This window comes from Mycobacterium sp. ITM-2016-00317 (assembly GCF_002968295.1).
Lineage (GTDB): Bacteria > Actinomycetota > Actinomycetes > Mycobacteriales > Mycobacteriaceae > Mycobacterium.
Genome location: NZ_CP134399.1, coordinates 230,687 through 346,029 on the forward strand (window position 1 = coordinate 230,687; position 115,343 = coordinate 346,029).

Consider the following 115,343-nt stretch of genomic DNA (forward strand, 5'->3'; position numbering starts at 1 on the left):
GGAAGTGGTGGTACAGCGAGGCCTGCCGGATCCCGACCGCCTCGGCGATCTGGCGGGTCGAGGTGGCCGCGACGCCGAGCGTGGTGAACAGTTCGGCGGCCGCGTCCAGCACCTCCTCGCGGGCGGTGGCACCGGGACGCTTCCGGTCTTCCAGGCGGGGCCGTCCGGTGGGGGTGCGCACGTGCCGATCCTGCCAGGTGCCCGGGACCGGCACGTGCGTCCGCACGGTTACGGCTGCCCGCTCAGCGCCGCGCTCCGGTCGGCCGGCGCCACCTGCGGTCCGGCTCCGCGGCCGCGGGCGTGCCGGTCCGCAGCGCGACCAGCACGTAGGCCAGCAGCGACGCCGCACCGGCCAGCAGGGTGCTCCACCCGTCCCACGCGGGAGACACCGCCGCGTTGGGCACGTACAGCAGGGTGTTGTCGACGCCGTAGATCGTCGGGGTGAGCACGAAGAACGTCAGCCGCACCCCGATCCCGACGACCACAGCCGCCGCGGCGGCGGCAGCACCGCCGCGGCGCCAGTACAGCCCGAGCACGAACGGCACCACCAGGCTGGCGAGCAGCAGGTCGAAGGCCAGCGTGAGCAGGATGCCGGTCTGCGGGACGCGCAACGCCACCACGGCGGCCAGCGCCGCGATCGGCAGCGTCGTCCAGCGGGTCGCGGTCAGGATCCGGTGGGTCATCACCGCGGCGCCCTCATCGACGCGGAACACGTTGCGCACCAAGACCGATGCGGTGGACAGCAGGATGCCGCTGACCGTGGTCAGGGTCGCGGCGAGCAGACCGGAGATCACGATGATGGCCAGCCACGCAGGCGCGTATTCGGCGAGCAGCGTGAACAGGATCGGGCCGTCGGCGGCGGCGTCACCGACGATGCTGACCGCGGCCAGCGCGACGAACGACAGCGGCAGGCACAGCAGCAGGATGCCCGCCGACGCGGCGAAGCAGGCCCGCTGCGCGGCGCCCGGGCTGTTGGCCGAGAACACCCGCTGCATCAGGTCGATGGCCACCAGGTTGCCCAGGCCCAGCGCGATGATGGTCGCCCAGTTGATCACCGCACCCGACTCGGCGGACGTCAGCTGCGACAGGTTGTCGGCGCCGAAACCCTCCGGCGCGGAGAAGCCGTGGGTGGTGGCCACCCAGATCACCAGCGCGGCAACGGCGACGACGTTGACGACCACCTGGGCGACCCCGGTGTACACGCTGGCGAACATGCCGCCGGTGATGGTGTAGAGCAGCGCCAGCGGGATGGTCAGCAGAATGCCTATGGCGTAGGAGATCCCGAGGAAGCGTTCCAGCAGGAAGCCGATCGCGACCAGGTTGCCGGCCAGCAGGATCACGAAGCTGCCGACGGTCAGCCACGACGCGACCACCTCGATCACCGGGCCGAAGCGGGACCGGAAGTACTCGGGCAGCGTCACCACATTGGTGGTGCGCAGGCGTTTCGCGAAGAACAGGCCCATCAGGAACAGGCACAACGCGAGGCCGATCGGCAGCGCGGCACCGGCCCAGAAGCCGAACGCCGCCGACAGGTCCGCGTTGCCGATGGTCGCGTTGGAGTCGACCGGCTGGGCGATGAGCACGGCGGTGACCAACACCGCGGGCAGCGCCCGGCCGGCGACGAGGTAGTTGGTGGAGTCACCGCGCACCCGGCGCGCGGAGACCACACCGCTGACGGTGAGGATCAGGAGGAAGATGGCAACGCCGGTGATGATCATGGCGGAACTCCAGAGGACGAAGGGTCGGGAGAGTGCCGGCGACGTTGCCGGAGAGGAACGGGATCAGTTGACGCCGACGGCCTTCCGGCCGAAGGTGGACAGCGGGTGGGCGCCCTCGGGCAGTGTCACCTCCCCCCGGGCCAGCCGTTGTTGCAGATACCGGAAGCTCTGCGCGGTCTGGGCGAACAGGTGCTCACCGGCGACGACCGCAGGCCGGGGTGGGTTGCCGTTGCCGGCGAACGCGGGCAGCGGCGCCACCTCGGTGTCGTAGTCGACGTTGACGAACAGCGGGAACGAGTACCGCTCGGCCTCGACCTTGCGCACCCGGTGGGTGGTCGCGACGAACTCGCCGTTGGTCCAGATCTCCAGCAGGTCACCGATGTTCAGCACGAACGCGTCGTCGATGAGCGGCACGTCGATCCAGTCGCCCGCGGTGTTGAGTACCTCAAGGCCGGCCGCGGTCGGCCGCAGCAGGGTGAAGCACTCGTAATCGGTGTGCGCGCCGATGCCCGGGCGGTCGGCGGCGGCGGGGTCGTAGGGGTAGTGGATCAGGCGCAGCTGCGACGGCGGCGCGGTGACGTGCCGGTCGAAGAGGTCGGCCGGTTCGCCCAGGGCCACTGCGAAGGCGCGCAGGAGCGTGCGTGACAACGCGAAAACCGCGTCGTACCAAGCTGTCACGGCCTCGCGGAAGCCCGGCAGGTCCGGCCACTGGTTGGGGCCGAGCAGCGGGTGGCCGGCCAGGTAGCGCGGATCGTCGGCGGGCAGGTCGAGCGACACGTCGAACGCCTCCTTGGCGTCGACGGTGCCTGCCGAGAACACCTCCTCACCCGGCGGCACGTAGCCGCGGTGGTTGCTCGACCGGCCGATGTAGACGCGGTGCTTGTCCTCGTCGGGGAGCGCGAAGAACGCGCGGGTGCGCTCCAGGAGCGCCGCGAACAGTTCCGGATCCACGCCGTGGCCGACGATCTGGGCGAAGCCGACGTTGCGGGCGGCCGCCCCGAGGGCGTGCACCGCGGCGTCGTAGCCGGGCCCGGACCCGTCGCGCAGGGCGGAGATGTCGAGCACCGGAACTTCGGTGAAATGCGTTGTCATCGTGGTCCTATCGGGTCAACAGCTGGCGGGCTGGTGCGGTGGCGGTCCAGCGGTGCCGGACCGCAGCGCCGTCGGGCGCGCGCTCGGCGACGGTGACGGCCCCGTCGGTCAGGTCGGGTGCGAGATCGTCGCCGATCCGGAACGGCAGCACCGAATCGGTGATGCGCCAGGTGCCGCCGTCGACCGTGCCCAGTGAGATCTCCACGTCCAGCAGCGCCCGGGCGTGTTCGATCTCGCTCTGCGCCACGGCCTCTCGCAGCGTGAGGCCGCGATCCCGGACGACCCCGGGGCGGCGCCCGCGCACGTAGCCGAAGCGGTCACCGGACCGCAGCAGCATCCCGGCCTGCCCTGCGTCGTCGCGCAGCCGCAGTTCCAGGTGCGGGCCATCGGCCTGATGCGGTACGGCGACCCAGTCCTCGTGGTAGTCCCGACCCACCCCGGTCTCGACCACGACGTCGCCCACGCGGTGCAGCCGGCCGCGGTCGGGCAGCGGGTCCGCCGGGTGCAGGTCCACCTCGCGCAGCCAGGTGAACTCGTCGCCGTCGTCGACGAGCGTCCCGGCGAACCCCTCCCGGACGCACAGCGCGAGCAGATCCTCCCGGGTGAGCCCGTCCAGCGAGGTCGCGGTGACGTCCGGCGCGCCTGCCGGGACGCGCAGGTCGACGTAGAGTTCGCCGGCCTGCAGCCACTCGACGCTGGTGTGGGTGTCGACGGGCCTGCCCGGCACCGCCAGCGCGCGGCGCCGCCACACCCGGTGGGTGACGTCGGCGCGGGCGACGGGATCGCCTGCGGCACTACGGCGCAGATACCCGGGCCAGTCGCCGTGATGGGAGATGTCGGTACCGGCCAGCCACGACTGCAGCGTGCAGCCGAACCCGACGACCTCGGTGCCGTCGGCCAGCGCGACCCGGCCCAGTGACATCGGCGCGGGCAGCGCGGTCAGGAAGTCGCCGAGCATCGCGGTGCCGATCCACCACAGTTCCCCGCGGATGCTCATCCCGGTCTCCGCGCCGACGCACACCAGGCCCGGTTTGGGCGGCTCGGTGCGCAGGTGGGCCATCCGGTACAGCGGCGCGGTCGCGGCCGGACCACCCCAGCGGGCGCCGCGCTGCTCGAGCTGCCACGCCAGCGGCTGCCCGCGCAGGTGTGCGCCCACCACCAGCAGCGCGGTGGCGTCCAACCCGGCGCGGGCCTGGCGCCACGGCGCTGTGGTCCCAGGAGCCGACCCCGCCACCAGGCGGGCCAGGTCCAGGGCGACCGCGTCGGCCCCGGCGCGGGCCACCACGCTGACCCCGAACTGTGCGCCGTCCGAAGTGGTTCCGGCCGGGACCGCGACCGCGCACAGATCCATCAGGTTGCAGAAGTTGGTGTAGGTGCCCAGCCGGGAGTTCACCCCGACCGGGTCCGCGGCGACCTCGGCGATGGTCGGGTGCTCGGTGGTGGTCGGGATCAGCAGTGCATCGCAGTCACCCAGTTCGGTCATCGCCGCGGCGGTGAGTTCGGCCAGCCGGACCCGGTCGGCCAGCAGGCGGGTGGCAGGCACCGCGCCTGCGGCGGCGATGATGGCGCCGACCGTCGGATCCACCTCGGCACGGTGCGCGTCGACGAATTCGCCCACCGCCTCGTGCCGCTCGGCGACCAGCCCGCCGTCGTAGAGCAGCCGGGCCGCCTCCAGGAACGGGGCCATCTCGATCTCGACGAGTTCGATCCCGTTGCGTGCGAGCCCGTCACACGCGGCGGCGAACGCCTCCTGCCACGCCGGGGACAATCCAGGCAACGCGCTCGGGACCGCCACCGTGGGGTGCGGGGGCGCGGCCAGCGGCGCGTCCGGCGCGAACGGCCTGGCCCCACCGGCGATCACGCCCATCGCGGCGTCGGCGGTGTCGAGATCGCGGGCGAACACCGTCACACAGTCGTAGGACCGGCACGCGGGCAACACCCCGTCGACCGGGACGACGCCGAGCGTCGGTTTGACGCCGACGATGCCCTGCAGCGCGGCGGGCACCCGTCCCGAGCCGGCGGTGTCGGTGCCCAGCGCGATATCGGCCAGCCCGAGGGCCACCGCGACGGCGGACCCGGAGCTGGAACCGCCGGAGATGCGGTCGGGGCGGCGGGCGTCGCGCACCGCGCCGTGCGGGCTGCGGGTGCCGACCAGGCCGGTCGCGAACTGGTCGAGGTTGGTCACCCCGATCACCACCGCGCCTGCGGCCCGCAACCGGGCCACCACGGGCGCGTCGGCGGTCGCAGGCGCCGTCGCATACGCCGGGCACGCCGCGGTGGTGGCGATGCCCGCGACGTCGATGTTGTTCTTCACCGCGGCCACCAGGCCTGCCAGCGGCAGCTCGGCGCCCGCCGCGACGCCGGCGTCCACCGCGTGCGCGTCGGCCAGCGCGTCGGCCTGCGGGCGCAGCGCGATCCAGATCTCCGGTCGGTCCGCTGCCTCGATCGCGGCGTAGGCGGCGCGGACCCGTTCGACGGCGCTCACGCGTGCACCTCCGTCCCGACCACGACCAGCGGGGTGCCGGGATCGACGAGATGCCCTGCCGACACCAGGATCTGGGTCACCACCCCGTCGGCCGGTGCGCGCAGCACGGTCTCCATCTTCATCGCCTCCAGCGCGAGCAGCGGCTGTCCGGCCACCACCCGGTCACCGACGGCGACGTCGACCTTCCACACACTCGACGCGAACGGCGCATCGACCCGCTCGTCACCGTCGCCGAGCACCAGGTCCTCGGTGCCGGCGTCGGAGGCCTTCGACGCGGCTTGTTCGGCGCGGTCGAACTCCCCGGCGGCCGCCCACGCGGTCCGCTCCGCGGAGAACGCGGCCGCCTGCCGCGCGCGGAACGCGGCGATGTCGTCGGCGTTGTCGGCCAGGAACCGTTCGTGCTCGGCGAGGGAGAACACGCCGTCGGTGATGTCGACCGATCCCCGGCCCGCGGCCATGTCGGCGCGCAACTCCAGCAGTTCCTCGGCCGACACCGGATACCACGAGATCCGGTCGAAAAACCTGAGCAGCCAAGGGCTTCCGGGCTCGAACGGCGCAGTGTGGCGGTAGCGGCTCCACACCTGGGTGGTGCGGCCGACGAACTGGTAGCCGCCCGGGCCCTCCATCCCGTAGATGCACAGGTACGCACCACCGATGCCGACGGAGTTCTCGGCCGTCCAGGTCCGGGCCGGGTTGTACTTCGTGGTCACCAACCGGTGCCGCGGATCCAACGGGGTCGCCACCGGCGCCCCCAGGTACACGTCGCCGAGCCCGAGCGTCAGGTACTGGGCGTCGAACACCGTGGCGCGCACGTCGTCCTGCGACGCCAGACCGTTGATGCGCCTGATGAACTCGATGTTGGACGGGCACCACGGCGCGTCGTCGCGCACGCCGGAGGTGTAGCGGGCGATCGCTTCCCGGGTCGCCGGGTCGTCCCAGCTCAGCGGCAGCCGCACCAGCCGGCTGGGCACCACCAGCTCCGATGAGGCGGGCAGGTCGTCCTCGATCTCGGCCAGCAGGCCGAGCAGCGTCGGGATCGGCAGCACGCCGGGGTCGACGTGCACCTGCAGCGACCGGATCCCCGGTGTCAGATCGAGGATGCCCGCGGCGGCGCCGTCCAGGCGGGTGTGCAGGGCGTGCACCCGGGCGCGCAGCGCGAGATCCAGCACGATGTCGCCGTATTCGATCAGCACGTTGTCGTCCCCGCTGCGGCGGTAGGTGACCTCCGGCGCGCCGTCACGGCCGGGCCGCAGGGCCAGCACGCCGTCGTCGCCGTCCCCGCCGCGCCGCGCGACGTGCGGGGTGGCCGCGGCGCGGGAGGTGCCCAACTCGGCGCGCGACGGTGCGTCGCCCGCCCGCACCGGGACGAACCGCACCGTGTCACCGGGGCGCAGCTGGCCGAGTTTCCAGCGCTGCGCGGCGATCACGGTGACCGGGCAGACGAACCCGCCCAGGCTGGGCCCGTCGGGGCCGAGCAGGATCGGGGTGTCACCGGTGAAGTCCAGCGCGCCCACGGAATACGCGTTGTCATGAATGTTCGACGGGTGCAGGCCGGCCTCGCCGCCGTCGGGGCGCGCCCACTGCGGCTTCGGGCCCTCCAACCGTACGCCCGTGCGCGCGGAGTTGAAGTGCACGCGGTAGCGGGCCTCGAACAGCGTGTCCATGTCGGCGCGGGTGAAGAAGTCCGGGGCGCCGTGCGGGCCCTCGGTGACGGCCAGTTCCCACTCGCCGGTCAGCGCGGGGCGCACCTCCGGCGGTACGGGTCCGGCGCCCGGCCGGGCGGCGCCGTCGGTCGCTCTGGCCCGCAGCACATCTCCGATGACCAGCGCGCGGCCGCCGTGCCCGCCGAAGCGGCCCAGCGTGAACGTCGACGCGCTGCCGAGGTAGGCAGGCACGTCGAGGCCACCGGCGATCAGCACGTAGGTGCGCAGCCCCACTGCGGCGGTGCCGACGTCCAGCACGCCGTCGGCGGGGATCTGCACGGGCTCCCACATCGGCACCGGGGCGCCGTCGACGGTGACCAGGCATTCGGCACCGGTGACACACACCGTGGTCGGGTGGGTGAACCGCAGCGCCGGTCCGGCGGCGGTGCATTCGAGGCCCGCGGCGTCGTCGGGGTTGCCCAGCGCGCGGTTGCCGAGCCGAAACGACAGGTCGTCCATCGGCCCGCTCGGCGGCACCCCGACCTGCCACAGTCCGACCCGGCCGGGCACGTCCTGCACGGTGGTCATCAGACCGGGTCGCTCGACGGTGATCCGCGGCCTCGGGTCGGTGACACCGGCCAGGGTGGCGGTGCTGTGCCGGGCGGCCCGGACGTCGTCGTGTTCCACTGCCGCGCAGAGCATTCCGACGTTGACCTCGATGCCGTGCAGCTCGGTCCCGGCCAGCGCGCGGCGCAGCCGGCCGAACGCGTCGTCGCGGTCGGATCCGGCGGTGACGATCTTGGCCAGCAGCGGGTCGTAGGCGGCGGAGACCTCGGTGCCGTCGGCGACCCAGGCGTCGACGCGCGCGTCGTCGGGGAACCGGACGCGGGTCAGGATGCCGGTGCTCGGCCGGTAGTCGCGCGCCGGGTCCTCGGCGTAGATGCGGGCCTCGACGGCGTGCCCGGAGACCGGCACGGCCCCGCTCGGGTGTTCGTCGAGCATCGACGTGTCGCCCAGGGCCAGGCGCAGCATCCAGCCGGCCAGGTCGACACCGGTGACGGCCTCGGTGACGGGGTGCTCGACCTGCAGCCGCGCGTTGACCTCAAGGAACGACGCCTCCCGGCGCACCGGGTCGTAGATGAACTCGACGGTGCCCGCCGAGCGGTACCCGACCGCGGCGGCCAGCGCCCGCGACGAGCTGTGCAGCCGCTCGCGTACCTCGTCGGGCAGCGCAGGGGCAGGCGCCTCCTCCAGCACCTTCTGGTGGCGGCGCTGCAGCGAGCAGTCGCGATCGCCCAGCGACAGCACCCGGCCGGTGCCGTCGCCGAAGATCTGCACCTCGACGTGGCGCGCGTTGTCGACGTAGCGCTCGACGAACACCCCGGCCGAGCCGAAACTGCGTTCGGCCTGCGCGACCACCCGCGCATACGCCGAGCGCAGGTCGTCGGCGCTGCGGCACACCTGCATGCCGATGCCTCCGCCGCCACCGGTCGCTTTGAGCATCACCGGATAGCCGACCTCGGCGGCCGCGGCGACCGCGCTGTCCGCGTCGTCGAGCAACTCCGAGCCCGGGAAGATCGGCACCCCCGCGGCCCGCGCCGCGGCCCTGGCGGTGTGCTTGGTGCCGAAGCGGCGCAACTGATCCGGCGTCGGCCCGGCGAACGCGATCCCGGCCGCCTCCACGGCTGCGGCGAAATCGGCGTCCTCGGACAGGAATCCGTAACCGGGGTGGATCACCGTCGCGCCGGTGTCGGCCGCCGCGGACAGGATCGCGTCGGTGCGCAGATAGCTCTCGCGCGGTGCGGCAGGCCCGATCCGCACCGCGGCGTCGGCCAGCGACACGTGCGGCGCGCCGCGGTCGGCGTCGGAGAACACCGCCACGGTGCGCAGTCCGAGCGTGCGCGCGGCGCGGATCAGGCGGACCGCGATCTCGCCGCGGTTGGCGATCAGGACGGCGCCGGTCATGCGAGGTCCCCCGGGCGGGTCACGATCATCCGGACCGGGGTGGGGTCGAAGGCGTTGCAGGGGTTGTTGATCTGCGGGCAGTTCGACACCAGCACCAGGGTGTCGACGTCGGCGCGCAACGCGACCCGCTTGCCCGGCGCGGACAGCCCGTCGACGATGCCCAGTGCGCCGTCGGGGTCCACCGGGACGTTCATGAACCAGTTGATGTTGCTCGCCAGATCGCGGGCGGTGAGGCCCCAGCGCGACCCTTCGAGCAGGAAGTTCTCCATGCAGCCGTGCTGGGCGCGGGTGTGCTGGCCGTAGCGCAGCGTGTTGGACTCCTTCGAGCAGGCGCCGCCGAGGGTGTCGTGGGCGCCCACCTCGTCGGCGACGACCGTCATCAACGCGTCGCCGGTGTCGGCGCGCAGCACCGAGCCGGTGGTCAGCGTGATCCGGCCCTGTCGGCGGATGGTCTCGGGCGCCGAATAGCGCACCGCGGTGTCAGCGGCCGAGTAGAGCAGGCAGTCGACGGCCTGGTTGCCCGCCAGGTCGACGATGGTCAGCACGTCCCCGGCGGCGACGACGGCCGACCACGCGGCCCTGGCGTCGACGTGCTCGTCGAGCACCACCGTTCCCGCGATCAGGGGCCGGGCCGCCGTGCCGGCGTCAGTGTCGTCGGTGTTGTAAGTGGTTGTCACAGTTGTCCTCTCGCGGCGAGGTCGGCGTCGGTGTTGGCGATGGCCTGGCGGTGCTCGGGGCCCAGCGGGCCGACCAGTTCACCGGCGACGAGCCGGCGCAGGTCCTCGGACGCCGGCCAGGCGTGCACCAGCAGCGGCGAACAGGTGAACTCCGGCCGCGGGTCCAGCGGATGGGCGGTGTTGGCCAGCAGCACGATCGCGTCCACGTGCAGCACCAGGTCCACGGTGGTTCCCGGGCCCGCCGACCCGAGCCAGGTGAACGTGCCGTCGGCCTCGACGCGCACGCCCTGGAAGAACGAGATCGACGGCGGCAGGTCGCGCCGGTCCAGCCCGTGCTTGAGTGCGGCCAGGGTGAACAGCTCGCGTCCGGCGGGGGAGTCCGATTGCGGTGCGGCCGCGCCGTAGCGCTCCAGATTGCCTGCCCGCGTGGAGGTTCCGGTCAGCGCGTCGTGGTGGCCGGAGGTGTCGGCGGCCACGGTGGCCAGCGCCCGGCCGAATCCGCTGAGCAGCGGGTGCCCGACGCCGGGGTAGGCCTGCCACGGCACCTTGACGGTGTCGGCGACGTTGAGCCGTTCGTGGGGCGCGTCGGCGCGGTGCAGCAGCAGGTGCGCGCAGGCGTCACCGACCGGGTCGGCGAGCCGCAACCGGGTGCCGCGCGCCAGCACCGAGGTCGTGTATCCGCCCGGCGCAACGGCTTCCGACCACACCAGCTGCTCGGCGGGCACGCCCTCGGGCGGATTCGGCCCGGTCGAGGCCGGGGTGTGGCGCATGAACTCGGCGGTGCGACCGTGCTGGGCGCGCGCGTGCGCCCGTGCGCCCGCCGTGGTGGCGGTCTCGGACATGGTGTTCGTGCTCGTCACTGACTACTCCCGCAACGTCGGGTGGCCGCCGGCTGGGCGGCCTTTCTGTCGAGTGACAGTTTTCGCCGAGGCGGCGGTGCGGTGGTTGCGGTGGCGTAACCGTTGGCGCGCCGTCGGTTAACAGTGCGCTGCGAATGTTTCTGTCAAGTGACAGGAAGTGGGGTGACGGCCGCTCAGCCGCCGGTGCGCTGGGCGCGGATCTTGGCGAACCGCTCCGAGAGCCGGCCCATCCTGATCATCAGCGACGCGGGCGGACTGGTGCTGCCCCGCAGATAGGCCGCGAAGTCCTCGGCGGGCACCCCGATGCGCGAGGCGAACTCCTGCTCGCCCAGCCCGGAGCGCTCCAGCAGCAGGTGTACGTGGCGGGCCACCTCGGCGCGCTCGTTGGCCTCCAGGTGCTCGCGGGTGCGGTGCAGCACCTCCGACATCGCCCGCGACACCCCGTAGGGCCGGGCGGTCTCGAGCACTTCCTCGACCTGGCGCGCGGTCCGGCCGAACGGGTCCCGTTTGATCGCCACGACGATGCGCTGCCACACGGCGAGGTCGTCGCTCTCCAGCGCCGCCCGGATGGCCGCGGTGGGCCAGAACTCGACCGGGCGGTCGTCGGCGGGCGGCTCGGGGCGGCGGTCTGTGCCGCGTACGTCCGGCGACTCGGGGGCCACCATCACCTCGTCTCCTCCAGCATGGCCACCGCCACCGCGAGGCAGCGTTGCCTGACCCGCGCCCACTCGGCCTCTTCGTCGGCACCTGCGATGTCGGGCCCGTCGTCCGGCGCGGGCTCGGCCAGTCGCCGCACCAGCTGGGTCGCCACCCAGTGGCCGGTGCGGGCGTCCGCCCGGTGCGGTCGCGCCGGTTGACCAGAGTAGTACCGGTCCATGCCGGCGAGGACCTCCGCCGCGGTCTCGGGGTCCATCGAGTCCACCAGCTCGGCGAACTCGCGGTAGTCGTGCGCGTCGTTGCGCTGCAGGATCAGAAAGCTCTTCAGCCGCAACGTCTCGGCGCCGGTCGGGATCTGCAGCCGGTCACCGGTGGGCAGCAGCACGTTGGTGGTCTCCATCGGGCTGATGCGCTCCAGCACGGGCCGTCCGTGCGGCGCCCCGGGTTGGCCGTCGTCGCCGTGCGCAGCCTTCTCTCCGGCCATCTCGAGGGCCAGCGCGTCGAGAGCCACGTCGAGCCTGCCCCGCCACATCGTCACCGGGTGTTTGGGCAGCTTCACCGCGACGGTCTTGCCGTGCGCGCGGTTGGTGACCGCCACGGTGATCCGCTCGTCGCGTCCCACCCGGCTGCCGGTGATCTTGGTGTTGGGCTGACAACCGCTGAACGCGAGCGGATCGGCCACCGTGACAGCCTGCGGGACAAGCGTTTTCAGCTTCGCAGCGGATTTGACCACGGTGCGCAGATCCGAACCCGACGGCGCCAGCGCGGAGATGTCGTCCGGAATGATCACCAGGTCGCCGATGTCGGCCTTGGGCAGTGGCTTCTCGAAGTCCACCGACGGCAGCAGGCGGTCCAGCCAGCGCGGCAGCCACCAGTTCCACTCGTCGAACATCGCCATCAGCGCGGGTACCAGCACCAGCCGCACCACCGTGGCGTCCACCGCGATGGCCACCGCGCACGCGACGCCGAGCTGCGCGACCAGCGGCATACCGGCGAACGCGAAGCCGATGAACACCGCGATCATGATCAGCGCCGCGCTGGTGATGGTGCGGGCACTGGTCGACACCCCGTAGGCCACCGCGTCGCGGGTGTTGCCGGTCTGCAGGAAGCGCTCCCGGATCCGGGTGAGCAGGAAGATCTCGTAGTCCATCGACAGCCCGAAGGTCAGCGCCAGGACCAGCGGCGGGATCGTGCTGTCCAGCGACGGGATCTGCTTGAAACCGAGGTCGGACAGCCAGCCCCACTGGAACACCACCACCAGCGAGCCGTAGGCCGCCGCGACCGACAGCACGGTCATCAGCACACCCTTGAACGCCAGGAACACCGACCGGATGGAGACCAGCAGCATCACGAACGCGATCATCGCGACGAACAGGAACACCCACGGCTGCGTCTCGGAGACCCGGTCGTCGAAGTCCTTGATCAGCGCTGTCGGACCGCCCACGTCGATGCGCGCGGAGTCCCCGGCCACCGCAGGCAACTGATCCCGCATCCAGTCCACCGTGTCGCGGGCGCCCATGTCCTCCGGGTCGACCGACAGCACCGCAGACAGCAGCACGCTGTGCCCGTCGGAGCCGAACACCGGCGGGGAGACCGACACCGTGTTGGGCGCCTCGGTCATCTTCGCGCGCAGCGACCCCAGCAACGGCTCCTCGGCCTGAGCGGAGACCGCGTCGGGGAAGGTGACCAGCACCCGGACCGGCCCCAGCGCGCCGGCCCCGAGCGCCTCGGCGGCGGCGTTGACCCCGCCGCGGATCTCGTGGGTGGGTTCGAACTGCCGCTGCATGCTGTTGCCGAGCGTCATCGAGAACGCCGGCGCGGCGAACGTCAGCAGCAACGCCGCCGCGGCCGTCGCCGACAGCCACGGGCGCCGCATCACCCAGCCCGTCCAGCGGGTCCAGAACCTCGACTGCGTCGCCTCCACACCGCGGCCCAGGTGCAGGTACGACGAGCGTTTGGCGATCCGGCGGCCGAACGTCGCGAGCACCGCCGGGGTCAGCGTGGTGGAGGTCAGCACGGCGACCGCGACGGCCAGGATCGCGCCGGTGGCCATCGACTGCAGCACGGGGGTGTTGATCAGGTAGATGCCGGTGACCGACGCGATCACCGTCAGCCCGGACAGCACCACCGCCAGGCCCGACGTCGCCATCGCGGCGTCGGCGGCGTCCTCCGGCTCGCGGCCGGCACGCAACTCCTCCCGGAAACGCATCAGGATGAACAGCGAATAGTCGATCGCGACGGCGATGCCGAACATCGACACCGTCGAGGTCACGAACACCGACATCGTGGTGTACATCGACAACAGCAGGACCAGGCCCATGGTCACCACGACCGTGCAGACCCCGAGCAGCAGCGGCATGGCAGCGGCGGCCAGCGAACCGAACACCGCCAGCAGGATCACCAGCACGATCGGGAAGTTCCACTTCTCGGCCTGGGCGATGTCGTGCTTGGTGGCCTCCGTCGCCGCCGCACCGAGCGCGCCCTGGCCGATGACATAGAGACGGACCTTGCCGTTCTCCATCTCGCCGGGTTCTTCGCCGTCGACGCCGACCTTCTCGCGCAGCTGATTGGCGACGTCGACCGCGCCGGTGTTCTCGAAGTCCAGCTGCAGCGTGATCACGTACGGGCGGTCGGGCTGCGGCGGCGGCTGCTGCGGCGTCGGGACCACCTTGACGCTGGGCACCTCGGCCGCCAGCCGCTCCAACTGGGCGACCGCGGCGGTCATGTCCTCGTACGACGCGTCCGGCCGCGGCGCGGCGACCAGCGCGAGCGGGGAGGCGCCCTGATCCGGGAAATCGGCCTCGAGCTGACGCTGGACGTACAGCGACTGGGAGCCCTCGACCTCGAAGCCGCCGCCGGTGAGATGGCTCGACTGATGCAGGGCCAGATACACCGAGGGCACCAGGAGCAGGATCCAGACAGCGAACACCGCCCAGCGGAACCTGCGCAGGTTGCTGCTCAAGCGCATCATGAACTGCTGGATCGGAACTCCCCACTTTCTCCCCGGCCGGCTTTAGCGAGAGGGTACAACAGGTTTCTGTCAGTCCACCGGGCAGGAAACAGCTGGCAGGAACGCCTAAAGCTGGTCTGATGCCTGCGGGTTCGACGTCGCTGTGGTCGTCGGAGTCGTGGGGGCGGTGGCAGGATGGCGGGCGAGCCGCACAGGCGTCGGGGGACCCTCTGCTCGATCATCGCAGCACGCGTGCAGCGCACGTCACGCGTGTTAGCGAACTGTTAGGAGTTCGTCATGCACCTGGTCACACGAATCGCGGCCGCCCTCGCGGGCGGCGTCGGCGCCGTGCTGCTGACCGGCCCGGCCGCGTCGGCGGCCCCGGATCCGTGTGCGGCCAGCGAGGTTGCCAGGACGGTGGCCGAGGTCGCCACCTACACCGGCAACTACCTGGAGGCCAACCCCAAGACCAACCAGGCGATCACCCGGATCTCCCAGCAGCAGGAGGGGCCGGAGTCGATCGCCGCGCTGAAGGCCTACTTCGACGCCAACCCCAAGGCCGCGTCGGATTTGCAGCGCCTGCAGCAGCCGCTGGTCTCGCTGTCGGGCACGTGCCGGCTGCCGGTGACGCTGCCCCAGGTGTTCGGACTGATGCAGGCCGCCCAGCAGAGCACGCCGTTGCCGGCGGCCCAGAACGCAGGCGTGTCCGTGCCGGTCGGCTGACCCGCGGAGCAGCAGACTTTCTCATCGACGGTTAACCGCTACCCGAGAAAGTCCGCGGTTGTTCTGCTTAGCTTTCTAGGATGGTCCTGACCGGTGTCCGCAACGGGGCCCGGTCTACCTCGATTAAAGGAGCCTTCATGGTGTTCTCGGCCCCAACTGTGCGTCGCGCAGTCGTGGGTGTGCTCGGCGCAGGCGCGGTCTCCGGCGGGATGCTCTTCGGTCTCCTGCCCTCGGCCTCCGCCCAGCCGGCCCCTCCGCCACCGCCGCCGAACTGCACGGCCGCCGACTTCGCCGGGGTCGCCTCCGGTGTCTCGGCCGCCACGTCGAACTACCTGTTCGCCCACCCGGACGTGAACAACTTCATGACCTCGCTGCACGGCAAGCCGCACGAGCAGATCCGCACCGAGATCGCCGATTACCTGGCCGCCAACCCGCAGGTGAACGACGAGTTGCGCGCAGTCCGCCAGCCGCTGGCCGACATCAAGCACCGCTGCGGGTTCACGCCGGAGGATCCCGACGGACCGACCTTCCCGTAACGCCGGTGCGAGACAGGGTGGATGCTCCGCCCGCGCGTGGGGGGGAGCCGACCGCCCAGGACGGCGCGGGCCGGACGGTGTTGATGGTCGACGACGACCCGGACGTACGAACCTCGGTGGCCCGCGGCCTGCGGCACTCGGGGTTCGACGTCCGGGTCGCCGCGACGGGCAAGGAAGCGCTGCGACTGCTGTCCAGCGAATCGCACGACGCGCTGGTGCTGGACGTGCAGATGCCCGAGCTCGACGGTGTCGCGGTGGTGACCGCGCTGCGGGCGCTCGGTAACGACATCCCGATCTGTGTGCTGTCGGCCCGCGACACCGTCAACGACCGCATCGCCGGACTCGAGGCCGGCGCCGACGACTACCTGACCAAACCGTTCGACCTCGGCGAGCTGGTCGCCCGGCTGCACGCGCTGCTGCGTCGCGCACACCACTCCGATCCCGCCTCGGACACGATGACGGTGGGTTCGCTGACCATCGACACCTCCCGCCGGCTGGTGTTCGTGGCCGGCGAGCGGGTGGAGCTGACCAAGCGGGAGTTCGACCTGCTGGCCGCGCTGGCCGAGAACGCCGGCGTGGTGCTGACCCGGCAGCGGCTGCTCGAGCTGGTCTGGGGCTACGACTTCGACGTCGACACCAACGTCGCCGACGTGTTCGTGTCCTACCTGCGGCGCAAACTGGAGCGCGACGGTCTGCCGCGGATCATCCACACGGTCCGCGGCATCGGCTACGTGCTGCGGGAAGAGGCTTGAGGCTGCTCACCCTTCCGAGATTCCTCCGGTCGGCCTCCCTGCGCACCAGGGTGGCCATCGCCGCGGCCGCGGCCGCGGCGGCCGTCGTCGCCGCGTTCACCATCTTGACCTCGCTGGTGCTGGCCAGCAACGACGAGGCGCAGCTGGACCGCAGGCTGGACGCGATCGTCGACGCCAGCGTCTTCCCCGATCAGCTGTCCGACCCGCGCCGTGGCGTACTGCAGACGGGGCGGTCGCGGTCGTCCGGCCAGGTCGTCTACCAACGCGGCCTTCAGCTGCCCGCGCTGGCCCCGGGCACCGACACCGTCGCCGTCAACGGTGTCGACTACCGGGTGCGCACCATTCCGGTGGAGCAGGAGGGCGGGGTGCTGATGTCGATCGGCATCCGCGCCGACAGCATCCTGTTGAGCCGGGCCAGGATCCCGTTCTACATCGGCGTCGGCGCGGTCACCGTGCTGCTCGCCGGTGTGCTGGGCTGGCTGCTGGCCGGCCCCGCGATCAGGCCGCTGCGCAAACTCACCGAGCACACCAAACGGCTCGACCACGGCACCACGCAGATCCCGGCGGTGCGCGGCGTGCGCGAGGCCGAGGACCTGTCCGAAGCGATGGGCGCGATGCTCGACCGGCTGGCCGCCGCGCAGCGCGAGACCACCAACTCGCTGCAGGCCGCCCAGGACTTCGCCGCCAACGCCGCCCACGAGCTGCGGACCCCGCTGACCGCGATGCGCGCCGACCTCGACACCCTGCGCATTCACAACCTGCCCGAGGAGGAACGCGACGAAGTGGTCGCCGACCTGTCCCGGGCCCAGCGCAGGGTCGAGGGCATCATCACCGCGCTGGGCCAGCTCGCCTCAGGGCAGCTGGCACAGGCCTCCGACCGAGAGGTGATCGACGTGACCGACCTGCTCGACCGGGTCGGCCGGGAGAACATCCGGGTCGGACGCGACATCGAGATCGAGATCGACGCCGCCGACGACCTCGGCACCGTGATCGGATGGCCCGGCGGCCTCCGGCTGGCCGTGGACAACCTGGTCCGCAACGCCGTCAACCACGGGCAGGCCACCCGCATCGTGCTCGCCGCGCACCGGGACGCCGACGTGGTCACGATCGTCGTCGACGACAACGGCCGCGGGCTGCCCGCCGGCGAACACGAGGCGGTGCTGGGCAGGTTCGCCCGCGGCAGCAACGCCGCACCCGGCGGCTCGGGTCTCGGGCTGGCGCTGGTGGCTCAGCAGGCCGCGCTGCACGGCGGCACCATCGCGTTGTCCGACAGCCCGCTCGGCGGTCTGCGCGCCACCCTGACGGTGTCGAACAGCGTCGAGCCGTCGGTCAATTCAGACTGACGAGCGCCGGGCCAGCACTCGGGCCGCGGCCCGCCACCCGAGAAGCAGCACCGCGGTGGTCAACGACGCGACCACGATGAAGCTCACGGCGGTGCCCTGCCCGGTCACCTTGCGCAGCAGCATCCCGACGACGACCGTGGCCGCCCACACCACCAGCCCGGTGGGGGCCAACGACGCGGGCCGCTGCCATGCGCGGGCCAGCACCCACCCGGCAGCGGTGCCGGTGAGGAACGGCCATGCGGTCTCCGCGATACCGCTCAGCGTCAGCCCCTCGGCGTGGCTGCGCCGTCCGATCGTGCAGAACAGCACGACGCACACGAGATCGGTGGCGAGCGCCTTCAGTACCAGCGCGCGGTCGGGGAGATCATCGTTCGGCATAGGTCATCACATCGTAAACCAGTGGGCTGGTGCCCTTTTCGTCACGCGGTGCGAAGCCCGGCTCAAGCTTCGCCGCGTCACCGGCCAGCAGGCCCTCGACGACGTCCGCGGTTACCCGAGAATCCAGTGAGTACTCGGTGAACACGAACGGCAGCCCGTTGGCGCGCAGCGGGTGGGGTGAGTCCATCACGTGGAAATGCAGGTGCGGCGCATCGCTGTTGCCGCTGTTGCCCAGCGAGCCGATCACCTGCCGGGCGGTGAGCTGTTCACCCGCCTTCACCTTCACCGAGCCGGTCTGCATGTGCGCGTAGAACGCATAGTTGCCGCCGCCGAGATCCTGGACGACGTAGTTGCCGCCGTACTCGTTCAGGGCCAGCCCCGTCGGTGTGACGCCGGGGATCTGCTCGGGCAGCCCGTCCTGGACGTCCACCACCGGACCGTCGCCGACGGCCAGGATCTCGCTACCGTAGAACGGGTAGCTCTCGACGTTGTCCTTGGCCCCGGTGAACAACCGGCCGTCCGGACCGAGCTGCAGGTAGTCGATCCCGAAACGCTCCGCGGCCCAGATCTCCCCGTTGATCGGGTTGAGCGCCGCCCGGTGCGCTGTCATGTCGCAGCAGCTGTTGCCGTCCAGCCAGTTCGGCCCGGCCAGTGGTGGGGAGATGGCCACCGGCTTGCGGGTCTGCACAGCCACGGGAGCGATGTCGGCGGTCATCGCCGCCGGGAACAGCGGCAGCATCGGCTCGGGCACGGTGATGCCGACGGCGTGGATCAACTGATCGGGTACCGCCTCGTCCGGTGACAGCTCGACATCCAGAATCACGGTCGCGGTCTGGGCGGGGCCGATGACCGTTGCCGGGTCGGGGTTTCCGAGGACACGGGTCCAGTAGGCCAGGCGGTCGCCGGGCAACTGCAGCAGCGTGCGGTCCCCGGCGCGGACGGCGACCGAGGTCAGCGTGACGTCCTGGGCCAGGGTGTTGGTCAGCTGCAACTCGTAGGCCAGGTGGGTCTTGCCGTCGCTGGCCGGCACCGGGATGGGTGCGGCCAGCACCCGGCCCACCACCGGGGTGGCCATCGACGGTCCCGGCGGCGGCACCGCGGACGGGGGAGCCGGGGCGTCCGCCGCCGGTGCCACGCTGGTGGCCGCCGGGGTGGTCTCCGGCGACGACGTACAGCCGGCAGCGACCAGCGATACCGCCGTGGCGGCGAGCAGAGCATGTACCTTCATGTGGCACAACTACTTTCGTGGATGGGCCGAATCGTCCGGCGGGGCACCGGATTTCTCATCCGGCGGGTGGAAGGCCTCGGGGTCGGGACTGAACTGTGGTGGCTGCAGTGCCTCCTCGGGGGCATCGCCGGTGGAATCCGGGTCGAGCGCGCTCTCGGTGCGGAACATGCAGAAGAACACCACCCAGCCGATGGCGGAGATGAAAATCCAGCTGATCAGCCGGTAGACCAGCATCGCCGAGATCGCCGAGGCCAGCGACATCCCGCTCGACACCAGGCCGGGCACCAGCACCGCCTCGACGACGAGCAGACCGCCCGGCATCAGCGGGATGGATCCGACCGCGCGGGCCGCGGCGTAGGCGACGGTGACCCCGGCCAGGGACGGGTGCCCGCCGGTGGCGTAGCAGGCGAACAGCAGGCAGGCGACGTCGGCGACCCAGTTGAACAGCGACCAGCCGAACGCCTCGCTGAGATCGCGCCGGCCCAGGTGCACCGCCGCGAGCTGGGCCAGGATCTCGCGCCACTTGGCCAGGCCGGTGTCGGTGGGTTTGCCGCGCACCGAGTTGGTCCAGGCCAGCACCCGCGCCCCGAGCCCGTCGAGCAGCTCCGGCCGGCTCGCCACGGCCTGCGCCAGCAGGATCAGCGCCAGGAACCCGCCGAGGGAGAAGATCAGCGACAGCGGGTTCTCGCTGGCGCCGAGCAGGAACGCGCCGCCGAGGCCGAGCAGCGCCAGCCCGATCACCTGCAGGACCCCGGACATCACCAGCTGCCACGACGCGACCAGCGGGGACGCGCCCCACAGTCGCTGCTGCCGGTAGATGAACGTCGCCGACAGCACCGGGCCGCCGGGCAGCGTGGTCGACAACGCGTTGCCCGCGTAGAACGCCGCCTCGGACCGCCACTGATGCACCCGCACCCCGGCCGACCGCAGCAGCGTGCGCTGAATCTGGGCGAAGCTGTGCATGGAGGCCATCGCCGCCGCGGCGGCGGCCAGCACCCACCACCAGTTTGCCGACAGCAGGCTCTCCCACGCCTTGGCCAGCTGGTCGCGCACCAGTGCCAGCTCCACGGCCAGCACCACGACGGCGAGCACGATCAGTGCCCAGCGCACCCACCAGTACTTGCCGCGCGTCCGGCCCGGGCCGGCAGGGCCGGTCTGTGTGCCGCTCGCGGGCGCGTCGTGAGACACGCGGTCCAGGGTAAGCCGACGACAGCCCTAAATCGCAGATCCAGGGCACCGCCAGGCGAGGCCGTTACGCTACCGGAATGTCAGGTCCACCGTCTCTGGACACTTTCGCCGACGCGTCGGTGAGCCCGCTGGTGCGCAAGGCGGCGGCCTGGTCGTGGCGGCTGCTGCTGATCTTCGGCGCCGTCGTCGCGCTGCTGTGGCTGGTGCTGCGACTGGAGATCCTGTTCGTGCCCGTCGCGCTGGCGACCATCCTGGCCGCGCTGCTGATGCCGGCCGTCGACTTCCTCGACCGCCGCGGCGCGCCAAGGGGCGGGGCGGTGGCACTGGTGCTGCTGTCGGGCATCGCGTTGTTCGGCGGGCTGCTCGCGTTCGTGGTCAACCAGTTCATCGAGGGCGCACCGGACCTGGTGACCCAGGTGTCGACCAGCATCGAGGGGCTGGGGCGGTGGCTGACCGACGGACCGCTCGACGTCAGCCCGACCCAGATCAACCAGGCCCGCGACGCGGCGATCGAGGCGCTGCGCAGCAACCAGGAGAAGGTGACCAGCGGGGCGTTGTCGACCGCGGGCACGCTGACCGAGATCGTCACCGGCGCGCTGCTGGTGCTGTTCACACTGATCTTCCTGCTGCACGGTGGCCGCAACATCTTCGCGTTCGTCACCCAGGTGTTCCCGGCCGACGTGCGGGGCCGGGTGCGCGACGCCGGCCGCGCGGGCTTCCGCTCGCTGATCGGGTACGTGCGGGCGACCTTCCTGGTCGCGCTCGTCGACGCCACGGGCATCGGCGTCGGGCTGGCGGTGATGGGCATCCCGTTGGCGTTGCCGCTCGCGTCGCTGGTGTTCCTCGGCGCGTTCATCCCGCTGGTCGGCGCGGTGCTGACCGGCTTCCTCGCGGTCATCGTCGCGCTCATCGCGAAGGGGTGGATCTACGGGCTGATCACGCTCGGCCTGATCATCGCGGTGCAGCAGCTGGAGGGGCACGTGCTGCAACCGCTGGTGATGGGTCGCGCGGTGGCGATCCACCCGCTGGCCATCGTGCTGGTGATCGCCGGCGGCGCTGTGCTCGCCGGCATCGTCGGCGCGCTGCTCGCGGTACCGGTGCTGGCGTTCATCAACAGCGCGATGCGGGTGCTCCTCGCCGACGACCCCGCCGCCGAGGAGGAGGCGATGGAGGCCGAAGACGCCCCAAGGGTGCACGCCGAACCCGACGACATCGAGACCGAGACGCCCCGGTAGCGGGCTACCGCCGACCGGTCAGAGCCGGCCTTCGCGGCGCAGCAGGTCCTGCGCGCTGACCCCGTTTCCGCCCCCTCGGCGCTTCTGCTCCTCGTCGGGCCGCGTGTTCAGCTTCTCCGTCGCGGCGTCGGCGTCGGTCTGCCGTGGGGTCGGGATGGCCCGGGTGCTGGTCTCGTCGGCGTCGTCGTCCTGCGGCGTGGCCTGACCCGTCGGGATCGCCGTGGTCGGCTCGTTGCCGCCGGCACCCGTGTCGGGCATGGCCCGGGTGGGTTCGGCCGACGGGCGCATCGGCTGCGCGGGCGGGGTGCCCGCACCGGAGGCGCCCGCGCCGCGCAGGTCACCGAGCCACGACTCGATCTCGCGGTCCTCGCGCGGCTGAGCCTGCGGGGGAGCGGACTTGTCGGTGGCCCGCTGGGCGGCGGAGGTGGCGTTGCTGACCGCGTTGCGCACCGCGTTCTTCGCGACGCTGAACCGGGTGGTCGGTGCCTCCGGCTCCGGTTCGGGCTGCGGCTGCGGCGGCACCGGCGGGCGGGGCGGGGTACCGGGGATCCGCGAGGTGCCCGCGGCCGACGGCTCGCCGGTGCGCGGCGGGGCCGGGATCCGTGTCGTGGCCCCCGGCGCGCGCGGCCGGCCCGGGATGGGTCGGATCGTGCGGCGGCAGCGGCCGCGACGGCGCGGGGACGGGCGGACCGCCCGCGCCCACCAGAGCCTCCGCCGGCGGCGCGTTCTCCCGCACCATCGGGCGCTTGCGCTCGTCGGGCAGCTCGGTCTCGCCGAGGCCGAGCCGCTCCTGGACCCGTTTCATCCAGCGCGGGGCCCACCAGCAATCGTCGCCGAGCAGCTTCATGATCGCGGGCACCAGGAACATCCGGATGATCGTCGCGTCCAGCAGCAGCGCGATCAGCAGACCGAACGCCAGGTACTTCATCATCACCAGGTCGGAGAACACGAACGCGCCTGCGACCACCGCGAGCACCAGCGCGGCGCCGGTGATGAGCCGACCGGTCGTGGCGGTGCCGATCCGGATCGCCTCGGTGGTGGACATCCCGCGTTCGCGGGCCTCCACCATGCGGGAGACCAGGAACACCTCGTAGTCGGTGGACAGACCCCAGATCACCGCGATGATCAGGCCGATCATCGGCGCCATCAGCGGCTGCGGCGTGTAGTTCATCAGCCCCGACCCGTGGCCGTCGACGAACATCCAGGTCAGGATGCCCATCGTCGATCCCAGCGTCAGCGCGCTCATCAGCGCGGCCTTGATCGGCAGCACGATGGACCCGAACGCCAGGAACATCAGGATCGTAGTCGTGACGATCAGCACCACCACCATCAGCGGCAGCTTGTCGAACAGGCTGTGGATGCTGTCCTGCTCGAGCGCGGGGGTGCCGCCCACGGAGATCTCCAGGCCTCGTGGAGGCTGGATGGAGCGGAGCTCGTCGATCTTCTCCGACGCGTCGTTGCGGTCGATCAGCCCGTTCTGGATCACCCGGACGGAGTCGTCCTCGTTGGTGCCGCCGCGAGGCTGCCACATCTTCGACGGGTCGTCGTCGGGCTCGATGAACCCGGTGACCGACATCGCCTTGTTACGGATCTCGGCGACCTGCTGGTCGGTGACCGGCTGGCCGTCGGTGTTCTGGATGACCAGGGTGATCGGCTCGGTGCGGAAGCTCGGGAAGGTCCGGTCGAACTCCTCCTGGGCCAGCCGGACCGAGTTGTCCGGCGGCAGGTACTTCTCGCTGATGCCGCCGAGGGCCAACTGGCCGAGCGGGATCACCAACAGGATCATCATGATCAGGATGGGCGCGGCGAACGCGATCGGCCGCTTCATCACGACGTTGACGAGCTTGCCCCAGAAGCCCTTCTCGACCTCGGCGCGCGTCTTGGTCTTCTGGGTCTTCTCGGCGAGCCACTCGACCCACCACTCGATGGGGCGGCGGGCCAGCGGGACGTAGCGCGCCAGCGCCAGCCCGCCCGCGATGACCGCGACGAAGATGACCACGCCGAGCAGCACCCAGTACAGGCCCCCGCCCAGGGAGTCCTTGTTGCTGATGACGAGGTAGGCCAGGCCGCCGAGCGTGCCGACGTAGCCGAGCACCAGGCCGATCACGGTCAGCGGCAGGCCCTGCTCACCGGTCTGCCGGATGCGCTTGCGGGCGAGGTGGCCCAGCGCGATACCGACCGGCGGGAGCAGCAGGCCCGTCGGGACCGACGCGATCGCCAGCGTGTTGGTGCGGGTGTTGGCCGGATCGGAGGACACGTCGTTCTGGATGAACTTCAGCAGCCAGCGCACGCCGAGCGCGTCGACCCGGGGGCCGAGGATGGCCAGCGCGGCGGGCAGCACGGTGACCGACAGGATCGCCGCCAGCATGACCGACGCGATGATCGCGTAGGTGATCGACTTCAGGAAGCCCTGCGGGAACAGCAGCAGCGGGACCGAGGACGCCACCAGGATGACCGCGGAGAACATCACGGTGCGCCCGGAGGTCATCACGGTGCGCCGCACCGCGGCCTGGGTGTCGTAACCCTCGGCCATCTCCTCACGGAACCGGCTCACCATGAACAGGCCGTAGTCGATCGCGATGCCGAGGCCCATCAGCGTCACCACCGGCTGGGCGAAGAAGTGCACGGGCATGAACTCGGCGAAGACCCGCATGATGCCCAGGGCGCCCGCGATGGTCAGGCCGCCGATGATGCCGGGCAGCGCCGCCGCGATCACGCCACCGAACACGAAGAACAGCACGACGCAGACCAGCGGGATGGCGGCCACCTCGGCGCGCTTCTGGTCTTCGCCGATGGTGCCCGTCAACTCACTGGCCAGCGGATTGAGCCCGCCGAGCTTGATGTCGCCGTCGTTGACCTTCAGCAGGTCGGGTTCGATGGTCTGGTAGTTCTTCAGGATGGTGTCGTCGTCGTCGCCCTTGAGCGGGATGCTGACGAACGTCTTCGACCCGTCCTCGGTCTTCATCTGCTGGACCGTGGGGTCCTCGCTGGTCGGGGCGCGCAGCCAGCCGACCCAGCCGACCATCTGGTCCTCGTGCTCGGCGACCAGGTCGTTCAGCTCGTCGGTGGTCTTCTCCATCCAGGCCGGGTCGTCGACCTTCTTGCCGTCCGGCGGCGTGAGGATCGCGACCACGTGGCTGGTCCGGTCACGGCCGTAGGCCTGATCGGCGACGATCGACGCGTGCACGGACTCGCTGCCCTCGTCGTAGAAACCGCTCTGGGTGACGTGCTGTCCCAGGCTCATGCCGTAGACGCCGCCGCCCAGGCACAGTGCGACCATGACACCGATCACTATGTATCGGTACTGGTACACCGTTCGACCCCACCAGGCGAACACGTAATGCTCCTATCGGTCACCGAACTCTGGACTTCTTCGCCGGCCTCTACACGGCCGGCCCCCGGGCTTTGTAGTTGTCTAGACGCGCGAGGTCAGTAGCGACGACAGCGGCCGGAACGGCTGCAGCCAGGCGCCCTGCTCGGGTAGCGAGTCAAGTCCGATCCGCGGTAACGGCTCCCGGAAGACACCGGGGATGTCTTCCAGGTCGACGAACTCCAAGGTATCCGACGCTAACGCCCAACTGGCATGTTCGCGAAATCCGAGCACCTGGACCTCGACGCCGCTTCTCGCGATGTCTTCCAGCGGAAGTTTGAACGCCTGACCGTCGGCCGACGCCACGATCAGCCCGGCCAGTCCCTCGCTGTTGCGCAGCGCGATGTGGGCCAGCATGTCGCTGTCGACGTCGCTGTCCTCGTCGATCTTCGGCTTGGCGAACACCGCGAAGCCGACGTTGCGCAGGGCCTCCACCCAGGGCCGCACGACGTCGGCGCTGCCGGGGGCGATGTTGGTGAAGACGGTGGCCTCGGGCTCCAGCGCCACCTGCCGACCGGAGTCGGCGTGCGTGGCCGACAGGTCGGCGGTGCGGGCCAGCAGCCAGCGTCCCAGCGCGTCGAAGCGCGGCCGGTGCGCCGCGGTCGGGCGACCACCGAGGATGGCGCCGAGCCCCATGTCCAGGTTGGGGGCGTCCCAGACCAGCAGCACGCGCGCCGCGGGTGCGGTGTCCGCGCCCAGGGTGGCCGGCGTGACCGGAGCGCCGGAGCTCTCCACGCCGGGTGTCGGGATGTCGTCGGTCAGGCTCACGGCGTTCTCTCCCAGAGCAGTTCGGCGACGGTGGGACCGGCCAGCGCCTTGCGCTCGTACTTCGTCACGGGCCGGGCCGCCGAGATGGGGAGCCCGCCGGCGGCCGGGTCGACCCGCCGCAGCCGTGGTTCGGCGTCGCCGACCTCGGCGATGTGCTCGGCGTACCCCATGTGGTCGGTGGCCGCGTGCAGGATCCCGCCCGGGCGCAGCCGGTCGGCGATCAGCGCGACCACGTCGGGCTGCAGCAGCCGGCGCTTGTGGTGGCGGGCCTTGGGCCACGGGTCAGGGAAGAACACCCGCACACCCGTGAGCGAGCCGGGGCCGAGCATGTGGGTGAGCACGTCCACGCCGTCACCGCGGATCAGCCGGATGTTGGTGACCGGGTCGGTGTCGGACGCGCGGTCGATCGCGGCGAGCAGCTGCGCCAGCCCGCGCCGGTAGACCTCCACGGCGATCACGTCGACGTCGGGTTCGTCGCGGGCCATGGCCAGCGTGGAGGTGCCGGTGCCGCAGCCGATCTCCAGCACCACCGGCGCCGTACGGCCGAACCACTCCGCGATGTCGAGCCGGCCCGCCGGCGTGATGTCGAGCCGGCCCGCCGGCGTGATGTCGAGCCGGCCCGCCGGCGTGATGTCGAGCCGGCCCGCGGGGGCGTCGCCGTCACGGGCCTGACGCCCGAGCCGCGGCCACAGCCGGTCCCAGACGGCCTGCTGGTTGTCCGAGATCGTCGAGCGGCGGGCGCGGAAACTGGTCACCCGGCGGTGGAAATGGGGGTGCTCCTCGGAGTCGGGCGCCACCGGGGTGGCGACCCCAGACTCCGGTGTGTGCATCCGTCCATAGTCGCTCATCGAGACCGTGCTCTCCGCATCGTGTTACAGATTGATACCCAACAGTTGCCTGGCACCTGTACTGGGCGTCCACCCTCTCCGGAGGTGCCGGAAATTCGTGTCCGGAACGGTTCGTGACGGGTGTCACGATGGGTGGGGGCGGGCGTGGGGCCCGGTCCCGGACACGGGGGGCAGGCCCATCTTCGCCGACGTCTTGGCTGACTTCGCCGCGCGCACGCGCGACCCGCGCCCGCGCGCGGTTCTGACGCGCCTGCGCGCCCCGACCAGGGTAACCGTCCGCGGGCGGATGGGGGTGGGCCGCGGCGCGGTGGCCCGCGCGCTGGCCGCCGCCGGGGTGCCGGTGGTGCCCGGTGACGCTGCCGCCGACGCGCAGGTGGTAGTCGTCGCCGAGGCGCTCAAACCGGAGGACCTGGCCCTGCTGGAGGCGCCCTGGCCTGCGGTGATCGTGCTGAACAAGGCGGATCTGGCCGGCCGGGTGCCCGGCGGGCCGCTCGCCGCGGCGGCGGCCGACGCCGCCCGGATCGCCGCGGCCACCGGGCTGCCGGTGGTGCCGATGATCGCGCTGCTGGCCTGCCCCGGCGTCGACGCGCAGGACGTCGCGGCGCTGCAGACGCTGGCCGGCGCCCCGGCGGACCTGAGCTCCACCGACGCGTTCGTCCGGTCCGGGCATCCGGTGCCGGCTCCGGTCCGCGACCGGCTGCTCGCCCGGTTCGACCGGTTCGGCATCGCGCACGCGGTGCTGGCGTGCGCCGACGGCGCCGACGCGGCCGCGGTGAACCGGACGCTGCGAGAACTCAGCCAGGTCGACCGCGTCGTCGCGCAGGTCACCGCGCTGGCCGCCGAGGTCGCCTATCGCCGGGTGTGCGTCGCCGTCGACGACCTGCACCGCCACGCCGCCGAGACCCGCGACGACGCGCTGGCGGCATTCCTGGCCGGCGACGAGGCCGTGATCGCGGTGATGGCCGCCGCGGTGGACGCGATGGAGGCCACCGGGATGCGGGTCGATCGCGGGGATGACCCCGACGCGCACGAACGGCGGGCGGTGCACTGGCAGCGCTACGCCGGCGGGCCGGTCACCGAAGCCCACCGCCGCTGCGCGTGCGCGATCGCGCGCGGCTCGCTGCGGCTGCTGGACCGGACGCGGTGACCGCGGCAGACGTCGTGCTGGTGGTCGGCCCGCCGCGGGCCGGCGTCACCGCGATGACGGCCGAGCTGCGCCGCCGGATGCCGGACCAGCGGTTCGTCGAGGCCGGGGACGCCGGGCCCCCGGCGCTGGTGGTGTTCGTCGTCTCCGCGGTGGCGCCGGTAACCGAATCCGATTGTGCAACAGTCGATTCAGCGACCTGGTCCACCGACGTGGTGGTCGCGGTGGTCGCCAAGGTGGACGACCACCGGGACTGGGGCCGGGTGCTGGAGGCCGACCGCGAGCGGCTGGCCGCCCGTGCGCCGCGATTCGGCCGGGTCCCGTGGGTCGGCGCGGCTGCGGCCCCGCGCCTCGGCGAGCCGGTGATGGACGAACTCGTCGCGCTGCTCCGCAGTCAGCTCGCCGACCCCGCCCTGGCAGGGCGGAACGCGCAGCGCGCCGCCGAGGCCCGGGAACGGGCGCTGCGCAGCGAGCGCGAGCAACTGGCGCGGGACCGCAGGGCGGCCGCGCTCGAGCTGAGGTCGGATGTCGCGCAGGCCCGGCTCGCGGTCACCCACGCCGTCCGGCGACGATGCGCCCGGCTGCGCGCCGATCTGCTCGACGACGCAGCCGCCGCGGGCCGGCGGGATGTGCCCGGGTTCGCCGACCGGGCCCGCCGCCACGCTGCCGAGGTGCTGGCCCGCGTCGACGAGGACGTCGACGCGCACACCCGCGCGGTCACCGGCCGCACCGGATCCGACATGCCGGGGCGGCCCGTTCCGGAGCCGGTCGGCGTGCCGGATCCGCCGCTGCGCGCCCGGCGGCTGGAGACCCGGCTGATGACGGTGCTCGGTGCCGGCTTCGGCGTCGGGGTCGCGATGGTGGTCACCCGGCTGCTGTCCGGCCTGGCCCCCGGACTCGCGACCGCCGGGGCGGCCGTCGGCGTGGCCCTCGGAATCGCCACCGCGGCATGGGTGGTGCGGGCCAGGGCGCTGCTGCACGAACGGGCGGTCCTGGAGAGGTGGTCGCTCGATGCGGCCGCCGCGGTGCGCGCCGCGGCCGAGGAGCGGGTGGCGGCGCGGATGCTGACCCTCGAGACCTCGATCGGCCGACGGATCGCGGAGGTGGAGACCGAGATTCGGGCGCTCTCCCGTGCGCAATCGCGCCCGATCGGGCAGGATTGCTGGTTACCCGTCGGTAGACCGCGCGGTGAGAGTCATCTGAATCGTTCCTGTGAGTGATCGGACATAGTCCTGGATTCCCGCGGGTATGTCACCCGCGTTAACCTCAGTACACAGTGACCAGGGAATCCGAAGCTTATTCGGATTCCGGCGCCTGCGTCAGCGCAGGCCATCGCGAGATGCAGGGAGACGACACAGCATGACCTCAGCGACCATTCCCGGGCTCGACACCGCACCGACCAAGCACCAGGGTCTGCTCGAATGGGTTCGCGAGGTCGCCGAGCTGACCCAGCCCGACCGGGTGGCGTGGGCCGACGGCTCCCAGGAGGAGTACGACCGCCTCTGCGCACACCTCGTCGAGGCGGGCACCTTCCAGAAGCTGAACCCCGACAAGCAGCCGAACTCGTACCTGGCGCTGTCGGATCCGTCCGACGTCGCTCGCGTCGAGTCCCGCACGTTCATCTGCTCCGAGCGCGAGATCAACGCCGGCCCCACCAACAACTGGATGGACCCGGCCGAGATGCGCGGCATCATGACCGGCCTGTACCGCGGCTGCATGCGCGGGCGCACGCTGTGGGTGGTGCCGTTCTGCATGGGCCCGCTCGACGCCGAGGACCCCAAGCTGGGTGTGGAGATCACCGACTCGGAGTACGTCGTGGTGTCGATGCGCACGATGACCCGGATGGGGTCGGCGGCGCTGGACAAGATCGGCGACGACGGCTTCTTCGTCAAGGCGCTGCACTCGATCGGCGCGCCGCTGGAGGAGGGCCAAGCCGACGTGCCGTGGCCCTGCAACGACACCAAGTACATCACCCACTTCCCGGAGACCCGCGAGATCTGGAGCTTCGGTTCGGGCTACGGCGGCAACGCGTTGCTGGGCAAGAAGTGCTACTCGCTGCGCATCGCGTCGGCGATGGCCCACGACGAGGGCTGGCTCGCCGAGCACATGCTGATCCTGAAGCTGATCAGCCCGGAGAACAAGGCGTACTACATCGCCGCGGCGTTCCCGTCGGCGTGCGGCAAGACCAACCTCGCGATGCTGCAGCCCACCATCCCGGGCTGGCGCGCCGAGACCGTCGGCGACGACATCGCGTGGATGCGCTTCGGCAAGGACGGCCGTCTCTACGCCACCAACCCCGAGTTCGGTTTCTTCGGCGTGGCGCCCGGCACCAACTGGGACTCCAACCCGAACGCGATGAAGACCATCGCCGCAGGCAACACCGTCTTCACCAACGTCGCCAAGACCGACGACGGCGACGTGTGGTGGGAGGGCCTGGAAGGCGACCCCGACCACCTCATCGACTGGAAGGGCCACGACTGGACCCCCGAGTCGGAGAACAAGGCCGCCCACCCGAACTCGCGTTACTGCACCCCGATCTCGCAGTGCCCGACGCTGGCCCCGGAGTGGGACGACCCGCAGGGCGTGCCGATCTCGGCGATCCTGTTCGGCGGCCGCCGCAAGACGACCGTCCCCCTGATCACCGAGGCCCGCGACTGGCAGCACGGCGTGTTCATCGGCGCCACGCTCGGCTCCGAGCAGACCGCCGCCGCCGAGGGCAAGGTCGGCACCGTGCGCCGCGACCCGATGGCGATGCTGCCGTTCCTCGGCTACAACGTCGGCGACTACTTCGCGCACTGGATCAACATCGGCAAGAACGCCGATGAGTCCAAGCTGCCGAAGGTGTTCTTCGTCAACTGGTTCCGCCGCGGCGACGACGGCCGCTTCCTGTGGCCCGGCTTCGGCGAGAACAGCCGCGTCCTCAAGTGGGCCGTCGAGCGCATCGAGCACAAGGCCGACGGCAAGAGCACCCCGATCGGCATCGTGCCGACCGCTCAGGACCTCGACCTGGAGGGGCTGGACGTGGATGCGGCCGACGTCGACGAGGCGCTGGCCGTGAAGGTCGACGAGTGGCGCGACGAGGTGCCGCTGATCGAGGAGTGGTTCGAGTTCGTCGGCGAGAAGCTGCCCACCGGCATCAAGGACGAGTTCGACGCGCTGAAGACCCGCCTGGCGGAGGAAAGCTAGTCACAAGCGGCGTTCCAACAGCGGGGTGACCCGGAACTCCACCAGTTGACGCATGGTCAGCGCGGTGGTGGTCTGCTCCACCCCGTCGATGTCGAGGATCTGGCCGGCGATCCGGTAGAGGTCGTCGGCATCCCGTGCGACGACGTGGATCTGCAGGTCGATCGAACCGCTGAGCCCGAGCACCTCCAGCACCTCCGGGATGGCGGCGAGTTCGCCCGCCACGTACTCGAGCTTGCGCTGCACGACGGTGGTCAGGATGAACGCCGTGAGCGGATAGCCAAGGGCCGCAGGTGAAATGCGTCTCTCGAAAGGGCGCAGGCAGCCACTGGACTCCAGCTTGGCCAGTCGCGCCTGCACGGTGTTGCGGGACAGGCCCGTGCGGTCTGCGATCGCCATGGCCGCCGCGCGGGGGTCCTCGTTGAGCGCGGTCAGGATGCGGGCGTCGATCGCGTCGACGGGCTTGCCGCCGGCCGGGCTGGTCAAAGTGCCCGCCGTCGGAGTCGGAAGAGATAGTGCATCTGCGCATTATGCCCACGCGCTGCGCTGAAGGTTGCGCAGATCGCCGACAAGGCGTGGGATCGGTGGTCGATCTGCACTCGGCGAGAGGTGTCCGTGATGACCGTCAGTATCCCGCAGTCCGGGGCCGCCCGCGGTGAGGTGCTGGCGGTGATCGAGCGCCACGTGCTGTGGTTGGCCACGGCGATGGTCCATCACGCCAACCGCGTCCGCCCCAACCCGTCCGGGCTCAAAGTCGGCGGGCACCAGGCGTCGTCGGCATCGATGATCTCGATCATGACCGCACTGTGGTTCGCGCACCTTCGGTCGGGGGACCGGGTGGCGGTCAAGCCGCACGCGTCACCGGTACTGCACGCGATCAACTATCTGATCGGCGAACTCGACGCCACCTACCTGACCACCCTGCGCGAGTTCGGCGGACTGCAGAGCTATCCCAGCCGGAGCAAGGACCCCGATCCCGTCGACTATTCGACCGGTTCGGTGGGGATCGGGGCCACCGCACCGATCTGGGCCGCGCTGGCCCGCCGGTATGTGCACGCCCACTTCGGTCCCGACAGCGGTCTGGTCGATGCCGACCGGTCCGCCGGCGCCGCGCTGGGACGGCAGTACTCGCTGGTCGGCGACGCCGAGTTGGACGAGGGCGCGGTGTGGGAGGCGATCCTGGACCCGGCGGTCGCTGAATTCGGCGAGATCGTGTGGATCGTCGACATGAATCGTCAGTCGCTGGACCGGGTGGTGCCGCACATCGCGGCCGAGCGGCTCGAGCGGATGTTCGGCGCCGCCGGCTGGCAGGTGATCACGCTGAAGTTCGGGCGGCTGCTGGAATCGTTGTTCGCCCGTCCCGGCGGGCCGGCGCTGCGCGAGCGCATCGTGGCCATGCCGAACCCGGAGTACCAGCGGTTGCTGCGGTGCGACGCCGCCGAACTGCGCACCCGGTTGCCGGGGGACGGGCCGGGCCGCGCACAGGTCGCCGACCTCATCGCCGATCTCGACGACGAGACCTTGCTGGCGGCCGTCCGTAATCTGGGTGGTCACGATCTGGACCTGCTGTGCAACGCGCTCGGGCAGATCGACGACACCAGGCCCACGGTGTTGATCGCCTACACCGTCAAGGGTTACGGCCTTCCGACACAAGGGCATCCGCAGAACCACTCGTCCCTGCTGACCGTGGCCCAGTACGAGGAGCTGGCCGCCGGACTCGGCATGGACCCCGACGATCCCTGGCGCGGTGTCGCGCCCGACAGCGACGCCGGTGCGCTGTGCGCGGCGACGCGGGAACGGCTGCGTCGGCCGGCCGTGCCGACGGCGGCGCCCGCGGCGATTCCCACCGACATCGGGCGCACCCCGGGCGGGACGTCCACCACCCAGGCCGCGCTGGGCCGCACCCTGCTGGACCTGAGCCGCGAGGCTCCCGACGCCGCCCGCCGGGTGGTGACGGTCAGCCCGGATGTCAGCTCGACGACCAATCTGGCCGGCTGGCTGAACAAGGTGGGGGTGTGGTCGCCGACCGAGCGCCGGGACTGGTTCGACGACGACGCCGAGACGATCATGCACTGGCGCGAGCGGCCCACCGGACAGCACATCGAGCTCGGCATCGCCGAGACCAACCTGGTGGGCCTGATCGGCGAGCTGGGCGCCACCTGGAGCCGGTGGGGCAGCCCGCTCCTGCCGATCGGGGTGCTCTACGACCCGTTCGTCGAACGCGCGCTGGAACCCTGGTCCTACGGCATCTACGCCGGAGGTCAGTCGATCCTGGTGGGCACCCCGTCCGGGGTGACGCTGGCGGCCGAAGGCGGTGCGCACCAGTCGATCAAGACCCCATCGATCGGTCTCGAGCAGCCCGGCTGTGTCAGCTACGAGCCGGCGTTCGCGATCGACGTGGAATGGACACTGCTGGCCTGCATGGCCCGGCTGGGGCGTCCCGACGGCGGTTCGTCGTACCTGAGGTTGTCCACCCGGCCGGTCGACCAGCGGCTGGCGGCCGTGCCCGCCGATCCGGCGGCGCGGGAACGTCGCCGCCGCCAGGCCGTCGCCGGCGGCTACCTGCTGCGCCGCGGCGGGGATCCGGCGGTGACGTTGGTCGGGATGGGCGCGATGATGACCGAGACCCTCGCCGCCGCAGACCGCCTCGCCGACCAGGGCATCGCCGCGGACGTGGTGTGCGTGACCAGCCCCGGTCGGCTCTTCGAGGCGCTCCAGGCCCGTCGCGGGCTCGGCGAAGGCCCCAGCTGGATCCTGGACCAGGTGTTCCCCGCCGGTCGGGCCGCCCCGATGGTGACGGTGCTCGACGGTCATCCGCACACCCTGGCGTTCCTGACCTCGATCCACCAGGTCCGGGGCGCGGCCCTGGGGGTGAGCCGGTTCGGCCAGGCGGGGTCGCTGCAGGACGTGTACCGCTACCACGGCATCGACGCCGACAGCATCGTCGCCGCCGCGCTCGACCTGACCTACTGACCTCGCCACCGCGACATGGCCGGCCCGGCCGGTACGGGCACGCCTTGCGCACGCCCATGTTCTCTCCATAGAATATTTTCTATTGAGCTAGGAGGTGGCGGCATGGTGCTGTCGGAGGAAGAGAAGGCCCTCGTCGAGACGGTGCGCGACTTCGTCGAGAAACAGGTCAAGCCGGTGGTACGCGACATCGAGCACGCCAACACCTATCCCGAAGAACTGATCGAGACGATGAAGGAGATCGGGATCTTCGGTCTCGCGATCCCCGAGCCGTACGGCTTCGGAGCGGTCTCGATGCCCTGCTACGTGGCCGTCACCGAGGAACTGGCCCGGGGCTGGATGAGCCTGGCCGGCGCGATGGGCGGGCACACCGTGGTCTCCAAGCTGATCGGGATGTTCGGCACCGAGGAGCAGAAGCAGCGGTACCTGCCGCGGATGGCCACCGGTGAACTGCGCACCACCATGGCGCTGACCGAACCCAGCGGCGGATCCGACCTGCAGGCCATGCGCACCGTCGCCCGCCGCGACGGCGACGGGTACGTCATCAACGGCAGCAAGACCTGGATCACCAACGCCCGCCGGGCCGGTCTGATCGCGTTGATGTGCAAGACCGATCCCGACGCCCAGCCCGCCCACAGCGGCGTCTCGATCCTGCTCGTCGAGAAGGTGCCCGGTTTCACCGTCTCCAAGGACCTGCCCAAGCTGGGCTACAAGGGTGTGGAGAGCTGTGAACTGAACTTCACCGACTGCCGGGTGCCCGCCGACGCGCTGCTCGGCACCGTGGAGGGCAAGGGTTTCGCCCAGATGATGAAGGGGCTGGAGGTCGGCCGGCTGCAGGTGGCCGCGCGCGCCACGGGGGTGGCCCGGGCCGCCTTCGAGGACGCCCTGCGCTACGCCCAGGACCGGGAGAGCTTCGGCAAACCGATCTGGCAGCACCAGTCGGTGGGCAACATGCTGGCCGACATGGGCACCAAGCTGGCTGCCGCACGCGCGTTGTTGCTCAGTGCCGCAGAGAAATTCGACTCCGGCGCCCGCTGCGACATGGAGGCGGGGATGGCCAAGCTGTTCGCGTCCGAAGTCGGGATGGAGATCGCGCTGGATGCGGTCCGGGTCCACGGCGGCTACGGATACTCCACCGAGTACGACGTCGAACGGTACTTCCGCGACGCGCCGCTGATGATCGTCGGGGAGGGCACCAACGAGATCCAGCGCGGCGTCATCGCCAAGCAGCTGGTCAAGCGCGGCGGCCTCGACCGGTGATCCCGGCTTCCCCCGCCGCGGCGGGACCGCTTCCACTGCAAGGCATCACGGTACTGTCGCTCGAGCATGCCGTCGCGGCGCCGTTCGCCACCCGCCAGCTCGCCGATCTCGGCGCCAGGGTCATCAAGGTCGAGCGGCCGGGAACCGGGGACTTCGCCCGCTCCTACGACGACTCGGTCAACGGCTCGTCGAGCTACTTCGTGTGGCTCAACCGGTCCAAGGAGTCGATTGCGCTCGACGTCAAATCGCCGCACGGACACCAGGTTCTGCATGACCTGGCCGAGCGTGCCGACGTCATCGTGCAGAACCTGGGGCCGGGCGCCGCGGCGCGGCTGGGACTGTCCGCGGAGGACATCCGCGCGCGCGACCCCGGCAAGATCGTGGTGTCGGTGACCGGCTGGGGCAGCACCGGGCCGTGGGCCGACCGCAAGGCCTACGACCTGCTGGTCCAGTGCGAGACCGGTCTGGTGTCGCTGACCGGGACTCCCGACGAGGTGGCCAAGGTCGGGGTGTCGATCGCCGACGTCGCCGCCGGAATGTACGCCTTCAGCGGCATCCTGGCGGCGCTGTACCGGCGCGCGGTCACCGGTGAGGGCGCCACCATCGAGGTGTCCCTGTTCGAGGCGCTGGCCGAATGGGTCGGCCAGCCCATGCATTTCACCGCGGGAGCCGGTCGCCAGCCCGGCCGGTTCGGGGCGCAGCACGCAACGATCGCGCCGTACGGACCCTTCGAGGCCGGCGACGGGCACACGGTGCTGATCTCCATCCAGAACGAACCGGAGTGGGCACGCCTGTGCACCGAGGTTCTCGAATGTCCCGAGGCTGCCGCCGATCCGCGGTTCGCCTCGAGCACGTTGCGGGTGGCCCACCGCGACGAGGTCAACGACCTGGTCGCCAAGGCCTTTGCCGCACTGAGCACCGCAGAACTCGAAGCCCGCCTGAGCGCGGCGCGTATCGCGTTCGCCGGGGTGAACACCGTCAGCGAGTTCCTGGCGCATCCCGTGCTGGCCGAACGCGACCGCTGGCGCACGGTGGAGACCGAGAACGGCCCAGTGCAGGCGCTGCTTCCGCCCATCGACCTGGGTGTCGAACCCCGGATGGACGCGGTCCCCGCACTGGGGCAGAACACCGACGCTATCCTGACCGAGCTCGGCTACAGCCCGTCAGAAGTCACGGGATCGACGCCGTCGCAACACCGATCGGAGGCCTGACAATGACCGAAGGGACCACAGCGGAGTCTGTCACGGGCCTGGAACGGTTCGTCGCCGACTGGCATCCGCAGCCGGTCAGCACCACCGACGCGATGGATGCGCGGCGCGCCACCGAGCTGGCGGCGACCCTGGATCTCGACGTCGTGCCGCAGCCGGGCGACGAGCTGCCCACCATGTGGCAGTGGGTCTACTTCACCGAGTTCCCGCCGACCGCGGAGCTCGGCGTCGACGGCCACCCACGCGACGGCCACTTCCTGCCGCCGATCCCGCACCGGCGCCGGATGTTCGCCGGCGCGAGGTTGACCGTGCACAGCCCGCTCGTCCTGGGCCGTCCCGCGACCCGGCACGCAGAGGTGTTGTCCACCAAGGTCAAACACGGCAAGACCGGTGAGCTGCTGTTCGTGACCGTGGGCTACCGCTACGAGCAGGACGGCGAGCACCGCCTGACCGAGGAACACGACCTGGTGTACCGCAGCGAGGCCGAATCGAGCACCTCCTTCACGCGGGTCACCGAACCCCTTGCACCCCAGGATGCTCCGTGGTCAGCGTGCCCCACCACGGGGCCGGTGCTGCTGTTCCGCTTCAGCGCGCTGACCGCCAATGCCCACCGCATCCACTACGACGAGGCCTACACCACCGGAGTCGAGGGCTTCCCGGCGCTGGTGGTGCACGGTCCGCTGTTGGCCCTGTACATGTCCGAGCTGGCCCGGGCCCGCAGTGAGCGCCCGCTGACCGGGTTCCAGTTCAGGCTGATGCGGCCGGTTTTCGTCGGCGACGTGTTCCGCGCCCAGGGCACCCCCGACGCCGACGGCTCGGCGGCCGAGCTGTCACTGGTGTCGGGCGCAGGCAATCTGCACGCCACCGCGCGGGCGACCTTCGGATGACGGTGCTGCCGGCCGAGACGGTGCGGGCCGCGCGCTCGTTGTTGTTCGTCCCGGGTAGCCGCCCCGAGCGCTTCGCCAAGGCCGCGGCCGCACAACCCGATGTGGTGATCCTCGACCTCGAGGACGCGGTGGCCCCGTCCGACAAGGACGCCGCCCGCAGGCATGTCGAGTCGTGGCTGGCCGACGGCAACGCCGCACTGGTACGTATCAATGCCGCCGACACCCGTTGGTATGAGCAGGATCTGGCGATGGTCGGCCGACTCGGCGCCGCGACGATGCCGGCCAAGGCCGAGCGGCCCGAGCACCTCGCGCGGCTGGCCGAGGTGACGTCGGGCGCGCCCGTGGTGCCGCTGGTCGAGACCGCTGCAGCCCTGGCCGCCCTCGGCCCGCTCTGTGCGGTCGGTGCCGTGGTGCGGCTGGCGTTCGGGAGCATCGATCTGGCCAACCAGCTCGGGGTGGATCCCGACGACCGGGAGGCTCTGCTGACGTTCCGCTCGATGCTGGTGGCGGCCTCGGCCGCGGCGGGGCTGGCGGCACCGATCGACGGTGTCACCCGGTCCTTCACCGAACCAGATTCGGTGACAGACGATTTCGGCTATGCCCGCCGCCTCGGTATGGGCGCGAAGCTGTGCATCCATCCGGCCCAGGTCGCCGCGGTGCACGCGGCGGCGGCGCCGTCGGCCGCCGAGGTGGAATGGGCGCAGAAGGTGGTCTCGGCAGCCGGGGACGGTTCGGCGGTGGCCCTGGACGGTCAGATGATCGACGTGCCGGTGGTCGAACGCGCCCGGCGGATCCTGCGGATCGCCGGCGCGGCCTGACCGCAGCGGTCAGCCCAGCGTGCCGCGCGCGGCCAGGTGGTCGGCCAGCAGCGCGCCTGCATTCCGGATGTGTTGTGCCATGGCGGTTCTGGCCGCCTCTTCGTCACCGGCGCGCAGGTGCTCGATGATGGCCCGGTGGTCGTGGGCGGAGGCCTCGGGCCAGCCCTCCACCGCGGCGAAGAACTTGCGGGGGGAGTAAGGCAGGGTGGCCTTGACCAGCCAGCGGATCTTGCGTGAGCCCGCCAGCCGGTAGATGGTCTCGTGGAACCGGTGGTTGAGTCGTTCGACGGCGTCGTAATCCTTGTCGGCGGCCGCCTGTTCGAGTTCCGCCTGGATCTGCTCGAGTTCGCTGAGCCGGTCGGCGTCGATGACCCGCGCCGCGCGTGCGGTCAGCTCGCCGCCCAGCAGCGCCTGTGCGGCGTAGACGTCGCGGATGTCCTCGCTGGACAGCGCGGTCACCGAGAACCCGCGCCTGGGCTCGACGGTCAGGAAGCCCTCGTTCTGCAGCAGCAGCAGGCCCTCCCGGGCCGGCGTCGCGCTGATACCGAGGTCGTCGGCCACGGTCTCGGGCCGGATGAACTCCCCGGCGCGCAGCTGTCCGGACACGATCAGCTCCCGGACATGTGCGGCGGCGAGATCGCTCAGCCGCAGGATCGGCTGCCGTTTGCGCCCGCTGCCGCCTGCCGTCGTCACTGATCGAATATAGACAATTTTCTTCGCTGGAGGCTCAAGTCAGGCGCGGGACACCATCGGGCACCGGCCGTCGTGACCCGGCTAAATGTAGGTACAAAGTGGTGCCGACCGGTCCGCGCCGCCGCGCTGGCCGCATCCCCGGTGCTGGCTGCCGAACGTCGATCATGGCCCTCACCTGGCTCGGGAGCGGCAGGGTGCGGCGCGCGCGGCGGGACGGGCGGCCATTGACATTCGTGGCCCGGGATGCGTACATATCGCGGGAGAAGTTAGCGGTGTCGCTCTTCTGTGGCGCCCGGGCGGCGCCCGGGCAACGGCCGTCGGACCGGGGGAGGACGTGAGGTCGGATGACCCTGGAATCGAATGCCGGACCGGCATACCAGCGCATCGCCGAGGAGCTCAGGCAGGCGGTGCTGCGTGCCGCGGACAGCGAGGTGCGGCTGCCGACCGAGGCGGAGCTGGCCAGGCGGTACGGCGTGAGCCGGCAGACGGTGCGCCGGGCCTACCAGGAACTGGTGTCCGACGGATTGGTGACCAGGACTCCCGGCCGCGGCACCTTCGCCGCCGGTGGGGGTTCGCAGTATCTGCGCCGCTTCGGCACCGTCGAGGACCTGATGAGCCTGTCGGTCGACACCGACATGGAGGTGCTCACCCCGTTGGCGCGGCGGGTGGAGATCGAGGCCGCAGGCCGGCTGGGGCTGTCCAGCGACGTCACGTGGACGGTGTCGTTCCGGCGGCTGCACCAGGGGGTTCCGTTCTGCGTCACCGACGTGTACCTGCCACCGGCAATCGGCGCGCTGATCGCCGCCGCTCCCGAGGTGCAGCGCGGTGCGCGCAGTTCCCGAACGATCATCGGCCTGCTGGACCCGTTGCTGGCCGAGCCGATCGGCGGCGCGGACCAGACCATCTCGGTGGCGCTGGCCGACGCCCGGGTGGCAGCCGCGGCCGAGTGCGAACCCGAGGAGCCCATGCTGCGCATCGACCGGATGTACCGCACGATCACCGGTGAAGCCGTGGAACTGGCCGTGAGCCGGTTCGTCACCTCTCTCTACAGCTACCGGTCCAGCCTGCGGCGCACCCGCGCCTAGCAGCCACCGGGCAGGCACCGAACATGCACGAAATCGAACAGGGGACAACCGATGCCACCCACCGATGACAGCGGCGACCCGACGTTCTCGCCGCGCAGCGGCATCGCCGCCGTGGACCGGGCGGTGGCCGTGCTCGACGTGTTCACCCAGGGCCGGCTGAGCCTGGGCGTCAGCGACATCGCCCGCGCCACCGGGCTGAGCACCAGCACCGCGCACCGCGTGCTGGCCTCGCTGTGTGCCCACGGCCTGGTGTCCAAGGTCGGGCCGAACTACGCACTCGGTCCCCGGATCCTGCAGCTCGCCGCCGCCGCCCGGGACACCGGCGACGTGGCCGCGGTGGCCCGTCCGGTGATGACCCGGCTGCGGGACGTCACCGGCGAGACCGTCGGGCTGCACGTGGTCAAGGGCGGCGGGCGCTACGTCATCGACCAGGTGGAGAGCACCCAGCCGCTGCGCCGGACCTACACCGAGTGGGGCCGGTTCATCCCGCTGCACCAGGGCGCGCCCAGCCGGCTGCTGCTGGCCTACTGCGACGAGAAGACGATCGCGTCGGTGCTGGCCGGCCCGTTCGAGAGCATCACCCCGAGCACCGTCGTCGATCGCGACACGCTGGTGCGCGAGATCGAGGCGATCCGGCGCGACGGCTACACGTTCTCGTTCGAGGAGCGGGTGGCCGGTATCCGTTCGATAGCGGTACCGTTGCGCGATTTCACCGGCGCGGTGGTGGCCGCGATGAGCGTGACGGGGCCGGCGATCAGGGTGACCGAGGACTGGATGCACCGGACCCTGCCGACGATCCTCGCGGCAGCCGCCGACATCTCCGCGAACCTGGGATATGCCGGTCCGGACGTGGCAGGGCCCGCATAACCCGCGCTATGTGACGCTTGACACTGGAGTTAGCCCAGCCGTAAGGTTTCCCGCTGTACGGATTGTCTTCCCGCTAGACGGGAAAGTGGTACTCGCCTGAGCGTGATGGTGAGGACCCAGCGCGGCGGCGCGCACAAAGTGCAGTACCAATTCCGCATTGCTGCAGCGGCCGGAAACACGGCATATGTGTGCGCTGAACAGCCAGTATCCACAAAATAAAAAGTAGCCCGGCCCCCTTGCTATCGCAAATGTACGGCCATTAAGCTCCTTGTTGACCCAGATCACAGTCGATCGGAAATCACATGACACGTCACATGACCCGCACGATGCTCGCCGGGGCCGCCGTCGCGGCGTTGGCGCTCTCCGGATGCGCCTCGGAGTCCGAGCAGTCCGACTTCTCGGGCAGCAAGATCCGCTGGATCGTCTCCAGCGCCCCCGGCGGCGGATTCGACACCACCACCCGCCAGCTCGAGCCGTTCCTCAGCAAGGCGCTCGGCGCCACGGCCACCGTGGAGAACATGGAGGGCGGCGGCTACGCGATCGGCGCCCAGACCATGCTGACGAACGGCGCGGACTGCTCGGCCATCGTCACCCACGGTGTGCCGCACCTGATGTTCTCGTACATGACCCAGGCCGTCGACTACGACCTGTCGAGCTTCGCCCCCGTCGGCGGGATCAGCATCGAACCCGGCGTCATCCGCGTGCGCAACGACGCCCCGTGGCAGAACATCGGCGAGTTCGTCGACGACGCGAAGGCGCGCCCGGGCCAGATCAAGATCAGTGTGTCGGACCTGCAGAGCAACAACTACATCGCGCTGCTGCAGATGGAGCGCGATCTCGGCATCGACCTGAACATCATCGGCTACGACGGTGGTGGGCCGTCGCGTACCGCGCTGGTCAGCGGCGAGGTCGATGCCACCCACGCCGGTGTGTTCAACAGCCTTGCCATCGCCGATGATTCGCGTGCGCTGGCCGTCAGCCAGCCGGAGAACAAATGGCCCGAGGTCACCAACGACGCCCCGCCGATCAACGAGGCCCTCGATGTCGAGCTGCCGGCCAACGCGTCGAACTACGCGCTCTTCGCGTCTGCCGAATGCCGTGACAAGAATCCCGAGCGGTATCAGGCGCTGGTGGACGGCCTGAAGGCGTCGCTGGAGAACGAGGAATACCTCGCCACCCTGAGCGAGCTCGGCGAGGAGACCAAGGTCGCCTACCTGAGCCCCGACGAACTGCAGGACCTCGCCGAGCAGTCCCAGACCGAGATCGAAGAGCTCCTCAGTGGCAATCCGAATGCCTTCTCCGGCTGACGATCTCGCGATGACGGAGCAGCACGCCGGTAGTGCGGCGGCGAGGAGCATCCTCGCCGCCGCGCCCGGCGGCATCGCCGTCATCACCGGCGCGCTGGCCTGGATGATGTCGGGTGGTCTGAATCCGGCCGACAAGGGATACCCGCGTGCGCTGGCCGCGCTGCTGCTGATCGTCGGGCTCTGGAGCATGATCGCCGACATCCGGGAGCGCGCCGCCCACGACGAGCCGGACCCCGAGTACGGCCGCCTGGTGGCGTGGCGCGTCGTCGGCTTCACCGCACTGGTCGCCCTGGTCGTCTGGCTGGTGGAACCGATCGGCTTCTATCCGGCCGCGGGTCTGCTGATCCTCGGCGGTCTGTGGATCATGGGCGTGCGAAAACCCCTGGTGCTCATTCTCTTTCCGTTGACCCTGCTCGCGCTCGGTTACGTGCTGTTCTCGATCGTGATCGGGGTCCCGCTACCACTGGCCCGAGGATTCTGATGCTGGACAACATCACCGCAGGACTGGGGCTGCTGATGCAGCCGGCCCCGCTGATGTGGCTCGTGGTGGGCGTGTCCGTCGGCTTCATCGTCGGCGTGCTGCCCGGGCTGAGCACCTCGAACACCGCGGCGCTGCTGCTTCCGTTCGCGATCACGCTGCCGCTGGAGAACTCGCTGGTGCTCATCGTCAGCATCTACGCGGGCGCGCAGTTCGGCGGTGCGGTACCGGCGATCCTGTTCAATGTGCCCGGCGAGGCCGGCTCCGCGGTGACCGCCCTGGACGGCTATCCATTGGCCAAGAAGGGACAGGCCGGGCTGGCCATCGGCATCGCCCGGATGGCATCGGTCCTCGGCGGCGTCATCAGCGGCTTCTTCGTCCTGTTCCTGTTGCAGCCACTGGGCGCGCTGTCACTGAAGTTCGGTGCCAGGGAGATGCTCGCCATCATCGTGCTCGGCCTGGTCGTCGCGTCCTCGCTGATGGGTGGCTCGGCGCGCAAGGGGCTGATGGTCGGCCTGCTGGGCCTGATGTTCGCAGTGGTCGGTGTCAGCCCCGCCACCGCCGAGACCCGGTACACGTTCGGCGAGCTGCAGCTCTATGACGGAATCCCGTTCCTGGCGGCCCTGATCGGCGTCTTCGCGATCAGCGAGATGCTGATGCTGGTGGGCTCGACCCTGATGCAGAAGCGCCAGAAGGAGCAGGCCATGACGCCCGGCGGTCTGCGCAAGGAGACCCGCGACGCGATCGACGGGGTCAAGGCGACGCTGCGCCAGCCCGGTGCGGTCGGGCGGGCGAGCTCCGTCGGTGTCGTGCTCGGCATCATCCCGGGCCTGGGCGCCGCCGTCGCCAACTTCATCAGCTACTCGTTCGAGAAGCGGCGCTCCAAGACCCCGGAGGAGTTCGGCAAGGGCAGCCACAAGGGCATCATCGCGTCCGAGGCCTGTGACAACGCGGTCGCCAGCTCCAGCCTGATCCCCACCTTCACGCTCGGCATCCCGGGCAGCGCCACCATGGCAGTGGTGCTGGCGGCGTTCTACCTGCAGGGCATCCAGCCCGGGCCGCGGGTGCTGCAGACCAACAGCGCCGAGGTGTACGCGGTCGCGCTGGCGCTGATCGCGGCCAGCATCCTGATCCTGCCGCTGGGCGTCCTGCTGGCCGGGCCGCTGGCCTCGGTCACCAAGGTGCCGCTGTCCTTCCTGGTGCCGACGGTGCTGTTCATGTCGATGGTCGGCGTGTACGCGATCCGCAACTCCATCTTCGACGTCGGGCTGGCGCTGTTCTTCGGCGTCATCGGTCTTCTGTTGCGGCTCAACGGTTATCCGGTGATCCCGCTGATCCTCGGCATCATCCTCGGGCCGCTGGCCGAGGAGTACCTGCTGCGCAGCCTGCAGCTCGCCGACGGCCCCGGCTACTTCTTCGGTTCGATCGTGGTGAACATCCTGTGGGCACTACTGGTGGCCGCACTGGCGGCGATGGCCTTCTCCGGCCTGCGCAAGGGCCGGGCCGAGAAGAAGCCCGCCGCGCGCGAAACCGCCCAGCAGAACAGCTGAGCGACACAACCAGAAAGGAGGCCCCGTGCGGGCCGCAATCGTGACCGGCGCCAGCCGCAACATCGGGCTGGCGATCGCCGGTCGACTGCTCCACGACGGCTGGAAGGTCTGTCTGACAGGGCGCGACGAAGCCGGGGTGGCCGCAGCCGCGGCCACCCTCGCCGAAGGGGCGGCCGAGGGATCGGTGCGCTGGTTCGCCGGGGACATCGGAGTCCCCGATGACGTGACGCACCTGGTCGGTGAGGTCGAAAGTGCTTGGGGCGGCGTCGATGCCGTGATCAACAACGCCGGCATCCGGGCGCACGGGCCGATCGAGGCAATCCCCGTGACGGATTGGGACGCGGTGCTGTCCACCGTGATGACCGGTGCGTTCCTGACCACGCAGGCGGTGCTGCCGCAGATGAAGCAGCGGGGCTGGGGCCGCATCGTCAACATCGCCGGGATGTCCGGGCAGTCCGGCGCCGCCGGCCGGGTACCGGTGGTGGCGGCCAAAGCCGGGCTGATCGGGCTGACCAAGGCGTGCGCACACGAGGCCGACGGCACCGGGGTCACCGTCAACGCGGTGTCCCCCGGGCACATCGACACCGAACGACGCCCGGGTCTCGGCGACGCAGGCGTGGCAGCAGAGCACTACCGGCACCTGCGCGACCATGGCAACCCCGTGGGCCGGATCGGATCGGTCGACGATGTCGCAGGCGCGGTGTCCTACCTGTGCGGTCCGGACGCGGGATACGTGACCGGACAAGTGATCTCGGTGAACGGCGGTGCCTACATGTGAGTCGGCCCCCGGTTCCAGGAGCCGCGCTCCGCACCCCGCACACCCTCGAAAGGACCAACAGATGGCTGCCGATATCAGCACACCGACCCGCCGACTCGCCCAGTACCTCAGTGCCACCGCGGACACCCCGCTGCCGCCCGCGGTGATCCACAAGACCAAGCACCACATCATCGACACCGTCGCCGCGATGGTCTCCGGGGCGCAGCTGCCGCCCGGGAAGCGGGCGCTGGCCTATGTCGCAGGCAGCGCCGGAGGTCCGAGCGTATTGGTCGGCGGTCAGCGCACCGTGGCCGTGGAAGCCGCACTGGCCAACGGGATGTCGGCGCACGCCGACGAAACCGACGACTCGCACGCCCGCTCGATCAGCCACCCCGGCTGTGCGGTGGTGCCCGCCGCGCTGGCCGTCGGTGACCTGCAGCGCAGCAGCGGCGAGCAGATCCTGCGCGCGGTGGCCGCCGGCTACGACGTCGGCACCCGAGTGGTGCTCAGCCTCGGAAAGCCGGTGCTGAACACCGAATCCAGCGGCCGCAGCACCCACGCGTACTGCGGGCTGTTCGGCGCCACCGCGACCGCCGCCTCGCTGTACCGGCTCGGCGAGGAACAGGCGCGGCACGCGTTGTCCTATGCGGCACAGAGCGCTTCGGGTGTGACCAGCTGGGTGCGCGACCCCAACCACGTCGAGAAGGCCTTCGTCTTCGCAGGCATGCCCGCCTCCAACGGCGTCCGCGCCGCGGCGATGGTGGCCTCCGGCTGCGACGGGGTGCCGGACGTGTTCAGCGGCGTCCCCAACTTCCTGGACGCGCTGTCCGACGACGTCCGCCGCGACGAACTCGCCGACGGGCTCGGCGAGCGCTACGAGATCATGCACACCAACATCAAGAAGTTCGCCGTCGGCTCCCCGGCGCAGGCCGCCGTGCAGGCGATGCTGGAACTCGTCGAGGAGGAGCCGATCGACCCGGAGCAGGTCACCGGGATCCGCATCGTGCTGCCCCACGACCTGTGCCGCGTCGTGGACGACCGGTCCATGCCCGACATCAACTGCCAGTACCTGGTGGCCGGCACCCTGGTGGACCGCGCGTTCACCTTCGCGATGGCGCACGACGACGACCGGATGACCGATCCGACGATCATGGCCCTGCGGGGGCGCACCGAGCTGGTGGCCGACCCCGAGAAGGCCGGTGTGCGTACCGCGGACGTCACGGTCAGCCTGCGCGACGGCCGCACCCGGCAGCGCTACGTCGGGGCCGTCCGCGGCACCGTCGATGATCCGATGTCCGACGACGAGGTGACCGCCAAGGCCGTGGACCTGATGGAACCGATTCTGGGTTCCGCTGCCACCGCCGACCTGATGGACCGGCTGTGGACACTGGAGAACTGCGCCGACATCAGCGAGGTCACCGCGATGCTGACCGCCGATGCCACAGTGCGGGTCTCCCGATGACCAGTTCCGCGATGACATCGAGCACCGAACTCGCGCCGGGCGTGCCGACCACCGCGGCGGCGCTGGCCCGGTGGGCCTGCGAACTGCAGCCCAGCCAGGCCGATCTCGACCTCGCCGGGATTGCGCTGGTCGACACCGTGGCGGTCGCGCTGGCCGCGACCGGCCATCCCCTGCTGACGGTGACCGCCGGTCTGCCGGAGCCGGCGAGGTGGGCCGCACAGGCCCACGTCGTCGACTATGACGACCTGCACCTGCCGTCGACCACGCACATCAGCACGGTGTGCGTGCCCGCGGCGGCCGCGGTCGGCGGCGATGCCAGGGCGTATCTGGCCGGTGCCGGCGTGATGGCCAGGATCGGCAGCGCGCTGGGCTGGAACCACTACTCCCGGGGCTGGCATGCCACGTCGACGACCGCACCGATGGCGGCCGCCGTGGTGGCGGCGACGGCGCGCGGCTTCAGCGCCGAGGACACGGCCAGGGCGATGGCGCTGGCCGTCTCGAGTGCGGGCGGCGTGCAGCGCGCGTTCGGCAGCGACGCCAAGGCGATTCAGGTCGGCCTGGCGGTGGAAGCGGGTATCCGCGCCGCCGACCTGGTGGCCCACGGCGCGAGCGCGGACCCGCGGGTGCTGGACGCCTGGCTGGCCCTGGTCTCGGAGCCACCGTTCGACCTGGCGCTCGACTCGCCCGAAGCGGTGCCGGGCGGCCTGGCGGTCAAGGTGTACCCGTGCTGCTACGCGCTGCAGCGACCCATCGCCTGCACCTCGGAACTGGCCGCCGGACTGGAATCCGATCAGGTGGACCGCATCGACGTGTGGGTCACCGAATCGGCGATCCAGCCTCTGGTGCACCATCGGCCCACCTCCGGGCTGGAAGCCAAGTTCTGCCTCGAGCACGCGGTGGCCGTCGCGGTCACCGACCGGGTACCGGGATTCGACAGCTTCTCCGACGCGGCGGTGCGCCGCCCCGAGGTCGCGCGCCTGACCCGCAGCGTGACCGTGCACGTCGCACCAGGCGGCAACGGCCTTCTCGAGGACGAGGTCCGGGTGGCGCTGACGACGACCGACGGGCGCGAGCTCACCGGGTCGATCGACATCCCGCCGGGGGCGCCCGGCCGCCCGGTCACCCGGGATGAACTGGCGCAGAAGGTACGTGACTGTGCCGGCGACCAAGCCGACGCCGTACTGGCGGCCGGCTGGGGCGACATCGCCGGCCTACTCAGGGGTACGACCACCCCGCCGACACAGAAGGATGCTTCATGATCGACCTGACCGAACTGGCCGCCGAGGCGCTCGCCGTTGCCGACCGTGTCGAGGGGGAGGTGCGCGCCGAGGCGGTGCGCTCGTTGCTCAACGTGGTGGGAACGACGATCGGTGCCGCGGCCACCACCGAGACCGACATCGTCGCCGCGGGGATGCGGCACAGCGGCGCCCCGGGCGATGCGCCGGTACCCGGACGCGCCGACACCTTCGATCCGTCGTCCGCTGCGCTGATCACCGGATTCGCCGCTCATCTCGACGATTTCGACGACACCCACCTGGCCACCGTGGTGCACCCGGGAGCCGCCACCCTGGGCGCCGCACTAGGGGCGAGCTGGATGCGCGACCGCAGCACCGGCGAGCTGCTGCCCGACCGCAGCGGTGACGAACTGCTGCGCGCCTTCGCCGTCGGCATCGAGCTGCAACTGCGCGTCGCGGTGGCGATGTCGCCGTCGCACTACGACGCGGGCTGGCACATCACCGGGACCGTGGGATCGCTCGGCGCCGCCACCACCGCGGCCATGCTGCTGGGACTGGATGCCGAGACCACCGGCCGCGCACTGGGAATCGCGTCCAGCATGACGATCGGTCACCGCGAGGGCTTCGGCACGATGAACAAGCCGCTGCACCCCGGCAAGGCCGCCGCCAACGGGCTGGTGGCCGCCGCGGCCGCCGCCCGCGGCCTCGACGCATCGCCGTCGGCGCTCGACGGCCCCCGCGGCTACTTCGCGGTGATGGCCCCGGAACTGGACCCCGGCCTGCTCGTCGACGGTTGGGGCGAGCGGTGGGAACTGTTGTCCAACACCTACAAACCGTATCCGTGCGGCATCGTCACGCATCCCGCGATCGAGGCCGCCGAGCGGCTGCACCAGGCGGTCGGCGGACGGGAGATCGACCGTGTCGAGGTCCGGTGCCATCCGCTGGTGGTGGAGCTGACCGGCAACCCGGATCCGGGCGACGGGCTGGCCGCACGGTTCTCCACCGTGCACGGAGTGGCCGCGGGCGTGCTCGGCGGCGCCGTCGACCTCGGCTCCTACGACGACGCCTACGTGCGCTCGGCGGCGCTGATCGCCATGCGGGCCAGGGTCGAGTTGATCCCGGATCCCGAGATCCCGCGTGCCACCGCCCATCTGACGGTCACGCTGACCGACGGAAGCACCGAGAAGTGCACCGTCGAGAACGCGCGGGGCAGCCTGGAGGCGCCGCTGACCGACGACCAACTGGATCGCAAGGTCCTGGCTCTGGTGGAACGCACCCTGCCCGGCCGCGAGAAGGAGATCGTCGAGACCTCCCGGGCCGTCGCCGCCGCAGCAGGCGCGCGCGGCTGGTTCTCCGCCCTGGCCGCCGCCGACACGAAAGGCAACTGACCCATGAGCTCGGACATCACCGCCCGTACAGCGGCTTTCGTCGCCGGACTGAACTGGACCGACGTACCCGCCTCCGCCCAGGCGGCCGCCCGCAGGACCGCCGCCAACGTGATCGGCCTGTCGGTCGGCGCGGCGCACACCCCGGCGGCCGAGGCCGCGGTGGCCGCCGCAGGAGATCTCGGCCTGTCGGGCCCGGCCCAGGTGCTGGGTCGCGCTGAGACGCTGACCCCGCCGTGGGCGGCCCTGGTCAACGGATTGACCGCCCACGTCGAGGACTTCGACGACACCTACCTGGCGTGCATCCTGCATCCCGGTGCGCCGGTGGTCCCGGCGGCGCTGGCTGCCGCCGAACTCACCGGTGCCGACGGGGCCACGCTGATGGCCGGGGTGGTGGCCGGCGTGGAGGTCGCCAGCCGGATCGGTGATGCGCTGTGGCCCAGCCACTTCGACCGCGGCTGGCATGTCACCGCCACCACCGGCCCCGTCGGTGCGGCGTGTGCGGCCGCCCGCGTCCTCGGGCTCGACGCGGCGCAGACCGCGCACGCCATCGCGATCGCGGCCACGCAGGCGGCCGGCCACACCGAACAACTCGGATCGATGACCAAGTCGTTCCAGGTGGGCCGTGCGGCCGCAACCGGTGTGGAGGCGGCGCTGCTGGCGCAGCAGGGATTCACCGGTCCGGTGGAGCCGCTGGCCGGCCGGCGCGGGATGTCCGCCCTGATGGCCGACGACGCGGACTGGTCGACGGTGGACGACCTGGGTTCCCGCTGGCTGGTCGAACAGAACGCGCTGAAACCGTACAGCTGCGGCATCGTCAGCCATCCCGTGATCAACGCCGGCGTCTTCCTGCGCGCGCAGGGCATCGACCCGGCGCGCGTCGCGTCGGTGGCGCTGGAGGTGCATCCGCGGGTGCTCGACGTCATGGGCGTCACCGAGCCGGAAACCGGCCTGCAGAGCAAGTTCTCGGTCTACCACTGCTTCGCCGTCGGATTGGTGCGGGGCGCGGGAGGCCCGGCGGAGTTCAGTGACGACGCCGCGCTCGATCCGCAGGTCGTCCGGGTGCGCGGCCTGGTCGCCGTGAGCCTCGACGGCGCTCTGGCCGCCGACTCGTGCCGGATGACCGCCACCCTCGACGACGGCAGCACCATCGCCCACACCGTCGAGCACGCCACCGGCAGCACAGCGGCGCCGATGACCGACGATCAGCTGCGGGACAAGGTACTTCGGCTGACCGAACGTCTCGACGACCCGGGCCGGCTGTGGGACACCGCCTGGCGGATCGACGAGATCGGCTCGGCCGCTGAGTTGTTCGCGGTAGCCAGGTAGGGGCACCGATTTCGCCCGTCATCGGCCGCTGGCTGCAGCTGGCGCTCGTCGCCACGGCGGTGTCGGCGGGCTTCGTCGCCGTCGGCCTGCCGACACCGATGCTGTTCGGCGGGCTGGTCGGCGCACTGATCTACGCGCTGGCCCGCCCGTCGGCCCCGCTGCGCCTGCCCGGGTCCTGGTTCCAGGCCGGGCAGGCGGTGGTGGGCGTGATCGTCGGTTCGATGATCGACTGGGAGACGCTGGCCGGACTGGGCACCCGCTGGCTGATCGTGCTGGGCATCTCCTGCTTCGCGCTGCTGGTCAGTGTGCTGGTCGGCAGTCTGCTGACCCGCCGCGGTGCGAGCCCGGCGACGGCGGCGTTCTCGTCGATCGCCGGCGGCGCCATCGGCCTGACCGCGATGGCCGACGATCTCGGGGCGGACTCGCGGGTGATCGCGGTGCTTCAGTACCTGCGGCTGCTGGTGGTGCTGCTGACGTTGCCGGTCGTGGTCACCGTCGTGTTCGGCGCACACGGTGTCGGCGACGCGCTCGCGGCCACCGGCGGCGACTGGCACGTCGACCTGCCGTTCGTCGCGATCGCACTGGTCGGCGGGGTACTGGTCGGCAAGCTGGTGCGGCTGCCGTCACCGGCGCTGCTCGGCCCGCTGCTGTTCGCCGCGCCGCTGACCCTGGTGCCGTACTTCTCCGGCGCCGGAGTGCCGGTGCTGGTGGCGGGGCTGGGCTACCTCGCGATCGGGCTGCAGGTCGGCCTCAAGTTCACCGTCGAGAGCCTGCGGTCGATCGGCCGGATGATGCCGATCGCGATGCTGACCATCGCGGTGACCCTGTTGGGTTGCGCGGGGCTGGGCTGGATCCTGACCCTGACCACCGACGCCACCCCGCTGGACGCGTACCTGGCCACCACCCCCGGCGGTATCTACGCGGTGATGGGCACCGCGGCCTGGCTCGGCGCCGACGTCACCTTCGTGGCGGCCGCCCAGATCCTGCGGATGCTGATCGTGCTCGCGCTGGCGCCGTTCCTGGCCGCCTATTTCCGGCGGCGTGCGTCAGGTTGAGCCGGGACCCGCTCGACGACGGCGTGCGCGACCGCGTCGCCCACCTGATGATCGCTCAGCGTGCTGTTTTCGACGAGGGTGTGCGAGAGCACCGCCCGCACCATCACCTCGGCGGCCTGCACCTTCGGCAGCCGCAACCGGGCCGCGTCGACCGTGAGCACCGGTGTGACGACCGCCGCGACGGTCTGCACCAGATCCATCCGCGCGTCGCCGACGGTGAGCACCGCCTGCAGCAGCCAGTGCGGTTCGTGATCGCGGATGTAGGTGAACGCCCGGTGGGCGCGCAGATACCGCAGCGCCGACACCACGACTGACGCGACCAGCGCCGCCGGTTCCGCGGTCACGTCGATGTCGGCGTTCACCGCGCCGAGCATCGCCGCGATCTCGTGCCGGGCCAGCGCCCCGATGAATCCGTCCTTGTCGCCGAACTCGCGGTAGGCCGTGGCCCGGGAGACGCCGGCGTGCGCCGCCACCTGACTGAGCGTGAGGGAGTCGAGGCCGCCGGCGGCAACCAGTTCGACGCCGGAGCGCAGCATCGCGTCGAACGACCGGGTGGAAGGCATCACTGGCTTTCTACCGCAGGAGCGGGCGTTGACGAACCCCCCGACTGAGACTAATTTGCATATCAGTCTCAGAGGGGGGTGCGGTGACCACGACATCGCCGGTGGAACCGTCGATCGATCTCGCCCGGCTGCCCTCGCTGCGCCACTATCTCGATGCTCTTCCGGAGGCCGAGCGGCGGGCCGCGCTGGGCCGGCTGGCGGCGTTCTCGCCCGAGGATCTGAGCAGCCTCGGCGTCAGCGAGCCGCAGTCCGTCGAGTCCGACTACCGGGTCGAGGAGATCGGCGGGGCCATCCCGGCCGGGCTGACCGGGACGCTGTACCGCAACGGCCCCGGCCGGTGGCAGGACCACACCGGTCGGCCGCTGCACCATCTGTTCGACGGCGACGGCATGCTCTCGGCGTTCACCATCGATTCCACCGGCGTGCGGTACCGGAACAGGTACGTGCGCACCGCGCACTTCCGGGGCCGCTCCGGCGTCAGCCACATGGGCACCGCGGCGCCGGGCGGCTGGCGGGCCAACATCGGCCGCATCCCGCCGAATCTGGCCAACACCAACGTCGTCGAGCACGCCGGCCACCTCTACGCACTCTGGGAGGGCGGTCCGCCGCACGAGATCGACCGGGACACCCTCGACACCCTTGGCGTGCGCCGGTTCGGTGGCCGATTGCGTTGGCTGGGAACCTATTCCGCGCACCCGAGCTTCTGCCCGAGCAGCGGGGCGATGTTCAACTTCGGCGTGGAGCTGGCACCGCGGCCCCATCTGCGCATCTACCGCACCGACCGGAGCGGGCGGCTGCGGCATTTCCGGTCGACGCCGCTGCCGTACCCGGCGATGGTGCACGACTTCGCGATCACCGAACGCCATGTCGTGTTCCTGGTCTCGCCGATCATTCCCGACGCGATGTCGGTGGCGCTGGGACGCGCGTCGATCGGCGACACCCTGCGGTACCGCCCGGAACGCGGCAGCACCTTCATCCTGGTGCCCCGCGACGGCGGAAAGGTCCGCCGCATCGACCACGACCCGGTGCTGCAGTTCCATCTGAGCAACGCGTTCGACGACCGCGGCGACGTCGTGGTCGACGCCATCACCTACGCCGACGGCCGCATGCTGGAACGCATCGCGCGGTTCCACACCAGTTCGCTCGCCGACGCCCCGTCAACGTTCACCCGGTTCCGGATCACCGCCGCCGGTCGCGTCAGCGCGGAGCCGCTCAGCGACAGCCCGAGTGAGTTCCCGCGCCATCATCCGGCCCACGAAGGCCGCCCGCACCGGTACGCCTACGTCAACACCCGCGTGCGTCTGGGCGCGTTCTACGACTCGGTCACCAAACTCGATCTGGTGGACCGGCGGGAACTCACCTATACCGCAGGCGAGCCCGGGAACAGTTTCTGCGAGCCGGTGTTCACCCCGCGGCCCGGCGGCGTCGCTGAGGACGACGGGTGGCTGCTGACCGTCGAGTACCAGGCCGCCCGGCAGACGTCGCGGCTGGTGATCCTCGATGCGGCGGACCCGACGCGCGGGCCGCTCGCCACCGCCGAGCTGACCGGTCATGTCCCGCAGGGCTTCCACGGCAACTTCTCGGCGCGCCCGGCCTGAGGGAAACCCGCACGCTCTTGACACCTGTCAACTATGGCCAAGTAAAGTCGGCCCATGCAGATCCGCGACACCGCCGTTGCCACCCCCGACAAGCCCGCCATCATCATGTATCCCAGCGGGACCGTGGTGACGTTCGGCGAACTGGAGGCGCGCGCCAACCGGCTGGCACATCTGTTCCGTAACGCCGGTCTGGTCGAGGGCGACGCGGTCGCGATCCTGATGGAGAACAACGAGCACATCCACGCGGTGATGTGGGCGGGGCGTCGCGCCGGCCTGTACTACGTGCCGATCAGCACCCACCTGACCGCTGCCGAGGTCGCCTACATCGTCGACAACAGCGGCGCCAAGGCCATCGTCGGCTCGGCCAAGCTCGCCGACACGCTGGCCGGGCTCGCCGCCGAACTGCCGCGGGGGCTGCCGCCGGTGCTGCTGATCGCCGGGGGTTCCCTCGACGGCTGGCAGAGCTATCCCGAATGTGTGGCCGACCTGCCGGACACCCCGATCGACGACGAGATCGAGGGGGACCTGCTGCAGTACTCGTCGGGCACCACCGGACGCCCGAAGGGCATCAAACGCGAGCTGCCCCATGTGCCGCCCTCGGAGTCGCCCGGCCTGATGGCCGCGCTGGTGTCGTTCTGGATGCACCCCGACACCGTGTACCTCAGCCCGGCCCCGCTGTACCACACCGCGCCGTCGGTATGGTCGATGCAGACCCAGGCAGGCGGGATCACCACCGTCGTGATGGAGAAGTTCGACGCCGAGGGCGCGCTGGACGCCATCGCCACGCACAAGGTGACGCACGGCCAGTTCGTTCCGGTGATGTTCACCCGGATGCTGAAGCTGCCCGAGGACGTCCGCAAGTCCTACGACGTGTCCAGCCTGGAGCGGGTCATGCACGCCGCCGCGCCGTGCCCGGTCGAGGTCAAGAAGCAGATGATCGACTGGTGGGGCCCGATCGTCGACGAGTACTACGCGTCCTCGGAGGCCCACGGCTCCACGCTGATCAGCGCCGAAGAGTGGCTGACGCACCCGGGCTCGGTCGGCAAACCGCTCAGCGGCGTCATCCACATCGTCGGCGAGAACGGCGAGGAACTGCCGCCCGGCCAGGCCGGCGAGATCTACTTCGAGGGCGGCTACGACTTCGAGTACCTCAACGACCCCGACAAGACCGCGTCGTCGAGGCATTCACAGGGCTGGAAGACGGTGGGCGACATCGGTTACCTGGACGAGGACGGCTACCTCTACCTGACCGACCGGCGCCACCACATGATCATCTCCGGCGGGGTGAACATCTATCCGCAGGAGGCCGAGAACCTGCTCGTCACCCACCCGAAGGTGATGGACGCCGCGGTCTTCGGGGTGCCCGACGAGGAAATGGGCCAGCGCGTGGCCGCCGCCGTCCAGACCGTCGACCCCGCCGACGCCACCGACGAGTTCGCCGCCGAACTGATCGCCTGGCTGCGGGACCGCCTCGCGCACTACAAGTGCCCGCGCACGCTGTCATTCGAGGCGCAGCTGCCGCGCACCGACACCGGCAAGCTCTACAAGCAGGAGCTGATAAAGAAGTACTCGTGAACGAACCTGTGGAACTGGCAGGCGGCGTGCGCGTCGCCGTCGGAACTCCGTGCGACGACGCCACGTTCACGCTGACCGAGGAGCCCACCGACGACCGCCGCGCGGTCACCGTCGAGTCGGTGCCCGACGCGCTCGCCGCGCTGGCGCGGCGCTGCGACCGGTGGCCGCAGGCGGCCGCGGTCTGCGACGACGTGCTGCGCGCGCTGGACCCGGCCGGGCCGGTGTTCGCCGGGGTGATCACCGAGTCGCTGGCGTACTCGACCCTGCAGTCGGGTCCGGAGTTCGGCCGCTGGCTGGCCGAGCGCGGCCCGGCGCAGGTTCCGGTGGAGCCGGATCCCGTGGTGGCGCACCGCGACGGCGGCCGACTGGTCATCCGGTTCAACCGGCCGCGACGGCACAACGCGTTCTCCACCGACGCGCGGGCCGCCCTGCTGGAAGCGCTCGAGGTGGCCCGCCTGGATCCGTCGGTCGACGAGGTGGCGCTCGCCGGCAACGGCCCGTCGTTCTGCAGCGGCGGGGACCTCGCCGAGTTCGGCACGTTCACCGACCCCGCCGCCGCACACCTGGCCCGCACCCGGCACAGCCCGGCGCTGGTGCTCGCCGAGATCACCGCGCGACTGGGCCCGGCCTGCCGCGCCGAGATCCACGGCCAGGTGCAGGGCAGCGGCCTGGAGATGGCGGCGTTCTGCGGCACCGTGTCGTGTCACCCCGACGCGGTGCTCGGCCTGCCCGAACTGGCGTTGGGCCTGATCCCCGGCGCAGGCGGCACCGTCAGCATCACCCGCCGGATCGGGCGGTGGCGCACCGCGTATCTGGTGCTGTCCGGCCAGTCCATCGATGCCGGCACCGCGCTGCGGTGGGGGCTGGTCGACACCGTCGCAGGCGAGCCGGGCCCCTGAACCACAATCCCTGAACCACAATGGGGTGATGACGTCCGTGCGCATCCCCGCCGCGGTGCTCGAGCAGGCCCGCTCGGTCGCCCGCGACGTGGCCGGCCGCGCGGGTATCGCGCTCGACGCAGGCGAACTGCTCGGCGGCAGGGCCGTGCTGCTCGGACTTCAGGCCGCGGACCGGATCTCCGCCGGCGGCGCGACCCGGCTGCTGGACGCCCGCGACGGCTGGTGTGCGCTGACCCTGGCCCGCAGCGACGACGTCGCCGCGGTACCGGCGCTGGCCCAGGCCGACACCGTCGGCGACGACCCCTGGCCGGTCGTCGCCCGGTGCGTGCACGAACTCGGCGTGGAAGGCTTCGCCGAGCGGGCGCGGATGCTCGGCCTGCCGGTGGGCGTACTCGGCGAAACACCCTCTGCCGCAGCGGTTCACCGCAGGATCGGCCCGGCCGCCCGAGCGCCTGCGATGTCCGGTCTGCTGGTGGCCGACCTGTCCGCGATGTGGGCCGGCCCGCTCTGCGGCCGGCTGCTCGGGCAGGCGGGCGCCACCGTCGTGAAGGTGGAGAGCGCAACCCGGCCCGACGGGACGCGGCAGGGCCCGCAGGCCTTCTTCGACTGGGTGAACACCGGAAAGCTCTCCTACCGCGCCGATTTCGCGCAGCCCGGGGGTTTGCACCGGCTGCTGTCGGCGGCCGACGTGGTGATCGAATCCTCGCGGCCGGCGGCGCTTCAGCGCCGCGGGCTGGGTCCGCAGCAGGTACCGGGCCGCCCGGGCCGGACCTGGTTGCGCATCACCGGGCACGGCACCGAGGACGGCCGCGCCGACTGGGTTGCGTTCGGCGACGACGCGGCGGTGTCCGGCGGCCTGGTGAGCGGCACCGCGGAGGCGCCGCGGTTCTGCGGCGACGCGATCGCCGACCCGTTGACCGGCCTGCACGCGGCGCTGGCGGTCCTGCAGTCCCAGGCCCGCGGCGGCGGGGAACTGGTCGAGCTCTCGATGTCCGCGGTTGCCGCGAACTACGCCGCGCTGCCGCGTGGCGACGAAATACTCTGTACTGCAACCCCTCCCGGTGCATCGTCCGGTCCGGCACCCGGGGCCGACAACGAGGTCGTCGACCGACTGGTCGGCAACCGGTTGGCCACGACATGCTGATCCGCCGCGCCACCCTGCTCGACGGCACCGCGACCGACATCCGCGTCGGCGACCGCATCCTCGAGGTGGCCGACGGCCTGTCCGCGCGGCCCGGCGAACCCGAGTACGACGCGGCCGGCGGCACCGTGCTGCCCGGCCTGCACGACCACCACATCCACCTGCGGGCGGCTGCGGCCGCGCTGCACTCGGTGCGCGTCGGCCCCGACGAGGTGCGCGGCGGGGCCGAGCTCGCGCACGTCCTCGCATGCGCAACCGCAGGCCCCGACGGCTGGATCCGCGCCGTCGGCTACCACGACGCCGCCGCCGGGCCGCTGGACCGGCACGTGCTCGACGAACTCGCACCTCCGGTCCCGGTGCGGGTCCAGCACCGCAGTGGCGTGCAGTGGATTCTGAACACCGCTGCGCTGCAGCGCATCGGGCGTGCCGACCATCCCGACGGCCGACTGCCCAGCGCCGACCCCGCCTGGGCCGCGTCGCTGCGCAGCGCCCCCGACCTCGCCGGGCTGAGCGCGCGGCTGAGCGCGCTGGGGGTCACCGGGGTCACCGATGCCACACCGGATCTGGAGGATCCCGCGGAGTTGCGCCGCGGCATGCGGCAGCGGGTCCGGTGGCTGGCCCCGGGCAAGCGCATCCTGCACGACGACGCGCTGGACCTCGACGCGCTCGGCGAGTGGATCGCCGACCAGCACGCCCGCGACGTCCCGGTCGCGGTGCACTGTGTGACCGCAGCCCAGCTCGTGGTGGCGCTGGCGGCGTTGCGCAGCACCGGGACTCATCCGCGAGACCGCATCGAGCACGCCGCGGTGGTACCCGAGGCGAGCCTGGCCGACCTCGCGGCCACGGGGGTCACCGTGGTCACCCAGCCGAACTTCGTCGCCGAGCGCGGTGAGCAGTACCTGGCCGACGTCGACCCCGCCGAACATCACGAGCTGTGGCGGGTGGCCTCGCTGTCGCGTGCCGGGGTGCCGGTCGCGCTGTCCACCGACGCCCCGTTCGGCGACCTCGATCCGTGGGCGGCGATGCGCGCGGCCGTGCACCGCGCAACCCCCGCCGGCCGGGTGCTGGGTGGGCGCGAACAAGTCGGCGCGACAACTGCTTTGACGATGTTCCTGGGTGAGGCGGACCGGCCCGCGGTGCCCCGCCGGATCGAACCCGGGGCGCAGGGCGACCTGTGCGTGCTGGCCGCCGCGCCGAGCGCGCTGCTCGCCGAACTGGACGCCGGCGCGGTGGCCGCCACGATCATCGGCGGCGAGATGGTCTACGAACGCCGGTGAGCGTCAGGCCGCCGCCGGCGCGAACGCGGTACGCAGCAGCGCGCACTGGCTGTTGAAGAACGACTGGGACACCGACGCTTTCGGCGCGATGCCGTCGAACCCGTGGAACGCGCCGTCGACCACCATCACCTCGCACGGCACGCCGGCGGCGCGCAGTCGCTCCGCGTACGCGAGGTCCTCGTCGTGGAACAGGTCCAGCGTGCCGACGCCGATCCAGGCCGGCGGCAGCCCGGCGAGGTCCTCGCGGCGGGCCGGAACCGCTTCGCCCGGGTCGGCGTCGCCCAGATAGGCGCGCCAGCCGAAGCGGTTGCTGGACTGGTTCCACAGCCGGTGCCCGGGATTGTCCAGATCCTTACGCTCCGTGGTGCGGTCGTCGAGCATCGGATACACCAGAACCTGTGCGGCCACGGCGATCTCGCCGCGGTCGCGGGCCAGCAGCGCCAGTGTGGCAGCCAGCCCGGCGCCGGCGCTCGCACCGGCGATCGCGACGCGCGCCGGGTCCACCGACGGCAGACCGGCAAGCCAGCTCAGCGCCGCGTAGCAGTCCTCGACCGGCACCGGATACGGATGCTCGGGCGCCAGCCGGTAATTCACCGACGCCACCGTCGCGCCGAGTTCCTGCGCGAACCGGCGGCACAGCACGTCGTCCTGCGCCGCGTCGCCGATGACGTAGCCGCCGCCGTGGATCCACAGCAGCGCCGGACCCGGGCCCGGCGCCACCCCACGCGGGCGGAACAACCGCACCCCCACACCGGAGGCGAGGTCGAGCACCTCGATGTCCGCGGGCACGTCCTTGCCTCGCCACATCAGACGGGACGCCGCCCGCATGAACGGCAGCGTGACGGGGGTGATCATCTGTTTGGGCAGGATGCGGGCGCTGCGGCGCAGCTCGGGATGAAAGTCGATGCGGGGCACCCGACCAGTATTGGTCAGCGCAGCAGCGGGTCCCGGGGTAATCCGAGGATTCGCTCGGCGATGGTGTTCCTGGTGATCTCCGAGGTCCCGCCTGCGATCGTCATGGCCCGGTTGCCCAGATAGCTGCGGGTCAGTTGCGGGTTCTGCCCGGTCACCGCGGCCGCACCCGCCAGTTCGACGGCGAGCTCGGTGAGTCGCTGACCGGACTCGGCGACCAGCAGTTTGGTCACGTTGCCCTCCGGCCCGGGCTCGGCACCGCCGATCGCCCGGGTGGCCCGGCGAAGGTTCAGCAGCCGCAGGGTGTGCAGCTCGGCGATCACCTCGCCCGCCTGCCGGACGTATCCCGCCGAGCTCTCCGGCGCGCCGTCGAGCAGCTCGACGAGGTCGTCGGCGGTGGTGCCGGTGGGCCCGCCGGATCCGCCTCCGATGGAGATCCGCTCGTTGCCCAGCGTCGCGCGCGCGACCAGCCAGCCCCTGTTCACGTCCCCGACGACGTCGGCGTCCGGGACGAACACGTCGTCGAAGAACACCTCGTTGAAGTGCGAGTCGCCGGTCAGTCCGCGCAGCGGGTTGACCGTGACACCGTCGGCGGTCATGTCGATCGCCATCATCGTCACCCCGGCGTGTTTGGCGGCGTCCGGATCGGTGCGCACCGTGGCCAGACCCCATTGGCACAGGTGCGCCAGGCTGGTCCACACCTTCTGTCCGGTGACCCGCCAGCCGCCGTCGACCTTGCGCGCCGACGTGCGCACCGCCGCGGCGTCCGAACCGGCGCCCGGCTCGGAGAACAACTGACACCACATCACCTGACCGCGCAGCACCGGTTCCACCCAGCGTTCCCGCTGCTCCTCGGTGCCGGCCTGGGCGATCGTCAGCGCCACCCAACCGGTGATCCCCATGTCGGGGCGCTCGACGTCGGCGAACTCCTCTTCCACCACCAGTTGTTCGAGCACGTCGGCGCCGCGGCCCCACGGCCGCGGCCAGTGCGGCACCAGATATCCGGAGTCGACGAGGCGGTCCCGCCGCCGGTCGGCGGGCAGCGACCGGATCTCCGCCGCCGCCTCCCTGGCCGCGCTGCGGTACCTCTCGGAGTCGGTCGGCAACGCGAACGACGCCCCGCGGGCCAGGCCGCGGCGCTGCGCGTCGACCACGTCGAGCACCGGGTCGGCGCCACCGGCGGCCAGCGCCGCCAGGGTGCGGGCCCGGCGTAGATAGAGGTGCGCGTCGTGCTCCCAGGTGAACCCGATACCACCGTGGAGCTGAATATTGGTCTGCGCGTTGAACACCTGGGCCCGGTTGGCCAGGGTGGCAGCCACCGCGCCGGCGAACCACGCGCCGGCCAGATCCTCGGCGCGGGCGGCGTCCCAGGTCGCGGCGGTCGCGGCCTCGGCGTGCACCAGCATGTCGGCGGCGTGGTGCTTGACGGCCTGGAAGGTGCCGATCGTGCGGCCGAACTGTTCTCGCACCTTGGCGTATTCCACGGCCATGTCCAGCGCCGCCCAGCTGACGCCGACGGCCTCGGCCGCGGTCAGGATGCGCCACACCGTCCTCGCATCGCGCGCGGCCCCGCGCAGCACCCGGTCCTCGGCCACCTGCAGTCCGCCCAGCGACACGCTCCCGATGCGGCGGGTGGTGTCCAGGCTGTCCAGCGGGGTGACCGCGGCGTCTCCGGCCTCGACGAGCACCACGTCGTCGCCGCTGACCAGGACAAACAGCGCAGCATCGGGCGCGCCGAGCACCGCCGGGCTCTGCCCGGCCACCGTCAGGTCGTCACCCGCTCCGACGCTGCCCACCCCACCCCTGCCCACCGTAAGGTCGCCCGACACGCCGAGCGCCGCAATCGTCGTCCCGGCGACCAGACCCGGCAGCAGTGCGGCGCGCACCGGGTCCGGCGCACACCGGTCGATCACCACCGCGGCCGCCGCCGAGGCCAGGAACGGGCCGGGCGCGAGCCGGCAGCCGAGACATTCGACCACGACCGCGAGCTCGGCCAGCCCGAAACCCGACCCGCCGACGTCCTCGGGCAACGCCAGCCCGGTCCAACCGAGTTCGGTTGCCGCCGACCAGATGTCAGCCGGTCCGGGGTCGCCGCCGTCGAGGGTCGCACGGGCCTTTGCCGGCGTCTGCAGCCGCGCGAGCTGGCCGGACACCGCCGCGGCGAGGTCCTGGTGGTCGTCGGTGATGGCGAGCCTGGACGCGGGTGCGGTCTTACTCACGGATGGGCCTCACTGCTGAAGTTGACGGTCGGCAACCGACGTTAGCGCGCGTCACAGGCGTCACGAAGCTGTGACGACAGTCACAATTCGGACACGACGAAAACATGGGTAGACAACTTCGCTGAGAGTGTCGTTTCGATTACCTACTCGGGGGTACGCTCGCGAAATGACGGAACGGCCGGACATCCGGTATCCCGGGCCTACTCTGACCACGCGCTTGAAGTGGTTGCTGAATGCGGGGCCTTCCGACTACATGCTGGCGATGAGCGTGGCCTCGGCGTCGCTGCCCGTGATCGGGAAACATCTTGAGCCCCTTGGCGCTCTGACCGCCGCCGGGATCTGGGGCACCCGGCACGCCCCGGACTTCGTCGGCGCGCTGGCGAAGTCGCTGGTAACGCCCAACGACGCCGAGAAGAAGCAACAGGAACGGGACTGCACCAACGCGGTCACCGAGGCGGCGCTGCGGGGGGTGGTCGGGGCCAAGGATCTGGAGATCGAATGGCCGGTCGCCGAGCGCACGCCGCCGGTCTGGAAGATGCGCGAGCACCGGCGCCACGTGCACCGGTCCTCGGTGCGCTACGGCCCGCGCCCCACCCAACTCCTCGACGTGTGGCGCCGCGACGACCTCCCCGCCCAGCCTGCACCGGTGATGATCTTCGTGCCCGGCGGGGCCTGGGTGCACGGCAGCCGGATGCTGCAGGGCTATGCGCTGATGTCCCATCTGGCCGAGAAGGGCTGGGTGTGCCTGTCCATCGACTACCGGGTGGCCCCGCACAATCCGTGGCCGGCGCACATCGCCGACGTGAAGACCGCGATCGCGTGGGCGCGCGCCAACGTCGACCGATTCGGTGGCGACCGCAACTTCGTGGCGATCGCCGGAACCTCTGCCGGCGGGCATCTCGCGGCGCTGGCCGGCCTCACCGCCAACGACCCGGAGCTGCAAGGGGAACTGCCCGAGGGCTCGGACACGTCCGTCGACGCGGTCATCGGGATCTACGGCCGCTACGACTGGGAGGACAAGTCGACGGTCGAGCGGGTGCGCTTCATGGACTTCCTGGAACGGGTCGTGGTGAAACGCAAGTTCGACAAGCATCCCGACGTGTACCGCAACGCGTCGCCGATGGCCCGCGTGCATCCCGAGGCGCCGCCGTTCCTGGTCGTCCACGGCACCGGGGACAGCGTGATCCCGGTGGCCCAGGCGCAGAGCTTCGTCGAACGGCTGCGCGGCGTATCGCGTTCGGTGGTCGGATACGTCGAGCTGCCCGGCGCCGGGCACGGCTTCGACATGACCGACGGTGCCCGCACCGGAGCCGCCTCGACGGCAATCGGCCTGTTTCTCAACCACATTCACCGAAACCGGAGCCTCATCGGAGCTAAAGAGGTTATATAGTCACCTCCGGTGCGGAAGGTGGCGTGTTGAAGAGGCTTCGTGGCTGGGACGCTGTGCTGCTGTACAGCGAGACGCCGAACGTTCACATGCACACGCTCAAACTGGCGGTGATCGAACTCGACGATCTCGGCGGCGCGACGTTCGGCGTGGAGGAGCTGCGCAAGGTCATCCACGGCCGGCTCTACAAGCTGGACCCGTTCCGCTACGAGCTGGTCGACATCCCGTTCCAGTTCCACCACCCGATGTGGCGGGAGAACGCCGAGGTCGACCTCGACTATCACGTGCGGTCCTGCCGCGTCGACGCCCCCGGCGGCCGCCGGGAACTCGACGAGGCGGTCGGCCGGATCGCCAGCACGCCGTTGGACCGCAGCCGTCCGCTGTGGGAGATGTACCTGATCGAGGGCCTGGCCGGCGGTCGCATCGCGGTGCTCGGCAAGATCCACCACGCGCTGGCCGACGGGGTCGCCTCGGCGAACCTGTTGGCGCGCGGCATGGATCTGCAGGACGCCCCGCAGTCAGAACGAGATTCGTACGCCACCGATCCCGCCCCCACCCGCGGCGAGCTGGTGCGGACCGCGTTCGCCGACCACATGCGCCAGATCGGCAAGCTGCCGAGCGTGATGCGCTACACGGCCCAGGGTGTGCGCCGGGTGCAGCGCAGCCCGCGGAAACTGTCCCCGAAGCTGACGATGCCCTTCACCCCACCGCCGTCGTTCATGAACCACATGGTCGACGCGACGCGGAAGTTCGCCACGGCCACCCTCTCGCTCGCCGACGTCAAGCAGACCGGCAAGCAGCTGGACGCCACCATCAACGACATGGTGCTGGCGATGTCGGCCGGTGCACTGCGAAAGTTGTTGCTGCGCTACGACGGTCACGCGGATCATCCGCTGCTGGCGTCGGTGCCGGTCAGCTTCGACTTCTCCCGCGACCGAATCTCGGGCAACTTTTTCACCGGCGTGCTGGTCAGCCTGCCGGTGGACGTCGAGGATCCGGTGGAGCGGGTGCACGCCGCCCACGTCGCCGCGGCCGCGGGCAAGGAGAGCAACAACCTGATCGGTCCGGAGCTGATCAGCCGCTGGTCGGCGTACTTCCCGCCGGCCCCGCCCAGGCGATGTTCCGCTGGCTGTCGAACAAGGACGGCCAGAACAAGCTGATGAACCTGCCGATATCGAACGTGCCCGGCCCGCGCGAGCGGGCCCGCGTCGGCGGCGCGCTCGTCACCGAGATCTACTCGGTGGGCCCCCTCACCGCCGGTAGCGGTCTCAACATCACGGTGTGGAGTTACGTCGACCAGATCAACATCTCGGTGCTCTCGGACGGCAAGACACTCGAGGACCCGCACGAGCTCACCGCGGCGATGCTCGACGAGTTTGTCGAGATCCGCCGCGCCGCAGGGCTTCCCGCCGAGCTGACGGTCGTCGAGTCCGCCATGGCCAACTAGCCGCCGGCTCTCACTACTCGCCGTGGTTGCTTTCCGGGTGACTCGTTCGCGAAATCCGGCTCCTGGCACGCGATTTCGGTGACGAGTGGGGTGGCGGCGACCCGCCCGCGGTACCTGGCCAGGTACCGCTCGGCCGCCCGCCGGTCGGTATCACCGCGGATCGGGTCGAACCCCAGCGTGATGTCGCTGTCCGGGTCGGCGGTGGCCATCTGTCGGCTGCGCAGGACGAAGCAGGACACCGCGAGTCCGAAGCTCACGATCATCGCGACGGCGAACCACGGCGCGAGGCTGCTGCCCAACGCCAGCGCCGCAGTCGTCGACCCCAGGAACAGGAAGCCGAGCAGGGTCAGCAGGTAGCCGAAGATCGGCAGTGGGGCGTTGTTGAACGATCTACGCATGTGAACATCTCCTCTTCACTACGCTACGCGTAGCGTAGCGATACAGCCAGTGTAGCGTTTTGGGTGTGGTTCAGCCAGGACGAGACGCGGCGGACAAGACCGACGAGGTCGGCGCGCGGATACTGGCCGCGGCCCTGGAGCTGCTGCGGGCCCGCGGCCCGCGGGCGGTGACGATGCAGGCCGTCGTCGAGGCCACCGGGATCGCCAAGACCACGATCTACCGCAGGCATCAGAACCGGCGCGCGCTGCTCACCGCCGCGCTGGCGACGCTGGGGGAGCGACCGTCGGTGCCGCCGGACTCCACCCGCGAGCAGCGCATCCAGTGGGTCGTCTCGCAGTCGGTCGACGTCATCGCCGACGGGATCGGCGCCGGTGGTTTCGCTGCGCTGCTCACCGGGGAGGACCCGGAGTTCAGCGCCGCGTTCCGGGACATCCTGGGGGCCTACCGCCGTCAGGCGATGGACGCGCTACAGGTCGACCGGATTACTGCCCACCCGCCCCCCGACGGCTTCGCCGACACGCTGATCGACATGATCGTCGGCAGCTACGTCGCCGAGCTGGCTCGCGCGGACTCGATCAGCGACGACTGGCACACCCGGATCGCGTCGGCGGTCGGCGCACTGTTGGCTGCGCAGACCTAGCCGGCCTTCTCGGCCGCCTGCCGGGTGGCCATCACCCAGGACAGGAACTCCTCGACCGCCTGAGCGGTGTAGTGCGCGCGCGGCGAACCGTAGTAGAAGTCGAAAGCGTGCTGGGCGTGCGGGATCTCGGCGTACACCACCGGCGAGGTGGACACCTCGCGCAGCGCCTCGGCGAACTCCCGACCCTCCGGTACCGGGATGATCGAGTCGTCCTGCCCGTGCAGGATGAAGAACGGCGGTGCGTCGGCCCGCAGCCGGTAACTCGGCGACGCATCGACATAGATCTGGCGGTTCCGGGTGATCGGCTTCTTGACCACGAACTTCTGCAGGAACGCGATGAACTCCTTGCGCCCGCTGCCCTTCCCGGACACCCAGTCGTAGCGACCGTAGATCGGCACCGCGGCCACCACCGAGGTGTCGGCGTCCTCGAACCCCGGCTGCAGCCGCGGGTCGTCGGCGGTCAGCGCCGCCAGTGAGGACAGATGGCCACCGGCGGAGCCGCCGCTGATCGCGACGAAGTCCGGATCGCCGCCGTACTCGGCGATGTGCTCCTTGATCCACGCCAGCGCGCGCTTGACGTCGACGATGTGATCGGGCCAGGTGTTGCGCGGGCTGACCCGGTAGTCGATCGACACGCAGATCCATCCGTGGTCGGCAAGGTGGCTCAGCATCGGGTAGGCCTGCGGACGGCGCATCCCGATCGCCCATGCACCGCCCGGAACCTGAAGCAACACAGGCGCTTTACCATCACGCGGCAGGTCCGCGCGGCGCCAGATGTCGGCCTTGTTGACCGGCAGCGGGCCGTACTGCACCACGCTCTCGACGTAGCGTCGGCGGATCACGTCGTTGGGGAAGACACCGATCAACCGGCGCCTGGACGGCCTGGCCTTGTCGGCGATCTGCTGGTAGTTCTCGCCGAGCGCCTCGCGCAGCGGATCCTCGAAGTACGGTTGCGAGCCGACGTTGCGGCGGTGGATCAGATACAGCAGCCCCCACGCGATCGCGGTGAGCGCCAAGGCGATCCGGCCGCGTGGCCCGCGGAAGTCGCCCCGGATGCCGCGGCGCACCGCATCGAGCATCGAACCTGCCATGTACAGCGGGGACATCTCCGAGGTCGGCCAACCGAACGCGAACACCGGGATGGTGGGGTAGCCGTCGCGCGCGAGCGGGCGGACGCCGTTGGCGGCGTTGAGCAGCTCGGCGACCGCGCGCAGCAGCGGCCGCGGCTTAGGCATGATCAGGCATTCTCGATGCGCTCCTGGAGGTCCTTGCGGGAGATCTTTCCGGTGACGCTGCGCGGCAGTTCATCGAGAACCCTGATCTCCCTTGGGACTTTGTAGCCGGCGAGGTTTTCGCGGACATGCTGCTTGAGTGTGTCGGGAGTAGCCGATGCGCCGCCGGTCAAAACCACGAACGCCTCAAGTCGCTGGCCGAACTTCTCGTCGTCGACCCCGAGCACCGTCGCCTCGGCCACCTCCGGGTGGGCGGCCAGCGTCTTCTCCACCTCGATCGGGTAGACGTTCTCGCCGCCCGAGACGATCATCTCGTCGTCGCGCCCGACCACGAAGAGCCGCCCGTCCGCGTCGAGGTAGCCGACGTCGCCCGAGGACATGAACCCCTCGTGGAAGGCTTTGTCCTTCCCAGTCGAACCCTCCGTGTAGCCGTCGAACTGCGTCGAGTTGCGTACATAGATCCCGCCGACCTCACCGGTGGGCACCTCGCGGAACTCGGCGTCCAGGATCCGGATCTCGGTGCCCTCGGCGGGGCGGCCCGCGGTGTCGGGGGCGGCCCGCAGATCGCGCGGCGTCGCGGTGGCGATCATGCCGGCCTCGGTGGCGTTGTAGTTGTTGTAGATGACGTCGCCGAACCGGTCCATGAACCCGATGACCACGTCGGGGCGCATCCGTGAACCGGAGGCGGCCGCGAATCTCAGTGAGCGTCCGCTGTATTTGTCGAGCACCTCGACGGGCAGGTCCATGATCCGGTCGAACATCACCGGCACCACGCACAGCCCGGTGGCCCGGTGCTTGTCGACGAGCTCCAGGGTCGCTTCGGGATCGAACTTGCGGCGGGTGATGATCGTGCACGACATCGACGCGGCGAACGCCAGCTGGGAGAAGCCCCACGCGTGGAACATCGGGGCGACGATCACGACAGGCTGCTCGGCGCGCCACGGGGTGCGATCCAGGATCGCCTTGAGCACGCTCGGGTCTCCACCGGAGTGCTTGGCGCCCTTGGGTGTTCCGGTGGTGCCGGAGGTCAGCAGGATGACCCGGCTCTTGTCCAGCGAGCGCTTCGGCTCCTGTCCGCTGTGCCCGGCGATCAAGCCCTCGACCGTGAGCTGGTCGGTGGGGCCGTCGGTCCACGCGACGATGCGGGTGGTGTCGGGCCGCCCGGCCAGCGCCCGGTCGACGGTGTCGGTGAACTCCTCGTCGTAGACCACCGCGACGGAGCGTCCCTCGCCCTCGCGCTCCATCACCTCGGCCAGCGCCGGGCCGGCGAACGAGGTGTTGAGCAGCAGCACGTCGGCGCCGATCCGGTGGGCCGCGATCAGCGCGTCGACGAACCCGCGGTGGTTGCGCGACATCAGCGCGATCACCTCGGGCTGGCCGCCGGGCAACGCCTGCAGGGCCGCGGCGAACGCGTCGGCGCGGCGGTCGATCTGGCGCCAGGTCAGGATTCCGAGCTCGTCGACCAGACCGGCCCGGTCCGGACAGCGCTGCGCCGCGGCGGCGAACCCGGACGTGATCGCCATGTTCTCGCGCTGCATCGCGGTGGCGATGCGCAGGTACTTGTCGGGCCGCATCGGTGCGATGACGCCGGCGCGCGCCATCGTCGTGACCAGACCGAGGGCGTTGGTGATCGAGTCGGTGAATCCCATGGGCACCGGGCTCAGCCCAGGATGGGGAGTCGGCGCTCCCGGGCCAGATCGTCGAGCGCCCGCTGCATCACCCGCCGCACGTGCGCGTCGACCTCGTCGATGTCGGGGTTCTCGCCGAACTCCGCGACGATGTCGATCGGGGTCAGCGCCTGCATGGTGATCTTGGCCGGCAGCGGCACGTTCAGCGGCAGCACCACCGACAGCCCGAACGGGAAGCCGAACGACACCGGCAGGATCTTCGTGCGGAACGCCCGTGCCACCGGGCCCAGCGCCTTGGCGATCTCGGTGCCGCGGGACAGGAACAGCTGGCTCTCCTGGCCGCCGATGGCCACCGTCGGCACGATCGGCACCCCGGCGTTCAGCGCCGCCTTCACATAGCCGGTGCGTCCGGCGAAGTCGATCTTGTTCGCGGCCAGCGTCGGGCGGTAGACGTCGTAGTCACCGCCGGGGAACACCACCACGACGCCGCCGGAGCGCAGTGCCTCGTCGGCGTTGCGGTGGTTGGCCGGGATGAACCCGGTCTTCTTGAAGAAGGTGCCGGTGGGGCCGACCATCAGCATGTCGTGGCTGAGCGTGTAGACGGGCCGGTCGAAGCCGAACTTGTCGTAGAAGCCGCTGGCGAACACCGGCACGTCCATCGGGAACAGCCCGCCCGAGTGGTTGGAGACCACCAGCGCGCCGCCGTTCGGGAAGTCGTCCAGCCCGCGCACCTCGGCGCGGTGCCACCCCTTGAGGAACGGCTTGAGCAGACCCATGACCCGTTCGGTGAGAACCGGGTCCCATTTGGTCAGCTCGGACGTCTCGATGTCGGTCGCGCCCACGGGGCCCCCTCGATTACTGGAACGTGTTCTAGTTTTTCAGTCTAGCCGCTGCTCTCGGCTGCCTGGTCGGCTGAGAGCAGGCTCACGTGACCGAACACTCCAGTACCGGCGGGGTCGTCGTCAAGCACGGCCGCGCGATCGTGACTTCGATCTTGATCGGGTCGTGATCAGGCCGACAGTCCTGCCTTCACCGTGCGGGTCAGCTCGTCGGCCAGGATCTCCGGCTGCCCGGCCAGCAGGCCGTCCAGCGCGAGCTTGGCCACCACCGCCGGATCGGTCTTCTGGTCGGCCGGGATGTAGGACACCATGTCGGTGTCCATGTAGCCGACGTGCAGCGCGGCGACATGGATGCCGCGGGGCGCCAGCTCCTCGCGCAGCGCATCGGTCATCGCCCAGCCCGCGGCCTTGGCCGCGGAGTACGCGCCGCTGGCCGGCGAGTGGAACCAGGACAGCACCGACAACACGTTGAGGATCGCGCCGCCTGCCCCGTTGTCGGCGATGTTGCGTTCGATGACCGGCACGAACTCTCGGGTGACGCCGAGGGTGCCGAAATAGTGCGTCTCCATCTCCAGCCGGATGTCGGCCATCGTCCCGTCGAGCAGTCCGGCCCTGGTGGACACGCCCGCATTGTTGATCACGACGTTGACGTCGGCGGCCTGCTCGGCGGCGCGGCGCACCGACTCGGGATCGGTGATGTCGAGCTGGATCGGGATGACCCCGGGCAGATCGACGGTCTCGAGCCGGCGGGCCGCGGCGTAGACCTTGGCGCCGCGCGCGGCGAGCTGTGCGGCGAATTGGCGGCCGAGGCCACGATTGGCGCCGGTGACCAGTGCGGTGAGCTGTTGTGTGTGCGTCATGCTGCCGTCAACGTCGCCGCGGGGCTGCGCAGTCCCGTGCGCGCCACATTTGCAGCTGGCCGGTAGTCCGAAACACCCGGCGGCACCACGGCACCCGCTGTAGCGTTACAAACACTATGGCGGAACCCGGTCGGGGGATTCCGTCATAGTGTCTTTCCGGGCAGTTCCGCAGGGCCAGCAGGAATTGTCATGTCGCCGGCGGCGGCTCGCGACGATACTCGGAAACCGTGACAGCTCAGCCCGACCCACCCCATCCCGGCCCACGCCACCGCGACCGGCTCCGTGAACTCCTCGACGCCGTCACCGATTCGGCCAACGGCGACGTCGGCGACATGGCGCGCAGCAGTTACAGCTCGGAGTTCCACTTCTCCCGCGAGGTCCGCCGGCTGACCGGGGAATCGCCGGCGGCATTGCGCCGCAGGGTGATGCTGGAGCGGGCCGCGTGGCGGCTGCAGCGCGGCGAGGCGGTGTCGGCCGTGGCCGCCGACGAAGGGTGGTCGTCGGCCGAGGTGTTCTCCCGGGCGTTCCGGCGCACTTACGGGCTGCCCCCGTCGCAGGCCGCCGAGGTGCACTTCCGGCTGCCGGCGCCCAACGGACTGCACTTCCATCCGCCCGAATCGCTCTGGCTGGACAGCGATCCCGGCAGCCGTGCGCAGACCCCCGACATCGCATCGCTGATGGTCGACCACGACCTCGCCGACACCGCGCATCTGCTCGAACAGGCGACGCAGCTGAGCGCGCAGCAGTGGACCGCCGAGATCGCGCCGGGGCAGACGGTGCTCGAATGGGACGGTCCCGAACCCAGCGTGGGCGCGGTGCTCGGCGCGATCGTGTGGAACAAACAGGTGTGGCTGGCCACCATCGCCGGCGACGACTTCCCGTCCCGAAGCGCCACCCAACCCGAATCCGTCGACGCCGCCGAGTTGGCCGCGCATCACGATGACATCGGGAAGCGCTGGCGCGCAATGGTTTCCGAGTACACCGCGGCGGCCGGCTCGGCGACACCGTGATCGACGCGCTGTGCGACCCGCCGGAGTCCTTCCAGCTCTTCGGCATCGTCGCGCACGTGCTGACCTACTCGGCGCACCGCCGGGAACTGGCGCGCACCATGTTGGCCCGGCACGGGGTGAAGAGCCAACTCGGCGATCCGCTCGACTGGATGAGAGGAAACTAGATGGCCACCGTGTACTACACCGCAGCCAGTCTCGACGGCTTCATCGTCGACCAGAACAAAAGCCTGGACTGGCTGGTCTCGCGCGACATCGACGCCGACGGCCCGTTCGCGCCCGATCCGTTCCTGGAATCGGTGGGCGCGCTGGTGATGGGCGCCGACACCTACGAATGGATCCTGCACAACGAGCCGGGTGAGTGGATGTACCCGCGGCCGTCCTGGGTGCTGACCCACCGCGACGGCCTCATCGCCGACGGCCACGACGTGCAGACCTTCGCCGGGGACGTCGCCGACCTGCACCCGGTCCTGTGCGAAGCCGCCGGCGACAGGAACGTGTGGGTGGTGGGCGGCGGCGACGTGGCGGCCCAGTTCGTCAGCGCCGGCCTGGTCGACGAGATGATCGTCTCCTACGCGCCGTGCACGCTGGGCGCCGGATCGCCCGTGCTGCCGCTGCGCTCGGAATGGGAGCTGGTGTCCTCGGCCGTCAACGCGGATTTCGTGTGCGCCCACTGGCGGCGTGCCTGAGCCGGCGGCCGTAGGGTGGCGGGCGAATCCGCACGACAATGGAGGCGCCCGCATGGGTCACTACCGGAGCAACGTCCGCGACCTGGAGTTCAACCTTTTCGAGACGCTCGACCTGGAGAAGGTGCTCGCGACCGGGCAGTTCGGTGACCTCGACGCCCAGTCCGTACGCGAGATGCTCAAGGAGGCCGCCAAGCTGGCCGAGGGCCCGGTGGCCGAGGCTTTCGCCGAGACCGATCACACACCGCCGACGTTCGATCCGGCCACCCACACCGTGACGATCCCGGAGCCGTTCAAGAAGTCCTACCGCGCCTGGCAGGACGCCGAGTGGTTCCGGGTCGGGATGTCCGAGGACATCGGCGGGGTGCCGGCGCCGCGGATGCTGGAGTGGGCGATCAACGAGCTCGCGCTCGGCGCCCAGCCCGCGGCCTTCATGTATGCGGCCGGTCCCAAGATGGCGGACGTGCTCAACGCGATCGGCAACGAGCAGCAGCGGCACTGGGCGTCGCTGATGATCGAGCGGCGCTGGGGCGCGACGATGGTGCTCACCGAGCCCGACGCGGGCTCCGACGTCGGCGCCGGGCGCACCAAGGCCATCGAGCAGCCTGACGGCACCTGGCACCTGGACGGCGTCAAACGGTTCATCACCAACGGCGACGCCGACGACCTGTTCGAGAACATCCTGCACGTGGTGCTGGCCCGGCCGGAGGGCGCGGGCCCGGGCACCAAGGGGCTGAGCCTGTTCGTGGTGCCTAAGTTGCACTTCGACCCGCAGACCGGCGAGCTCGGCGAACGCAACGGTGTGTTCGTCACCGGCCTCGAGCACAAGATGGGCCTGAAGGCCTCGGCCACCTGTGAGCTCACCTTCGGCCAGCACGGCACCCCCGCGGTCGGCTACCTGGTCAACGACACCCACAACGGCATCGCCCAGATGTTCCGGGTCATCGAGTACGCCCGGATGATGGTCGGCACCAAGGCGATGTCCACGCTGTCGACCGGATACCTGAACGCGCTGGAGTACGCGAAGACGCGGGTGCAGGGCGCGGACTTGACGCAGATGACCGACAAGACCGCACCGCGGGTGACGATCATCCACCACCCCGACGTGCGGCGTGCGCTGCTGACCCAGAAGGCCTACGCCGAAGGGCTGCGCGCGCTGTACCTCTACACCGCCGCACACCAGGACTTCGTGGTCGCCGACGCGGTGTCGGGCGCCGACGAGGCGATGGCCGGCCGGGTCAACGACCTGCTGCTGCCGATCGTCAAGGGCGTCGGCTCCGAACGGGCCTACCAGTGCCTGACGGAGTCGCTGCAGACGTTCGGCGGGTCCGGGTTCCTGCAGGACTACCCGATCGAGCAGTACATCCGCGACGCGAAGATCGACTCGCTGTACGAGGGCACCACCGCGATCCAGGCGCAGGACTTCTTCTTCCGCAAGATCGCCCGCGACCAGGGCGGGGCGCTGATGCACGTGGTGACCGAGCTGCGCGCGTTCGTCGACGATCCGGCGGCCCGCGACGAGCTGGCCACCGAGCGCGCGCTGCTGGCCACCGCGGTCGACGACGTCCAGGAGATGGTCACGTCGATGACCACCTACCTGATCGAGTCGCAGCAGGATCCCAGCCAGCTGTACCGGCTGGGGCTGGAGTCGGTGCCGTTCCTGCTCTCGGTCGGCGATCTGCTGATCGGGTGGCTGCTGCTGCGCCAGGCCGAGACCGCGCTGAACGCGCTGGACCGCGACGTCAGCGAGCGGGACCGGGCGTTCTACACGGGCAAGGTGGCTGGCGCGAAGTTCTTCGCCCGCACCGTGCTGCCGCGGCTGTCCGCGCAGCGCCGCGTCCTGCAGGCGGTGGACCTGACCGCGATGGAACTGTCCGAAGCGGGGTTCTAGATGCGGCGAGACTGAGGTTGTTGGCGAGTTTCCCGAGAAACTCCGCCAACAACCTCAGTCTCGCGTCTGCGTGGGTTAAGAGGCCGGGGTATAGCCGAACGGCAGCAGCACGCTCTTGGACTCGCAGTACCCGGCGATGCCTTCCGGTCCGCACTCGCGGCCGATGCCGGAGTTCTTGTAACCGCCGAACGGGGCCCCGGCATCGAAGGCGTACATGTTGATGCCGTAGGTGCCGGTGCGGATCTGCTTGGCGATCTCGACGGCCTTGGCGTAATCGGTGGTGTACACCGAACCGGCCAGGCCGTAGACCGAGTCGTTGGCGATGCGCACCGCGTCGGCCTCGTCCTCGAACGGGATCACCACGAGGACGGGACCGAAGATCTCCTCCTGGGCGATGGTCATCGAGTTGTCCACATCGGCGAACACGGTGGGCTGCACGAACCAGCCGCTGTCCAGGCCCTCGGGACGGCCGCCTCCGGCAACCAGCCGCGCGCCCTCGTCGAGGCCCTTCTTGATGTAGCCCTCGACGCGCTCACGCTGCTTCTCGCTGATCAGCGGGCCGATCATGGCGGCCGCGTCATCGGGCAGGCCGGGTGCCATGCCCGCCGCGGCGGCCGCGATCTTCTCCACGACCTCGTCGTAGCGCGACCGCGGGGCCAGGATGCGGGTCTGCCCGACACAGGCCTGCCCGGAGTTCATCAGGCCGGAGAAGATCAGCATCGGCAGGGTGGCGTCCAGGTCGGCGTCCTCCAGGATGATCGCCGCGGACTTGCCGCCCAGCTCCAGCGTGCACGGCTTGAGCTTCTCGGCGGCGATCTTGCCGATCTCCTTGCCGACCGCGCTGGACCCGGTGAAGGTGAACTTGTCGATCTCCGGGTTGTCGGTCAGGGCACGGCCGGTGTCCACGCCACCGGGCACCACCGAGAGCACACCCTCGGGCAGCCCCGCCTCGGCGAACACCTCGGCCATCAGGTTGGTGGTCAGCGGGGTCTCGGCGGCGGGCTTGAGCACCAGGGTGCAGCCGGCCAGCAGGGCCGGGCCCAGCTTGTTGGCGGCCAGGAAGAACGGCACGTTCCAGGCGACGACGGCGCCGACGACACCGATCGGTTCCTTGAGCACCAGGGTCTGGCCGTACGCGCCGTCGCGGATGTCCTGCCAGGAGAACTTGTCCGCCGCCGAGGCGTAGAACTGCAGCGTCGACATGGCCGCGCCGTACTGCATCATGTCGACGATGGTCTGCGGCTGGCCGGTCTCCAGCTTCAACAGCGCCTTGAATTCGTCGGCGCGCGCTTCGATCAGCTCGATCGCCTTGGCGATGACGGCCTCGCGCTCCTTCGGGGTGAGCCGCGGCCAGGGGCCCTCGTCGAAGGCCTTGCGGGCGGTCGCGAATGCGGCGTCGACGTCGGCCTTGGTGGCCAGCGGAACCTGACCGACCTTCTCGCCGGTGGCGGGGGAGTACACGTCGATCACGTCCGAGGTGGCCGGCTCGACCCACTTGCCACCGATGAACAGCTTGTCCCACTCGGTTTTCAACGCAGTGCTCTGTGTCATACCGGTCACACTACCGATCGTGACGCCAAACGAGAACCTGTTGCAAGACACCTGTCAAGAAGGCCGCAACACCAGCACCAGGTTGCTCACCAGGAATTCCCGCAGACCCGGCACGCGGGTCAGCCCCCAGGCCCATCGCGGGTGGTAGCGCGGGAATGCGGCGATCAGCGCCCCGGTGCCCTCAGCCCAGCGCAGTCCGTCGCGCGCATGGACAGCGAACAACGACGAGCCGTAGTCGTTCTTCGGCCGGTGGCCGTGTTTGCGGGTGTAGCGCTCCGCGGCCCGGTATCCGCCGAAATAGTGCGTCAGCCCCATCTCGTGACCGCCGAACGGGCCCAGCCACACCGTGTAGGACAGCACCACCAGGCCGCCGGGCCGGGTGACGCGCAACATCTCGTCGCCGAGGCCCCACGGCTGCGCGACGTGCTCGGCGACGTTGGACGACAGACAGATGTCGACGCTGGCGTCGGCGAACGGCAGCGCGGTTCCCGAGGCCCGCACGAACGTGCCGGCCGAGCCCTGGGTGCGCGGCCCGGCGGCGTGCATCTCGCGCGGATCGGGCTCGACGCCGATGTAGCGGACGCCGGCCTCGGCGAACGCGGACGCGAAGTAGCCGGGACCGCCGCCGACGTCCAGCAGGGTCAGCCCCGACAGGCCGGTGCCGGAGACCGACCGCCACAGGTCCCCGACCATCGCGGCGGTGTCGTCGGCCAGCGCGCCGTAGAAGCGGTCCGGATCACTCTGCTCGAAACGGAACGCCGCGAGCAGCCGCAGCGACCGCGCCAGCGTCGCCCGTGCGGCGAAGCGGTCGGTGGCAGGCATCCGGCCACCCTACTGACCACCCGTTAGGCTGGCGGGGATGTCTGCCCAGCCTGAGCCCGGCCGCTCCGCACCTGCGCGGGTCGGCTCGGTGCTCCTCCTCTGCTGGCGCGACACCGGCCACCCCCAGGGCGGCGGCAGCGAGACCTACCTGCAACGCATCGGCGCCCAACTGGCCGCGTCGGGCACCCGGGTGACGCTGCGCACCGCCCGCTACGCCGGTGCGCCGCGCCGGGAAGTCGTCGACGGCGTACAGATCCAGCGCCGGGGCGGGCCCTACACCGTCTACGTGTGGGCCGGGCTCGCGATGGCCGCCGCGAAGATCGGGCTGGGCCCCATGCGCCGCGTCCGCCCCGACATCGTGGTGGACACCCAGAACGGGCTGCCGTTCCTGTCCCGGCTGGTCTACGGCAGGCGCACCGTCGTGCTGGTGCACCACTGCCACCGCGAACAGTGGCCGGTCGCCGGCCCGGTGATGAGCCGGATCGGCTGGTTCGTCGAGTCGCGGCTGTCTCCGCGGCTGCACCGGCGCAACCAGTACGTCACGGTGTCGCTGCCGTCGGCGCGCGACCTGGCGCTGCTTGGGGTGCAGTCGGACCGGATCGCGGTGGTGCGCAACGGCGTGGACGCGGCCCCCGAGGACACGCTGACGGTCCCGCGGTCGGCGACGCCCCGCGTGGTGGTGCTGTCGCGGCTGGTGCCGCACAAGCAGATCGAGGACGCGCTCGACGCGGTGGCGCGGCTGCGCACCCGTGTCCCGGACGTGCACCTGGACGTGCTGGGCGACGGCTGGTGGGCCCAACGGCTCGTCGACCACGCCGCCAGGCTCGGCATATCCGACGCGGTCACCTTCCACGGACACGTCGACGATGCCGCCAAACATGCTGTGCTGCAGCGCAGTTGGGTGCACGTGCTGCCCTCGCGCAAGGAAGGCTGGGGGCTGTCGGTGGTCGAGGCCGCCCAGCACGGGGTGCCGACCATCGGCTACCGCAGCTCGGGCGGGCTGACCGATTCGATCGTCGACGGGGTCACCGGCATGCTGGTCGACGACAGCGACCAGCTCGTCGACGGCCTGGAGCGGCTGTTGACCGACGGCGTGCTGCGCGAGCAACTGGGCACCAAGGCACAGGTGCGCAGCGGCGAGTTCTCCTGGGAACAGAGCGCCGACGCGATGCGCGCGGTGCTGGCCGCGGTCCGCGCCGGGCAGCAGGCCAGCGGCGTCATCTGACCCAACGGGCCAACTCCGCGGATCTCGCTGGTATCGCGGACAGCCTCGTGAACGGCCATTAACATAGCCGCCATGCTCAGCGCGCTGCGCCGCATCATGGACTACGAGATGACCGTCGCCGAGTGGATCGGCGCCGCGCTGCTGGCCGGCGCGCCGTACGGCGCCCTCGGGCTGCTCGTCGCACTGCTCAAACCCGACCACTACGCCCACGCGGACGGCCTGTACCGGATCGTCGCGTTCGTCGGCTCCGTGGTGTTCTGGCCCGTCCTGTTCGTCACGGATGTCTGCATGCCATGAGCCGCAACAGGATCCAGATCAACCGGCGCACCGCACGCTGGAGCGACGACCCGGTGACGGTCGCGGGCGCGATGGACTTCTGGTCGTTCGCCGCGGGCGCAGCCAACGTGATCATGCAGCTGTCCCGGCCCGGTGTGGGTTACGGCGTGGTGGAGAGCAAGGTCGACTCCGGGAACCTGCTCAAGCATCCGTGGAAGCGGGCGCGCACCACCTTCCAGTACCTCGCCGTGGCGATCTTCGGGACCGACGACGACCGTGCCGCGTTCCGCGCGGCCGTCGACGGCGTGCACCGGCACGTCAAAGGCCCGGCCAGCCCGGTGCCCTACAACGCGTTCGACCGCGACCTGCAGATGTGGGTGGCGGCGTGCCTGTTCGTCGGGCTGGAGGACACCTACCAGCTGCTGCGCGGCGAGATGACCCCCGAACAGGCCGAGCAGTTCTACCGCTCGGCCGCGACGCTGGGCACCACCCTGCAGGTGAGCCCCGACCAGTGGCCGCCGAGCCGGGTGGAGTTCGACCGCTACTGGGACACCGCCTGCGAGCAGGTCCGAATGGACGACGTCGTCAGGTCCTACCTGACCGACCTGATCAACCTGCGGATGATCAATCCGCTTCTGGGACTGCCGTTCCGGCCGCTGCTGAAGTTCCTGACCGCGGGCTTCCTGGCCCCGGTGTTCCGCGACGCGCTCGGGGTGTCCTGGGGAGCGCGGCGGCAATGGTGGTTCGAGCAGCTGTTCCTGTTCGTCGCGTTCGTGAACCGGTTCGTGCCGGGCTTCATCCGCCAGGGCGGCAGCCACCTGCTGCTCGCCGACGTCCGCCGCCGCGTCCGCGCGCACCGCAGGCTGGTCTGAGGGAGCCCCGGCATGTCGATCCGCACCGCGACCCGAAGCCTGCTGGCCCGGCAGCTGTCGGTCGCCGACGTCATCGAACTCGGGCTGTGGCTGGCGATCCCGTACGTGACCATCGGGCTGGGGTGGGCGTTCTTCCGCTTCGAGGAGGTCCAGCAGCTGGAAACCATCCTGCAGGTGCGGCTGCGGCCGGCGGCGGCCTGGCGGCCTACCTACTGGTGGCCGCGCTGTGGCCGGTCCAGCTCCTGCTGCCCACGGCGTGCGCGGTGGTGTGAGCGCAGCGATCCGGCCAGCATCCCGATGAGCCCGGCGACGAGCGCGGCGAGCCACACCGCATGCGCGGCGAGCAGCGCGGGACGGTCCGGCGAGCGGGGCGTGTCCCCGCCGACCGTGTACACCGTCAGCGCGTCGTCGGCGAACGCGCTAGGCAATGCCAGCGGCGGCGCCTGACCGGCCTGGTTCTCCACCACCACCCAGCCCACCCCGGCCGCGGCGAGTGCGTCGGCCCCGGCCCCGGCGATCAGCATCTGCTGCACGTCGCGGGCCCTGCTGCCCTCACCGGGGACGTTCTTCCCGGCGATGGTCAGGTCACCGGTGCTGAGCACGTCGGCGCGCAGCCAGCGTGGCAGCGGGTCGAGCACCGGCGCGTCACCGGCCCACGCGAACCGGCGCATGCTGTCGACGGGCAGCACCGCGACCGTCGCGGGGTCGGCGTTGATCACCGCGGCGGCGGCCGACCACCCCGGTGGGTACTGCACGGAGGTGACGCGCCCGCCCACCCCCCAGGTGAGGTCGGGCAGTGTGGCGACCACCGCGGCGCAGCACAGCGTGGCGGTGAGTGCGGCGGGCAGCCGGGGGCGCAGCGTGACGACGGCCGCTGCGCCGGCCAGCGCGTAGCCCGGCATCGCCAGCGCCACCCATTTCTGCCCGTCGCGGAGCACCCCGAGGCCGGGGGCGGCGTCGATCACGGTCTCCAGCACCGCCAGGCCGGGGCCCGTCGCCATCAGCGCCGGCCCCACCACCGACGTCGCCGCCAGGATCAGCAACGGCAGCGCGGCCCGCCTGCGCAGCAGCACGGGCAGCCCGAGCGCCACCACGGCCAGCAGCACGGCCGTCGCGACCACCGCGAACAACGACGTCCGGGACGCGGGCACGGCATCGGCGTTCCAGATCCCACCGAGGCCGGCCAGGCTGCCGAGGGTGCCCAGACCGGGCTCGGCACGCGCCGCGAACGCGTCGATCCCGGGCCGCTGGTCCACCGCCCCTGCCCAGCCGCCCGCCGCCCCGCCGGAGACCGCGGACGCGACCAGCCACGGCGCCGCGGCCATCACCGCGGCGCCCATGCTCAGCCCGGCACACCACCACCGCGGCCTGCGCCGGGCGCCAGCGCGCACGCCAGCGCGGTCGTCGCACCCAGCATCAGCCCGGTCGGCGTCAGACCGGCCAGCGCCAGCCAGAACAGCAGCGCCCCGATTCCGCCGAAATTGCGTTCCGCGCGGTCAGGATGCGCATTCTCGCGCGTGGAATGCAATTTCGGCGCGCCCCGCAGCGTCAGCACCGTCGCGGCGATCCACGGCAGGCAGCCGTAGCCCACCAGCAGACTCCAATGCCCCTGCAGCAGCCGCTCGGCGACGTAGGGATTCCAGATCGCGATCGTGACGGCCACGCACTGGCCGGCCACGCCCGCGGCGGGCAGCACCACCGCGGCCAGCCGCGCGGCACCCCAGCCCGCCAGCCACAGGCCGAGGATCGTCAGGCCCTTGACCACGACGCCGCCGTCGAGCACGGCCGAGGCCAGCGCCACCGCGAAATCCTGCGGCAGCGCTCTCGGCGCGGCCTGCGTCAGCCCCAGCGCGGCGTCGGTCAGATAGGACCGCGGCGTGGACACCGCGTCGCGCAGCAGCAGGTAGCCGGGCGCCAGCAGCGGCGCGGTCACGGCCAGCGTCAACGCCAGCGCATAGCCCGGTGCGACCAGGGAGCGCCAGGACGGCGCGGAGACCGGCGGGATCAGACCGGTCGGTCCGGCGGCAGATCGGTAGGTCGCTGCGCGGGCAGCTTCTCGGTCATGGCCTCGGCGCCGGGTACCGGTTCACCGTCGTCGCCGCGCTTGCCGAAGAACCGGTTGCCGGTGTCGTCGAGGCCGGGATCGATCAGCGACTCGGAGCGCAGGCTGAACGAGCCGAGCAGCGCCCCGCCCACCAGCGCGACCAGCCCGAGCGCGGTGAACGTGATCGGCAGGATGCGGCCCCACAGCGAGACCCGGTCCCGCTCGTCCTGGGCGACGGCCACCTGGGCCTCGACGGTCTCCTCGTTGGAGGTCACCGTGTAGTCGACGAACGTCACCTCGGGCTTGGTCGCTTCGCGGGCGTAGTAGTGGAATCCGCGGTCGGATTCCTTGACGATCGTGCCCGAGACCGGATCCACCCAGAACGTGCGCTGGGCGGCGTAGTACCGCGTCATCGTGATCATCTCTTCGGGGTCGCCCTCGAAGCCCCACAGCTCCGCGCGGGCGGTCACCTGGCTGTCGGCGTCATCGTCGTAGAGCGACGCGTACTTGACCGGCTCGACCAGCTCGCCGTCGGAGTCGAACCCGACGTTCTGGGTGAACCTGTACGCGGTCAGGCCGTTGACGTCTTCCTCGCCGGCGTAGTTGGCGTCGTACGCCTTCTGCGCGATCGGGTCGAACACCGGGTAGGTCTTCTTCTCGGTGTCGAACGGGAACCGGTAGGCCAGCCCCTCGTGCGGCAGCGCGATGTTGGTCGGCGGGTTCTCCTCCTCGATGGCGCGCGGCTTCTGCACCGAGCCACCGGGATTGGTCTCGCTCGACACCGCAAGCGCGGTGGAGCGGTTCACGGTGACGGTGTCGACCATCGCCAGCAGCAACCCGTTGTCCTGCTGCTGATCGGAACGCCGCACCGTGGTGCCGACCTGCAGCGTGACGACGTCGGCGTTCGACGGCGACTCCACGCTGATCTGCTGCTGCATCACCACCGGGATGTCCTCGTTGATGACGAAACGCTCCCCGAGCAGCGACGCCGGGTCGAACGCGGTGGCGGTGCCGTCGCTGACCAGAGTGGTGTCGATGTCGAGCGGAATCTTGGAGATCTTGCCCTGGGTGTACGTGGACAAGAGCAGCGCAGCGATGAGCAGGGCAGCCCCGAGGCCCATGATTCCGCACGCAGCGATCCTCAGCGCAACTGCGCGGTTCAATACCGTGTCTCCCTTCGCGCACGCCGCCACGGGCGTGGCGGCGGCGGCGCCCAGCCAGACGCCCAGAAATCCGGTTCGACCCTAACAGCACAGGTTGAGGTCGTCGCTTAGCCGAGCGTTCACCGGTAGCGCCTGACTACCCGTTCGCAGTGCGGATTCACCCCCGGCCCGCCGGTGCGGGCAGACTGTTCGACGTGAGCGACGCCAGAGCCACGGGCGATTCGAGCGCCGTCGGCGGCACGCGCGGATTCCTGCCCGCCGTCGAGGGCATGCGCGCCTGCGCGGCGATCGGGGTCGTCGTTACGCACGTCGCATTCCAGACCGGCCAGAGCGGCGGCGTGACCGGACGCGTGCTGGGCCGCTTCGACCTGGCCGTCGCGGTGTTCTTCGCGCTGTCGGGGTTCCTGTTGTGGCGCGGCCACGCGGCCGCGGCGCGCGGATTGCGGGCCCGCCCGTCGACCGGGCACTACCTGCGGTCACGCATCGTGCGCATCATGCCGGGCTATCTGGTCGCGGTGGTGGTGATCATGACGCTGCTGCCCGACGTCAACGCCGACTTCACCGTGTGGCTGGCCAACCTGACGCTGACCCAGATCTATGTGCCGCTGACGCTGACCGCGGGCCTCACGCAGATGTGGAGCCTGTCGGTGGAGATGAGCTTCTATCTGGTGCTGCCGCTGCTGGCCCTGCTCGCCCGCCGGATCCCGGTGAGCGCCCGCATCCCGGTGATCATCGCGGTGGCCTTCGCCAGCCTGTTCTGGGTGCGCATCCCGTTCGACCCGGACTCCGGGCACAACCTGTGGAACTGGCCGCCGGCGTTCTTCTCCTGGTTCGCCGCGGGCATGGTGCTGGCGGAGCTGACCGTCAGCCCGCTCGGCTGGGCGCACCGGCTGGCCCGGCAGCGGGTGCTGATGGCGCTGCTGGCGGTCACGGCGTTCGCGATCGCCGCGTCCCCGCTGGCCGGCCGAGAGGGCCTGCACCCGGGCTCGGTGAGCCAGGTGACGCTGAAGACCGCGATGGGTGCGGTGGTCGCGGGCGCGCTGCTGGCACCGCTGGTGCTCGATCGGATCGACACCCCGCACCGCATCCTGGGCAGCCCGACGATGGTCACGCTGGGCCGCTGGTCCTACGGCCTGTTCGTCTGGCACCTGGCCGCGCTGGCCATGGTGTTCCCGGTGATCGGCGCGTTCCCGTTCAGCGGCCACTTCACCGTGGTGTTGGTGCTGACCCTGGTGTTCGGTTTCGCGATCGCCGCGGTCAGCTACGGGCTGGTGGAGTCGCCGTGCCGTAACGCGCTGCGCCGCTGGGAGCGGCGCCACCGCCCGACGCCGCTGGACTCCTCGGTCAGCGACGAGGTCGAACCCGCCGTCGCGCGTTAACCCTCTTGCGCCGAAATTGCATTCCACGCGGCTCGTAGGCCGATTCTGCCGCGTGGAATGCAATTTCGGCGGGGGTCCGGCGAGGGGTCAGGGCTGCGCCCGCCGGGCGATCACGTCGTCGCGGACCGCCGACCGGCGCGCCTTGCCCGCGTCGTCGCGCAGCGGCCGGTCGGTGAACTCCACCGACCGCGGCACCTTGTACGACGCGATCCGCCCGGCCAGGAACGCCGTCACCGCGGCCGCGTCCAGATCGGAGTCCGGCGCGGTCTGCACGAGCGCGTGCGGCACCTGCCCGAGGTCGTCGTCGGGCACGCCGACGGCCAGGCTCGACAGCACGTGCGGATGCTCGGCGAGCGCGGACTCGATCTCGGCCGGGTACACGTTGCGGCCGCCGACGGTGAACATGTCGACCCGGCGGTCGTTGAGGTACAGGAAGCCGTCCTCGTCGAAGTAGCCCAGATCGCCCAGCGAATCCCAGCCGTCGCGGGACTTCGCGGTGCTGCCGACGTAGCGGTAGGTGGGCCGCCGGGCGCCGGGCGCATGTAGATCTCACCGGTCACCCCGGGCGGGCATTCGTTGCCGTCGTCGTCGAGGACCTTCATCTCCCCGGCCACCACGACGCCGACCGACCCGGGATGGGTCAGCCACTGCTCACCGGAGATGAACGTCAGCGCCTGCAACTCGGTGCCGCCGTACAGTTCCCACAGCACGTCGGGGCCGAGCAACTCGATCCATGCCTGTTTGACCGCGGGCGGGCACGTCGACGCGACGTGCCAGAACCGCCGCAGCGACGACAGGTCGTAGGCGCCGGGATCGGCGCGGTACACCGGCAGCAGGCGCTGCATGATCGTCGGCACCGTAGTCAGGAACGTGACCCGGTGCTCGGTGACCAGCCGCAGGAACTCGTGCGGGTCGAACCGCGGCATCACCACCATGTGGTGTCCCTGCAGCAGGCCGATCGCGAAGCTGGTGAACCCGGTGTTGTGGCTCAGCGGCACCGAGAGCAGGCTGACGTCGCCTTCCTGCGCGCCCAGCGGATAGCCGATCGCGGGCGGCACCCGGCTGTCGTTGCCCGCCTCGATCAGCTTCGGCCTGCCGGTGCTGCCGCCGGAGGCCATCGACTTCCACACCGGCGAAACCGCTTCGGGCAGTGGATGATCCGGGAAGTCCGCGGCGGCGGACACGGTGATGGTGGGGGTGACGCCGGTCGGGTCGGGCAGGCCGACCAGCAGGGCCGGCCGGCGCAACTGCAGCAGGGCGGCCAACTCGGCGTCGGGCAGCCGCGCCGACAGTGGTTGCGGCACCGCGCCGAGCTTCCAGCAGGCCAGCACCGAGTACACCCAGTCCAGGGAGTTGGGCAGCACGATCGTCACGTAGTCGCCGACCCCCACTCCGAGCGACGCGAACGCGCGGGCCAGCCGGTTGGTGGTGGCGTCCAGCGCGCCGCGGGTGACCGTGACGCCGTCGCAGGTCACCGCCGCGGCCTCCGGGGCCTGCGCGGCCAGCGCCGAGACCTGGGTGCCGATCGGTGGGACGAGGGGCGCTGCCATGTCAGCCATCCTCGCGGGTGCGCCCCGATCCGGGGAACGACACCAGCGAAACTCCCACCGCGACCACCGAGAGCAGCGCGAGGAACTGCACCCCGGCCGAATGGCCCACGTAGCCGTCCACCGAGCGCCACGGGTTTTGGCTGAGCACCGCCCCGGCCAGGATCAGCCCGAACGCCGCGGTACCGACCGTCAGCGCGTCGCGCAGCCGCTCCCGACGGCGCAACAGATACCGGAGGCCGACCGCGGCGCCGGCCACCAGCACCCCGGGTAGCCCGGACACGACGGCGGCGACCGCCGCCACCGCGACGCCGACGACGGGTGCGGACGGTTGCCACGGCGCGGCGGCCGGTGTCGGCACCCCCGGCCGGCGCATCGGCAGGAACGCCAGCGCGAACAGCAGCGGCAGCAGCGCCAGACCGCCGATCAGCCCGGCCCGGTAGGTGTCGTTGTAGGCGAAGTTCAGCGTCACGGCGCCGCCGCTGCCCGCGGGCAGCACCCAGCCCTGCTGCCACCCGTTGACCGTGACCGAGTCCAGCGTGGCACCGTCGGCGGTGTGCGCGGTCCACCCGGGGTTGGCGCTCTCGGGCACGACGAGGACGCGCGCGGTTTCCGACGGTTCCACCGTCACCTCACGGTCGACGCTGGTCCACCGGTCGACGGTGACCGCAGTGGCGCGCGCCGTGCCGATCCGGTCGGCCAGCGGGGTGTCGAGCTGCACGCCGTCGACGATCAGCGGGGAACCAGGGCTGACCACGAGCTCCTGCTGCCCGGCGGGCAACGGGATCGGCGCGGTGCGGCACGGGCGGGCCGGGATCGGGTCGCCGTCGAGCAGCGCGCCGACGGTGGCGGTCACCGAGGTCTGCACGAACTCACCCGCGACGCCGATCACCGGGCCGCGCCCGCACGGCAGGGTCACCGTCCGCGCGCGGTTGGCCGCCGCGTCGGCCGGCCCGATCGGGGCGCCGCGTCCGTCGAGCAGCACCACCTCCGCCAGGCCAGGCGGCTTCAACTGATCGAAACCCAGTGAGGTGCGGTCGATCACGTCGTCCCAGTCCATCAACCACATCGTCACGGTGTCGGTGACCCGCGGGTGCAGCCGGAAGGTCTCGGTGCCGTCGGTCATCCGGCGCACCTGCGGCCCGTCCCCGAGGTCCACCGCGATCAGGGTCGGGTCGGCCGGCAGCGGGGACGCGCCCGGCGTCACTCGGATGGCCGAAACCTCTTGCGGGGAAGGGAGTTTGATCTCCAGTGACGGCGGTGCGTGCGGCTGCACGCTGCGCTGCGGCGCTGTCCACGCGGTCCCGGGGTCACCGTCGGTGGCCGCATACGCCGAGCCGAGGACGTCGATCGGGTCGGAGTCGCCGTAGGCCCGGGTGGTGTCGGGCTGGGCGATCAGCTCGGCCAGGTTGGGTCCCTGGCGGCCACGCACCCACACCGTCGGGGTCACCTCGGTCGGCTCGGGCACGTTCAGCGTCCGGCTCAGGTTCACCGGTTCCTCGGCGGCCAGCGCCATCGCCGCGGCGCAGCGGGCCCCGGTCGGGCTCTGCGCGCAGCCGGCCCGGCCCAGCAGTTCGGACCCCAGATCCCATTGCGCGACAGCAGAACCCGATGGCGGAGCAGGAACCTCGACGGTGTGCCGGAGGTTCACCGGGTGGGCGAACCCGTTCGCGTCGTACTGGGTGACGTGGATGTCGGTGATACCGAACTGCACCCCGGGCGATCCGTCGTCGGTGCCCGTCGCGGTGATCCGCACCCATGGCGACTCGCCGTAGGGCAGCGCCACGGTCATCGGCTTGCCCGCCTCGTCGAAGCGCACGGTGCTGGTGCCGTTGACCGTCGACACCTCCAGACGCCGCACCTGCGCGCCGACCGCGGTGGCGCTCGGGGTGAGGGTGAGGGTGGCGTTGGTGACCGGCCGGTCGAAATCGACCTGCAGCCACTGGCCCAGCGCGGTCTGCAGCGAGTTGGACACCCAGCTGGTCGAGGCGTCCCCGTCGATCGCCGACGCCGGGCCCGAGGACGGCGACACGTTGGGCAGCGCGGTGGAGTCCGACGCCGCGCTGGACACCGAGACCCGGCCGCCGTGCCACTGCCCGTACACCAGGTCGGCTCCGGTGGCCGGATAGTCGGGCACCCGGTTGAACGTGTTGCGCGCGTCGTCGGATCCGCGGATGGCCGACGAGTGGTCGTCGACGCGCCCGTAGTCGGTCTCCCGTGCGGTGGGGGTGTCGGTGACCGTCACCAGCGGCACGGGCAGCCCGGCGCGTTCGGCGTCCTGGGTCAGCAGCGCGGGACCCGTCGGCTCCTGCCCCGCGAGCCTGCGGCGCTCGTCCAGCCGCAGCAGCACCTCGGGTCCGCCGTCCACCCTGGGCATCGAGTCGATGTCGGCCACATACGGGTCCAGCGAGCCGGGACGGTCCACGCGGTAGATCTCGACCGCCGGGTAGCGCGGCCGCAGCCCGCTGTCGGTGACGAAGCCGGCCAGGGTGCCGGGGCCGACGGGGTCGCCGAACTCGGCGACCTTGGTCAGGCCCGGGGACCCGTCGATCGCGCGGTGCACCAGGATGGGCCGCGCCGACCGCGACGTGTCGGGGTCCAGGTCGTTGCGCACCACCACATACGAGATGCCCTGCCGGGCCAGGGTGTCGGCCAGGCCCGCCGACGGCAGGCCCGCGGCGAACAGGCGCTGCACCGAGTCCAGCGCGCGGATCGTCTCCGGCGGGGTGAGCGGGATGGAGTCGCGCACGCCCCACGCGCTGTCGCCGAGCACCTGGAGCGGTTCGTCGTGGCTGTTGCCCCAGACCTGGGTGGCGAACGGGGCGCCGGGCGCGACGAGCACCCGGCCCCCGGTGTCGTTGTCGTCCAGCCACGCCGCGGTCTCGTGCCAGTACTGCGGGATGTCGTCGAACGCGCCGGGTGGCGTGAGCCGGCCGGTCCACGCCAGCGACGTGGCCGCGGTCAGCGCGCACAGCAGCACGATGCCGACCGCGACCCGCTTGTCCTGCTCGGGGTGGGCGAACGCGTTGCGCCACACCGGCCGCGGTGCGCTGCCCGGCAGCGGGATCCGGCCGAGCAGGTGGGCCAGGCCGAGGGCGAGCGGCAACCGCAGCAGCGGATCCAGCTTGTGCAGGTTGCGCAGCGGGGTGCCCTCGGCGTCGAGGAAGGTCTGGACGTAGTGCGCGATCGGCGACCCGAGTCCGCCCGAGTAGCCCGCCGCCAGCAGTGCGACGCCGACCAGCAGTATCGTCACCAGCCGGCCGCGGGCAGGCATGCTGGCCATTGCGAGACCGGCCAGCCCGCCCGCGGCCACCAGCGTCGTCGCCAGCACCGACACCGAGCCGGTGACCAGCGGCGCGCCCGCCGTGGCGGTCGGCGCGACGTACGGCGTCCACGCGCCGGTGCCGCGCAGCATCTCGGTCAGCGACATCCACTGCGTGGTCACCCCGGAGGACTCGATGAAGTCCAGGAACGGCGGGCTGATCCGGCCCAGGTGCAGCAGCGCGATCACCCACCAGGTCACCGCGAGCGCCACGCACGGCAGCCACCACGCCACGAACCGGCGCCACGTCCGGTTCGGCCGGTGGCACAGCAGCCACACGACCGCGCACAGGCACGCGGTCAGCGTCGCGACGGCGTTGACCGCGCCCATCAGCGCGACCGCCACCGCCGACCGCGCCGCCAGCACCCGCACCCGGGACCCGCCCTGGAGCGCGAGCACGATCGGCAGCAGCACCCACGGCGCCAGCATCATCGGCAGCGTCTCCGACGAGATGGCCCCGATGGTGGTCAGCACCCGCGGCGACAGCGCGTAGGCCACCGCGCCGAGCACCCGCGAGGTGGTGGTGCCGATCCCGAGGGCCTCGGCGAGCCGCAGCATCCCCCAGAACCCTGCGACCAGCAGCAGCGCCCACCACAGCCGCTGGGTCACCCAGTCCGGGACGCCGAGCAGATCACCGGCCAGGAAGAACGTGCCGTGCGGGAACAGGTAGCCGTAGGCCTGGTTCTGCGCCTGCCCGAACGGCAGCTCGCTGTTCCACAGGTCGAATGCGCGCGCCAGGAAGCGCAGCGGGTTGGCGGTGAGGTCGAGCTTGGTGTCGGGTGAGATCTGGCCGGGCGACTGGGCGAAAGTCAGGACCAGTGCCGCCGCGGCGGACACCCACAACCAACGCCGCGACAGCGGCTGGATCAGGTCAGGTCCGGTCGCCGTACTCGACCCTGTTGAGCACCGATGACGCCGGATCGCCCGCCTGCAGAGGAGGCTTCGTGTCCTGCTGCACCATCAACGTCACACCGAACACGGCCGCCGCGCCGAGCAGCAGGCCGACGACGATGCTGGCTGCAGCGGGCACGAGAAACCGATCCATGCGGCCAACCTAGCACGGCGCTGGTCAGCGGCCGGAGCGCCGCAATCAGGGCTGCGGCGGCACGATGAGCACCGGGCGGTGCCCGCGGCGCAGCACGTGGTCGGCCACGCTGGACTGGATCAGTGACCGAAAACCCGTGGTCGCGCGGGTTCCGGTGACGATCAGGTCGGCGTCGAGGTCGTCGGCGGCCTCGATGATCGTCTGCCACACGGTGAAGTTGGCCGCCAGCCGCAGCGGTTCTGCGGCCAGACCGGCGGCCAGGGCCAGATCCAGGCCCTCGTCGTTGATCCGCTGCGCCTCGGCCAGCGCGATGTCGATCTCGTCGTCGTTGCCCGGATCGGGCGGTCCGTCCAGGTCGTAGCGGTAACCGGACGGTTCGGAACCGCGGTCCAGCGGCGACCACACCGTCAGCACCACGAACCGGTCGGCGGTCAGGAAACGGGCCGCGTAGTGCACGGCGGAGCGCGCGGTGGGTGAGCCGTCGAAGGCGATGAGCATCACGCTCTTCTGGTCGCGGGGTAGCGAACCCGTCATCGCCTCTCCTATCCGTCGGCCGTCATCACCGAACAGAATATTTGGTCGCGGCCTCAGATCAGGACGCCTTTTCTCGAACCGCCGCCGACCAGGACGTGGCCTGACGCGTCCTGTGCCGTTATCGTCGGACCATATGTCTGCGCCAAGAACCGTCCCGAATGCCCTCATCGGAGTGCTCGCGGCTTCGGCGCTCCTGATCGGATGCACGTCGTCCGCCGAGCCCGACCCGGCCGGCCCGTCGGTGACCCATGCGACGCCGTCGATGGCGGCCGGTCCCGCACCGGCCCCGCCCGCGGCCCCCGCGCCTGCCGCGCCGGGCCGCGCCGGCGTGCGGTGACCCGGCGGCCGTCGTCGCGGCGATGTCGACCCGCGACAAGCTCGCCCAGCGGCTGATGGTCGGGGTCACAGGCGCCGCGGACGCCCGCTCGGTGTCGGAGACCCACCGGGTCGGCGGCGTCATGGTGGGCAGCTGGTCGGACCTGTCGATGCTGACCGACGGCTCACTGGCCGGCCTCGCCGCCGACGCCACCCCGCTGCCGCTGGCCGTCAGTGTGGACGAGGAAGGCGGCCGGGTGTCGCGGCTGGCCGGACTGATCGGCGCGCAGCCCTCGCCGCGCCGGTTGGCCGCCACCAGCACCCCGGAGCAGGTACAGCAGATCGCGTTCGAGCGCGGCCGCAAGATGCGGGACATGGGGATCACGATCGACTTCGCGCCGGTCGTGGACATCACCGACGCCCCCGACGGCAGCGTCATCGGCGACCGGTCGTTCGGCGCGGATCCGGCCCAGGTCACCGACTATGCGGGCGCCTACGCCCGCGGCCTGCGCCAGGCCGGCCTGGTTCCGGTGCTCAAGCACTTTCCCGGGCACGGCAGCGGCAACGGCGATACGCACACCGGCGGCGTGGTCACCCCGCCGCTGGCCGATCTGCTCGACCACGACCTGATCCCGTACCGCACGCTGACCACGCAGGCCCCGGTCGGGGTGATGGTCGGCCACATGGAGGTGCCCGGCCTGACCGGCAGCGAGCCCGCCAGCCTCAGCCCGCCCGCGTACGCGCTGCTGCGCTCGGGTGACTACGGCGGCCCGCCGTTCGGCGGCCCGGTGTTCACCGACGACCTGTCCGGCATGCAGGCCATCACCGACCGCCTCGGCGTCGCCGACGCGGTGTTGCGCAGCCTGCAGGCCGGGGCCGACGTGGCGCTGTGGCTGAGCACGGCCGAGGTGCCCGCGGTGCTGGACCGGCTCGAGCAGGCGGTCGCGGCCGGGGAGCTGACCATGCCGCGCATCGACGAGTCCGTGATGCGGATCATCGCGATGAAGGGACTTTCGCCGCGCTGCGGCGGCTGAACCGTCGACTAGTGCTTACCCTGGAGTAGGACGCTCGTCGCTCGTCGGTCAGGAAGGCACGCTCAATGGCAGGTGGAACCAAACGCTTGCCACGTGCCGTGCGGGAACAGCAGATGCTCGACGCCGCGGTGGAGATCTTCTCGGTGAACGGCTACCACGAGACGTCGATGGACGCGATCGCCGCCGAGGCGCAGATCAGCAAGCCGATGCTGTACCTGTACTACGGCTCCAAGGAGGAGCTGTTCGGGGCGTGCCTGAACCGGGAGCTGGGCCGGTTCGTCGACGAGGTGAGCAGCAACATCGACTTCAGCGCCGCCCCCAAGGAATTGCTGCGCACCGCGGTGCTGGCGTTCCTGAAGTACATCGACGCCAACCGGGCCTCGTGGATGGTGCTGTACACGCAGGCGACCAGTTCGCAGGCGTTCGCCCACACCGTGCGAGAGGGCCGCGAGCGCATCATCGAGCTCGTCGGCCGGCTGCTTCGGTCGGGCACCAAGTTCCCCGAACCCGACACCGACTTCGAGTTGATGGCGGTCGCGCTGGTCGGCGCCGGCGAGGCGATCGCGTCGCGGGTGAGCACCGGGGATGCCGGCGTCGATGAAGCCGCCGAGCTGATGATCAACCTGTTCTGGCGGGGCCTCAAGGGCGCGCCGACCGCGGTGGACGTCGACGCCACCGCGGTCCCCACCAGCTAGCTCATCGCCGCCGGCGGTCGTCACAAGCCGGTGACGGTGCCCGTCAGATGCGGGTGGCCCTTGGTGAGGTGCCGCAGAGTCAGGTCCCAGCCCTCGGCCGTGCGGTCGACGTAGAGCCCGGCCCGCGCGGGCAGCACCACCGGTTTGGCGAACCGCACCGAGTACTTCACCGCGTCCGGCAGCTGGCCTTCGATGTTGCCCAATACTGCTGCCGCGCTGAACATCCCGTGCGCGATCACGGTCGGGAAGCCGAACAGCTTCGCCGCCGCGGCGTTGGTGTGGATCGGGTTGTGGTCGCCGCCGACGGAGGCGTAGTGCCGGATCTGCCCGGGGGTGATGTGAAGCACCGCGTTCGGCGGGGGCAGCTTGGGCTGCTTCTGCGGCGGCGCCTTCGGCTCGTCGGACAGGCTGGTGCGCTGCTGGTGCAGGAACGTCGTGACCTGGTGCCACGCGACATCATTGCCGACCTTCACGTCGGTCACGATGTCCACGAGCAGACCGCGGCGGTGCTCGCGCATGTTCTCGGCGCGCACGGTCGCCGATACCGTGTCGGTCACCGCGATCGGCCGGTACTGGGTGATGTGGTTCTCCAGGTGCACCGAACCCATTGCGGCGAACGGGAAGTCGAAGCCGGTGATCAGTGACATCACGGTGGGGAAGGTCAGCGCGAACGGATAGGTCAGCGGCACCGCGTTGTCGAACCGCAGGCCGGTGACCTTCGCGTACTCGGCGACGTTGACCGGGTCGACGGACAGGTCCTCGACGGTCAGTGTCCGGGTGGGCAGGGTGTCGCCGCGGCGCACCAGCGGGAGCGCGCCGACCGCGGCGCGCGCCAGATTCTTCAGCCCGGAGGGCTGCTGATCGCTCACCGTCATGCCCCCAGCATCGCCTGGCCGCACACCCGGATCGTGTTGCCGGTCACGGCATTCGACCCCGGGCTGGCGAAGTAGGCGATGGCCTCGGCGACGTCCACCGGCTTCCCGCCCTGGAACAGCGAGTTCAGCCGGCGGCCGACCTCGCGGGTGGCCAGCGGGATGGCCTCGGTCATCTTGGTCTCGATGAAACCGGGTGCGACGGCGTTGATGGTGATGTTCTTCTCGGCCAGGCGGGGCGCCAGCGCGTCGGTCAGCCCGATCATCCCCGCCTTGGTGGCGGCGTAGTTGGTCTGTCCGCGGTTGCCTGCGATGCCGGCCATCGACGACAACCCGACGATGCGACCGCCGTCGCCGATCAGCCCGCTGTCCACGAGTCCCTCGGCAAGGCGAAGCGGCGCAATGAGATTGACCGCGATCACGGAATCCCAGCGGGACTCGTCCATGTTGGCGAGCAGTTTGTCGCGGGTGATGCCCGCGTTGTTGACCAGGACGTCGAGCTTGCCCCCGAAATCCGAGTAGTGCTCACGGACATGCTCGGCGATCCGGTCGACGGCGTCGGCGGCGGTCACGTCCAGTGTCAGCGCGGTCCCGCCGATCCTGGTGGCCACCTCGGACAGCGGTTGCGCTGCGTCTTCGATGTCCACCGCGATCACCTTGGCGCCGTCGCGGGCGAACACCTCGGCGATCGTCGCGCCGATGCCCCGGGCCGCGCCGGTCACGATGGCGACCTTGCCGTCGAGTGGGCGATCCCAGTCTGCAGGCGGGGTCGCGTCGGCCGCCCCGACCCGGAACACCTGCCCGTCGACGTAGGCCGATTTGCCCGACAGCACGAACCGCAGCGTCGACTCCAGGCCCGTCGCGGCGGGCTTGGCGTCGGCGGACAGGTACACCAGCGTCGCCGTCGACCCGTTGCGCAGCTCCTTGGCCAGCGAGCGCGTGAAGCCTTCGAGCGCACGCTGCACCGTGCGGGCGTGCACGCTCGCGGTCTCCTCGGGGGTGGTGCCGATGACGACGACGCGGCCCGAGTGGCCGAGGTTGCGCAGGAGCGGCGTGAAGAACTCGTAGAGACCCTTGAGGTCTTCGGGCTCGGACAGTGCGGTGGCGTCGTAGACCAGGCCGCCGAACGAGTCGGCCCAGCGTCCGCCGAGGTTGGCGGCGACCACGTCGTAGTCCTCGGCCAGCGCGGCCCGCAGCGGTTCCACCACCCGGCCCTCGCCGCCGATCAGCAGCGAGCCGGCCAGTGGTGCCTCGCCCTGCTTGTAGCGGCGCAGCGGCTCGGGCTGGGGCACTCCGAGCTGCTTGGCCAGGAAGGAACCCGGCCCGGAGTTGACGACTTGGGAGAGGAGATCGGAAGCCACGGCGCTGCCCTTTCTGGTGACCTTGAAAGATCCGGGTGTTGTACGGCGACCGCCGACGGGTACCCGCCTGTCGCGTTCATCACCGAACTTACTCCAGAGTAAGAACGGTGGGTAGTATGACGCTCAACACCCAACCAACCTCGCGAGGCCGGGAGGCAGACATGGCCGAGACCAAGACAACCCGCCGGGTGGCCGTGCTCGGCGGCAACCGGATCCCGTTCGCCCGCTCCGACGGCGCGTACGCCATGGCATCCAACCAGGACATGTTCACCGCGGTGCTGGACGGGCTCGCCGACCGCTTCGGCCTCAAGGGCGAGAAGCTGGACGCCGTCATCGGCGGCGCCGTGCTCAAGCACAGCCGCGACTTCAACCTGATGCGCGAATGCGTGCTGGGCAGCTCGCTGTCGTCCTACACGCCCGCGTTCGACCTGCAGCAGGCGTGCGGCACCGGGCTGCAGTCCGCGATCGCCGCGGCTGACGGCATCGCCCGCGGGCGATATGACGTGGCGGCGGCAGGCGGTGTTGACACCGCCTCGGACGCACCGATCGCCTTCGGCAACGACCTGCGCCAGGTGCTGCTGGGCCTGCGGCGGGCGCGGTCCAACGTCGAGCGGCTCAAGCTCGTCGGCAAACTGCCCGCGTCGCTCGGCGTGGAGATCCCCGTCAACAGCGAGCCGCGCACCGGCATGTCGATGGGGGAGCACGCCGCGGTGACCGCCAAGGAGATGGGCATCAAGCGGGTCGATCAGGACGAGCTGGCCGCGGCCAGCCACCGCAACATGGCCGCCGCCTACGATCGCGGATTCTTCGATGATCTGGTCAGCCCGTTCCTCGGGCTCTACCGCGACAACAACCTGCGGCCGGACTCGTCGCCGGAGAAGCTGGCCAAGCTCAAGCCGGTGTTCGGAGTGCGCAACGGGGACGCGACGATGACCGCGGGCAACTCCACCCCGCTGACCGACGGCGCGTCTGTGGCGCTGCTGTCCTCCGAGGAGTGGGCCGCCGAGCGGTCGATCCCGGTGCTGGCCTACTTCGTCGACGGCGAGACCGCGGCGGTCGACTACGTCAACGGCCGCGACGGACTGCTGATGGCGCCGACGTACGCGGTGCCGCGGCTGCTGGCCCGCAACGGGCTGACGTTGCAGGACTTCGACTACTACGAGATCCACGAGGCGTTCGCGTCGGTGGTGCTCGCGACGCTGGCCGCGTGGGAGTCCGACGAGTACTGCAAGGAGCGGCTCGGCCTGGACGGCGCGCTCGGCAGCATCGATCGCTCCAAGCTCAACGTCAACGGGTCGTCGCTGGCCGCCGGGCACCCGTTCGCCGCGACCGGCGGCCGGATCGTCGCTCAGCTGGCCAAGCAACTCGCCGAGAAAAAGGCCGAAACGGGCCAGCCGGTGCGTGGCCTCATCTCGGTCTGCGCCGCAGGCGGACAGGGTGTGACGGCGATCCTGGAGGCCTGAGAACCTTCTGGAGAAAACTTTCTCCGGGCGCTGTAACGCCCTCGGAGAGGGCGCCGATACATGGGATAGCTCCGTGTTGCCGTCTGACCCCCCGACCCGACGGCAACACGGGGCTCTTACTTTCAGCCCCTATTTTGAGGGCCATGCAGATCAGCATGTTCGGACAGCTCAGCGGTCTCCCCGGCAACCCGATCGACGCCACCATCGCCTACCTCAGCGAGCTTCGTGACGAGGGCTTCGCCCGGGTGTGGATCAGCCAGCTGCCCTACGAGCCCGACCTTTTGACCGTGCTCGCGGTCGCGCTGCACGAGGTCGACACGATCGAGGTCGCCAGCGGTGTGGTGCCGATCCAGAACCAGCACCCGATGCAGATGGCGCAGCGTGCCCTGACCGTCAGCCTGGCCTCCGGTGGGCGGTTCATCCTCGGGCTGGGCATGACCCACGCCGCGGTCACCGAAGGCATGTGGGGCATCCCGTGGGACCGGCCGGTGCGCAGACTCAACGAGTACCTCGACGGGTTGCTGCCGCTGCTGGCCGGCGAACCCGCGAACGCCACCGGCGAGACCGTCACCACCCGCGGCGCACTCGTCATCCCCGGCGCGCCGAGGCCCGACGTCTACATCGCCGCGCTGGGCCCGCAGATGCTGCGGGTGGCGGGCCGTCGCACCCAGGGCACCTGCACCTGGATGACCGGACCCGCAACGCTGCGCGACCACGTCAACCCGACCTTGCGTCAGGCCGCCGCCGACGCCGGCCGCCCCGACGGCGCGGTGCGGGTCGTCGCGTCGCTGCCGGTGGCCGTCACCGACGACGTCGACGGGGTACGCAGGCAGGCCGCCGAGCAGTTCGCCGTCTACGGCACGCTGCCGTCCTACCGCGCGATGCTGGACCGGGAGGGCTATGCGGGTCCGGAGGACGCCGCGATCATCGGTGACGAGGCGACCGTGCGCGACCGGCTGGCCGAGCTGCGGGAGGCGGGCGTCGACGAGTACGTCGCCGCGGTGTTCGACGGTTCGACCGATGGCCGGGACCGGACTCGCGCGCTGCTGCGCGACCTGCGGCAGGCGGGCTGAAAAAAACCTCTGGCAACCCTGTTACCCACGTCACACCAGGGGTAGCATCGAAGGTACGACGGGTTCGGGAGTGACTTGATCGAAGAGCCGGTGAGGGATGAAAGCCGGTCGCGCGACCCACATGAGACGCGCCCAAAGTCCTCCCGAACCCGCCCTTGTGCCCGGGCCGCGGTACAAAGTAGGCCATGACGGTCCTCGGGATCCTGCAGCTCCTCACCTTCGTGGCGTTCCTCGGGCTGCTCGTCTACGCGGTCGTCGTGCCCCGCGAGGCGAACCCCGCCAAGCGCGCCCGCCAGACCCGGCAGTACTCCGGGGCGGCGATGGTCGCCGGCGCCGCATTCTTCGCCGCGCTGGCCGCCGACCGGTTCGGCTGGTCCCGCTACGCGCTGGGTGTCGTCGCGCTGGCTTTCCTGGCCGCCGGACTGGTCGCCGTCACCAGGAGCCGGCGCGCCGAGAAATAGCCCAGGAACGCAAGAAGCCCCCGGGAAGAGTCCGGGGGCGTCTCGCGAACCGAAGCGGGAAAGGGGATCAGAAAGCCGCTTCGTCCAGTTCCATGACCTCGTTGTCGAGGTTCTCGATGACCGACCGGGTGCTGGTCAGCAGCGGCAGGAAGTTCTTCGCGAAGAACGATGCCACCGCGACCTTGCCCTCGTAGAACGCGCGGTCCTCACCGGTGGCACCGGCGTCGAGCTTGTCGATCGCCACCGCGGCCTGCTTCTGCAGCAGCCAGCCGAGGACCAGGTCGCCGACGCTCATCAGGAAGCGCACCGAGCCCAGGCCGACCTTGTAGATGCTCTTGGGGTCTTCCTGCGAGGCCATCAGGTAGCCGGTCAGCGACGCGGCCATGCCCTGCACGTCCTCCAGCGCGGTGGCCAGCAGGGCGCGCTCGGCCTTGAGCCGGCCGTTGCCTGCCTCGGCCTTGACGAACTGCTCGATCTGGCCGGCCACGTGCGCCAGCGCCACACCCTTGTCGCGGACGATCTTGCGGAAGAAGAAGTCCTGCGCCTGGATGGCCGTGGTGCCCTCGTACAGCGAGTCGATCTTGGCGTCACGGATGTACTGCTCGATCGGGTAGTCCTGCAGGAAGCCGGAACCGCCCAGGGTCTGCAGGCTCTCGGTGAGCTTGGCGTACGCCTGCTCCGAGCCCACGCCCTTGACGATCGGCAGCAGCAGGTCGTTGACCTTCACCGCCAGGTCCGGCTCGATGCCGTACAGCGCCTTGGCGACCTCGGCGTCCTGGTGCGAGGCGGTGTACAGGTACAGCGCACGCAGGCCCTCGGCGTAGGCCTTCTGGGTCATCAGCGAGCGACGGACGTCCGGGTGATGCGTGATGCTCACGCGCGGCGCGGTCTTGTCGGTCATCTGCGTCATGTCGGCGCCCTGGACCCGCTCCTTGGCGTACTCCAGCGCGTTCAGGTAACCGGTGGACAGCGTCGCGATGGCCTTGGTGCCGACCATCATGCGGGCCTGCTCGATGACGTCGAACATCTGCGCGATGCCCTCGTGCACCTCGCCGACCAGCCAGCCCACGGCAGGCACACCGTGCTGGCCGAGCGACAGCTCGCAGGTGGCGGAGACCTTCAGGCCCATCTTGTGCTCGACGTTGGTGACGAACACGCCGTTGCGCTCGCCGGGCTCGCCGGTCTCCGGGTCGAAGTGGAACTTCGGCACGAAGAACAGCGACAGTCCCTTGGTGCCCGGGCCTGCGCCCTCGGGGCGGGCCAGCACCAGATGCATGATGTTCTCGAACAGGTCATCGGAGTCGGCGGAGGTGATGAACCGCTTCACGCCGTCGATGTGCCACGTGCCGTCGGGCTGCTGGACGGCCTTGGTGCGGCCGGCGCCCACGTCGGAGCCGGCGTCCGGCTCGGTGAGCACCATGGTCGAGCCCCAGCCGCGGTCGGCGGCGAGCTTGGCCCACTTCTTCTGCTCTTCGGTGCCGAGGTGGTAGAAGATGTCGGCGAATCCGGCGCCCATCGCGTACATGTAGACGGCGGGGTTGGCGCCCAGGATGTGTTCCTGGATGGCCCAGAACAGCGCGCGCGGCATCGGCGTGCCGCCGAGCTCCTCGTCGACGCCGATCTTGTCCCAGCCGCCCTCGAGCACGGCGCGTACGGACTTCTTGAACGACTCCGGCAGCGTCACGGTGTGGGTCTTGGGATCGAAGACGGGCGGGTTGCGGTCGCCGTCCTCGAACGATGCGGCCACCGGGCCCTCGGCGAGGCGGGCCATCTCGGCCAGCATCTCGGCGGCGGTGTCGGCGTCCAGATCGGAGTAGCTGCCCTGGCCGAGCGTCTTGTCGACACCCATCACCTCGAACAGGTTGAACACCTGGTCACGAACGTTGCTCTTGTAATGGCTCACGGGTTCCTCCTCGTCGAGAACGCCACCTGCGGTTGGGTACTTGCGGCTAAGTTACCCACCAGTAACTGCGTGAAACTATACCGCCCGGTAACTTGAACGCAAGGCGACTCCGGGCAATTTCCGAACCGTAACCAACCCAGCGGTTGGCCGGGGTGCCACTAGGCCCCCGATCTCCTCTCTGAGCTGGGGTTTCTCCGATCTGTGATGCTGCTCACTATGCCCGCCGCTAGGGTGTCGAGATGCGTGCGGCGACCGCGGTGGCGGTATGGGGGACGGGCAACACGGGGGCGACCGCGATCCGGTCCGCCCTGGCGTTTCCCGGGCTGGAACTGACCGGGGTGCTGACGTCCTCACCGGACAAGGCCGGCCGCGATGCCGCGTCCTTCGCCGGGCTGTCCACGCCGGCCGGGGTCGAGGCCACCACCGACGTCGACGCGGTGCTCGGCGCGATCAGCTGGCTGGCCGCGCAGAAGCCGGGTGTCTACGACGGGCTCGACGCCCCACTGCACCCGCCGCTGCCGCCGGAGGTGGAAGCCACCCGCTGGACCTAGCTTCCCGCCAGGCGCTTGTTCACCAGCCGGGTCAGCCAGGCAGGGGAGAAGCGCGCGCCGAGCGCCAGCGCTTTGGCCTGCGCGCCCACGGGGAAGTGCACCTGGGCCACCAGACGCCGCGGCCACGGCGCCTCCACGGCGGCGACGATGTCGGTCGCAATGTCCTGGGCGGTCAGCCGGATGCCGAGGGACTGCGTGGTGCCGGTCTTCACATCCTTGGTCATCGCGGTGTTCGCATACAGCGGCCACATGTCGAGGACGCGGATCCCGTCGCGGGCCCACTCCAGGTTCAGTGCCTCGGTGATCGCCCGGACGAAGAACTTGGTGGCGCTGTAGTCGGCCAGCTCGGCCTGCCCGTAGATCGCCGACGCCGACGACAGGTTCACCACGACCGCGCCCGGGGTTTTCTTCAGGTACGGGAACGCCGAATGCAGGCAGTTCACCACGCCTTTGACATTGACGTCGATCTCCCGGTGGTGGGCCTGCAGCGGAATCTCCTCGAACCGCCCGGCGTGCAGCAGCCCCGCGTTGTTGATCAGCACGTCGAGTCGCCCGCCCGCGGTGTCGGCGAACTCGCCGAGTCGCTGCGCGACCTCAGCGGCCTCGGTGACGTCGAGATGCCCGACGACCGACCTGCCGCCCACTGCAGCGATGTCGGCGGCCAGCACGCGCAGCCCGTCCTCGTCGATGTCGTAACCGCCCACCAGGTATCCGCGCTGGGCGAACAGCAGTGCCGTCGCCCGCCCGATCCCGGTGGCCGCACCGGTGATGAACACTGCCTTCGTCATGCCTGCTCCTCGGTGGTCACCACGAGGCGCAGGCTACCCGGCGCAACCATCTCTCAGTCCTGCGGCGGTGCCGGCTCGCTCTCAGCATCGGGCAGCTGACCCACCAGGTACTCGGCCAGGCCGCCGAGGGTCGGGTAGTCGAACACCGCGGTGGCGTTGATCGTGAACGCGCCGCCGAACTGACTGTGCAGCCGGTTGCGCAGCTCGATCGCCATCAGCGAGTCGGTGCCCAGATCCAGGAAACGGCTCGACGCCGCAGGCGGTTGGGCCAGCCGCAGGAAGTTCTGCACCTCGCGTTGCAGGAACTCGGTCACGAACCCGGCGCGCTGGGCCACCGGGATCTCCTGCAGCTGCCGCAGCAGTTCGCTGTCGCCGGTGATCTCGCCTTCGGGCCGCGGCAACACCAGGTCCAGGATCGGCGGTCGCGAGCTGCCCAGCACCTTGGCCGCGCGCTGCCAGTTGGCCTTGATCACGGCTGCTTGGCCGGTGCCGTTGGCGACCACCTCGGCGAGGGCGCCCAGCGCGGCCGACGGTTCCAGCGGGATCAGGCCCTGGGCGGTGATGTTGGCCGTCGCCGCGTCGGAAGAGGCCATACCGCCGCGGCCCCACGGCCCGAAGTTCACTCCGGTGGCGGGCAGGCCCTGCGCTCTGCGCCGGGCGACCAGACCGTCGAGGAACGCGTTGGCCGTCGCATAGTTGGCCTGACCGGGGGAGCCGAACAGGCTGGACACCGACGAGGACACCAGGAAGAAGTCCAGGTCGTCGTCGCGGGTCAGGCGGTCCAGGTGATCGGCGCCGAACGCCTTGGGCGCCAGCGTCTTCCGGAACCGGTCCAGATCCTGCTGGGACAGCAGCGCGTCGTCGAGCACCCCCGCCAGGTGCGCCACACCGGCCAGCGGCGGCAACTCCCGGCGGATGCGCTCCAGCAGCGTCGCCACCTCGGCCTCGTCGCCGACGTCGGCGGTGAACACGTGCACCCGGCACTTGTGCCGTTCGGAGATCTCGTCGATCACCTGCCGGGCGTCCGCGCCGGGCTCGTTCCTGCCGGTCAACACGATGTCCCCGGCGCCGAGGTGGGCCAGGTACGCCGCGGTGTGCAGACCGATCGCGCCCAGACCACCGGTGATCAGGTAGCTGCGGTCGGCCCGCGGCTGCAGCGGTTCGGGGATCTGGCACACGATCTTGCCGATGTGCCGGGCCTGCTGCATGCGCCGGAACGCGGCCCTGGCCTCGGTGAGCGGATAGACCTCGGCGGGCAGCGGCTTCCACTCGCCGCGGCCGAGGCCGTCGGACACCTCGGTCAGCAGGCTCCGGATGCGTTCCGGGTCCTGCAGCGTGGTGACGTCCAGCGCGACGATCTCGTAGGCGATGTCGGGACGCACCGCCGCCATCTGCTCCGGTGTCCAGATGTCGCGCTTGGCGATCTCGGCGAACCGGCCGTTGCGAGCGGTCGCCCGGACGGTCGCGTCGACGAACCCGTCGTTGGTCAGGCTGTTGAGCACCACGTCCACGCCCGCACCGTCGGTGTCGGCCAGGATCTGGTCGGCGAAATCGGTGGTGCGCGAGTCGTACACGTACTGCACCCCCATCGCGCGCAGCGTCGCCCTCTTGTAGGTGCTCGCCGTCGCGAACACCGTCGCGCCGTGCTGCTGGGCCATCTGGATGGCGGCCAGCCCGACGCCGCCGCTGGCGGCGTGGATGAGCACCCGGTCACCGGGTTTCACCTGCGCCCAGTCGAACGCCAGCCGGGTGGTCAGCGCCGCGGCCGGGATGGTCGCGGCCTCCACCGCGCTGACGCCGTCGGGAATCGGTGCGAGCAGCTGGGCCGGCACGTTGAACCGGCTGGCGAACGCGCCCTGCATGAACCCGTAGACGCGTTGCCCGACCTCGAGCCCGGCGACGCCGTCACCCAGATGGGTCACCGTGCCGGCGAAGTCGCCGCCGATCGGCCCGGGGTCGCCCGGGTACAGGCCCAGCACGTTGAGCACGTCGCGGAAGTTCAGGCCCGCGGCCTCCACCCGGACCTGCACGTAACCCTCGGGTGGCGCCGCCACCTCCGTCTCGGTCAGCCGCAGGTTGTCGATGGCGCCGCGTTCGGTGGGCGCCAGCACGAAGTCGGCCGAGCGCGGCACGGTGAGGTGTCCGCTGCGCGCCCACGGCAGCAACCGGGAGGCCAGCGTCTTGCCTTGGCGCAGTGCGACTTCCGGCTCGTCGAGCGGCGCGGCCAGCAGGCCGGCCAGCATGCGTGCCGACTCCGGTGAGTCGTCGCAGTCCACCAGCCGGCAGCCCAGCCCGGGCTCCTCGTTGGCGGCGGTGCGGCCGAAGCCCCACAGTGCGGCCTGCACGGGGTCGACCGGCTCGCCCGATTCGCAGGCCACGCCCCGGTCGGTGACGATCCACAGTCCGCCGGGCAGCTTCACGGCGCCCTTCTGGACGGTGTGCACGGCGCTGAGCAGATGACCGATCTCGGCCTCGATCCGCGCGGCGACCTCGGCGTCCGAGCCGTCACCGCCCTGCGGGACGGCGCGCCAGACGACACCGGCGAACGGCACGCCCCGATCGTGGGCGTGGGCCAGCACGTCACCGAGCGGTTCGGTGTCGCCGCGCTGCACTCCGATCGCGCCGGGCAGGGCGGCGGCCAGCTCGTCGAACCCGGCGACCAGCCAGGTGCCGTCGGGTGTCGGCGCCGCGTCGTCGCGGGCAGGGGCCTCGTGCCAGCCCAACGTGTAGAGCAGCCGGGTCGCATCGCCGCCGAGCCCGCGCAGCAGCGCCTCGCGGGGGGCGCGTTTGACGGTGAACTCGCGGATGCCGCCGAGCAGGCGGCCGTCGCGGTCGACGAAATCGAGGTCGAACACCTGGGTTTCGCTGTCCAGCGGCGCGGCGTGCCAGCGTGCGCGGCAGTAGAACCGTCGCGGCATCTTGTCCCGCAGCATCACCTGCCCGTACCGCAGCGGCAGGAACAGGTCGTTGATCCCCTGTTCGGCGGCCAGCAGTGCCGGGAACGCGGGGAACGCGACGCCGGTGCACAGGTCCATCAGCACGGGGTGCATCGGCTCGGTGGCCAGCTGCTCGGCCAGCTCCGCGCCGACGAGGATGTCGCCGATCGCCTCACCGTCGCCGAGCCACAGCGCCTTCAACGATCCCGACCAGGTCGGCCCCCAGGCCAGCTCCAGGTCGGCGAAGGTCTCGAACAGGTCCTGGGGACGCATCCGCTCCAGCCGCTCGATCGCCTCGTCGACCGGCTCGTCGGAGCCCGCCGTGGCGTCCCCGGCGCCGGACAGCACGCTGCCCTCGGCGTTGAGCGCCCATTCGGCGTCGCGCACCCCGTAGGGCCGGCTGTGCACCTGGAACTTCCACGAGCCGCCTTCGGACAGCGGCCGCAGGGTCAGCTGGACCTCGCGGGAACTCTTCTCGGGCAGGATGATCGGCTCGTAGAAGAAGACGTCGTCGGCGTGTGCCGGGGTGCCGACCGCGGCCAGCGCCATCGCGGCGTACGTCGCACCGGGGACCACGACGGTGCCGTAGATGACGTGGTCGGCAAGCCACGGCTGCGACTTGACGGAAATCCGGCTGGTGTAGACGATCTCGCCGGACGCCAGGTCCTTGCCGCCGCCGAGGATGCCGGAGGTGGGCCCCGTCGAGCCCATTCCGCCGTCCATCGCCATGCCGGAGGTCTTGGGCCAGAACCGGCGGCGCTGGAACGGATAGGTGGGCAGGACCAGCCGGCTGCCCGGCCTGCCGTGCAGCGCGGCGAAGTCGGGCCGGTGGCCGCCGACGTAGGCCCCGGCCAGCGCGTCGGCGATCTGGCGCCGGTCGCCGATGCCCTTGCGGAGCGACACGATCGCCCGCGGGGCGGCGAGGTGTTCCGGCCAGACCTGCACCGCGGCGCCGGTCAGTACCGGCTGCGGCCCGATCTCCATCAGCACCGTGCAACCGAGCGCGGCCACGGTGCGGACGCTCTCGGCAAACTGCACCGGTTGGCGTGAATGTTTGCGCCAGTACGCGGCGTCGAGCGGGGTCTGGGCGGTCAGCACCGCCCCGGTGCGGTTGCACACCAGCGGCACGGTCGGCGTCGCATACGCCAGCTGCGCGGCGTAGGCCTCGAACTCGTCGAGCACCGGGTCGAGCAGTTCGGAGTGGAACGCGTGGCTGGTCTCCAGCCAGGTGCAGCGGATCCCGTCCTCGGCGAACCGGCCGACGAGCGCTTCGAGCTCGTCGCCGGGACCGGAGAGCACGGTGTTGGGCCCGTTGTAGGCGGCCACCGACACCCGTGGCTGTTCGGCGGCGAGTTGTTCGACGAGTTTGGCGTCGGTGAACACCGCCACCATCCGGCCGCCCTCGGGCAGGCTGCCGAACATCCGGCCGCGCTCGGCCATCAGCCGCGCGCCGTCTTCGAGGCTGAACACCCCGGCTACGCACGCCGCGGCGTACTGGCCCACGCTGTGGCCGAGGACCACGTCGGGTTCGACGCCCCACGACTGCCACAGCCGCGCCAGGCCCATCTCGACGGCGAACAGCGCGGGCTGCGCGAACCCGGTGTGCCGCAGACGTTCTCCGGCCTTGCCTGCGGTCTCCCGGTCGGTGGCGAACACGACGTCGGTCAGCGGCAGCGGAAGCAGGTCTTCGACCGCCTCGGCGCACTGCTTCACCGTCTCGGCGAAAACCGGTTCGGTGTCGAACAATTCGCGCGCCATCCCCGGGTACTGGCTGCCCTGCCCGGTGAACAGCCACGCCGTGGTGGGACGGTTCACGTGCTCGCCGCGGAGCACGCCGGGCCGCAGCCGGTTCTCGGCCAGCTCGGCCAGACCCTGGCGGGCCGAGTCGACCGTATCCACCACCAGCGCGGCGCGGTGCTCGAAGTGCGAGCGGCCGGTGCCCGCGGTCAGGCACACCTCGGACAGGTCGGCTTCGGGCCGGGCGGTCAACCAGTCCTGGTAGCGCTGCGCCAGCGCCATCAGCGCTTCCGGTGACCGCGCCGACAGCGGCAGCACGTGCACCGGCTGCTCGCCGGCGCAGGGTTCGGTACCGGTGTCCCCGTCGGTGACGGGCGCGGGCCGCGCCGGTGCCTCCTCGACGATCACGTGGGCGTTCGTGCCGGTGAACCCGAAGGAGCTCACGCCGGCCCTGCGCGGACGCCCGTTGCTGCGCCACGGTCTCGCCTCGTCGACGACCCGCACCGGCAGTGAGTCCCACGGGATGTGCGGTGACGGGTTGTCGAAGTGCAGGCTCTTGGGCAGCATCTCGTGCTGCAGGGACAGCACCACCTTGATCAGACCGGCTGCGCCGGAGGCGGATTCGAGGTGGCCGATGTTGCTCTTGACCGAACCCATCAGCAGCGGCCGGTCGGCGTCGCGGGAACCGCCGTAGGCGGCCGCGGCGGCCTGGACCTCGATCGGGTCGCCCAGCGGGGTGCCGGTGCCGTGCGCCTCCAGGTAGTCGACGTCGCCGCCGGTCAGCCCGGCGCGCGCCAGCGCGGTGCCGATGAGCCGTTGCTGTGCACCGCCGTTGGGGACGGTCAGGCCGCTGGAGGCGCCGTCCTGGTTGACCGCGCTGGCCGGGATGACCGCGCAGATCCGGTCGCCGTCGCGCTCGGCGTCGCTCAGCCGCTTGAGCACCAGGATGCCGCAGCCCTCGGAGCGGACGTAGCCGTCGGCGGACGCGTCGAAGGTCTTGCACCGCCCGACCGGGGACAGCATCCGGGCGCGGGACGCGGCGACCACCGTCACCGGGCTCAGCAGCACGTTCACCCCACCGGCCAGCGCCATGTCGCAGTCGCCGGACTGCAGCGCCTGACAGGCCTGGTGCACCGACACCAGCGCCGAGCTGCACGCGGTGTCCACGGCCACCGCCGGGCCTTCCAGCCCCAGCGCGAACGCCACCCGGCCGGAGATCGCGTTGAGCGCGTTGCCGGTGATGAAGTGCGGCTCGATCTTGTCGATCGACTCCGACGACAGTAGGTGCGCGTACTCGTTGGCGGCCACACCGACGAACACGCCGGTCCGACTGCCGCGCAGCGTGGCCGGGGCGTACCCGGCGCGTTCCAGGCCCTCCCACACGGTTTCGAGCATCAGCCGCTGCTGCGGCTCGATCCAGACCGCCTCGCGCGGGGAGATACCGAAGAACTCGGGGTCGAATCCGTCGATGCCGTCCAGGAATCCGCCGAAGCGGGTGTAGGTCTTGCCTGCGGCGTCGGGGTCGGGATCGTAGAACTCGTCGATGTCGAACCGGTCCTCCGGGACCTCCCGGATCGTGTCGACACCGCCGGCCAGCACCTCCCAGAAGGCCTCCGGGTCGGGCGCGCCGGGGAACCGGCAGGACACCGCGACGATCGCGATCGGATCGTCGGTGCGGGTCATCACCGATACCGCCGGGCGTGCGGGGGCGGCCTGCTCGGCCAGCCCGAGCACCTCGCCCAGAAGGTAGTCGGCCACGTCGGAGAGCCGGGGATGGTCCATCGCCAGCGTCGCGGGAATCTCCTTGCCCACGCCCTGTTCGATCCGCCGGCGCAGTTCGACGGCCATCAGCGAATCCATGCCGAGGTCGAAGAACCCGGCGTCCTCGCGGATCTCGGCGGAGTCGACGCGGGTGATCTCGGCGACCGCGTCGCGCAGGTAGTCGGTCAGCAGCTTCCGGCGTTGCTGGACAGGGGCTTCGGTGAGCCGGTCGACCAGCGCGGTGGTGCCCGACGGGGTGGTGACCGGGGCGGTGTCGGGCACCTCGCGGTCGAGTTCGGCCAGCAGTCCGCGCCGTCCTGTCTGCTGGTAGAGCGGCAGGAACCGGGCCCAGTCGATGCGCGCCACCACCGCCTGGGCGGCGTCGGACGAGGTGGTCGCGTCGGCCAGCCCCGCCAGCGCGTCGGCCGGCGACAGCGTCCGGATGCCGCGCTGGTCCAGCCGGTCCCGGGACTGCGCGTCGGCCATTCCCGCCGACCACGGGCCGAAGTTGACGCTGAAGCCCTGGATGCCCAGTTCGCGCAAGCGCCAGGACATTCCGTCGAGGAACGCGTTCGCCGCGCCGTAGGCGGTCTGACCGAACCCGCCCCACACTGACGCGATCGAGGAGGTGCTGACGAAGAAGTCCAGTGGCAGGTCCGCCGCGGCCTCGCTCAGATGCCAGGCGCCCCAGACCTTTCCGGCGAAGACCCGGTCCACCTCGGCGTCGTCCAGCTCGGTCAGCGCGGTGGTGCCGATCTCGCCGGCGGCGTGCACGATGCCGGCCAGCGGCGGCATCTCCGTGGCCACCTCGGCCAGCAGCCGGGCCACGGCATGGGCGTCGGCGACGTCGGTGGCCGAGACCCGGATCTCGCAGCTGTGCTGTTCGCGCAGCGCGTCGATCCGCTGCTGCGCGGCTTCGCTCGGTGCGCGCCGGCTGGTCAGCACCAGGTGTCCGGCGCCATGGGCGGCCAGGTGGCCGGCGATCTCCAGGCCGATCGCGCCGAGCCCACCGGTCACCAGATACGTGGCGTCGCCGCGTAGTTGCAGCGGGTCCCGGTTCGGCGCCCCCGTCCGGCGGACCAACCGGGGCACGTAGGCAGTCTGGTCGCGCAGCGCCACCTGGTCTTCCCGGACCGCCGGGCCGGGGACGGCCAGCCGGTCGAGCATTCCGGTCCACTCCTCGGTGGTGCATGTGGACAGGTCGACCAGACCGCCCCACAGGTGGGGGAGCTCCAGCGCCGCGGCCCGGCCGAATCCCCACAGTGCGCTCTGATCGGGTGCGAGGGTGTCGGAGTCGACGACATGCTGCGCGCCGCGGGTCACCAGCCAGATCGGGGTGCGCAGTTGCGCGGCGGCCGCGGCGCGGAACAGGCGGCGGGTGCCACCCAGGATGCGGTGCTGCATCCGCAGCAGCGACCGCATCGACGGTGTGGTGTCGGAGTCCAGCGCCGCGACGTGCAGGATGCGCAGCTCCGGATCGTCGGTGGCAGCGGTGCGCAGCATGTCGGCGAGTTTGATCTCGTCCGCCTCCGACATCGGCAGCCCGACCATCTGGTGCCGGTGCCCGTGCGCGGACAGCACGTCGAGCAGCGGACGCACCGCCGCGTTGTCGTCGCCGACGAGGATCCAGCCGCCCGCGGACCGGGCGGGTGTGACGGTGCTCTGCTCCCACCGGATCTGGTAGCGGTCACCGGCCACGGACTGACCGGCGCGCTGCTGATTGTGCTGTGCGGCAAGCCTGTTGAGCACATCGACGGTGTGGTCGCCGCGGCCGGGGCCGTCCAGTAGCGTCGCCAGCTCTTCGATCCGGCCGTCCTCCAGGAGCCGGACGGCCTCGGTGCGTGCCGCCGTGGGCTGTGGTGATGCGGCGCCGTCCCGGTGGTCGGTGAACCAGTACTGACGGTGCTCGAACGGATAGGTGGGCAGGTCGAGCTTGCGCGCGTGCGCCCGCCGCAGCGCGGTGAATTCCGGGACGTGGCCCAGCACGTACGCGTCGGCGAGTGCCTCGGTGATCTGGCGGTGGTCGGCGATGTTGCGACGCAGCGAGGCGACCACCCGAGGGGTGGCGGCAGGGTCGGGCCAGGCCCCGAGCGCCGCGGCGGTCAGCACCGGACGCGGCCCGATCTCCAGCAGCAGCTTGCAGTTCAGCTCGGCCAGGGTGCGCACGCTCTTGGCGAACTCCACCGGTTGCCGGGCGTGCCTGCGCCAGTAGGGGCCGTCGAGCTTCACGCTGCGGCCCAGCGCGGCGCCGGTGCGGTTGTCGACCAGGATCCGCTGCGGGGCGGCGAACGTGAACTGCTGTGCGTAGGCCTCGAACTCGTCGAGGATCGGGTCCAGCAGCGCAGAGTGGAACGCGTGGCTGGTGTCCAGCCAGTCGCAGCGCACGCCGTCGGCCGCGAGGACGGCCACGGCCCGCTCCAGATCGGCTGCCGGACCGGAAAATACGGTGTTGGTGCCGTTGTAGGCGGCCACCGACAGGCTCGGGAAGCCGTCGGCCACCGCTTCTGCCCGCTCGGCGGTGGTGAACGCCGCGACCATCCGCCCGCCCGCAGGCAGGCTGCCGAACAGCCGGCCGCGCTCGGCCATCAGCCTGGCCCCGTCGGTCAGGCTGAACACGCCCGCGACGCACGCCGCGGAGTACTGGCCGACGCTGTGGCCGAGCACCACGTCGGGCTCGAAGCCCCAGGACTGCCACAACCGGGCCAGGCCCATCTCCACGGCGAACAGCGCGGGTTGCGCGTACGCGGTCTGGCGCAGGGTCTCCTCGGCGTCCGGGATGTCGATGTCGAAAATCACGTCGAGCAGCGGCTTTTCGAGCACGTCGGCGATCGCGTCGGCGCACCGGCGGACAGTGTCGGCGAACACGGGTTCGGTGTCGAAGAGCTCGCGGGCCATGCCGGGGTACTGGCTGCCCTGACCGGTGAACAGCCACGCGGTCTTCGGGGCTTCGTAGGATTCGCCGCGGACCAGGCCGGGGGCCGGGCGGTCGTCGGCCAGCGCGCCGAGCAGCTCGACCGCGGATTCCCGGGTGTCGGCCACCACCGCCGCGCGGTGCTCCAGGTGGGCCCGGCCGACGCCGGCGGTCAGGCAGACGTCGGCCAGCGTGGCCTCGGGGTGGGCGTGCAGCCAGTCGCGGTACCGGCCGGCCAGCTGTGTCAGCGCCGCGGGCGTGCGCGCCGACAGCGGCAGCAGGTCGAACCTCGGCACCGGATCCGCGTCGGCGGCCCGTGGTGCCTCGGCGGGTTCGGGCGCCTCCTCGAGGATGACGTGCGCGTTGGTCCCGGCGAAACCGAACGAGCTGACACCGGCGATGCGGGGCCTGCCGTTGCGCTCCCAGGGTGTCGTCTCCTGGACCACCTTCACGGCGAGCCGGTCCCACGGGATGTGCGGCGACGGCTTCTCGAAGTTGAGGTGCCTGGGCAGCGTCGCGTGTTCCAGCGCGAGCACCACCTTGAGCACGCCGGCGATGCCTGCGGCCGCCTCCAGGTGCCCGATGTTCGTCTTGGCCGAGCCGATCAGCAGCGGCTGCCCGGGCTCGCGTCCGGCACCGAGCGCCGCGCCCGCGGCCTGAACCTCGATCGGGTCGCCCAGTGAGGTCCCGGTGCCGTGTGCCTCCAGGTAGCCGACATCGGCGGGTGCGACCCCGGCCCGGCGCAGCGCGGCGGCGATAACCTGCTGCTGCGCAACGCCGTTGGGTACCGTCAGGCCGCCGGACGCGCCGTCCTGGTTGACCGCGCTGCCGCGGATCACGGCCCGGATCCGGTCGCCGTCGGCGACCGCGTCCTCCAGCCGCTTGATCACGATGACGCCGCATCCCTCGCCGCGCACGTAGCCGTCGGCGGCGGCGTCGAACGTCTTGCACCGCCCGTCGGGCGCGAGCATGTGCGCGCTGGAGAACGTGATCATGGTCGCCGGGGTGAGCAGCACGTTGGCGCCGCCGGCCAGCGCCATGTCGCACTCGCCGAGCTGCAGCGCCTGGCACGCCTGATGGATGGCCACCAGCGACGAACTGCACGCCGTGTCCACGGCGACCGCGGGGCCCTGCAGGCCCAGCCGGTAGCTGATCCGGCCCGCCGCGGCCGCGTTGGACGTCCCGATGGCCATGTAGGCCTCGATCTCGGGATAGGTCAGCTCGTCGGAGGCCATCCCGAGGTAGTCATGGGTGGACAGCCCGACGAAGACGCCGGTGTTGCTGTTGGCCAGCGAGGTCGGCGCGGTGCCGGAATGCTCCACCGCGCGCCACGCCGTCTCCAGCAGCAGGCGGTGCTGCGGGTCCATCAATCTGACCTCGCGCGTCGACATGCCGAAGAACGGCGCGTCGAAACCGGTCACGTCGTCGACGAATCCGGCGCGGCGGGTGACCACCTTGCCGGGCACCCCGGGTTCCGCGTCGAAGAAATCGTCGACGTCCCAGCGGTCTTCCGGCACCTCGGAGATCGCGTCGCGGCCCTCGCGCAGCACGTCCCAGTACCCGTCGGCATCCGCAGCGCCCGGGAACCGTGCGGCATAGCCGATGATCGCGAACCGCGGGGCCGGTCCGTTCGGTTGCTCGCCGGATCCCATGCGGTGACCTCCTTGCCTCGACGGGGAATGCGACCCCGCGGGACAACTGTCGCGCCTGATGATCTACTTCCCCTGTCGGACACTATGGCACGGGGGACCGCCGCGTGTGGGTGTTGCCGACAGGGGATATCGCCGACGCACGGCAACGGCGGCCCGTCCCGGAGTATGTTGTTGCGGCAATGGCCGATGCCGCTCCTGTGAGCGGTGGGGCGGGGAAGTTCGGGAGGGTCAGGTTTTGCGCATCGGCAAGATCACGGTTGGCGCACTTGACGAATGGTCGCTCAGCCCGGGCACGGTGACGTCGTGGCATCCCACCGCCGAGGCGGTGGACAAGGCGCGGCGGGCGCCGCGCAGCCCCGTTCCGGTGAGTTACATGCAGGGCCAGCATCTGCGCAATTTCTGCGAGCGGACGGCCGAGGGCCTGACGTTCTCCCGCCAGATCATCGCCAGCTGCGAGGTGGCCGGTCACTGCGACGTCGCGGCGATGGACCACGCGGTGAACGCGTACCTGCGCAGGCACGACACTTTCCGCAGCTGGTTCGCCCCCGGAGAGGACGGCGGCTTCGTCCGGCACGCCCTCGAGGACCCGGCCGACATCGAGTTCGTGCCGGTCGACCACGGCACCATGACGGTCGAGCAGATCCGCGGGCACGTGGTGGACATCCCGACCCCGCTGGAATGGGGCTGCTTCACGTTCGGCGTGATCCAGAATGACGGCCACTTCACGTTCTTCGCCGCGATGGACCACGTGCACGGCGACGCCACGCTGATCGGCACCACGATGCTGGAGGCCAACGGCATGTATTCGGCGCTCAGCGGGGGCGGGCAGGCGCTGACACTTCCCGACGCCGGCAGCTTCGACGACTTCTGCGTGCGCGAACGCGAGCACACCGCGGCGTTGACCGCGGATTCGCCGGAGGTGCAGGCCTGGATCGATTTCGCCGAGAACAACAGCGGCGGCTTTCCCGAGTTCCCGCTCCCGCTGGGCAGCCCGCACGAAGCGACCCGCAGCAACATGACCTCCGAGATGCTGCTGGACACCGCCCAGACCGAACGCTTCGAAGCCGCCTGCGCCGCGGCGGGCACCCGGTTCGTCGGCGGCCTGTTCGCCTGCATGGCCCAGGTGGAACACGAGCTGACGGGCGCGCTGACGTATTACGGCCTGACACCGCGGGATTCACGCACTGCGGGCGACAATTTCATGACCCAGGGCTGGTTCACCGGGCTGATCCCGATCACCATCCCGATCGGTGCGGCGTCGTTCGCCGACGCCGCGTGGTCGGCGCAGACCGCGTTCGACTCGAACCTGTTCATGGCCAAGGTGCCGTACTACCGGGTGCTGGAACTCGCGCCGTGGCTGAAGTGGCCGCAGCCGAACTTTCCGGTGTCGAACTTCCTGCACGGCGGCGCCGCCCCGCTCAACGCCATCCTCGCCGCCGCCGACATGGGCCTGGCCAACAACATCGGCATCTATCCGGACGGCCGGTTCTCGTATCAGCTCACCGTGTACATCTTCCGCTACGGCGAAGGCACGGCGATGGCGATCATGCATCCGGACAATGCGGTCGCCAGAAAGTCGGTGGTGCGCTACATGTCCGCGATGAGGACCGTGTGCGCACAGGTCGCCGACACCGGGAACTGGGGCCGCGTCGCTTAACGTGGCGGCGGGGGTGAGGGCGATATGCGACGGCTAGCCGATGTTGTGGTGCGGTGGCCCTGGGCGGTGATCGGCGTCTGGGTGGCGCTGGCGCTCGCCCTTCCGCTGTCGTTCCCGTCCCTCGGCGAGATGGCCGAGAAGCATCCGCTGGTCATCCTGCCCGCCGACGCGCCGTCGAGCGTGACGGCGACCCGGATGGCCGACGCGTTCCAGGAACCGGGCTCGGACAACCTGCTCGTCGTCGCGTTCATCAACGAGGGCGGGCTGCGACCCGACGACGAGGTCACCTACCGCGACGTGGTGGACGCGTTGCGCGACAACGTCACCGATGTGGTGTCGGTCCAGGACTTCGTCGGCACCCCGCAGCTGCGGCAGTTCCTGACCAGCGAGGACAAGACCACCTGGGTGCTGCCGGTCAGCCTGGAGGGCGAGCTGGGCACCCCGCGGGCCTTCGACTCCTTCAACCGGGTCGCCGACGTCGTCAAGCACAACGTCGGCGACGGCCCGCTGGAGGTGTATCTGACCGGGCCGGCGGCCACCGTCGCCGACCTCACCGTCGCCGGTGAACAGGACCGCCTGCCCATCGAGATCGCGATCGCGGTGCTGGTGCTCGGCGTGCTGCTGCTGGTGTACCGCAGCGCGGTGACCATGCTGCTGCCGCTGGTCACCATCGGGTCGGGATTGCTGATCGCCCAGGGGGTGGTGGCCGCCTACTCGGAGCTGACCGGGGCGGGTGTCTCCAATCAGTCCATCGTGTTCCTCAGCGCGATCATGGCCGGTGCCGGAACCGATTACGCGGTGTTCATGATCAGCCGCTACCACGACTATCTGCGCGCGGGCGCGGACTTCGACCGGGCGGTGAAGTCGGCGATCATCTCAATCGGCAAGGTCATCACCGCGTCCGCGGCGACCGTGGGCATCACGTTCCTCGTCATGAACTTCGCCGAGATGGGGGTGTTCAAGACGATCGGGGTGTCCGCGGCGATCGGCATCGGCGTCGCCTACCTGGCCGGGATGACGCTGCTGCCCGCGATCCTGGTGCTGGCCGGCCCGCGCGGCTGGGTCAAACCGCGCCGCGAACTGACCTCCCGGTTCTGGCGGCGGTCGGGTATCCGCATCGTGCGCAGGCCGGTGCCGCATCTGGTGGCCAGCGTGCTGGTGCTGCTGCTGCTGGCGAGCTGCGCGATCTTCGCGCAGTTCAACTACGACGACCGCAAGGCGGTGTCGGCGTCGGCGCCGAGTTCGGTCGGTTACGCCGCGCTGGAACGGCATTTCCCGATCAGCCAGTCGATCCCGCAGTACATCCTGGTGCAGTCGCCGCGCGACCTGCGCAGCCCACAGGCACTGGCCGATCTGGAGCAGATGGCCTCGCGCATCGCGCAGCTGCCGGACATCGCACTGGTCAGCGGAGTGACGCGGCCGCTGGGCGAGGTGCCCGCGGAGTTCCGGGCCACCTTCCAGGCCGGCATCGTCGGTGACCGGCTGGCCGCCGGGTCCGCGCAGATCGGCGAGCGCACCGAGGATCTGGACACGCTCGCCGACGGCGCCACCACACTGGCCGACACCCTCGGCGACGTGCGCGTCAAGGTCAACGAGATCGCGCCGAGCCTGCAGACCCTGCTGGACGCGGTCACCAGGGTGCGCGTCGAATACGGCGGGGACAGACTGGTGCGCGACGTCGAGACCGCGGCCAAGCTGGTGCAGAGCGTCAACGAGCTCGGCCTGTCGATGGGCATCAATTTTCGCGCGGTGCGCGACATGTTCGGCTGGATCGGCCCGGTCCTGACGGCATTGCACGGCAACGCGGTCTGTGACGCGAACCCGTCCTGCGTGAACACCCGGATGCAGTTCGAGCGGCTGATGGACGCGCGCGAGGACGGACGGCTGGAGCGGATCAACACGCTGGCCGGCGATCTGGAGGGGGTCAACGACACGCAGTCGCTGAACCAGACGGTCAAGACGTTGAACGCGGCGATGACCGACATCGTCAAGGCCGTCGACGACCTGGGCCTGGATTCCCCCGGCGGCGCGCAAGCCGGTCTGCGTGACGTCCGCCAAGGTGCCGACCGGCTGGCCGGCGGCAGCCGCCAGGTCGCGGGCGGGGTCGACGAACTCGTCGAGCAGATCAAGGTGATGGCCGCCGGGCTCGACCAGGCCTCGACGTTCCTGTTGACGATGCGCAACGACGCGGCGGCGTCGTCGATGGCCGGGTTCAACATCCCGGCCGAGGTGCTGGGCGCGGTCGAGTTCCAGAAGGCCGCCGAGGCGTTCATCTCGCCGGACGGACACTCGGTGCGGTACCTGGTGCAGACCAAGCTGAACCCGTTCAGTCCCGAGGCGATGGACCAGGTCAACACGATCGCCGACATCGCCGAAGGGGCCCAGCCGAACACCACCCTGGCCGAGGCGACGATCTCGATGGGTGGGTTCCCGGCCTCGCTGCGCGACACCCGCGACTACTACGAACGCGACATCCGGTTCATCATCATCGTCACGCTCATCGTGGTACTGCTGACGCTGGCGCTGCTGCTGCGGTCGGTGATCGCCCCGCTGTACCTCGTCGGTTCGGTGGTGCTGTCCTACTTCGCCGCGATCGGCATCGGCGTGCTGGTGTTCCAGATGCTGCTCGGCCAGGAATTGCACTGGAGCGTGCCACCGTTGGCGTTCGTGGTGCTGGTCGCGGTCGGCGCCGACTACAACATGCTGTTCGTGTCCCGGCTGCGCGACGAGTCCCCGCACAGCGTGCGGTTCGGGGTGATCCGCACACTGGGTTCCACCGGCGGGGTGATCACCGCCGCGGGGCTGATCTTCGCCGCGTCGATGGCCGGGCTGCTGTTCGCCAGCATCGGCATCGTGATCCAGGGCGGTTTCGTGATCGGGGTCGGAATTCTGTTGGACACCTTCGTCGTCCGCACCATCACGGTGCCGGCGATCGCCGCGCTGGTGGGGCGCGCGAACTGGTGGCCGTCGACGGTGACCGAACCCCGCCCGGACCGGGTCGGCGCGCATGGGTGAGGTGTGTGAAACTACGACACGTGCCGGCCGCGGACCCGTCGTGACCTCGTCGTCCCCGTCGACCCCGTCGATCCTGTCGATGCTGCACG

Annotated in this window: 82 protein-coding genes and 6 pseudogenes (2 of these 88 running past the window's edge); 49 read left to right on the forward strand and 39 right to left on the reverse strand. The window is 70.8% G+C overall.

Annotation, left to right across the window (positions count from 1 at the left end):
• The 9 genes from C6A87_RS01155 to C6A87_RS01195 form a co-directional block, all read right to left on the reverse strand.
• Window positions 1-181: the 5' portion of a TetR/AcrR family transcriptional regulator gene (locus C6A87_RS01155; protein WP_311115599.1), read on the reverse strand. The gene continues 512 nt to the left of window position 1, outside the view; only the first 181 of its 693 coding nucleotides appear in the window; its start codon is at window positions 179-181; the stop codon falls past the left edge of the window.
• A gap of 61 nt (window positions 182-242) precedes the next feature.
• Complete coding sequence (locus tag C6A87_RS01160; RefSeq protein ID WP_311115600.1) at window positions 243-1,718, reverse strand: sodium:solute symporter family transporter; 1,476 nt, start codon at window positions 1,716-1,718, stop codon at window positions 243-245.
• 63 nt (window positions 1,719-1,781) lie between these two features.
• Window positions 1,782-2,810, reverse strand: coding sequence for a 2-oxoglutarate and iron-dependent oxygenase domain-containing protein (locus tag C6A87_RS01165; protein WP_311115601.1), 1,029 nt, complete (start codon window positions 2,808-2,810; stop codon window positions 1,782-1,784).
• Window positions 2,811-2,817: 7 nt separating this feature from the next.
• Entirely contained in the window at window positions 2,818-5,295 is a 2,478-nt protein-coding gene (gene atzF, locus C6A87_RS01170) for an allophanate hydrolase (protein ID WP_311115602.1), read from the reverse strand.
• Entirely contained in the window at window positions 5,292-8,903 is a 3,612-nt protein-coding gene (gene uca / locus C6A87_RS01175) for an urea carboxylase (RefSeq protein WP_311115603.1), read from the reverse strand. Before uca ends, atzF begins: the two co-directional genes overlap by 4 nt.
• A complete protein-coding gene (locus C6A87_RS01180) occupies window positions 8,900-9,580 on the reverse strand; it encodes an urea amidolyase associated protein UAAP2 (RefSeq protein WP_396836964.1) in 681 nt (226 codons plus the stop codon). Before C6A87_RS01180 ends, uca begins: the two co-directional genes overlap by 4 nt.
• Window positions 9,577-10,422, reverse strand: coding sequence for an urea amidolyase associated protein UAAP1 (locus C6A87_RS01185; RefSeq protein ID WP_311118143.1), 846 nt, complete (start codon window positions 10,420-10,422; stop codon window positions 9,577-9,579). Before C6A87_RS01185 ends, C6A87_RS01180 begins: the two co-directional genes overlap by 4 nt.
• A gap of 191 nt (window positions 10,423-10,613) precedes the next feature.
• The gene (locus tag C6A87_RS01190) at window positions 10,614-11,105 is read right to left on the reverse strand and encodes an XRE family transcriptional regulator (RefSeq protein ID WP_311118144.1); all 492 of its coding nucleotides are present in this window, start codon (window positions 11,103-11,105) and stop codon (window positions 10,614-10,616) included.
• Entirely contained in the window at window positions 11,105-14,068 is a 2,964-nt protein-coding gene (locus tag C6A87_RS01195) for an MMPL family transporter (RefSeq protein WP_311115604.1), read from the reverse strand. The genes C6A87_RS01190 and C6A87_RS01195 overlap by 1 nt, the downstream gene beginning before the upstream one ends.
• A 276-nt stretch (window positions 14,069-14,344) precedes the next feature.
• On the opposite strand from C6A87_RS01195, the gene C6A87_RS01200 reads away from it, so the two are divergent.
• From C6A87_RS01200 to C6A87_RS01215, 4 genes are all read left to right on the forward strand, one after another.
• The gene (locus tag C6A87_RS01200) at window positions 14,345-14,770 is read left to right on the forward strand and encodes a hemophore (protein ID WP_311115605.1); all 426 of its coding nucleotides are present in this window, start codon (window positions 14,345-14,347) and stop codon (window positions 14,768-14,770) included.
• A 137-nt stretch (window positions 14,771-14,907) separates the two neighbouring features.
• The gene (locus C6A87_RS01205) at window positions 14,908-15,306 is read left to right on the forward strand and encodes a heme-binding protein (protein WP_311115606.1); all 399 of its coding nucleotides are present in this window, start codon (window positions 14,908-14,910) and stop codon (window positions 15,304-15,306) included.
• A gap of 83 nt (window positions 15,307-15,389) precedes the next feature.
• Window positions 15,390-16,058, forward strand: a complete 669-nt coding sequence (locus C6A87_RS01210) for a response regulator transcription factor (protein WP_311118145.1) — start codon at window positions 15,390-15,392, stop codon at window positions 16,056-16,058.
• On the forward strand, window positions 16,055-17,401 hold the full coding sequence (locus tag C6A87_RS01215; RefSeq protein ID WP_311115607.1) for a HAMP domain-containing sensor histidine kinase: 1,347 nt from the start codon (window positions 16,055-16,057) through the stop codon (window positions 17,399-17,401). Before C6A87_RS01210 ends, C6A87_RS01215 begins: the two co-directional genes overlap by 4 nt.
• Here C6A87_RS01215 and C6A87_RS01220 read toward each other — a convergent pair.
• Genes C6A87_RS01220 through C6A87_RS01230 form a run of 3 tightly spaced genes read right to left on the reverse strand, consistent with a single transcriptional unit; the run spans window position 17,393 to window position 20,195 of the window.
• Window positions 17,393-17,779, reverse strand: a complete 387-nt coding sequence (locus C6A87_RS01220; RefSeq protein WP_311115608.1) for a DUF3054 domain-containing protein — start codon at window positions 17,777-17,779, stop codon at window positions 17,393-17,395. The two genes, C6A87_RS01215 and C6A87_RS01220, sit on opposite strands and share 9 nt — an antisense overlap.
• Window positions 17,766-19,007 carry a M23 family metallopeptidase gene (locus tag C6A87_RS01225; RefSeq protein WP_311115609.1) on the reverse strand — a complete coding sequence of 414 codons (1,242 nt, stop codon included), beginning with the start codon at window positions 19,005-19,007 and terminating at the stop codon, window positions 17,766-17,768. The genes C6A87_RS01220 and C6A87_RS01225 overlap by 14 nt, the downstream gene beginning before the upstream one ends.
• 9 nt (window positions 19,008-19,016) lie before the next feature.
• Window positions 19,017-20,195 (reverse strand): YbhN family protein, encoded by a 1,179-nt coding sequence (locus C6A87_RS01230; RefSeq protein WP_311115610.1) that lies wholly within the window; start codon window positions 20,193-20,195, stop codon window positions 19,017-19,019.
• A 77-nt stretch (window positions 20,196-20,272) separates the two neighbouring features.
• Here C6A87_RS01230 and C6A87_RS01235 point away from each other — a divergent pair, with 77 nt between their 5' ends.
• Window positions 20,273-21,430: an AI-2E family transporter gene (locus C6A87_RS01235; RefSeq protein WP_311115611.1), complete on the forward strand. Its 1,158-nt coding sequence runs from the start codon at window positions 20,273-20,275 to the stop codon at window positions 21,428-21,430.
• Window positions 21,431-21,448: 18 nt separating this feature from the next.
• Here the strand turns inward: C6A87_RS01235 and C6A87_RS01240 are convergent, their stop codons facing one another.
• The 4 genes from C6A87_RS01240 to trmB all read right to left on the reverse strand — a co-directional run bounded on the left by C6A87_RS01240 (window position 21,449) and on the right by trmB (window position 26,416).
• Window positions 21,449-21,880, reverse strand: a complete 432-nt coding sequence (locus C6A87_RS01240; protein ID WP_311115612.1) for a hypothetical protein — start codon at window positions 21,878-21,880, stop codon at window positions 21,449-21,451.
• A complete protein-coding gene (locus C6A87_RS01245) occupies window positions 21,768-24,767 on the reverse strand; it encodes an MMPL family transporter (RefSeq protein WP_311115613.1) in 3,000 nt (999 codons plus the stop codon). The genes C6A87_RS01240 and C6A87_RS01245 overlap by 113 nt, the downstream gene beginning before the upstream one ends.
• Window positions 24,768-24,845: 78 nt before the next feature.
• Entirely contained in the window at window positions 24,846-25,568 is a 723-nt protein-coding gene (locus C6A87_RS01250) for an NYN domain-containing protein (RefSeq protein ID WP_396836965.1), read from the reverse strand.
• Window positions 25,565-26,416, reverse strand: a complete 852-nt coding sequence (gene trmB / locus C6A87_RS01255; RefSeq protein ID WP_311115614.1) for a tRNA (guanosine(46)-N7)-methyltransferase TrmB — start codon at window positions 26,414-26,416, stop codon at window positions 25,565-25,567. Before trmB ends, C6A87_RS01250 begins: the two co-directional genes overlap by 4 nt.
• Before the next feature lie 193 nt (window positions 26,417-26,609).
• Here trmB and C6A87_RS01260 point away from each other — a divergent pair, with 193 nt between their 5' ends.
• The 3 genes from C6A87_RS01260 (at window position 26,610) to C6A87_RS01270 (ending at window position 30,746) form a co-directional block, all read left to right on the forward strand.
• Window positions 26,610-27,563, forward strand: coding sequence for a hypothetical protein (locus C6A87_RS01260; RefSeq protein WP_311115615.1), 954 nt, complete (start codon window positions 26,610-26,612; stop codon window positions 27,561-27,563).
• Complete coding sequence (locus C6A87_RS01265) at window positions 27,560-28,780, forward strand: hypothetical protein (RefSeq protein WP_311115616.1); 1,221 nt, start codon at window positions 27,560-27,562, stop codon at window positions 28,778-28,780. Before C6A87_RS01260 ends, C6A87_RS01265 begins: the two co-directional genes overlap by 4 nt.
• 139 nt (window positions 28,781-28,919) lie before the next feature.
• Window positions 28,920-30,746, forward strand: a complete 1,827-nt coding sequence (locus tag C6A87_RS01270; protein ID WP_311115617.1) for a phosphoenolpyruvate carboxykinase (GTP) — start codon at window positions 28,920-28,922, stop codon at window positions 30,744-30,746.
• Here C6A87_RS01270 and C6A87_RS01275 read toward each other — a convergent pair whose 3' ends face one another.
• Window positions 30,747-31,229 (reverse strand): Lrp/AsnC family transcriptional regulator, encoded by a 483-nt coding sequence (locus C6A87_RS01275; protein ID WP_311115618.1) that lies wholly within the window; start codon window positions 31,227-31,229, stop codon window positions 30,747-30,749.
• A 132-nt stretch (window positions 31,230-31,361) separates the two neighbouring features.
• On the opposite strand from C6A87_RS01275, the gene C6A87_RS01280 reads away from it, so the two are divergent.
• From C6A87_RS01280 to C6A87_RS01300, 5 genes are all read left to right on the forward strand, one after another.
• Window positions 31,362-33,716 (forward strand): transketolase-like TK C-terminal-containing protein, encoded by a 2,355-nt coding sequence (locus C6A87_RS01280; RefSeq protein ID WP_311115619.1) that lies wholly within the window; start codon window positions 31,362-31,364, stop codon window positions 33,714-33,716.
• Window positions 33,717-33,818: 102 nt separating this feature from the next.
• Complete coding sequence (locus C6A87_RS01285; RefSeq protein WP_311115620.1) at window positions 33,819-34,973, forward strand: acyl-CoA dehydrogenase family protein; 1,155 nt, start codon at window positions 33,819-33,821, stop codon at window positions 34,971-34,973.
• A complete protein-coding gene (locus tag C6A87_RS01290; RefSeq protein WP_311115621.1) occupies window positions 34,970-36,184 on the forward strand; it encodes a CaiB/BaiF CoA-transferase family protein in 1,215 nt (404 codons plus the stop codon). Before C6A87_RS01285 ends, C6A87_RS01290 begins: the two co-directional genes overlap by 4 nt.
• 2 nt (window positions 36,185-36,186) lie before the next feature.
• Window positions 36,187-37,068 (forward strand): hypothetical protein, encoded by an 882-nt coding sequence (locus C6A87_RS01295; protein WP_311115622.1) that lies wholly within the window; start codon window positions 36,187-36,189, stop codon window positions 37,066-37,068.
• On the forward strand, window positions 37,065-37,886 hold the full coding sequence (locus C6A87_RS01300; RefSeq protein ID WP_311115623.1) for an aldolase/citrate lyase family protein: 822 nt from the start codon (window positions 37,065-37,067) through the stop codon (window positions 37,884-37,886). The genes C6A87_RS01295 and C6A87_RS01300 overlap by 4 nt, the downstream gene beginning before the upstream one ends.
• Before the next feature lie 9 nt (window positions 37,887-37,895).
• Here the strand turns inward: C6A87_RS01300 and C6A87_RS01305 are convergent, their stop codons facing one another.
• Window positions 37,896-38,579: a GntR family transcriptional regulator gene (locus tag C6A87_RS01305; protein ID WP_311115624.1), complete on the reverse strand. Its 684-nt coding sequence runs from the start codon at window positions 38,577-38,579 to the stop codon at window positions 37,896-37,898.
• Window positions 38,580-38,923: 344 nt separating this feature from the next.
• Here C6A87_RS01305 and C6A87_RS01310 point away from each other — a divergent pair, with 344 nt between their 5' ends.
• The 11 genes from C6A87_RS01310 (at window position 38,924) to C6A87_RS01360 (ending at window position 51,089) form a co-directional block, all read left to right on the forward strand.
• On the forward strand, window positions 38,924-39,664 hold the full coding sequence (locus C6A87_RS01310; RefSeq protein WP_311115625.1) for a GntR family transcriptional regulator: 741 nt from the start codon (window positions 38,924-38,926) through the stop codon (window positions 39,662-39,664).
• A 51-nt stretch (window positions 39,665-39,715) separates the two neighbouring features.
• Window positions 39,716-40,531, forward strand: a complete 816-nt coding sequence (locus tag C6A87_RS01315) for an IclR family transcriptional regulator (RefSeq protein ID WP_311115626.1) — start codon at window positions 39,716-39,718, stop codon at window positions 40,529-40,531.
• A 302-nt stretch (window positions 40,532-40,833) separates the two neighbouring features.
• Entirely contained in the window at window positions 40,834-41,838 is a 1,005-nt protein-coding gene (locus C6A87_RS01320; RefSeq protein ID WP_311115627.1) for a tripartite tricarboxylate transporter substrate binding protein, read from the forward strand.
• A 10-nt stretch (window positions 41,839-41,848) separates the two neighbouring features.
• A complete protein-coding gene (locus C6A87_RS01325; RefSeq protein ID WP_311115628.1) occupies window positions 41,849-42,319 on the forward strand; it encodes a tripartite tricarboxylate transporter TctB family protein in 471 nt (156 codons plus the stop codon).
• A complete protein-coding gene (locus C6A87_RS01330) occupies window positions 42,319-43,866 on the forward strand; it encodes a tripartite tricarboxylate transporter permease (protein WP_311115629.1) in 1,548 nt (515 codons plus the stop codon). Before C6A87_RS01325 ends, C6A87_RS01330 begins: the two co-directional genes overlap by 1 nt.
• 25 nt (window positions 43,867-43,891) lie before the next feature.
• Window positions 43,892-44,644 carry an SDR family NAD(P)-dependent oxidoreductase gene (locus C6A87_RS01335; RefSeq protein ID WP_311115630.1) on the forward strand — a complete coding sequence of 251 codons (753 nt, stop codon included), beginning with the start codon at window positions 43,892-43,894 and terminating at the stop codon, window positions 44,642-44,644.
• 61 nt (window positions 44,645-44,705) lie between these two features.
• Complete coding sequence (locus tag C6A87_RS01340) at window positions 44,706-46,085, forward strand: MmgE/PrpD family protein (RefSeq protein ID WP_311115631.1); 1,380 nt, start codon at window positions 44,706-44,708, stop codon at window positions 46,083-46,085.
• The gene (locus C6A87_RS01345) at window positions 46,082-47,344 is read left to right on the forward strand and encodes an MmgE/PrpD family protein (protein WP_311115632.1); all 1,263 of its coding nucleotides are present in this window, start codon (window positions 46,082-46,084) and stop codon (window positions 47,342-47,344) included. Before C6A87_RS01340 ends, C6A87_RS01345 begins: the two co-directional genes overlap by 4 nt.
• Window positions 47,341-48,708, forward strand: coding sequence for an MmgE/PrpD family protein (locus C6A87_RS01350; RefSeq protein WP_311115633.1), 1,368 nt, complete (start codon window positions 47,341-47,343; stop codon window positions 48,706-48,708). Before C6A87_RS01345 ends, C6A87_RS01350 begins: the two co-directional genes overlap by 4 nt.
• 3 nt (window positions 48,709-48,711) lie before the next feature.
• The gene (locus C6A87_RS01355) at window positions 48,712-50,034 is read left to right on the forward strand and encodes an MmgE/PrpD family protein (protein WP_311115634.1); all 1,323 of its coding nucleotides are present in this window, start codon (window positions 48,712-48,714) and stop codon (window positions 50,032-50,034) included.
• A gap of 59 nt (window positions 50,035-50,093) precedes the next feature.
• Window positions 50,094-51,089, forward strand: a complete 996-nt coding sequence (locus tag C6A87_RS01360) for an AbrB family transcriptional regulator (RefSeq protein ID WP_311115635.1) — start codon at window positions 50,094-50,096, stop codon at window positions 51,087-51,089.
• Here the strand turns inward: C6A87_RS01360 and C6A87_RS01365 are convergent.
• On the reverse strand, window positions 51,062-51,652 hold the full coding sequence (locus tag C6A87_RS01365; RefSeq protein ID WP_311115636.1) for a helix-turn-helix domain-containing protein: 591 nt from the start codon (window positions 51,650-51,652) through the stop codon (window positions 51,062-51,064). The genes C6A87_RS01360 and C6A87_RS01365 overlap by 28 nt on opposite strands.
• An 83-nt stretch (window positions 51,653-51,735) precedes the next feature.
• Between C6A87_RS01365 and C6A87_RS01370 the strand changes: the two genes are divergently transcribed.
• The 5 genes from C6A87_RS01370 to C6A87_RS01390 are packed head-to-tail and all read left to right on the forward strand — an operon-like array spanning window position 51,736 to window position 58,142.
• Window positions 51,736-53,250 carry a carotenoid oxygenase family protein gene (locus C6A87_RS01370; protein ID WP_311115637.1) on the forward strand — a complete coding sequence of 505 codons (1,515 nt, stop codon included), beginning with the start codon at window positions 51,736-51,738 and terminating at the stop codon, window positions 53,248-53,250.
• Window positions 53,251-53,304: 54 nt separating this feature from the next.
• Window positions 53,305-54,825: a fatty-acid--CoA ligase FadD4 gene (gene fadD4, locus C6A87_RS01375; RefSeq protein WP_311115638.1), complete on the forward strand. Its 1,521-nt coding sequence runs from the start codon at window positions 53,305-53,307 to the stop codon at window positions 54,823-54,825.
• Entirely contained in the window at window positions 54,822-55,724 is a 903-nt protein-coding gene (locus C6A87_RS01380; protein ID WP_311115639.1) for an enoyl-CoA hydratase/isomerase family protein, read from the forward strand. The genes fadD4 and C6A87_RS01380 overlap by 4 nt, the downstream gene beginning before the upstream one ends.
• A gap of 28 nt (window positions 55,725-55,752) precedes the next feature.
• Window positions 55,753-56,868 (forward strand): CoA transferase, encoded by a 1,116-nt coding sequence (locus tag C6A87_RS01385; RefSeq protein ID WP_311115640.1) that lies wholly within the window; start codon window positions 55,753-55,755, stop codon window positions 56,866-56,868.
• Window positions 56,862-58,142, forward strand: a complete 1,281-nt coding sequence (locus C6A87_RS01390) for an amidohydrolase family protein (protein ID WP_311115641.1) — start codon at window positions 56,862-56,864, stop codon at window positions 58,140-58,142. Before C6A87_RS01385 ends, C6A87_RS01390 begins: the two co-directional genes overlap by 7 nt.
• A 3-nt stretch (window positions 58,143-58,145) precedes the next feature.
• On the opposite strand, the gene C6A87_RS01395 is transcribed toward C6A87_RS01390, so the two are convergent.
• Together C6A87_RS01395 and C6A87_RS01400 are read right to left on the reverse strand one after the other, a co-directional pair.
• Window positions 58,146-59,057 (reverse strand): alpha/beta hydrolase, encoded by a 912-nt coding sequence (locus C6A87_RS01395; protein WP_311115642.1) that lies wholly within the window; start codon window positions 59,055-59,057, stop codon window positions 58,146-58,148.
• A gap of 14 nt (window positions 59,058-59,071) precedes the next feature.
• On the reverse strand, window positions 59,072-61,273 hold the full coding sequence (locus C6A87_RS01400) for an acyl-CoA dehydrogenase (RefSeq protein ID WP_311115643.1): 2,202 nt from the start codon (window positions 61,271-61,273) through the stop codon (window positions 59,072-59,074).
• Window positions 61,274-61,439: 166 nt separating this feature from the next.
• On the opposite strand from C6A87_RS01400, the gene C6A87_RS01405 reads away from it, so the two are divergent.
• The gene (locus tag C6A87_RS01405) at window positions 61,440-62,663 is read left to right on the forward strand and encodes an alpha/beta hydrolase (RefSeq protein ID WP_311115644.1); all 1,224 of its coding nucleotides are present in this window, start codon (window positions 61,440-61,442) and stop codon (window positions 62,661-62,663) included.
• Between the two features lie 86 nt (window positions 62,664-62,749).
• Window positions 62,750-64,107, forward strand: a pseudogene (locus C6A87_RS01410) (wax ester/triacylglycerol synthase family O-acyltransferase).
• Here C6A87_RS01410 and C6A87_RS01415 read toward each other — a convergent pair.
• Window positions 64,104-64,505, reverse strand: coding sequence for a hypothetical protein (locus C6A87_RS01415; protein ID WP_311115645.1), 402 nt, complete (start codon window positions 64,503-64,505; stop codon window positions 64,104-64,106). The pseudogene C6A87_RS01410 and the gene C6A87_RS01415 sit on opposite strands and share 4 nt — an antisense overlap.
• 65 nt (window positions 64,506-64,570) lie before the next feature.
• Here C6A87_RS01415 and C6A87_RS01420 point away from each other — a divergent pair, with 65 nt between their 5' ends.
• A complete protein-coding gene (locus C6A87_RS01420) occupies window positions 64,571-65,146 on the forward strand; it encodes a TetR family transcriptional regulator (RefSeq protein WP_311115646.1) in 576 nt (191 codons plus the stop codon).
• On the opposite strand, the gene C6A87_RS01425 is transcribed toward C6A87_RS01420, so the two are convergent.
• The 4 genes from C6A87_RS01425 to C6A87_RS01440 form a co-directional block, all read right to left on the reverse strand.
• A complete protein-coding gene (locus C6A87_RS01425; protein ID WP_311115647.1) occupies window positions 65,143-66,381 on the reverse strand; it encodes an alpha/beta hydrolase in 1,239 nt (412 codons plus the stop codon). The genes C6A87_RS01420 and C6A87_RS01425 overlap by 4 nt on opposite strands.
• A 2-nt stretch (window positions 66,382-66,383) precedes the next feature.
• Window positions 66,384-68,027, reverse strand: a complete 1,644-nt coding sequence (gene fadD12, locus C6A87_RS01430; protein ID WP_311115648.1) for an acyl-CoA ligase FadD12 — start codon at window positions 68,025-68,027, stop codon at window positions 66,384-66,386.
• An 11-nt stretch (window positions 68,028-68,038) separates the two neighbouring features.
• Window positions 68,039-68,848, reverse strand: coding sequence for a 1-acyl-sn-glycerol-3-phosphate acyltransferase (locus C6A87_RS01435; protein ID WP_311115649.1), 810 nt, complete (start codon window positions 68,846-68,848; stop codon window positions 68,039-68,041).
• Between the two features lie 167 nt (window positions 68,849-69,015).
• On the reverse strand, window positions 69,016-69,705 hold the full coding sequence (locus tag C6A87_RS01440; RefSeq protein ID WP_311115650.1) for an SDR family oxidoreductase: 690 nt from the start codon (window positions 69,703-69,705) through the stop codon (window positions 69,016-69,018).
• 332 nt (window positions 69,706-70,037) lie between these two features.
• Here C6A87_RS01440 and C6A87_RS01445 point away from each other — a divergent pair.
• The 3 genes and pseudogenes from C6A87_RS01445 to C6A87_RS01455 all read left to right on the forward strand — a co-directional run bounded on the left by C6A87_RS01445 (window position 70,038) and on the right by C6A87_RS01455 (window position 73,289).
• Window positions 70,038-70,879 (forward strand): annotated as a pseudogene (locus C6A87_RS01445) (helix-turn-helix domain-containing protein).
• Entirely contained in the window at window positions 70,880-71,401 is a 522-nt protein-coding gene (locus C6A87_RS01450; protein WP_311115651.1) for a dihydrofolate reductase family protein, read from the forward strand.
• A 52-nt stretch (window positions 71,402-71,453) separates the two neighbouring features.
• Window positions 71,454-73,289, forward strand: a complete 1,836-nt coding sequence (locus C6A87_RS01455; protein WP_311115652.1) for an acyl-CoA dehydrogenase — start codon at window positions 71,454-71,456, stop codon at window positions 73,287-73,289.
• Between the two features lie 75 nt (window positions 73,290-73,364).
• On the opposite strand, the gene C6A87_RS01460 is transcribed toward C6A87_RS01455, so the two are convergent.
• Window positions 73,365-74,840: an aldehyde dehydrogenase gene (locus C6A87_RS01460; protein ID WP_311115653.1), complete on the reverse strand. Its 1,476-nt coding sequence runs from the start codon at window positions 74,838-74,840 to the stop codon at window positions 73,365-73,367.
• A 54-nt stretch (window positions 74,841-74,894) separates the two neighbouring features.
• Window positions 74,895-75,662 (reverse strand): class I SAM-dependent methyltransferase, encoded by a 768-nt coding sequence (locus C6A87_RS01465; RefSeq protein ID WP_311115654.1) that lies wholly within the window; start codon window positions 75,660-75,662, stop codon window positions 74,895-74,897.
• Between the two features lie 37 nt (window positions 75,663-75,699).
• Here C6A87_RS01465 and C6A87_RS01470 point away from each other — a divergent pair, with 37 nt between their 5' ends.
• From C6A87_RS01470 to C6A87_RS01480, 3 genes are all read left to right on the forward strand, one after another.
• Window positions 75,700-76,887: a glycosyltransferase family 4 protein gene (locus C6A87_RS01470; RefSeq protein ID WP_311115655.1), complete on the forward strand. Its 1,188-nt coding sequence runs from the start codon at window positions 75,700-75,702 to the stop codon at window positions 76,885-76,887.
• A 72-nt stretch (window positions 76,888-76,959) separates the two neighbouring features.
• Entirely contained in the window at window positions 76,960-77,184 is a 225-nt protein-coding gene (locus C6A87_RS01475) for a hypothetical protein (protein WP_311115656.1), read from the forward strand.
• Window positions 77,181-78,035, forward strand: coding sequence for an oxygenase MpaB family protein (locus C6A87_RS01480; protein ID WP_311115657.1), 855 nt, complete (start codon window positions 77,181-77,183; stop codon window positions 78,033-78,035). The genes C6A87_RS01475 and C6A87_RS01480 overlap by 4 nt, the downstream gene beginning before the upstream one ends.
• Before the next feature lie 209 nt (window positions 78,036-78,244).
• Here the strand turns inward: C6A87_RS01480 and C6A87_RS01485 are convergent.
• Window positions 78,245-80,007 (reverse strand): annotated as a pseudogene (locus C6A87_RS01485) (hypothetical protein).
• Between the two features lie 32 nt (window positions 80,008-80,039).
• On the reverse strand, window positions 80,040-81,242 hold the full coding sequence (locus C6A87_RS01490; protein WP_311115658.1) for a DUF3068 domain-containing protein: 1,203 nt from the start codon (window positions 81,240-81,242) through the stop codon (window positions 80,040-80,042).
• Window positions 81,243-81,511: 269 nt separating this feature from the next.
• Between C6A87_RS01490 and C6A87_RS01495 the strand changes: the two genes are divergently transcribed.
• Window positions 81,512-82,621 carry an acyltransferase gene (locus C6A87_RS01495; protein ID WP_311118147.1) on the forward strand — a complete coding sequence of 370 codons (1,110 nt, stop codon included), beginning with the start codon at window positions 81,512-81,514 and terminating at the stop codon, window positions 82,619-82,621.
• Window positions 82,622-82,708: 87 nt separating this feature from the next.
• Here C6A87_RS01495 and C6A87_RS01500 read toward each other — a convergent pair.
• The 4 genes and pseudogenes from C6A87_RS01500 to C6A87_RS01515 all read right to left on the reverse strand — a co-directional run bounded on the left by C6A87_RS01500 (window position 82,709) and on the right by C6A87_RS01515 (window position 89,069).
• Window positions 82,709-84,171 (reverse strand): annotated as a pseudogene (locus C6A87_RS01500) (AMP-binding protein).
• Window position 84,172: 1 nt separating this feature from the next.
• Entirely contained in the window at window positions 84,173-88,357 is a 4,185-nt protein-coding gene (locus tag C6A87_RS01505) for an alpha-(1->3)-arabinofuranosyltransferase (RefSeq protein ID WP_311118148.1), read from the reverse strand.
• Between the two features lie 4 nt (window positions 88,358-88,361).
• Window positions 88,362-88,535 carry a DUF2613 domain-containing protein gene (locus C6A87_RS01510; protein WP_003933939.1) on the reverse strand — a complete coding sequence of 58 codons (174 nt, stop codon included), beginning with the start codon at window positions 88,533-88,535 and terminating at the stop codon, window positions 88,362-88,364.
• 45 nt (window positions 88,536-88,580) lie between these two features.
• Window positions 88,581-89,069, reverse strand: a complete 489-nt coding sequence (locus C6A87_RS01515; RefSeq protein WP_311115659.1) for a universal stress protein — start codon at window positions 89,067-89,069, stop codon at window positions 88,581-88,583.
• 133 nt (window positions 89,070-89,202) lie between these two features.
• Between C6A87_RS01515 and C6A87_RS29130 the strand changes: the two genes are divergently transcribed.
• From C6A87_RS29130 to C6A87_RS01525, 3 genes are all read left to right on the forward strand, one after another.
• Window positions 89,203-89,406, forward strand: coding sequence for a hypothetical protein (locus C6A87_RS29130; protein ID WP_396836969.1), 204 nt, complete (start codon window positions 89,203-89,205; stop codon window positions 89,404-89,406).
• Window positions 89,407-89,428: 22 nt separating this feature from the next.
• Window positions 89,429-90,418 (forward strand): glycoside hydrolase family 3 N-terminal domain-containing protein, encoded by a 990-nt coding sequence (locus C6A87_RS01520; RefSeq protein WP_396836970.1) that lies wholly within the window; start codon window positions 89,429-89,431, stop codon window positions 90,416-90,418.
• Between the two features lie 65 nt (window positions 90,419-90,483).
• A complete protein-coding gene (locus C6A87_RS01525) occupies window positions 90,484-91,113 on the forward strand; it encodes a TetR/AcrR family transcriptional regulator (protein WP_311115660.1) in 630 nt (209 codons plus the stop codon).
• Between the two features lie 20 nt (window positions 91,114-91,133).
• On the opposite strand, the gene C6A87_RS01530 is transcribed toward C6A87_RS01525, so the two are convergent.
• Complete coding sequence (locus C6A87_RS01530; RefSeq protein WP_311115661.1) at window positions 91,134-91,988, reverse strand: MaoC/PaaZ C-terminal domain-containing protein; 855 nt, start codon at window positions 91,986-91,988, stop codon at window positions 91,134-91,136.
• Window positions 91,985-93,346 carry a 3-oxoacyl-ACP reductase gene (locus C6A87_RS01535; protein ID WP_311115662.1) on the reverse strand — a complete coding sequence of 454 codons (1,362 nt, stop codon included), beginning with the start codon at window positions 93,344-93,346 and terminating at the stop codon, window positions 91,985-91,987. Before C6A87_RS01535 ends, C6A87_RS01530 begins: the two co-directional genes overlap by 4 nt.
• Before the next feature lie 161 nt (window positions 93,347-93,507).
• On the opposite strand from C6A87_RS01535, the gene C6A87_RS01540 reads away from it, so the two are divergent.
• From C6A87_RS01540 to C6A87_RS01550, 3 genes are all read left to right on the forward strand, one after another.
• Window positions 93,508-94,809 carry an acetyl-CoA C-acetyltransferase gene (locus C6A87_RS01540; RefSeq protein WP_311115663.1) on the forward strand — a complete coding sequence of 434 codons (1,302 nt, stop codon included), beginning with the start codon at window positions 93,508-93,510 and terminating at the stop codon, window positions 94,807-94,809.
• 143 nt (window positions 94,810-94,952) lie between these two features.
• Complete coding sequence (locus tag C6A87_RS01545) at window positions 94,953-95,882, forward strand: TIGR03564 family F420-dependent LLM class oxidoreductase (protein WP_311115664.1); 930 nt, start codon at window positions 94,953-94,955, stop codon at window positions 95,880-95,882.
• Window positions 95,883-96,067: 185 nt separating this feature from the next.
• Window positions 96,068-96,343: a hypothetical protein gene (locus C6A87_RS01550; RefSeq protein ID WP_311115665.1), complete on the forward strand. Its 276-nt coding sequence runs from the start codon at window positions 96,068-96,070 to the stop codon at window positions 96,341-96,343.
• Window positions 96,344-96,410: 67 nt separating this feature from the next.
• Here the strand turns inward: C6A87_RS01550 and C6A87_RS01555 are convergent, their stop codons facing one another.
• Window positions 96,411-98,246: an acyl-CoA dehydrogenase gene (locus tag C6A87_RS01555; RefSeq protein ID WP_311115666.1), complete on the reverse strand. Its 1,836-nt coding sequence runs from the start codon at window positions 98,244-98,246 to the stop codon at window positions 96,411-96,413.
• Window positions 98,247-98,485: 239 nt separating this feature from the next.
• On the opposite strand from C6A87_RS01555, the pseudogene C6A87_RS01560 reads away from it, so the two are divergent.
• Window positions 98,486-98,713: pseudogene (locus tag C6A87_RS01560) on the forward strand (dihydrodipicolinate reductase); the annotation flags it as partial.
• Window positions 98,714-98,793: 80 nt separating this feature from the next.
• Here the strand turns inward: C6A87_RS01560 and C6A87_RS01565 are convergent.
• Together C6A87_RS01565 and C6A87_RS01570 are read right to left on the reverse strand one after the other, a co-directional pair.
• Window positions 98,794-99,585 (reverse strand): SDR family oxidoreductase, encoded by a 792-nt coding sequence (locus C6A87_RS01565; RefSeq protein WP_311115667.1) that lies wholly within the window; start codon window positions 99,583-99,585, stop codon window positions 98,794-98,796.
• A 53-nt stretch (window positions 99,586-99,638) separates the two neighbouring features.
• Window positions 99,639-110,582, reverse strand: coding sequence for a type I polyketide synthase (locus C6A87_RS01570; protein ID WP_311115668.1), 10,944 nt, complete (start codon window positions 110,580-110,582; stop codon window positions 99,639-99,641).
• A gap of 235 nt (window positions 110,583-110,817) precedes the next feature.
• On the opposite strand from C6A87_RS01570, the gene C6A87_RS01575 reads away from it, so the two are divergent.
• From C6A87_RS01575 to C6A87_RS01585, 3 genes and pseudogenes are all read left to right on the forward strand, one after another.
• Complete coding sequence (locus C6A87_RS01575) at window positions 110,818-112,239, forward strand: condensation domain-containing protein (RefSeq protein ID WP_311115669.1); 1,422 nt, start codon at window positions 110,818-110,820, stop codon at window positions 112,237-112,239.
• A gap of 24 nt (window positions 112,240-112,263) precedes the next feature.
• Complete coding sequence (locus tag C6A87_RS01580; protein WP_311115670.1) at window positions 112,264-115,254, forward strand: RND family transporter; 2,991 nt, start codon at window positions 112,264-112,266, stop codon at window positions 115,252-115,254.
• A 79-nt stretch (window positions 115,255-115,333) separates the two neighbouring features.
• Window positions 115,334-115,343, forward strand: a pseudogene (locus C6A87_RS01585) (AMP-binding protein) (it continues 1,714 nt past the right edge of the window).

What these genes read in the sequence shown, in the direction of transcription:
- C6A87_RS01220 (WP_311115608.1), bottom strand. Translation starts at nt 17,779, where the DNA reads ATGCCGAACGATGATCTCCCCGACCGCGCGCTGGTACTGAAGGCGCTC.
- C6A87_RS01185 (WP_311118143.1), bottom strand. Translation starts at nt 10,422, where the DNA reads ATGTCCGAGACCGCCACCACGGCGGGCGCACGGGCGCACGCGCGCGCC.
- C6A87_RS01480 (WP_311115657.1), top strand. Translation starts at nt 77,181, where the DNA reads ATGAGCCGCAACAGGATCCAGATCAACCGGCGCACCGCACGCTGGAGC.
- C6A87_RS01345 (WP_311115632.1), top strand. Translation starts at nt 46,082, where the DNA reads ATGACCAGTTCCGCGATGACATCGAGCACCGAACTCGCGCCGGGCGTG.
- C6A87_RS01330 (WP_311115629.1), top strand. Translation starts at nt 42,319, where the DNA reads ATGCTGGACAACATCACCGCAGGACTGGGGCTGCTGATGCAGCCGGCC.
- fadD4 (WP_311115638.1), top strand. Translation starts at nt 53,305, where the DNA reads ATGCAGATCCGCGACACCGCCGTTGCCACCCCCGACAAGCCCGCCATC.
- C6A87_RS01195 (WP_311115604.1), bottom strand. Translation starts at nt 14,068, where the DNA reads ATGATGCGCTTGAGCAGCAACCTGCGCAGGTTCCGCTGGGCGGTGTTC.
- C6A87_RS01405 (WP_311115644.1), top strand. Translation starts at nt 61,440, where the DNA reads ATGACGGAACGGCCGGACATCCGGTATCCCGGGCCTACTCTGACCACG.
- C6A87_RS01580 (WP_311115670.1), top strand. Translation starts at nt 112,264, where the DNA reads ATGCGACGGCTAGCCGATGTTGTGGTGCGGTGGCCCTGGGCGGTGATC.
- C6A87_RS01165 (WP_311115601.1), bottom strand. Translation starts at nt 2,810, where the DNA reads ATGACAACGCATTTCACCGAAGTTCCGGTGCTCGACATCTCCGCCCTG.
- C6A87_RS01160 (WP_311115600.1), bottom strand. Translation starts at nt 1,718, where the DNA reads ATGATCATCACCGGCGTTGCCATCTTCCTCCTGATCCTCACCGTCAGC.
- C6A87_RS01385 (WP_311115640.1), top strand. Translation starts at nt 55,753, where the DNA reads ATGACGTCCGTGCGCATCCCCGCCGCGGTGCTCGAGCAGGCCCGCTCG.
- fadD12 (WP_311115648.1), bottom strand. Translation starts at nt 68,027, where the DNA reads ATGGGATTCACCGACTCGATCACCAACGCCCTCGGTCTGGTCACGACG.
- C6A87_RS01475 (WP_311115656.1), top strand. Translation starts at nt 76,960, where the DNA reads ATGCTCAGCGCGCTGCGCCGCATCATGGACTACGAGATGACCGTCGCC.
- trmB (WP_311115614.1), bottom strand. Translation starts at nt 26,416, where the DNA reads ATGAGCGACTATGGACGGATGCACACACCGGAGTCTGGGGTCGCCACC.
- C6A87_RS01205 (WP_311115606.1), top strand. Translation starts at nt 14,908, where the DNA reads ATGGTGTTCTCGGCCCCAACTGTGCGTCGCGCAGTCGTGGGTGTGCTC.
- C6A87_RS01270 (WP_311115617.1), top strand. Translation starts at nt 28,920, where the DNA reads ATGACCTCAGCGACCATTCCCGGGCTCGACACCGCACCGACCAAGCAC.
- C6A87_RS01460 (WP_311115653.1), bottom strand. Translation starts at nt 74,840, where the DNA reads ATGACACAGAGCACTGCGTTGAAAACCGAGTGGGACAAGCTGTTCATC.
- C6A87_RS01365 (WP_311115636.1), bottom strand. Translation starts at nt 51,652, where the DNA reads ATGCCTTCCACCCGGTCGTTCGACGCGATGCTGCGCTCCGGCGTCGAA.
- C6A87_RS01285 (WP_311115620.1), top strand. Translation starts at nt 33,819, where the DNA reads ATGGTGCTGTCGGAGGAAGAGAAGGCCCTCGTCGAGACGGTGCGCGAC.
- C6A87_RS01225 (WP_311115609.1), bottom strand. Translation starts at nt 19,007, where the DNA reads ATGAAGGTACATGCTCTGCTCGCCGCCACGGCGGTATCGCTGGTCGCT.
- C6A87_RS01415 (WP_311115645.1), bottom strand. Translation starts at nt 64,505, where the DNA reads ATGCGTAGATCGTTCAACAACGCCCCACTGCCGATCTTCGGCTACCTG.
- C6A87_RS01350 (WP_311115633.1), top strand. Translation starts at nt 47,341, where the DNA reads ATGATCGACCTGACCGAACTGGCCGCCGAGGCGCTCGCCGTTGCCGAC.
- C6A87_RS01520 (WP_396836970.1), top strand. Translation starts at nt 89,429, where the DNA reads ATGTCGACCCGCGACAAGCTCGCCCAGCGGCTGATGGTCGGGGTCACA.
- C6A87_RS01425 (WP_311115647.1), bottom strand. Translation starts at nt 66,381, where the DNA reads ATGCCTAAGCCGCGGCCGCTGCTGCGCGCGGTCGCCGAGCTGCTCAAC.
- C6A87_RS01545 (WP_311115664.1), top strand. Translation starts at nt 94,953, where the DNA reads ATGCAGATCAGCATGTTCGGACAGCTCAGCGGTCTCCCCGGCAACCCG.
- C6A87_RS01280 (WP_311115619.1), top strand. Translation starts at nt 31,362, where the DNA reads ATGACCGTCAGTATCCCGCAGTCCGGGGCCGCCCGCGGTGAGGTGCTG.
- C6A87_RS01565 (WP_311115667.1), bottom strand. Translation starts at nt 99,585, where the DNA reads ATGACGAAGGCAGTGTTCATCACCGGTGCGGCCACCGGGATCGGGCGG.
- C6A87_RS01325 (WP_311115628.1), top strand. Translation starts at nt 41,849, where the DNA reads ATGACGGAGCAGCACGCCGGTAGTGCGGCGGCGAGGAGCATCCTCGCC.
- C6A87_RS01300 (WP_311115623.1), top strand. Translation starts at nt 37,065, where the DNA reads ATGACGGTGCTGCCGGCCGAGACGGTGCGGGCCGCGCGCTCGTTGTTG.
- C6A87_RS01465 (WP_311115654.1), bottom strand. Translation starts at nt 75,662, where the DNA reads ATGCCTGCCACCGACCGCTTCGCCGCACGGGCGACGCTGGCGCGGTCG.
- uca (WP_311115603.1), bottom strand. Translation starts at nt 8,903, where the DNA reads ATGACCGGCGCCGTCCTGATCGCCAACCGCGGCGAGATCGCGGTCCGC.
- C6A87_RS29130 (WP_396836969.1), top strand. Translation starts at nt 89,203, where the DNA reads ATGTCTGCGCCAAGAACCGTCCCGAATGCCCTCATCGGAGTGCTCGCG.
- C6A87_RS01470 (WP_311115655.1), top strand. Translation starts at nt 75,700, where the DNA reads ATGTCTGCCCAGCCTGAGCCCGGCCGCTCCGCACCTGCGCGGGTCGGC.
- C6A87_RS01340 (WP_311115631.1), top strand. Translation starts at nt 44,706, where the DNA reads ATGGCTGCCGATATCAGCACACCGACCCGCCGACTCGCCCAGTACCTC.
- C6A87_RS01550 (WP_311115665.1), top strand. Translation starts at nt 96,068, where the DNA reads ATGACGGTCCTCGGGATCCTGCAGCTCCTCACCTTCGTGGCGTTCCTC.
- C6A87_RS01320 (WP_311115627.1), top strand. Translation starts at nt 40,834, where the DNA reads ATGACACGTCACATGACCCGCACGATGCTCGCCGGGGCCGCCGTCGCG.
- C6A87_RS01455 (WP_311115652.1), top strand. Translation starts at nt 71,454, where the DNA reads ATGGGTCACTACCGGAGCAACGTCCGCGACCTGGAGTTCAACCTTTTC.
- C6A87_RS01440 (WP_311115650.1), bottom strand. Translation starts at nt 69,705, where the DNA reads ATGACGCACACACAACAGCTCACCGCACTGGTCACCGGCGCCAATCGT.
- C6A87_RS01315 (WP_311115626.1), top strand. Translation starts at nt 39,716, where the DNA reads ATGCCACCCACCGATGACAGCGGCGACCCGACGTTCTCGCCGCGCAGC.
- C6A87_RS01210 (WP_311118145.1), top strand. Translation starts at nt 15,390, where the DNA reads ATGGTCGACGACGACCCGGACGTACGAACCTCGGTGGCCCGCGGCCTG.
- C6A87_RS01510 (WP_003933939.1), bottom strand. Translation starts at nt 88,535, where the DNA reads ATGGATCGGTTTCTCGTGCCCGCTGCAGCCAGCATCGTCGTCGGCCTG.
- C6A87_RS01355 (WP_311115634.1), top strand. Translation starts at nt 48,712, where the DNA reads ATGAGCTCGGACATCACCGCCCGTACAGCGGCTTTCGTCGCCGGACTG.
- C6A87_RS01390 (WP_311115641.1), top strand. Translation starts at nt 56,862, where the DNA reads ATGCTGATCCGCCGCGCCACCCTGCTCGACGGCACCGCGACCGACATC.
- C6A87_RS01515 (WP_311115659.1), bottom strand. Translation starts at nt 89,069, where the DNA reads ATGACGGGTTCGCTACCCCGCGACCAGAAGAGCGTGATGCTCATCGCC.
- C6A87_RS01200 (WP_311115605.1), top strand. Translation starts at nt 14,345, where the DNA reads ATGCACCTGGTCACACGAATCGCGGCCGCCCTCGCGGGCGGCGTCGGC.
- C6A87_RS01310 (WP_311115625.1), top strand. Translation starts at nt 38,924, where the DNA reads ATGACCCTGGAATCGAATGCCGGACCGGCATACCAGCGCATCGCCGAG.
- C6A87_RS01295 (WP_311115622.1), top strand. Translation starts at nt 36,187, where the DNA reads ATGACCGAAGGGACCACAGCGGAGTCTGTCACGGGCCTGGAACGGTTC.
- C6A87_RS01525 (WP_311115660.1), top strand. Translation starts at nt 90,484, where the DNA reads ATGGCAGGTGGAACCAAACGCTTGCCACGTGCCGTGCGGGAACAGCAG.
- C6A87_RS01450 (WP_311115651.1), top strand. Translation starts at nt 70,880, where the DNA reads ATGGCCACCGTGTACTACACCGCAGCCAGTCTCGACGGCTTCATCGTC.
- C6A87_RS01190 (WP_311118144.1), bottom strand. Translation starts at nt 11,105, where the DNA reads ATGGTGGCCCCCGAGTCGCCGGACGTACGCGGCACAGACCGCCGCCCC.
- C6A87_RS01235 (WP_311115611.1), top strand. Translation starts at nt 20,273, where the DNA reads ATGTCAGGTCCACCGTCTCTGGACACTTTCGCCGACGCGTCGGTGAGC.
- C6A87_RS01530 (WP_311115661.1), bottom strand. Translation starts at nt 91,988, where the DNA reads ATGACGGTGAGCGATCAGCAGCCCTCCGGGCTGAAGAATCTGGCGCGC.
- C6A87_RS01495 (WP_311118147.1), top strand. Translation starts at nt 81,512, where the DNA reads ATGCGCGCCTGCGCGGCGATCGGGGTCGTCGTTACGCACGTCGCATTC.
- C6A87_RS01540 (WP_311115663.1), top strand. Translation starts at nt 93,508, where the DNA reads ATGGCCGAGACCAAGACAACCCGCCGGGTGGCCGTGCTCGGCGGCAAC.
- C6A87_RS01570 (WP_311115668.1), bottom strand. Translation starts at nt 110,582, where the DNA reads ATGGGATCCGGCGAGCAACCGAACGGACCGGCCCCGCGGTTCGCGATC.